Genomic DNA, 115,343 nt, shown 5'->3' on the forward strand with positions numbered 1-115,343 from the left:
GTGCTTTAGTTAACATTGAAGATGAGGATATTCGTACAACTGATATTCCTTCCCTTTCAAGAGGAAACTTGGTAACTTTAAGAACGGAAATCAACAGAGGCTTAGCAAGACAAAGTGACCAGATGTCTCGTTTCCACTTACAAGATTTAGTGAGTAGAATTGATCAAATTTTAGACCCAAGAGGATAAGTTTTAATTTAGTGTACTCTTCAAAGCCTTTCGGAAGAAATTTCGAAAGGCTTTTTTGTTAATACTTTCTTAGTTTAGAGACAGTCTGCGAGATTCTACTTCAAAATTTACTAAGAAATTCTGCTCCAATTCACATTTTTCTTTTTCTGTTGTTCTACCTGAATTTTGATGAGTCTATTTTCTTCTAAAGTTAATTCTGGATCTTTTGACATGACGGATTGAGCACTTTGTCTGGCAATAGAAAGAATGGGCTCATCTTCTCGCAAATCACCTATCATTAAATCAAGTTGCCCACTTTGTTGAGTTCCCATCATATCACCGGGTCCTCTCAAATCCATATCTACCTGCGCAATTTCAAACCCATCGGTTGTGCGAACCATGGTCTCAATTCTAGTTCGTGCCTCTTTACTTAATTTGTAACTTGAGACCAAAACGCAATAGGATTGTTCGGCTCCTCTACCTACTCTTCCTCTTAACTGATGTAATTGGGCAAGGCCGAATCTTTCAGCATTCTCAATCACCATAACAGAAGCATTCGGAACATTGACCCCAACTTCAATCACAGTGGTTGCTACCATTATTTTCGTTTCTCCCTTGACAAATCTTGCCATTTCAAAATCCTTATCAGCAGCTTTCATTTTCCCATGCACTATGCTAATGGGGAATTCAGGAAAGGCTCGTGCTATGCTTTCATAGCCATCCATTAAGTCCTTTAAATCTAGCTTTTCGGATTCTTCAATTAAGGGATAAACTACATAGACCTGTCTTCCCTTTTCGATTTCCTTCCTTAGAAAGCCATTTAATTTCAATCGATTTGCATCATACTGATGAATCGTTTTAATCGCTTTCCTTCCTGCAGGTAACTCGTCAATCACTGAAATATCCAGATCTCCATAAACTGACATGGATAAAGTTCTGGGAATTGGAGTAGCTGTCATGATCAACACATGTGGCACAAAATTTTCATTTTTCTTCCAAAGTCTAGCCCGCTGTGCCACTCCATATCGGTGCTGTTCGTCTACAATGGCCAGTCCTAAATTTTGAAATTGAACCACTTCTTCTAAAAGCGCATGTGTGCCAACTAGAATCTTCAGTTCACCTGACTTTAATTCTTCATGGATAATTCTTCTAGCTTTTGTTTTGGTTGAACCGGTCAACAAAGCTATACTCACCCCAATTTTGTCTGCAAATTCTTTTAGGCCATCATAATGTTGGTTAGCCAATATTTGGGTAGGTGCCATCAAAGCTACTTGTGTACCGCTATCAATTGCAATAAGAGAGGAGATAAACGCTACTATTGTTTTTCCGCTGCCCACATCACCTTGCAAAAGCCGGTTCATTTGCTTTCCACTCTTGAAATCCGCAAATACTTCTTTTATCACTTTTTTCTGCGCTCCGGTTAAATCGAAAGGAAGATGTGCTTCATAGAATTGAGTTAATAAATCTGTTTTTTGAAGAACTTGTCCTCTGAACTTTTCCAGTCTTACTTTCTTTTGTAAGAGTAGGCGTAGTTGCATAAAAAAGAACTCATCAAATTTCATTCTGAAACGAGCTTTTTGCAGTAATTGCTGGTTTTTCGGCACATGAATTTGAGCTACGGCATCTTTTTTTGATAGAAATGCATATTGCTTGATGAGGTGTTCCGGAAGTGTTTCTGGTATTCTGTTATAGGCTTCCTTTAAAAGAATTTTCTGAAGCTTGAAAAAAGCTTTACTGTCCAGAAATTTTCTCCTAAGAGTTTCCGTAGTGGAATAAACAGGTTGAAGAAATTCTTGCTGAGCCATGGCAGGAGTTAGAGGCTCTATTTCGGGGTGTGCTATGCTAAATTTACTACCATAGCGATTGGGTTGGCCAAAAACCACATAATTAATGCCTGTTTTTAATTTTGGGCTTATCCAATTAATACCACTAAACCATACGAGTTCCATTGTACCGCTATCATCTGCAAATTGTACAGTTAATCGTTGTTTTCTTCCAACCCCTACTAACTGTTTAGAAATGATTTGTCCTTTTATTTGAACATTGGACATTTGCTGATGAAGTTCACGAACTTTATAAAATTTGGTGCGATCTTCGTATCGGAAAGGGTAATGCTGTAATAAATCAGCATAAGTGAATATACCTAATTCTTTATTGAGAAGACTAGCTTTCTGCGGTCCAACTCCTTTAAGAAATTCTATTGGGGTTTTAAAGAATGAAGCCATCCGTTTTCCACTCAAGCGTATTTAAACTGTGGATAATATCTTTCTTAACGTACTCGATAACCGGTGCTAAGGAATCATTTGCTGTGGCCGTTCTGAAGTAAAGCGCTCCTCTTAAGAAATGAGTGGTTGAGTCGGTAGTGTAAAACTGAAACTGACTCGGCACATCACCTTCCAATTCTGCAATGGAAACTTTCTTACCGCTTGGAGTTAATAAAATAGTTTCTTGTATTGAACTTGCCTTAATTTGATGTTTTGTAGTCAATTTATAAGCGTCATCTATATTGGCTCTTAGTGAATCACGGTTATTTCTCAAAGGTTTGTACGTAATATGCACTTCAGCAACAAATTCTGGGTAAAACAAGGCAAACCAATATCTTTCTCTTATATAGGAAGAATCAGGTAGAATTTTTGCGTGCACGGAATGTTCAAAACTAAAGGGGAAAGAATCAGGTAATACTTGATATTGGTGAGCAGGTAAGTCAATCCTGTTATATCCGTTAGGTTTAGGATAATAATCTGACTCGCAAGCCATCACTAAGATTGAAACCATAATAAATAGTCCTGAAATTTTGAGAAAATTCATATTACAAAGTTAAGAGCTTAAGTTAATGAAGCTTTCAGAATTAAAAAAAGTTTTCAAGATGTTGTAAATTGGATTTTGATTTGAGTCAATTAAACTTCTTTACCGTATATTGATTTATAAACCAGAAGTGCTCAGTAAATGAGTCAGTAGTTGAAATATGGAGTACGTAATTGTAGATAGTGAATTATTATGATTAATAGCTTAAAGATAGAAAATACCCCTATAAATACACAGAAAGCGATTTTTAAAGCGCAAAGGGATTTTTTCGATAGCCAGAAAACAAAAGATTATCAGTTTAGAAAAGCTCAATTACAAAAGCTTAAGTCCTTAATAAAAGACAAGGAGGAAAAAATAATGGAGGCCTTAGCTAAAGATTTTGGAAAGCCTCCATTTGAAAGTTATGTAACTGAGATTGGATTTTTATATGATGAGATTAATTTCACTTTGAAGAATCTTAAAAAATGGATGAATCCGAAAAAAGTAGGGACTTCTTTTGTTCATTTTCCGTCAAAAAGTAAAATTATTTATGAGCCTAAGGGAGTCACATTAATTATAGGCCCATGGAATTATCCATTTCAATTACTTTTAGCTCCGGTGATCGCGGCTATTTCAGCTGGAAATACTTGTATAATAAAACCCCCGGAAGAAACGCCAAATATTTCTCATTTAGTGCAGGACTTAATTAGTAAAAATTTTGCTGAGGAATTTTTAGCAGTCGTGATGGGGGAAGGTAGAGTTGTAGTGCCAGAGTTAATGGAAAATAATCAATTTGATCATGTTTTCTTCACAGGAAGTGTGCCAGTGGGGAAAATAATTGCGCAATTAGCCGCTCCGAAATTGGTGCCTGTCACTTTAGAGTTAGGTGGTAAATCCCCCGCAGTTATTGATGAGAAAACCAATCTGACAGTAGCAGCCAGAAGAGTTTCTTTTGGAAAACTAATCAATTCAGGTCAAACTTGCGTAGCCCCTGACTACTTATTGGTACATGAAAATATAAAAGAGGATTTCTTAGATGAGCTAAGAGCCACCATAATGGAGTTTTATGGAATTTCTCCAACCGAAAGCAATGATTTAACCCAAATTGTGAATCAAAAAAGGTATGATATTTTAAAATCATATTTAAAAGAAGGTAAGATTGTTTTTGGTGGTGCATTTGATGATGAGAAAAGAAAAATTGAACCGACTCTCATTGAAGGCATTACTGAAAATGATAAATTATTTAGGGAAGAGATATTTGGGCCGATCTTGCCAATTTTCAGTTACAAAACAAATGATGAAGCATTGGCAATAATTAGAAAAAACCCTGATCCATTAGCATTTTATCTTTTCACTTCTCAATCTTCGACTGAAAACTTCTTTCTAGAGAGAGTCCGGTTTGGAGGAGGAGCTATTAATAATACAATAGTGCACTTAGCAAACCCGGAATTACCCTTCGGAGGAGTAGGAAGTAGTGGCAGTGGAAACTATCACGGAAAATCTGGCTTTTTGACTTTTTCTCATGAAAAATCAGTGCTTAAATCAGGAACTTGGTTTGATTTACGCAAAAAATATCCTCCTTTTGATAAAAATAGCATGAAAGTCATAAAATTCTTAATGAAGTAAATTGCAAGCAGTCACAAATTATATCAAGATTTTGAGGATTTCACTAAAATCATTTTCTATTCTTTTATGATTTATATGTCATATCGTTTAAATTGAGTGTCAAACTATTAAACAATGGCAAAAACTATCATAGTATCGAATCGACTTCCGATCAGAATTGAAAAAGTAGATGGGAAAAAAGTATACAAAACTAGTGAAGGAGGTTTAGCCACCGGCTTAGGTTCCATTTACAAGGAAGGGAACAATATTTGGATCGGCTGGCCGGGTATTTCCTTGACTCAGGAGGAAGAAGAGGAAGTTGAAAAAGAGTTGATAGACCGCAACATGCGCCCTGTTTTTTTAACGGAACATGATGTAGAGGAATTTTATTTGGGCTTTAGTAATCAAACCCTTTGGCCTGCTTTTCACTATTTTATTCATCATATGCGATTTAAAGATGAAGAGTGGGAAGCCTATTATAATGCCAATCGTAAATTTGCGGATGCTATTTCGAAATGGTTAGAGCCGGATGATATCATATGGGTTCATGATTATCAATTAATGTTGGTTCCTAATATGTTAAGAAAACAATTCCCTAATGTAACAATTGGATTTTTTCAACATATTCCTTTTCCTTCTTATGAGGTTTTTAGAATGATTCCTTGGAGGAAAAAATTGTTGAATGGCGTTCTAGGAGCAGATTATATTGGATTTCATACCTATGATGACATGAGACATTTCTTAAGTAGTTGCCATCGATTGGCAGGTTATAGCTATGAAAGAAATCAAATTCTAGTTAAGAATCGATTGGTTGAAGCTGATTCCCTTCCAATGGGAATTGATTATGATAAATATTTAGAGTCAGCTACCAGTCAGTTAGCCAAAGCAAAGGAGATTTCATATCGAGATTCTCTAGGAAAACAGGAATTAATTTTGTCAATGGATAGGCTCGATTATTCTAAAGGGATTCCTGGTAGACTAAAAGCATTTAGCAGATTTCTTGAAAAATATCCCGAGTATCAAGGAAGGGTCTCCTTGTTCCTTATTGTAGTGCCCTCTCGAGATCAAGTGGCAAGTTACAAAGCACTTAAAGAAAAGGTGGAATTTTTGGTAGGCCATGTGAATGGTAAATATGGTACTATAAATTATGTGCCTGTTCATTTCTACTACAGAAGTTTTCCTTTGGATGATTTATCGGCTTTCTATCGCATGTGTAAAATCGCTATGATAACACCAAAGCGAGATGGGATGAATTTGGTATGTAAAGAGTTTATTGCCAGTCGTGAAAATGAAGATGGTGTATTAATCTTAAGTGAAATGGCAGGTGCCTCTAAAGAGCTTTCTGATGCTATCTTGGTTAATCCAAATGATGAAAATGAGATGGTAGAGGCCATCAAAAGAGCTTTGGAAATGCCCTTGGCAGAGCAAAAGCGAAGGATGAAAATAATGCAGGGTACTGTTAAGAAATATACCATCTTCCAATGGGTAGATTTGTTTATGAATAACCTAAAAGATCTTAAAGAAAGACAGCAGTCTATGGCCACAAAAAGACTTGATGATGATTTAAAAGCTTCAATAACTAAGCAGTTTAAGAAAGCAAAGAATCCTATTATATTTTTAGACTATGATGGCACACTAATGCCATTTCATGAAAACCCTGATGAATGTGATCCAGATGCAGAGCTATCACAAATTCTTCATCAGTTAGCTGTAAAAGCCAAATTAGTTGTTATAAGTGGTCGGAAAGCAGCTACTCTAGAGGAGTGGTTAGATGAGTTCAATATTGATTTAATAGCTGAACACGGCATTAAAACTAAAAGAGCCGGAGCCAAATGGGAAGTGAACGGAGATTTGCAAGATGATGGCTGGAAAAAGGAGGCCAGAGACATATTAGAGTTTTATATTCAAAGAACTCCAGGATCCTTCTTAGAAGAAAAGGAACATACCTTGGTTTGGCATTATAGAAAAGTGGAAAAAGGTCTGGGTGATTTGCGGTCGAGTGAATTATCAAGTCACTTGAAGCACTTCATGACTAACAAAGGGCTAGATGTAATCGAAGGAGATCATGTCGTAGAAGTAAAGCCATCCGTCATTAATAAGGGAAAAGCTGCTATTGAAAGATTGAAAGGTGAGAAAACTGATTTTATCATGGCTTTTGGGGATGACAGAACGGATGAGGATACTTTTGAAGCATTACCTAAAGATGCTTTGACCGTAAAAGTTGGAAGTGGATTTTCATATGCAAAATTTGCGGTAGAGAATAATGAGGAAGTTAGAGCTTTGTTACAGGATTTTGTGAATGAGTAGTAATTCAACGTTTTAATTTCTAAAGTGGAAGTGCGTAAATGAAGGAATTTATGCAGTATCTACTTTTTAGAAGAGTTGGAGATTGAATTTCCCGTATTAATTGACTGATATTTCAGTGAAGCTTGTAATTTTGCAGTATGAACTATTTGCTCATAGAACAAGCCGATTTTAGAAATCAACTTAAACCTTTCACTTTCACTCGCCCTATTGCGGAGATTCGCGTGGGAATTTTAACCATCAGGGAGAAGTGGGAAAAGTATCTAGAAACTGAATTGTCACATATAGCATCTCCTCAACTGAGTGCTAAATATCCTGCAAAAAAAGAAGAAAGGAATATATTAATTAATAGTTCAGTGTGCCCAAATCCTGAACTAGCTAAAGCAATTCAATTGGGTGCAAGCTTGAAAAAAGATGGTGTTTTAATTTCATCGGCTGTAACAGAGGAAGAAATAGGATTTTTTGACCCCATGCAGAAATTGGAAGAAGCTGCTGAATATGATGGTGACATCACCATGATCACGCAGAGCTGGCACATCTTTCAGAAAAATGCAGCAGAGATCAGAAGTGATTTTGAATTGATCACTTCAGGGAGAAATTCGCAGCATGTCAACGACCCACACACTTCAGTTTATGGAGAGCAAAATATTTTTATTGAAGAAGGGGCCTCAATTAAAGCTTCCATTTTGAATGCAGAGAACGGACCTATCTATATTGGTAAAAATGCCCAAGTTCATGAAGGAGCCATCATCAAAGGCCCTTTTGCTATGTTAGACAATTCTCATGTAAATATGGGAGCTAAGATTAAGGGTGATTCTACCATTGGTCCATTTTGTAAAGTAGGTGGCGAAGTGAGTAATTCTGTTTTCTTTGGCTATTCAAGCAAAGGTCATGACGGTTTTATTGGGAATTCTGTAGTAGGAGAATGGTGTAATTTGGGAGCGGACACCAATACTTCCAATTTGAAAAATAACTATGCCAATGTTAAGCTTTGGGATTATGCCAAAGGAGGATTTAAAGACACAGGCTTGCAATTCTGTGGACTAATGATGGGAGATCATTCCAAATGTGGAATCAACACCATGTTTAATACAGGAACTGTAGTGGGTGTTAGTGCTAATGTTTTCGGAAGCGGATTTCCAAGAAATTTCATTCCGTCCTTTTCCTGGGGAGGGGCTGCAGGATTTAGCACTTTCCAATTGAAAAAAGCTTTTGATGTAGCGGATAAAGTGATGCAAAGAAGAGATAAAGCATTGGATGAAGTGGAACAAAAACTCTTGACTGAGCATTTTGAGGAAAGCAAAGCAGATAGGATTTGGGAGAAAAATTAAATAGTGATTAAAGATCAGACCTAACTGGTCCTGCATAAACATTTAAAACTTACTAAAAACAAGATGAAATTAGCAATAGGTGGCGATCATGCCGGATTTGAATACAAAAAACAATTAGTTGAATTCCTTAAGAAAGAAGGACATGAAGTAAAAGATTTTGGCCCGGATACAGATGCCTCTGTTGATTATCCTGATCATGTACATCCTTTATCAGAAGCTGTTGAAAAAGGAGAGTATGAATTAGGAATATTAATTTGCGGAAGTGCGAATGGAGTCGCAATGACTGCAAATAAGCATCAGGGAATTCGAGCAGGTATTGCTTGGGAAGATGAACTAGCTGCACTTACTCGTCAGCATAATAATGCAAATATCATTTGTATCCCAGCTCGTTTTATTGATTATGATAAAACGCAATCGATTGTCAATACCTTTTTAAATACAGAGTTTGAAGGTGGCAGACATGGAAGAAGAGTGGATAAGATTAGTTGCTAAACATGTATAGAGTCTAACTTAATCCAAATGTTAGACTCTATTTCATCACCTCTTCAAGGAAGCCTTATTAAAAATATAATCTGGAATTTCTGGATTAAACTGAATATCAAGCACGATAAAGTCAGTGCCTTCTCCGCTCATTAACATATCTTTATAATTGATTTTTGTGGGGTACCATCGCCCATCGATTTCTTTTACATCCTCCAACCTAATTCTTTTTAATAATTGCCCACTTTTGGCAAAGAGATCTTCTTTTAGTGGTACAAAGCGTTCAGTATCTACCCAGGTTTTTCTTGTTTGATAGCTAACATCTTCTACAATCGCATTTAGTTCAAGCACATAGCAAGTGCGATCACCAATTTTTTCTTCTCCAATAATTGTCGCCTCATATATTTCCTTCAATTCTCTGTCTTCCATCATATCTTCATAAGATAGATCAGACCCCATCACAGATTGTCTTAACATATGCCCAGACAATTGAATAGTCCTGTCTGTAGATGGATTATAAATCCATAATTTATCCTCTAATTTTAGCATTTTTGTGCCTTTTTCTCTTTCAGGAGAGAGGTACTCAGTAAATGATTTCTCATTTCCTTCCGCATATCCTTTTGATACAATTTCTCTGGTATTCCGCTTTCCTCTAATGACCATTTTAGATTCAGTAATAGTGGAGTTAGCGTTCATATTGTCTTTAACTTTATCCAATACTTGATCTGCCGTAATTTGAGCTTGGGTAAAGAAGCTAAGCAAAATTAAAAATCCAATCAGTGATATTTTTAGCAAGGTTTTCATACTTCCAATTCTTTAAATAAGTGAGCGGTTTCTCTTTTGTAAATTCCCATGCCAGATAGCATATTGCCTAAAACCATAGCTACTAAACCAGGAATAAAGCCAATATATAATTGACTTGGAATAATTTTAGCCCGTATGGTAGACGGCATGATCATACTGGACTGATTTAATAAATCACTGATGTCAAGACCAACTTCCTGCATATAATAAGTAGCGATCAGACCAAAAAGGGTTCCAATGATGCTTCCGATTGCTCCTATCAAAATGGCTTCAATGATCGATTTTCTGTAGATACTACCTTTAGATTCTCCTAATGCGAGGCGTATTCCATATTCCTTATATCTTCTGAGTCCACCTAATAAACCGGTATTCCATAGCACTACCGACATTGCTAAAATCAGCACTGTTACAATGATTTGTGACATATAATTACTGTATGCCAAGATCTCACCTAATCCATTTTGATCCTCTAAACTTTGCATTTCAGGAGCAAATTCATCCCCACTTTTTTCATATTGAGCATTAAAATTTTTGACGATGTCTTCAGCACTTTCACTTTGATACTGCTCATTATTGAAAAAGCCTAATATTTCAGTAGCCCCATTTTCCATATTGAGGATTTGCTGCGCATCTGATATATCCATGATAACTGCACCCCTGTCAAAACCAATGTTCCCGAATTTCACGGTTCCGGAAATGGTGTAATTCTGAAATGCCATGCTACCATACATAGTACCGCCAACATAGGTGATTTCGTCTCCGATATCTATTTCTAATTTATCTGCAAAATCATTTGAAATCAGCACCTCTCCATTTTTGGTGGGTATAGTTCCTTTTATAATTGAGTTCCTGATATTTAATCGGTCTAATTCCTGACTATTTTCTGAAAGAAGAGAAACAGCCATCACCGCAGCGGGGCCTTGACTTCTACTATTGCCATCATCATCAGGAACATCTAACAGACCGCCAAACTTTATCCTTTGAACCCACCGCATATTGGGATATTCAGCCTGTAACTCATCCTTTAGTTTGTCCGTTTCCAAAAGAGCCAAATCTATTGGTAACTGATCCTTATTTTGCGCATAGGCTTTGCTCATTATTTTGACATGGCCAGTTTCAAATCGGGCGTTTTGCTGAATTACATCTTGAAAAACGCCTCCTAAATAACCGCTTAAAAATACCGTTAAAGTAACCCCTAATGCCACAATGATTATGGGTAAAAGGCTTCTGTTCTTATCTCTTACTATTCCTTTTAAAATAAACTGTATCATTGGACTTTTCCTTTAAGTGCATCAACAGGATCCATTTTTGCTATATTCCTCGATGGAATGAAACTAACAATTGTTGCGGATAATACCACCAGTGCGATAGTACCCATGATAAGCCCGATAGTGAAGGCAGGGTATATGCGCTGCGCGATTGTAACCCCCATATCTTGCTGTGTAACATAATCAGGCATCCCTATGCCATAGGTTGAAAAATACCAAAATATTGGAATGCCAATTATTGTACCTACTATGCTAGCCAAAATGCTATACATACTTCCTTCCACTGTAAATAACTGAACGACTTGCCAGCGTGTCATCCCCAATGCAATATAGGTTCCTATTTCTTTTTGCCTTCTAAAAATCGATAGCACTTGAGTATCAAAAATAGCGAGCAAGGCTATTCCTAAGAGTAGAAAGTACAGGATGGAACTACTAGCGCTTTTCATTTCAATAATTTCCTGTAACTGCTTTAACAATTCTGCTTGTGATTTATAATACCACTTGTCCACAGGCGAATGAGAATATTTTTCACTTGCTATAAAGTAGGTAGCCTCTCCCTTTAACCCGGTCATGTTCCACAGCCTCTCAATAGGTATCCAAATCTGACCTGCATCAACAGAAGTTACATCGGTTTCAAAAATTTCAATGATTGTAATTTCTGTGGCATCAAAGGTTCCATTTTTATCTCGCCACCTTAACAGAAGTTGATCTCCAACTTCCAGTTTATTGGATGAGGCCATTCGTTTTCCGATCAAAGCAGGAATGTTGGCATCGGACTTGGCGAATGCTTCAGTTGGCAATTCTAATATTTTCTGATCTGAATCTATACCTTTCATCAAAATAGAAACCATTCTTCCTTCAGGATAAAGTGAAGCTTGCTGGATCAAAACAGCTGTTAAATTTTCACTTAGGGGAGTATTTAATTTTCCATGTGCTTCGTTTATGGAAAAGGGGTCAAGCGGATCGTAATCTTGATGCCGTAATTGACCATGGCCATATTCCCATTTTATACTTTCTCTCTGTGCTTGTAAATTCCAGCCATCGAGGTAAGCATTGAAAAATATAATAACAATAAAAGTGAAAGCCAGAATTCCAACATTTAACCAGCTGCGCAAACCCGCACCGACTAAATTCTTATATGCTAATTGAAATGCAAGTTTCATGTGTATAGTGTTTGTTTTTAAAATGTCACATGGAATTCCCATAAATCTATTCATCCCTCGGTTGGTAAATTAGGGAATCTAGATTTATGCTCATTTCATGACTTTGGATTTTGAGCGGTTATGATTTCATCTTTTTCAACCTCACCACCTTTCAAGTGAATGATCCTATTCAAATATTGCATTACCTTTTCATCATGAGTGGAAAACAAAAAAGTAGTACCCAGTTCCTCGTTGAGCTTCTTCATGGTCTGAATGATTGCGTGCGCATTGGTGGCATCCAAATTGGCCGTGGGTTCATCTGCCAAAACAATTTTAGGTTCTTTCACCATAGCTCTGGCAATAGCGACTCTTTGCCCTTCTCCACCTGAAAGTTTTGAGGGTTTTTTATTAGGAATATTTTCCAGACCCACCCATTCCAATGCTTGCATCACTGCTTTTCTTCTCTCTTCCTTGCTTTTGTTTTGCAAGAGTAAAGCGAATTCTACATTCTCAAATACCGTATAGACCGGCAATAAATTATAGACCTGAAAAATAAAACCTAAATGCAGATTTCTCAATTGAGCCGATTCTTTATGACTTAATTCTGCTACGTTTTTATCCATCACCCAGGCATTTCCACTACTTGGCTGATCTAAAGAACCAATGATATTCAGCAGTGTGGTTTTACCAGAACCACTAGGACCAACTATACCACTAAATTCTCCTTCTTGAAATTCAAGATTAATGTTTTTAAGTGCAACAAATTCCCCTTCTCCTTCAGGAAATTTCTTGGTGACATTTTCAATTTTGATGATAGGTTCCATAAGCGTTTATTTAGAATCTAATAATTAATTTCAAAAAAAATTATTATTTGGTACTGAATATGAAATAGCTAAAAAATTATCTCATGTAATTGCCTAATAGGCTCTATTTAATTTAGTGATTATAGACCAGCATAATGCGAATACCTGGCCCTGAAAAGTTATTGACTAATTCATTTTGTTGAATCCCCTGAAATCCAGATGGATTATAATATGTCATTAAATAGCCTATGATTTTCTTGAATTGATGCTGATAATTTAGAAAGAAGGTAGTGCTTTCCGTTTCCCAGCTGTAATAGGCTAATCCGCTTAAGCTATCAAAAAATCCTAAAGGATAACTTAAACTGGTAGCCGTGATATTAGCATAGTTATCAGAAAAGCCACTATCACTATTCCCAATTAATAGATGCTCAGTAATGACTGTGAGTCCATTACCTAAGCCTAATGTATAATCAGCTCCGAGATTTATCAGATTTTGATTTGTCAATGCCCCTATGTTTTGCGCTTTACGAATATAAGTAGATTCCAACCAAAGTCCGACTACCCAATCTAATTTGACATCTACTGCCCATCTGTTTTCAGCAATATTGTTGAACGAATTATCATTTAAAAAATCACTAGCATCGGCTTTTCTATGGTGATAAGTAAAGCCGATTTCTCCAGTGAGCAGTGGGAGTTGAACACGCCCTCCAAATTCAGGTGCTTTTTCATTTGTAGCAACAGCATCAAAACCCCTTCTCTTGTTGTTTCCATAAAGGCCCCATAGCCAGATATTGGCGTTATTCGGAAAATAATAATTGCCCATAATGCCATACACTCCGTTGGTCAAAGCGAGAGGATCCCGTGGGTCAATTTGGTTGAACCACTGTAATGGTCTGAGCAAAGTGGCCACCCCAAAGTCTAGCTTCTGCAAACCCACCCTCACCTGATAATTTTGGCCAGCATAGCGAGCCCAGAGTCGGTAAGGGGTTAAATTTCCATCAGTTATATTATCATCAAATGGATTAGTCAGAATAGATCCACTAATATTAGCAGAAGCAAGGAAATCAAAACTCCTTCCCGAATCTAATGCATGAGAATAGTTAATTTCGGGAATATAACGTCCGCCAAGAAAAATTGAATATTCATTGTCGGGACTGTAATTACCAAATGCTGAAATCTGACCATCCCAAGAAATCTGACTTTTCAGTAGAAAGGGAAAGAGAATCAGCAATATGATAATGGTGCACTTCATTTTTCATCTTTTGACAAAAATCCCATAGAAAAAGAAATTACTCAATTCCATTATGGCTTCATCCATGCTCTTGAACATTTTTAGGAAATTTTCATCCTGCATTTTGGACTTAATTACTTCCATCATTTCAATAATAAATTCAGGTTTCAGATCGGCTCTAACCCAACCCTCTTTTTTTGCTTTCTCAAAATCCGCGATCAACGCTTTGTACGATTTTAAGGTATGCTTCTGAATGAGTTCACTAAGTGCTGATCCGTCTTCCTTAAAGATTTCGTTAATGAAATCTTTGCTTATATTTTTGGACTCTTGGTGTTTGAGATATAAAATCTCACTAATTTTTTCAGGAAATCCTTTGTTCTGACTCATCACGGCTGAATATCGCCTCAAATTATCTTCTAAAATGGCCTCCAAAATCTCCTCTGCAGCATGCTCTTTATTCACGAATCGCCTGTAGAAGGTCATTTTACTTACCCCTGCCTGCTCGCAAATTTCCTCAACTGTTACCTTTTTTAGACCATGCTTCCAAAATAAAGATTTGGCACTTTCTAATATTGCTTTTTGGCTTTTCGTCATCTATAATGTTACTATTTATTAATTATGTTGCGATAATAGTAACAATTTACGAATTAGTAACGCTATTGGTTCTGCATTTTGACTTGTTTTTTTACAGCGAACTGATGACCCTTCGTACCATAGGTTTTCTGATGCCTTTTTTGGATTCAAAGTATTCTTCTAATTCGGAATTGCTTAGCTGATGAGATTTTATTAATCCCTTCATTATTGTTTTTAGATAGTGCTCATTAGGTGGGTTAAGCTCATCAAGTAGGAATCCTTTATTCGTAAAGTTTAAGATGGGGGCACGATTTTCTTCACCTAAACAGAGCAGATTACCGTACCAGCTATTCTCTTTTGCCATCAAGGATTTTTGATTGCGTACTTTTTCAAAATCGATTTTGATGGTTTCATCAGTGGCATTTTCTTGTTGCACTACTTCTAAGAATTGTTCTCGAGTGATTAAGTACATATTACCAAAGGTTTTTACTTTATCATCTCTATCTGGATTAATAAAACAAACTCCTCCACCGTTCCATGCTGATGCACTTTTGGCGAAATACATTTCATGCGGGATTTGTATAGGTTTTTGATCTAAAGGGAGAGTTGTATCGTTACACCCAAGATAAGTGCGAGTAGCGCCTTCCGGCTTCCCACCTTGAATGTAGCACAGAAATCTTTCTTCAGAAATATTAGAGCCGTAACTGGCATACCAAATATAATCTTTCATCTCAGACATTTTAATTATTATAAAAGCAAAAACAGAAGCATTACAAGTAACATAGAAGTCACAGAAAGCAACATAGTACTAATACTAAAAGTTTTAAGAGCTTGTTTCACACTCATGCCACTAAACTCTTTTACCACCCAAAAATAGGAATCATTGCTGTGACTTACCATCATGGCACCGGAGCCAATGGCTAGTACTAAGAGAGAAGTGCCCATCACAGTATCTAAAGAGGAGCCTGGAATTAGTGGCGCCACGATGGCACTCACAATAATCATGGCCGAGGTGCTGGAACCTTGGGCGGTTTTGATAAAAAATGCCATTAGGTAGGCGATAATCAAAATCATGAAAGGACCTTGCGTTTGAAAATTAATGTTTTCAATCAACAGATCTGAAAATGCGCTTTCTTTAATTACTTGTCCATAAGAGCCACCCAATCCCGTTATTACTAATATTGGGCCTGCTTGCAGAATAGCTTTTTTGATCAATTCTGATTTTGGATCTTCAGATTGCTTTTTTAGTAAGATTAGACCAATCAAAACTCCTATTGCCAAAGCGATGATAGGGTTGCCTATTACTTCTATACTATTGAGAATAATATTATCGGATTTGACTATCCCCAAAATGCTACTGATAGCAATTAGGATTATGGGGATAATTAAAGGCAAGATTATAACAGTGGGAAGCGCATTCGCAGGATGATTAAATTGCGCTGTTTCCGTGTCACTGCTCAGTGTATTTCGAGAAACGAATCGTGCATAAAGGCTCAATATCAGAATAAGAAAAATACTAATCCCAATTCCTAGTAAAAAGATCAGTCCGAGCTGGTCGGCTACTCCAAAGTTCCCCATTACGGCTAGTGGACCAGGAGTAGGGGGTATTAAATTATGGGCAATGTATAATGAGGAGGCGATGGTTACTGATGTGGAAACACGGCTGACTTTAGCCTGACTAGCTAGTGTCTTGCTGAAATCAGAAAGGATAATATAGGCTACATCACAGAAAACGGGGATTCCAATTAGGCCACCTAAAGAGCTCAAGAGCAAAAAAGGTCTGTTTAAGCCGAAAATTTTTATAAATAAAGTAGATAAATACTTTATAGACTGCAGTTCTTCTAAAATTACTGCTAAAACACATCCCAGCAGAATCAGGATACCAATGTTAGACAACATATTGCCGAAACCAAGCGCAACTATCTCTACAGATTGTGTCACTTGAAATCCTAATCCTACAGCAGTGAAAAGCGCTACGGTGAATAAGACTAATGCTGGATGCATTTTGAAACGCGCAGTTCCTAGGATAATCAAAGTGATCGAAAGCACAATCCAGAAAATAATCGTGTAAAAGTCAGCCATGTTTCTTAAATTGAATAGTACCAATTAGGCAATTAGACGTATTGATCATTTGTATTTACTTGAAAATGAGCACCAAGTCACAATACTATTTTTAATGTAATTTTAGATTTTGATTCGATGAAGATAAAGAATAATTTACACTTCCTATGAAAATTTTGATCGCTCCAGATAAGTTTAAGCACAGTTTAACTGCAGAGGAAGTCTGTGAAATCATCTCAGAGACATTGTTGGAGCATTCTCCTAAGCTAGAGATAGAGTGTCTGCCCATGGCAGATGGTGGTGAAGGATCAGCTGAAATTTTGGCTTTGCAGCAAAAAGCAGAGCCTGTTGAAATTGAAGTTCATGACCCGCTGATGCGGAAAATTAAAGCCCATTATTTCATTACAGGTAAAACTGCCTATATTGAAATGGCGGTTGCTTCCGGTTTGCAACTACTGAAAGCAGAAGAGCAAAATGTTTTACAAACCACTTCTTTTGGGACAGGGGAATTGATTAAGGATGCAATTAAAGAAGGGTGCCTAAATATTGTCCTCTGTATTGGTGGTAGTGCCACAAGCGATGGTGGAGTCGGAATGGCAAATGCGCTAGGCTTTCGATTTCTTGATGAGAATGGCGATGCATTTCTACCTACGGCTTACAGCTTGGATAAGATTACATCTATTGAACCGCCAGAAAATAATATTTTGAAAGGAATTAACTTCTCTGTCTTAACTGATGTGAATAATCCATTAACAGGTAAAAATGGAGCTACTTATCAGTATGCCATTCAGAAAGGAGCTACGGAAAGGGATTTACCTATTTTAGATGATGGCATGAAGCATTTGAAGAACCTGATTAAAGAGCAGCATTCTTTTAATATTGATCAGTTTCCAGGGGCAGGGGCATCCGGTGGAATGGGAGGAGGCTCAACCTTCTTCCTTCATGCAGCTTTACATTCTGGTATCAGCTATATAGCAGAAGCTCTTAATTTAGATGATAAGGTAAAAAATGCTGATTACATTATTTCCGGAGAAGGAAAACTTGACGAACAATCCTTTAAGGGAAAAGTGGTTTCTGGGGTACTCAGTTTTTGCCAAAAGCACGGAAAACCGCTGTTTTTAATTATAGGATGCAAAGCCTTTGATTCCACACTGCCGGAACAGATTCACAAAGCGATCAGCTTGACTGATTTAGCAAATAGTCAAGAGGACTCCATGAAAAGAGCAGATCATTGGTTGAGAAAGGCTTCTGAAAAAATATATGCTCATTTTACCGAACCACGCGCCTAATCGCTTTTCTATATTCTGATGGGCTTTTCTCAGTAATTTCTTTGAATTGCCTATTGAAATGAGAGATATTGTTAAATCCACAGGCATAGCAGATATCTGTTATATTTAAATTCCCTTCGGAGAGTAATTTTGAAGCATGCACTATCCTATGTTCATTTACAAAATGAGTGAAAGTCTTATTGGAGATTCTTTTAAAATATCGGCAGAAGGCAGGAACAGTCATTGCTGCTTCAGCTGAAATTTCTTCCAGAGAAATATTTCTCTTGAAATTATCTCGCACAAAATCATATATTAAATTGACTCTTTGTTGGTCCACTGCTTTAGCTTCAATCGAAACTGCCTCAGAATTTAATAAGTAGTAGTCCTTGATTTCTGATAATTCTTTTAGAATGTTAATTAACCCTAATAATCTGTCAAAAGGTTGCTTTTCGACCAGATCTTCGATTTTATCTCCAATTCTCTTTTTTGCATCCCCAGTGAAAACTATTCCCAACTTTGCATTTTCTATTAGCTGTTTTATAGGTTGTATTTCAGGTAGATTTAGAAATACGGGTCCTGGAAAGTCGGCTTTCATTTGAATAATAGTTTCAGATTCATTTTCTGTAAGTCTATCAGTGAAACCATAATGGGGTAAATTAGAGCCGATCAACATTAAATCCCCATCTTGATAATAGGAGATATGGTTTCCTATATGCCTTTTGCCGTTCCCACCTCTGACGAATACCAATTCAATTTCAGGGTGAAAATGCCAAAAAGGCTCTTTATTTGGTCTTGATTGTTCAAATTTCTTAATTAATACTGAACTACCGAAGGTGGGCTCAATTTGTTCGAGTGTAGGCTTGTAAAACTGCATAATGATCATTTAAACGCTAATACCTGTATTATGTTGTTTAATTTTACCTCTTAATAATAATTAGGTAACATAGTGCGGTTAATATAGTATTGATATTGGAAAATCTTAACATAGTTGCTTGCAAAAAAGTGCCCTACATTTGTATTGTACTTAAAACAAAAAGCTTATGAAAAATTCAAAAATTCAAAAAACGGTATTTGCCATAGCATTAGTGGTATTACCATTAATGAGCTTTGCAGATGGTTTTCCATTTGTAAAATTAACAAGCAAAGAGAATAAAATGATCACCTTAAGAGTGGGATCAGCTCAGTCTGAAGTGACTAATATAAGGTTAAAAAATCAATTTGGTCAGGTAGTTTACAGTGAAACTGTAGAAAATGTAAATGGTATCTTGAAGAATTTTGATCTGAAACATTTAGAATCTGGTCACTATAAAATAGAGCTTGAGAATGCTTTAAATATTGAAGTAATGCCGATTACAATCACTTGGGATTCTGTGAGAGTTGCTCATGACCAATTTACCACTGTTCATAAACCGTTTATATCTTTAAAAGAGAATGGGACAGTAGATTTCAATTTCTTGAACTTAAGCACCAAATCAACTTCAGTTATGATTACCAATGAGAAAGGTAATGTTATTTATAAAGAAGATTTGGGTACTAGCTCAGATATAGAAAAGCGATATGATCTTTCTTCTTTGGAAAAAGGAACATATCAAATGATAGTTCAAAGTGGCGATAGGAACTTTAAACAAAGCATCGCTTTATAAATTTAGTATTCAATTAGTCGTTTCCATAGTAGGGCTCGCCATCGGAGGATGGCGGGCTTTTTTTATTCTGAACTATTTTAGATGAGCAGAAATCTTTACTTTTCTATTGGTTTAAGCAGTTTCTTTTGGCTTTGATTGCTCAAGCTTTATTCTTTTGACTCCCCCGTAAATAAAAACTGTAGCAACCGCCATCATAATGTGGCTTAACGACAAGTAGTTAAACCAGCGGTGAATACTAAATTCTGTTGCAAATGCTAAAGCGGATAGGGCTGCAAACCCAATACCTGCCATGATATATTTTGTAGCTTCGTTTTTAGTTTTGAGCAATAATAAGGTTTCAATTGTAAAAACTACAAACATTAACCCATATCCAGAATGGAGCTGAACATAAAAGAAATCTAGTGTAAATAGCACGAGTCCTAAAAAGATTAAAAACTCCACTATGTTGACAATCCCCAATATCTTTACATACTTTTTATTTAGGACAATTCTAGTATGTTCAATTGCACCTCTTTCAATTAGCATAATGGCGAACATACTGATGATCCATCCGATTAGTTTCCAGGTTTTGGTAAATTCGTAATAAAAGGCATGTCCAATAATACCCCCGAAAGTGGTAGCCAGACCCATAATTAGAAAGTAATATTTGAAATAAGTGAACACTTTTCCTTGCTTACTAGATACGGTCATTTTATAGAAATATAAGAAGCAAAGAAAGCTTACTACTAAATCGGTGAGTGTCACTATTGGCTCATCTATACGAACACCAAATAATTCAATTTGCACAATATTATCCATACTTTATCTATCGAAAAAGTTTAAAAAGGGTTACTAAAAGAATTTTATCCTAACTTTCAACGTTTTAAATTCAATTTTAGCCTAAAGTAATAATGGGGAAGTTTTACCTTATCCATTAAACTTTATAATTTGCCGCAAAAATAGTAATGGTAAACCATTCTGAAAATCCTTTCATGGGCAGTGCTTCTTCCATTTACCAAAGTAAAGCTGCTTTGAAATGGATAGCATTAGCATTTTCACTAATCATTGGTATTGCCTCTGTTCTCTATACCAACAGTATTGTGGAAGAGCTAAAGGAAAGAGAAGAACGTTCTATTGAGCTTTGGGCAAAGACTTTAGAGTATACCAGTGATCCGGACAATAGTGAGAATTTAATCTTCATTTTTCAAGAGATTGTGACTCCCAATAATTCTATTCCGGTAATTGTAACAGATGCGAATGGTAACCCTAGCATTTTTAGAAATATTAAGGTGGATAGCAGCAAAAATGACGAAGCTGCTATGCGGAAGATACTTAAGAATGAGTTAGAAATTATGGAGCAAGAGTATGAACCTATACTAATTACAGGTGCAGAATCTAATGACTCTAGTGACAATCAATACATTTACTATCGAAACTCCGATTTAATTTACCGATTGAAGTATTATCCCTATATCCAGCTTTCTGTAATTGCAGCATTTGTCTTTTTTGGTTACGTTTCATTTTCTTATTCTCGTAAAGCAGAGCAAAATCAAGTTTGGGTAGGGTTGGCTAAAGAAACGGCCCATCAGTTAGGTACTCCACTTTCATCTTTAATGGCTTGGCTGGAAATCATGAAAATGGATGATGATATGAAAGACAAGGAGGTTACTAAAGAACTTGAAAAAGACATTAGCAAACTGGAATTAATAACCTCGCGGTTTTCAAGTATAGGCTCTGTTCCAGTTCTAAGAGATGAAAATATATCTAAGATTATTCAATCTACTGTTAGTTATTTGCAAAAGAGGACATCAAAGAAAGTGATAATAAACTTCATCTCTAAGGATGATTTAGTAACTGCAGATATCAATAAGCCACTTTTTGATTGGGTGATAGAAAATTTATGTAAGAATGCTATTGATGCCATGAGTGGCGAAGGTGAAATCACCATAACGTTAAAAGAAGGGAAATATGGTGATGCATTAATTGATATTAAAGATACAGGAAAAGGAATTCCTTCCAGTAAAATTAAAGAAATCTTTCAGCCTGGATTTTCAACGAAGAAAAGGGGATGGGGGCTTGGCTTGACATTAGCCAAAAGGATAATTGAAAACTACCATAATGGGAAAATTACAGTGAAGGAATCAGTAGTCAACTTAGGAACTACTTTCAGGATCATTTTAAAGAGATAATATTGATCGGGTCTAGCGAATATTCTCAATTCATCTTCATTTGAAATAATTATATTGAGTTTCCTTAAATTTAATTACATTTGCATCCCTAAGAATGAAAAGAAAAAATAACATACAATCTATTAAGCAGACGGGCAGTCTAATATTTGGGCTTGCCATGGCTATGTTATTGTTTTTTCAGCAGCCTTATGCCAATAAGAATCTTGATAAGGCTGAGAAAACCGAACAAAGTGATAAGGAAGAGCCGCAATCGGAATACCGCATTATGGCTTATGATGTGCTATTGCCTGTTATGCAATTCAATCTGTTCCATTCATTTGACTTATTATTAGAAATACCTAATCCCCATAAAGAAGATTTCACACTCTTTGAAAGCGTTGAAAGAGCGTATCATAATTACTTTCAGACCTTATTTAGGCTTATTATTTCTCCTAATGCGCCCTAATATTAGGGTATAATATCTTGAAGATGTGGGCTCCTCACATCATTAATAAACCAAATCAATTTATAATTAATCAAATCATGACATCTTGATTGTATCAATCAGGGTTTTGTGAAATCAATTCAAATAATAATCAAAATGAAGAACAAAGGATTTATAGTGTTTATGACAGCAGTAGTTACATTATTATGTATCTATTATTTGTCATTTACATTCGTTTCGAATGGCATTAAAGAAGATGCTACTGCACAAGCTACCGATGAAGCTGGGAATATCGATTATACAAAAAGACAAAACTACTTAGATTCAGTATACAATGTGCCTGTTTATAACCTTTTAGGAGTTGAGTTCACCTACAAGGAAGTTCAGGATATGGAATTGAATTTAGGGCTAGATTTGCAAGGTGGTATGCACGTGACTTTAGAGGTGTCTCCAGTAGATATCATTAAAGGACTTAGCGGCAACAATGAAGATGAAGCACTAATCACTGCTTTAGAAACTGCCAGAGAAAGACAAAAAACGAGTCAAGGGACATTTGTCGATTTGTTTTATCAGGCATTTAAAGAGGCCAATCCTGATAAAAAATTAAGTGAATTTTTTGCTACTTCTGCCAATAGAGATAGAATTAGTTTTCAAACAGATGATAGCGAAGTCTTAAGAATCATCCGCTCAGAAGTAGATGATGCGATCGATCGTTCTTTCAATATTTTGAGAACAAGGATTGACCGATTTGGTACTTCTCAGCCAAATATTCAAAAGCTAGAGAATACTGGCAGAATTCAAATTGAATTACCAGGTGTTGATAATCCTGAAAGAGTTAGAAAACTATTACAAGGTGTTGCCAAGTTGGAATTTTTACAAGTAGTGGAACTCAATGAGGTTTCTGACGCACTTACTGCGGCAAATCAACTGATAGTAGCAGAGCAAAAAGCAAATCAGAAAAATGAATTAGGTTCTGGTGATTCAACTGAAACATCTGAAGAAGAAAGTGGAAATCTAGCTGACCTTTTACAAGATGAAGATGCAGATTCTACAGTTACTGAAGGACAAGCAGCTGATTCTGCAGATTCTAATTTAGACTCTCTGGAAAATGCTCAAAACGTATCCCCGCTTTTTAGTTTAACCAAAAGCCAACGTGATTTGGTTTACGAAGTCAAGGATACTGCTAAAATCAATGATATCGTTCAAAGAGAGGATATCCAAGCTTTATTCCCACGAAATACAAGACTTTTATGGGATGTAAAGCCTCGAAAATTGGATGATGGAACTGAGCTATTGGAGCTTTATGTAGTGAGAACCCAAAGAGGAAACCAAGCGCTATTAACAGGAGAGGTAGTGAATGATGCGAGACAAACATTTGATGATGTTGGTCAGCCAGCTGTTGATATGAGCATGGATCCAACTGGAGCGAGAAAGTGGGCTAAAATCACTAGAGAAAATATCAACAATCAAATAGCAATTGTGCTAGATAACTATGTGTATTCTGCCCCAGTTGTAAATCAAGAAATCCCTAATGGTAAATCTGTTATATCAGGTAATTTCACCATGGAAGAAGCTAAAGATTTAGCTAATATTCTAAAAGCAGGTTCATTGCCAGCACCGACAAGAATTGTGGAAGAAGCGATCATTGGCCCAACTTTAGGGAAAGAAGCGAGAGCACAAGGTATAATCTCTATTGTAGCTGGTTTAGGAATGGTTTTAATCTTCATGATCGCTTATTATGCTAAGGGAGGTTTGATTGCAAACATTGCTTTGGTATTTAACATCTTCTTTATCTTAGGAATTTTAGCCCAATTAAATGCGGCACTAACCTTACCGGGTATTGCGGGTATTGTACTGACCATCGGTATGTCGATTGATGCCAACGTACTGATTTTTGAGCGTATTCGAGAAGAAATGAGAGCAGGCTCTCCTTTATTAAAGGCAATCACAGCGGGTTATTCAAAAGCGTACAGCTCTATTGTGGATGCTAACGTAACGACTTTCCTAACAGGAGCTATTTTATATTGGTTAGGTCAAGGTCCGGTAAAAGGTTTTGCAATTACGCTGATGATCGGTATCGCATGTTCATTTTTCTCTGCTGTATTCATTACAAGAGTACTTGTGAGCTGGTTGAGTAAGAAAGGTGACGAAAGTAAAATTTCATTTGCGACTCCATTTTCTAAAAACTTATTGAATAACATCTCTTTTAACTTTATGAGCAAAAGGAAAATGGCTTATATCGGTTCAGGGATAGTGATTGTAATCGGTATTGTATTAATGGTGACTAAGGGATTGACCTTAGGTGTTGATTTCACTGGTGGTCGTTCGTATGTAGTGAGATTTGCTGAACAAGTAGAAACTACTAGCCTTAAAGTAGCATTAGATGGTACATTAGAAGATGCTGGAACTGAAGTGAAAACTTACGGAGCTAACAATATTTTAAAAGTGACTACTTCCTACTTGGTAAATGAAGAATCTACGGAAGCAGATAACACAGTGAAAACAAAGATTATTGAAGGGATTGCTTCAGCAACTGGAATGAGCTATGTGGAAACAGAAACGGCAATGGGGGATAATAACTTCACTATTAGTGGATCTTCTAAAGTAGGAGCAACTATTGCAGATGATATAAGGAATTCATCTCAAGAGTCTGTGATCTTTGCACTGATTGCAATCTTTATCTATATTTTAATCCGATTTAGAAGATGGCAGTTTGGTTTGGGTGCTGTAGTAGCCTTGTTCCATGATACATTATTTGTATTATCGGCTTTTGCCATTGCAAAGCTACTTGGATTCTCATTCGAGATTGATCAAGTATTTATAGCAGCTATTTTGACTGTCATTGGTTATTCCATTAACGATACTGTGGTTGTATTTGATAGAATTAGAGAAACTTTGGGGATACAATCTAAGGCTTCTAATGAAGAAACTTTCAATACTGCAATCAATAATACCATCAGCAGAACATTGATGACTTCAATAACCACTTTATTGGTAATCTTGATTCTATTCATATTTGGTGGTGAAGTTTTAAGAGGCTTCTCTTTTGCTTTATTGGTGGGTATCTTAGTAGGTACTTATTCTTCTATCTTTATCGCAACGCCTGTAGTGCTGGATTTAGCGAAGAAAAATAAGAAAGCAGTTGAGGCTTAATTAACTATTAATAATTTTTGAATAACGGATTGGGCTATTGCTCAATCCGTTTTTTTTTGGCTACTGATAATTCTACATAAATAAGTATTCCAACTATTGCTATTTCCCCTATAAAGTAGATTAAACCCAAAAGCGTGAGTTCCTGCCTAAATAATGCAATTAGAATTGAAGTACAAATGCAATATAGAAAGTTTGCTACTGCAATAGCTATAAGAAATGGCCTCCAATTGCGTTTTAAAAATAAATAACAGCTAAAAGAGTAGATACAAAATATCAATGCAGTGATGGCCAATGGCCTCAAAATTTCTTTTGGCATTCCGAAATAGTGCTGAAAATTAGACAGTACCACTCCTAAAAGGAAAGCAGTAAAAAAGGCTCCGAGAGCATCAATAAGGAATAACTTTGGTGTGAATTGAAGTGTTTTTCGTAAAAGCATAAGACAGTAGTTAATTGTTAAGGTTGCATAATCGATTTCTCAATTTAAGCCAGAATCATGCTTAAACTAGCAATGTGCATCGTCTAAAACGGAAACTGTAGAGGAAAGACGTATAATAGTCTTGTCTTGTTTAAATTTCACAGGGCTCCATACTGTATTATTGCTGGAGAATAGCAGATTTTGAAGGGGTGTTCATTTGCTAAGCTTTTAAAAAAGGGAGAGCCTCACTAAGAAATAATTGCTAACTTGATCCAAAACAATGTATAATGGCCAAAGAGCATCATTATGGACTAAGCAGTAGTACGGGGAAATGGACATTAGGCGCTTGCATCATTGCCAGCTCCATGGCATTTATCGATACCTCGGCACTTAATGTGGTGCTCCCTTCACTTCAAGAGGATTTGAATGCTACTGGCACTGATTTATTCTGGGTATTGAATAGTTACCTCGTGATGCTATCGTCACTCATTATTGTGGGGGGAAGTTTAGGAGATAAGTTGGGTCGAGTAAAGATATTTCAATGGGGTATTATTCTTTTTACAGTATCATCAATATTGTGTGGAATCTCTACCTCTATTGATCAACTTATTTGGTTTAGGATATTGCAAGGTACTGGTGGAGCTTTTATGATTCCGGGCAGCTTGGCTATTATCTCTGCCACATTTTCTGATCAGGAAAAGGGCAAAGCAATTGGTACTTGGTCAGCAGCCACTGTTTTAGTTACCATGGGAGGACCCATTTTAGGAGGGGCATTGGCGGATATAGGGCTTTGGCGCTTGATATTTTTTATAAATGTCCCACTTGGCGTTATTTGCGCTATCGTTTTATATCTCAAGGTGCCCGAAAGTAAAGCACCAGAAAACAAACATCGAATCGATTGGAAAGGAGCCTTTTTCTTGGCTTTTAGCTTGGCAACCTTCACATTTGGATTTCTCAATATACCTGAACTAGGGATTTCAGATGTGAAGTCATTCATTCCACTAATAATTGGTGTTATTTCATTCCTGTTATTTCTCTACGTAGAAAAAAGAGTGAATGCTCCCATGATGCCGCTGGGAATCTTCAAAAATATGACTTTCTCTGGAGTGAATCTTCTTACCTTCTTTTTGTATGCAGGACTTAGTGCCGTTATGCTTTTTCTATCCCTAAATATGATTCAGATACAAGGCTACACTCAAATGCAAGCTGGCTTGACATTTTTACCTTTTACCATTTTAATGGCATTGATTGCAAGAAGGGTAGGTTCACTATCAGATAAATGGGGAGCCCGGAATTTTTTGATTGGTGGCCCCATCGTAACTGCAGTTGGCTTTTTGGCGTTGGGTCTTGTAGGAAAAACCTCTGGCATTGAGGAGTTCTGGGGCACTTTTTTTCCTGGTATATTGCTGTTTGGCTTAGGGATGTCTTTAACAGTTGTTCCCCTGACTTCCACCGTCATGCAGTCCATCGGCAATGACCGGGCTGGAATTGCTTCTGGTGTTAATAATAGTATTACTAGAATTTCAGGAACCTTTATTAATGCGGTTTTGGGTGCAGGAGCCGTCTACTTTTTTAGTTTGTTGGTAAGCAATGAGATAGAAACTCTTCAAGTTTCAAAGCAAATAGCCAATAGTATTATTGAAGAATCTATAAATTTTGGAGAAGCTAAAGTTCCTTCTGATGTAGCATCAAATAACATTGGAGCAGTAGAGCAAATCTACACTAGCAGCTTCATTACTGCTTACAGATGGGTATGCTATATTTCGGCAGTTATGGCATTTCTTGCCTCAGGGTTTGCTTTTTTCATGGTAAAAGAACCTTCAAAGAAGTAAGTTTTTGTTTTGTGAAACAGATATTACTATCAGTAGCGAGTGAAAGGGAACTCATTTAACTGTTATGCTGCTTTTTATTTTCTTAGTAAATAGCGGGCCAAAGCGTATATTTTTTCTGATTTACTTCAAAAGGGAAATCCTCTGTACTGATAACAATTGAACTAATCGTAAACTCTTGATTATCCTCTGTTTTAATTTTGATGTAAGAGTAATTCGACCAAGGGGTCAGTATTCTGAATTTACCATCTTCATTTCGTTTTTTGGAGAGGGCTAAATGCTCGGTGAATTCTAGTGATTCTAAATTATATTGATATGTTTGGTCTTGATCAATAGTGATTTTTCCAGCCTCATCATCTATAAATACCCTTAAGTCTTTGCTGTTCCAATAGTGTGAAATATGAATAATCAAGGTAGGGAGACATCCTAAAACGACAAACATACCTATATTAAAAAGCGGCCCTACTATGAAAGATTCCTCCCAGCTGTAGCCCTTAAGATAATAGGCAATGGGAATAGAGATGAGCATAAAAATAGGCATCAGAAACAGGTTCCTCTTTAAATATTTCAGGGAGTGAAGGATTTGGGCTGTATTGCTTTGGTATGATTTGCTCAATTCATCGGTGATTAGACAGCAGGAATTAGATTGAAGTGCAAATGTAAGTCTGCTAAGTCAAAATAAAATTTAAAAATGACGGCTTTTGGTACTACTTACGAGAATTCTTATTGTTTAGATCATTGCAGACTTTAAGGGCCTAATAACTCAAAATAGTTAAGAACATCATGCCGATCAATGCTAAGAGAACATAAAGTGGCCACATGAATTTCAGGAATTTTTCATAGCCAATTTTTACCATCCCCAATGAAGCTAAAACCAACCCTGTTGGACTCACGCTATTGAATAAACCGTTTCCTAATTGATAGGCATTCACAATTACTTCTCTTCCGATATTTACATTATCGGCCAGTGGAGAAAGTATAGGCATGGTTAAAACTGCCATTCCTGAGCTAGAAGGTATGAAAAAGGTCAAGCCTTGATAAATAAAGAAAAGTACATTGATAAAAAGTCCTTTATGCATTCCTGTGGTAAATTCACTGGCATAGAATAAAATACTATCACTGATTAGGCCATCATTCATTAAAATTGTAATTCCTCTTGCTAAGCCGATGATAAAAGCTACTCCAAGTAGATCGCCAGCACCTTGCATGAAAGATTGAATAAAATCAGTTTCTTTCATTTTACCTATAAAGCCGATTACAATGGCCCCCGCAAAGAATACTGCCGTCATTTCTACAAACCACCAATCCCATTGAGAAACGCCCATTATCATCACCACAAAACATGTGGTGAAAATCAATAAAATAATACGCAAGCGTCCAGTCAAAGTCACATGTGAATCTGAAGTAGCCTGCTTTAGATAATTTAAAGATTGAGTTACTGAATGATCCGTTAACGATTTCCCAGGATTTCTTTTGACCTTACGAGCATAAATCAGGATATACGCAATGGTAACTACCATACAAACTACAAAAATCAGTATTCGACCGTCTAATCCACTAGTCCAGCTTATACCTGCTGCGTCAGAAGCAATGATGGTGGCAAAAGGATTTACCGTGCTGCACATTACACCTATGGCAGAGCCCAGAAAAATACTAGCTAACCCTACCATGGAATCATAACCTGCTGCCAGAAAGATGGGAATTAGAATGGGGTAGAAAGCGAGGGTTTCCTCTGCTAGGCCAAATGTGGTACCACCTAAGGAAATGAGTAGAGTGGTAAAAATGATCAATAAAAATTCTTTGCCTTTTAGTGCCTTCGATAACCAAGCCATTCCGGCATTGAAAGCACCAGTTGTATTCATGATGCCGATCATACCTCCAATTATCAGTACCAGGAAGATAATATCTGCTGCTTCTATTATTCCTTTGATGGGTGCTGTTAAGAAGTCAAAGAATCCTTGCGGTTTAGGTTCTAATTGTTGGTAAGTGTTGGGTATGCTAATGGGTTTGTAGATGGCCCCGCTGGTAAATTTTTCAAGTGGAATTTTAATATCTAATTGAGAGAGGCTTTCCTGCTTGGCCGGCAAGGTATAACTGGAATCCTGAGCTTGTATATCGAATGATTCTGTTGATTCAGTATAACTTAAGCTATTGTAGCTTCCAGCAGGGATTAGCCAAGTTAATAATGTGACAAAACCAGCAATGATTAAAAGAATGGTTTGAGCAGCAGGAAATTTCATACAGCTATCAAGTTTTTAATTCTGGTAAATATAAGAGTTTATATACTATTGTTTAAAAGAAGTTGCTTAGTTCCAATAATTATGCATATATTTTTAGTATGAATGCTCAACTTTTCTTATTTCGATCCCGAGTTTTATTAATTTCCACCATTTTCTTAATTGCAAGCTGCGACAAAGGAGGAGAAGATCCAAGACCCCTGTCCTGTCCAGAATCAGATGCACTAAATTTCACTGAAAGTGATGGATTAGTAATCGTAGAATTTGAGGCAGTGCCAGACAGGTCTGCGATTGGAGATTGGGATTTCAGGAATGATTTTGCCGCATATGAAGGAGAGGGATTTCTTTACTGGGCAGGAGAGGATCATTTTTCTCAGCCGGGTAACTCTACTCTAGGATATGAGATAGAAATTTCCAATCCTGGGACCTATCGTTTCATTTACAGCGGATATATTGCCCTCGGGGAAAGTACAACTGAATCAAACGACCTCTGGCTTCGGTTCGCAGATGCGTCTGATTTTTATGGATTTAGAGAAAATGATGATTCTTACGTTTATCCAAAGGGCACAGATAAGTCCCCAAACCCTGAAGGTGCAAGTAGAGACGGTTGGTTAAAAGTCTATATGAATCAATTGAACGAATGGACTTATACAGCTAAAACGAGTGACAACGATGCGCATGATATTTATGTTGAATTTGACAATCCAGGCACTTATCTGATGGAAATTTCTGGAAGGTCAGAAGGTTTTGCAATAGATCGTGCGGTGATTTATAAAGAGGAGGGCAATTTCGCAGATTTAGGGAATAGAGCGAAAAGAAAAGAGGCTTTTGAAGTGCTAGATGGTAGTGATGCAACTTGTCCTTAAGTAAAGCGATAAACTACCTATTTCATAGCTTAAGGGGTTGTAAAATTTAACTAATCAAAAGAGGGGTTTGAGTATGTTTAAATCTAACTTAGTGTTGTTTTTAGCGAATTGATCCAGTTAATTTGATTGATGAGTAAGGTTCAAAAGAGGAAAGAAGTAGCTTGATTTCATTTTCTCGATGGAGCAAATGAAATCAAGCAACATCAAGCTTTTTCTCATTGTAGTTTTGGAAAGTGCTGGAAGAAAACCGTGTATTTTATACTAGGTCAAAGGCCCAGAGTCATCAAGTCTTTAACCTTATGATAGATTAGCGCTGTTTTGATGCATTCTTTTAATTCTACAACTGGAATGTCTTGCTTCATGTCAAACACTACTGCACGGTTTCCTTCAAAATTAAATTTATCTTCAAATACTATCCTAAAGGTCTCAACTAAGCGACTTGAACATTGGAAGTAAATAGCATATTGATGAGGTGCTTTCTTTTTCCAATCCATTCGCAGCGTACTTCCATTTTTATTCACAAAACTTGGCTCATTCCATTTCAGCGTTTCTTCCAGCTGATCAACGCCTTCTGTTTCTTCAGCTGTCTCAATCACTAACTTTCGCAAAAATTGCATCTTGCCACGCACAGCATCTGGATAGTTGTTAAAGACCTGATCTACTTGTGGGTTTCTTTTTAGCAGCAATTTTCCCATTTCCTATTCCTTTAGCGCTAAGTAAAACTCGACTTCAGCATCCATTGGATTTTGTGCTTTTTCACCATATACTTCGAAATCTGCTGTATAAGCTCGTTCTATTTCTGTATTCCATATTTTTTTCCAATGGTCTATAACGATGCCTTTTTTCAAATTACCTCTTACCGAAGATTTTAGATAGTATCCACTTTCAAAGGTCCTTGCTTCTAATCCCTCGGGAATATTGCCAAAGTCACTGACTTCACATCCTAGCATGGTTGTATAGGGCTTTGTATAATCACCCTCATAATCCATGTAGACTGAGTAAACAGTACTGTCCAGCTTGTTGCTAATTTTTTCCATTATTCCTTCTCCCATAAAACGTTGCCACAGTTCTGGGATGTCTGTTGCTGCCTGATTGTTTTCATTTGTAGTTCTGACAGTAATGCCAATTAATTTGATTGGGTTGATTCTAGTCTTTTGCATATTTCAAGTTTTTTGATTTTCAGCAAAGGTAGAAGGGGCTGGTGACAGAGGTATGTCAGGGGTATCTAGACATTTTTTTCGGCAAGCTTCAAAGTATTGATCGAGGGTTAATTTGTGAGCTTCAAAATGTTCTTGAGTAAGATTGATTTGTTGAATACAATCCAGTCGAAAAGATCGGAAGTCATTTCTTTTTCGACAAAATGCAATTAGAATCCAGTTATCATTGGTTGTATACAATGCAAAAGGCTCAATTTCTCTTTTTGTTTGCTCTTTGTTTAAAGAAAGGTATTCAATTCTTAGCAGCTGAAAATTGGCTATATGAGATTGAAGCTGAATCAAGTAATGACTTGTTTTCTCATTATTCTCATTATTTCTGATATGAATTCGGCTTGATAGGAACTCTATGTTTTCTTTTTGTTTCAGACGAAGCACTGATTTGATTTTTGAAATCGCATTCTGATATTGTTCAATAAAAGAGCGATCCTTATTCTTTAAGACCAAATGCTCAGCGGTTATTAAAGCATTTGCTTCCTCCTCATTAAACATGACAGGCGGCAATCGGTATCCTTCCATTAAAGTATAGCCTTTCCCTTCTTCCGTTACAATGGGAACTCCAGACATTTCTAACGTCTTGATATCCCGATAAACGGTTCTGATGCTAATATGATGATGCTCAGCAATATCTCTTGCTGTTAGCATTCGCTTAGCTTGCAGTTGAGTCAGGATTGAAGTCAAGCGCGCAAGTCTGGGTTTATCTTCTGCCATGCTAATTTCCTGCTTTTTTTAGTGAAGTAAAATGTCCTTTAGATAGCTCGAATTGTAACAAACGCTCTGCTTACCAATTCATTAAACTCTTCAATATAAGGATTTTAAGAGAAATGTATAGAGCATTAAGCGTTTTTAGCTCGTGCCTTCTCTCGCACCCATTCTATGTAATCCGTCTGCGGAATTTCGTTTATCCCCAACTGTCGCAGCATCATTACAACTTGTCCTCGGTGGTAGGTTCCGTGGTTAAAAACCGTATGCGCTATTTCTTTGAAGGGAATGGAGAATTTTTCTCCTTTATGTTCAAACTTAAGTTCCTGTTCTAAATCTGCTTTTTCCACAAAATCTTTAAATTGCTCGGAGGTTTTTTTCCATTCCTTCATGAGCCCTGCAGTAGAGCCGTAAAAATCCTTCACCTGTGAGGTATCCCAACCATCGCCTTTCAAGCGAGATAGCCAGCCCAGTTCAGCCATCCAAAGATGGGCAAGAGTAGCTTTTATATTAGGGAAACTGGATATGATAGGTTCTTCCAACAGTTTTTCATCTAACTTTAATAGGCACTGGACTATCCTTTTATTGGCCCAGATATTGTAATTTGCGTAGTCGATATGAGTTGATAACATCGTAAAAGTTTTTTATAATTAGATTGTTAAAAATTACAGTATAGCGGAAGACATAAAATTACTTCCATTTAATACTTCCGGGGTGATATTTTACTTTCAAATTTTCTTCTACCTCATCTTCGGTAAAATAAACATCCTTTAGTTTTCCTTGAGCATACAATTCAGCCTGGTCATCGTAATGATCGGATTCAGGATGATCACTTTCGCCATAAGGGATAATAGATCTAGCTTTTACCTGCTCTCCAAATTCTACTATCGCAACATACGCATCGCCTCCTTGCGCTCTAATATCTAAGCCTTTCAAACCAATATCAGGTAAATAACCTTCGAATTTACCTGAAGATGCAAACATAATTCCAGTAATTGAAATACCTCCATCTATTGGGTAGCTAGTTTCAAGCTTTTCAAAATTATATTGTTCAGGATTCAGCACACGTTGATGCCTGTATATATCTCCCCATTTTACTTTCCAAGAACCCTTTTCATTTTCAAGCTTATCAATGGCTTGTTCAAATGCTACCAAATTAGGATACTCTGTTCCAATTCTTCGTTGGTGATAACTTTTGAAGGTCCAGATATAGTATAAAGAAGTTTCCACGGATTCACTACTACTGTACTTATCCCACGACTGCAGTAATTTTAATGGTTCTTCAATCTGGGCAATCCTGTCGGGGTCTGTACGATTAACTTCTATCACTTCTTTCATTAAGTCTTGCAGATTTTCATTTGCATTATGAACGTAGGTGTCAAATTTAGCAGTCTCCATGGACCTCATTGTTACCTCTTGTAAAGTATCTAACATGACGAGAGCCCTTCTCCCTCTATTAGTATTACCCTGATTATAGGTCATATAGTCTGGATAATCCTCAGGATTAGGATTTTCATTAGTGGTGGTATTAAATGGCCTATTATTGCAGTTTTGGACATATCCACAATCTGGATTCAAGAGCTGCGGTAGCTCTTCTAAAGTATGATATCCCTGCCATTCACTCTTTTTCAAGCTACCGTCCACTGGAGTTTGCCAATTTAAAGTAGTATCTCGTTTGGGAATAATGCCATTGTACAAATAAAGGATATTGCCCTGATCATCTGCATAAGTGATATTATGGATAATCAAAGAGTTAAGTCTCAAAGCATCCTTGAATGAGGCAAGGTCTTTCGATAAAGCCATTTGATAAAGCTGATTGAGCATACCGCCTTTTTCTAATCCAGCTATCTTTACGCTAATAGGTTTTCCTGTTTTTGATTTCGCCAAAATAGGGCCGTGAATCGTTTTTCGATAGCTAACTTTCTGCTGTATAAAACCTGAATCTGTTTTAATTTTTATACTATCCTGATAAGTTTCCACTGGTAAATACTCTTCACCAAAGCGATATAAGGATGAATCATCCGGGTGGTCAAATTGAACTTCATAGGTATCTGATACGTCAGGGCCATTAACGGTCCAGGACCAGCCTAAGTGTTCATTATGGCCCATTACGGGAAGTATTCCTCCGCCCTTGCCTACCATTCCATAAAAATTCAAACCTTCAGCACTGCTTAGCTGGACTTCATATGGTCCATCATAACTGTAATGAGGATTAATAACCAAGATCGCGTTATTCGATTTTGTTTTTTTTCCGCTTAAGGCAAAAGCATTGGAACCAATACTTTTAATATCATCCATCAGGTATTCAACTATCATTTCGTCATTAAGAGGCCCCAATGCAGGAAACGAATTTCTTTTGTATTCTGCCAAAATATACCAAGGTTCAATATGAGTAAGTAATTGCGGGCTTACTTCTGGATTATTTTCAAGGTAGTAATTTAACCCCATGGCATATGCATCACACAATTTTTTAACTTTCGGATTCAAAGTTTTGTATTCTTCCTTTGAAAGTCGTTCAACTTCGAATGCCTTTACTCTGACGTCATTGCTTTTGCCCTCTTCACCTTTCACTTCGGCTAATCTTCCAATAGACTCAATGAGTCTGCTTTCAATTTTCTCAAAACGATCTTCAGCGCGAGCATAAGCAAAACCGAAGATGGTACTTTCGTCTGTCTCACCTTTTATGTGCGGAATGCCGTAGGTATCTCGAGAAATCGTGACAGAATTAGCAAGTTTTGCGGCTGCAGTGTAGTTTTTCTCAGGCTCGTTGCACCCAAAAAATGATCCTATCATTAAAAAAAGTAAGAGGTATTTAGTTTTTGTATTCATAGTTTTTTAGTTGTGTTATCTTTTCTTCATTAAGATTGACAATGATAAAATCAGAATTATAATCCTCTTCCCGCGAGCTAAGGTGCATACTGCTTTCGCTAAATGCTACAAAAATCATTTGCCCTAGCACCACTATTCTTTCTTTTGTTATTGGTATTCTCGCTTGTTAAGCTAGCGTCATTACTAATAAACGGCTTGAATAAAGGTAGAAAAAAGCAATTAAATTTCTAACTCCTTTTATAGAATGACCTTTAAAAATCAACTTTTTCAATTTTTGATCAGGAGCGCGTTCATCAATGGATAACGAAGTTCAATGTATTTATCACTATTCGAGAGGAATACAACTAAAACATCATCCTCTACTCCCCTCATTATTTGAGACTTAAATCCACCTGCCCCTCCTGTGTGACTGGCCAAGAGATGCTTTACACCATTGATTTCAGGATCATTTAAGTACCAGCCTAAACCGTAGCGAACGGAATCACTGAAAGGAGTGAAAACCTGTTTAAAGTCATCTTCCGAAAGTAGTTTTTCATTTCTGATGGCTTGATCCCATTTGTGTAAGTCTTCAACAGTGGAAAAAATGCCTGCTGCCGATAAAGAGAAGGACATATCTACAGGCGGTGCATTAGAGAAATTGCCTTCATTCTGAAGTGAGCCCGTGGCTAAGTTTTTAGGACTAGAGGCTGGGTTATATGTGCCCGTATTGGTCAAGTTTAGCGGCTTGAGTATTTTTTCCTCGAGAAGTTGGCTAAATTCTTTGGAGCTGACTTTCTCAATAATCTCTCCCAGCAAATAGTATCCAATTATGTTGGAGTATTTAAACTGGGTCCCAGGCGCGAACTCCAGATTTGCTTGGCAGTACCTCTTCTCAAATTCTTCCTTTGTCAAGGCGCTAAAGTTCGCTGAATCGCTTGCGTTAGGAATACCATGCGTGTGAGTTAAGAGGTGGCGTATTGTGATTTTTTCTCCAGTATCTTCTCTGTAATTTGGTAAATAATTGATGATAGGAGCATCAAGCGCTAGCTTACCAGCCTCAAGCTGTTGCATTACTAACAAGGCCGTAAACTGCTTTGTCAATGAACCGATAAAGAATTTTGTATCAATATTATTTGGGGTGTTAGTAGTTTGATTAGCAAAACCGTAGGTGTTTTCGTAGATTATTTGTCCCTCCTGAGCGACCAGTACTACTCCACTCAAATTCTCTTGGGCATCAATTTCTTCTAGTATTTTTGAAATCTCAATCGATTGGCCATTGGCAGAAACGACTACAAATAGGAATAGTAGGTTAAGAAACAGTTTCATGGAGTTTTCCGAGGGTTTAAGATTTAGAACGTCCGCATATGAGGAGAAGAGAATTGAATGAACTAAATGTCTCAACTGCTCAAAGTCACATATCTTAGTAAAGATATTAATTGTAGAGGACTTTCCAATTCGAAGGGGAGTATCCTGCCCAATAAACAGCGTTTATTCATTGAAGCCAACCTAGGCAATATGTTTGGTTGCTAGCTATGAAAAGCAAACATAAATTACGGGCTATTTAGCAGTCTCTTAGCTACAAAGTGGTTTGCAAATGGGGTTTTATACCATGTTACAGGTAGTTTGTTGTTACTTATAAGCAGTTATTTAATCATCAAACGGAGTAGTCCGAAGTGTTTCGTCAATTTCCTTCTGTGTCTGTTTAGCCCAGTCAGAGTTGATTATGCGCATGAGTTCAACCTGCTTCGAAAAGAGTTGTCGCCTGAAGTCTTCGTTCGACTTCCTGTTTTTACGTTCGTGTTCAACTGCCATAATGAAGGTCGTGTCTTTAAAAGCCACGAACATCAAGTGTTCCAAGTCAAAAGCTGAGATACTAAAAAGTTGTTCGCCCGGCTCGTATGCTTCGTAATATAATATTCCATTAGATGAGAATGCAATATTTGGTCTAGCAAAGTCTTGATTGTCGTCTACAGATGGAAGTTGATTCGGTTGCGCTCCGATAAGTTCAGCCAGCCTATGAAGTTCTGATTCTATTTCTGATTTTTTTGTCCGCACCATGAAAAGTCATTACCTGTAACGACTTGATAAAATGAGTGCGCCCAACTTCTCAAAAAGCTCTAAAATATATCTTCGATTTCATGCTTTCTACGAAGAGTAAAGGCGCATGCATTTTTATCTATTGTTACATGCTTTATCTTGTCTGTAAGAAATAATGAAGTGGCGCAAGTTTTTCGTCAAAGCTTTTCTTATTCCATTCTTCTGCTAATTCTAGTTCTGATTTGGAGGCAATTCTTCCCCCAGATGAATTTTCTTCGACATTCAAATATAGTATAGGTCTATATTCTTCTATTGGTTCTAAATGAGTATCAAAACAGATCAGACCATCTTGATCGAGTTCTAATGATATTACTATACCCTTATTATTTTGTTCATTAGCAATCCATTGTGAGGCAGCTCTTCTACTTAGTCTTAGTGGAATCCACGAACCCAAGTAACTTATCCCACCATTGAAATAAAATCTATCATCAAAAGTGCCATAGGTTAATTCACTTTGGCTGTTATCGGTAAATGATCCTGCTGAAGGCCATAAATCTGTTAGATTCGCTTTAAGCCAAGTAGCATCTTCATCAAAACTTGGAATTGTTGAATCAAAAACATCAAAAGTTCCAACAGCCAATGAATTTGGATTGTTACCAATGCAGCTAGTATGAACATAAAGGATTGCTTCGTTAAGATAAACTGTGTTAGTTCCAAAATCATCCGCAATCTGCGTTGATAAACCGGTGAATTTTAATAACGACCTTGCTGTGTCTTGATCTTGAGTATCTATTGAACAAATAGCATAAGTGTTAGAGAAATTTGGTTGATCTGATGAAATTCCGATACTTATTGTGCCTTCATATCCTTTCCATCCTTCTTGAAAATAATAATCTACTTGATCTAGAATATTTTCTCCATTACATATGTATTGACTGTTAGTTACTTCATCAGTGTCTAGAATTCCGTTTCCGTTACTGTCGGTACCTGTCTCATGCAAATACCCACCATTAACACAATTTACACCAGGGGGCTCGACAGTCAATTTAGTTAAACTATTTGCTCCATCTTGACCATCAGCTCCATCCTGACCGTTAATTCCATCCTGACCGTCAATTCCATCAGGGCCTATCGGCCCTTCAGGTCCTTCACAACTCATTAAAGATACTAGTAGGAATACTAGTAGCAAGTAAGGTTTTTTCATCATAATATTCTTTTAGTTTATAATTTTGCATGTAACAAGTGAATATAGTCACCAGAGGGGGACTATATATAAATATAATCACCCCCTGGTGACTATATATCTATTATGCCGTTAATCTAAGGAAATCTTAGTAGATAAAAAAGCGCCTATATGGCGCTCAAAAACTGTAAAAGACAATAGCTGTAGAATTAAACGTTTAAATATACAGTTTCGGTTCGACTGTATTTTTTGCTTGATTGGATTATTTTAAAACCAAAATAACTTATTTCAGAAATTCTTGTAAATCGGAAATTTTAATATTTCCTTCATAGTAGGCTTTACCAAAAATTACTGCGAAAACGCCCATATCATTTAGCTTGCGGATATCATCTACATTGCGTACTCCACCACTGGCCAATACACAAATATCAGGGAATTCATTCAAAATGCTTTGGTACAAATCAAATGCTGGGCCGGATAAAGAACCCTCTTTGCTAATATCGGTTGTTTTTACATACTTCAGTCCTCTATCGTAAAAGTATCTGATATGCTCAATAATGTCAATATCAGTATTTTGCTTCCAGCCTTTGTAGGCAATTTTTCCATTAAGGGCATCCGCACCCAAGGTAATTTTTTCTCTTCCGTATGACACAATCCAGGAGGCAAAAAGCTCTTTTCTTTCTACTGCTATGCTGGCTGCAGTGATATAATCAGCACCATATTCATAGGCTTTACTTATGTCACCATCGGTATTAATACCACCTGTGAAATCAAGTTCCAGGTCAGTATAGCCATGTATGGCTTCCAGTATATGATAATTAACTGGAGAACCTCTATGAGCCCCATCCAAATCTACAATATGTACTACTTTTATTCCACTATCTTCCAGTTTTCTTGCGACATCAATAGGGGAGTCATCATACACTTTTGCTCCAGCAATATCTGCGCCTTCAACTCTAATAATTTTACCGTCTTTGATGGCGATGGATGGAATAATTTGAATCATAGTTGTAATGGTTTTATAAGAGTACGATGATATAAAAAAATGGCGGTTTTACAAGCCTGAACCCCATTGTTATTGCGTTAAGCTTTAAAGGGCTTTGAAATTACACCTTAAAATGGAAATTACAAAAGAAATGACAGGGGAAATATTTGAAATTGCTAAATTGAAATCATGCTTTAAGGAGATTAAAAGCTATTTTTATGAGATTTTCTGCTTAATTTTGACTGCTTTATGACGCATTACGAAAAACAAATATATCATAGAATAAGCCGTTTTGTGCCGGAAAACTCTGTGCATTTAGCTTTTGCTTTATGGAAGGAGAGCCCTTTTCGATTTGTGATAGCCAAAGCAAGAAATAGCAAACTTGGGGATTTCAGAAAGAAGCCAGGCGAAGATTGGGCAATCATAACGGTGAATGAAAACTTAAATCCTTATTCATTCCTGCTAACTTACGTACATGAAGTTGCTCATCATCGGACCTATGAGAAACATAAAGGAAGGGTTTCTCCCCACGGGAAAGAATGGAAAAATACTTTTATAGACTTGATGCTACCTTTCCAAACAGCTGAAATTTTTCCGGAAGACGTTCTGAAAGCGTTAAATAGGTATATGCAAAATCCCAAAGCGGCATCGCTTTCGGATATCCAATTGGCAAAGGCGCTTAAGGGATATGACCCTGCAAATCCTGATGAGATTAGTCTGTTAGAACTCCGGCAAGGACAGCAATTTACGCTAGAAAACAGGATTTTCGAAAAACACGAAACACGGAGAACTAGAGTTAGATGTAAAGAAGTAAGATCTGGGAAATTTTATTTGGTCCATAAAATGGCGATGATTATTCCTGAATAATACAGCCTAATGCTGTGGAATTATTCTCGTCAAGACGCTAAGCCGCAAAGCTTTCCGCAATGATAAAATAAAATTATTAGAGAAAAATTTATTGTTCAAAAATGATGTCACAATATAATGACCTCTTTTTTATCCTCTCTGCGAGGTCGATGTGGCTTAGCGTCTTTGCGAGAGTCCCCTTTTGGCTTTAGTCAAAGAACCTTTCAGCTTGATTCTTCATGAGAAGGAACATCATATTGACTAAAAGACATTAGAAATCCAATCGCCTCATTACATGTTCTTCTACTCTTTCGCAGAAGACTTGTGGCTTTAATGTTCTCCAATTTAAGTGTTCAAATTGCCCTCCGCAGTTAATATAAGTATCTACATTGAACTGTGACCATTCTTCTAGCACAAAGTCACGAAAGTTGACACCCACTATCCATCCCTCTTCCACTTCTTCAAACCATTCTTCATAATACTCATCATCCGAACCATGAAAATTCAGAATATTTTCACCTATTAAGATGTATTTGTTGATCCCTTGTAAAATCATATGTTCAATGATATTTCTTTTCAGGTGCATGATGTCATTATGCAAAGTATCATTCCATTCGCCTATCATCTCAATTACAGCAATACCTTGATCGTAGTTGGCATATAAAATTTTGATATAGAGCGTTTCCGATCCTATCGCATCCCAAGCAGGGTCAATGTAATAGCCGTAAATCGTGTCAGTATATAATTCATAATTATATTCTTTCCCATGAAAGGGGGAAAGCTCATCAGATGAGGAGTCATAGTACTTTAGCCAGTTGTAGTAAGGCTCGATGTGATGCATTTTAGGTATTAAGTTATAAGTGATAATCGATGAGAAGTAAGAATGCGATTTGTCCGGAAAAAGTTTAAGAAAATCAGTAATTATTCTTTAAAGCGAGGAACTTCAGAGCGGTACTACTCATTTTCCTCCACTTTCAACAGCTTTCCTAACAGAACCATGTTTTAGTAATAATTTTTTAGCCCCTTCATAATCTATATCCAGCTCCTGCATGATCATTTTTGTTCCTCTGTCAACCAGTTTTTCATTGCTTAATTGCATATCGACCATCCGATTACCTTTTACGTGGCCTAATTGAATCATGGCGGTCGTGGATATCATATTCAGCACCATTTTTTGGGCAGTTCCTGCTTTCATTCTTGTGCTGCCTGTGACAAATTCTGGACCTACCGGGACTTCAATGGGAAAATCCGAAACCTCCACCACTTCTGATCGCGGATTGCAAGTAATGCAAGCGGAACTTATGCCATGCTGTTTGGCTATCTGTAAGCCGCCAATCACATAAGGAGTAGTTCCGGATGCCGCAATCCCTATCAAAAAATCCTGTTTAGTGATCGCATATCCTTGCAAATCCTTCCAAGCTTGTACTTTATCATCTTCAGCAAATTCCACTGCTTTTCGAATGGCATCGTCACCTCCGGCTATTAAGCCAATGATTTTGTCATGCCCCACACCAAAAGTGGGAGGACATTCAGATGCATCTAAAATACCTAATCTTCCACTAGTACCCGCTCCAATGTAGAAAAGACGGCCGCCCGATTGCATTTTCTCAACAATTATTTCTAGTGCTTTCTCTATTTGCGGTAAAGCGTTTTGAACAGATATTGCCACCGACTGATCTTCCTGATTGATTCCATTTAGTAATTCATTAATCGAAAGATTCTCCAGATTACTAAAGTTTGATTCTGATTCTGTAATGCTCATTGATGCTGATTTTTATGATAAAGTGTTAAACCTGCTATTGGGGTTTCCATAAAATTACCCGCAGTTAAGTTATTTTTTGTTAAGACCATGCGCATAATAGTATTGGCATGAAAAGCCACTCCTCCCACAAAGTGGACCGGTAAATGGGGATGCTGCTCAAATTTCAAAACGGACTTGTTGAGAAATGTTTGAAATGCATCCGCGATCATATCAAAGAAGAGTTTTTCTTTTCGATGCATGAAAGCAAACTGAAAAAATTGAGCAAAAAAGCGGTTAGGATAGGGCTTTTGATAGATTTGTTCTAAGGCATACTCAAGTGTTACAGCTGGGAATTCACGAGAGAACTCCTTGAGCAGTTTTTCGGGCATGTCATTTTCCAAATAAGCTTTCAGTGTTTCTTTTCCAATGTAGGCACCACTTCCTTCGTCTCCGAGAGCGTATCCTAGAGAAATCATACTATTGGTAATACGATGACCATCGTAGTGACAGGCATTTGCACCGGTACCCAGAATGCATATTATTCCTTCTTTATTTCCACAACTGGCTCTTGCAGCGGCAAGCATATCATCTTCCACAGAAATATGTTGACATTTAAAAAAATCGGAAAAAACTGATTTTATTTTTTCTTTATTTTTCTGCTGACCGCAACCTGCACCGTAAAAATGAATTTCATGTACGTTTTGAAGTGGTCTATCTTTAAAATCACTCTCTAGACTCTCTAAAAGCTGTTTATTTGAAATCAAATAGGGGTTTATCCCGCTTGTTTTTAATTGTTCAATGGTATTATCGTCTTTTAAAAGTCGCCAATCTGTCTTACTGGAACCACTATCTGCTATAAGATGCATTAATCTTTATAATTATTTTACCGTGTAAATTTAACATCACCTGAAATTTATATAACTTAGGAATCAATTAATAGGTAAAGTTGTGAAAAAAAGTAAACTGTTAGGGCTTTTGGGACTAGATAAAATTATAGAATCGTTACAAAATTTGCTAGAAGTACGAATAGCAATGATTAGAGAGGAAGTGGAGGAAACAGTAGCGGAGAAATTAGCGAAAGTTTTACCCCTCCTTTTGGTGGTGGCAGCTTCTACTTTGCTGATTATATTTGCTAGTTTGACTTTAGCGTTTTATCTAACCGAAGTATTGGGTAGCTATGTTTATGGATTTGGCTCTGTGGCCTTGGTTTACTTAGTGATGACCATTATCTTATTTCTATTGAAAGATAGTAAAGCGCTAAAAAAAGTATTTAAGGATTCCATGAGTAAACCCACTAAAGAAGATTAATTTCAATTTTTAAATTCAAGAAGCATGAGTAATCAAGAACAGCTATTGGAGAAAAGTAAACGATACGAACAAGATTTGTCAGAGCACTTACGAGAATATTCAGGGAAAGCTGAGAAATTCGGTAAAAATGCTTTAATGATTGCAGGAGGTGTTTTTTTAGCTTATCAGGCTGTAAAATTATTAACAGGGAGTAAGAAAAGTCGAAAATCTCAAGTTTATAAAGAGGTAGATGAAGACGAAAGAGACTATGATGATTCACCACGTTTGATTATCAAAAGAGAGGAAAGTAGTACTGGTATAATGGATGCGCTCAAAGCTGAGGTAGGAGGGATCCTAGTAGCTATCGCAAGAGATAAAATTCTTGAATTTTTAAGTCAATTAGAAAATAAGGGGTCGGATGACAGAGAAAAAGAAGCTTAATCAGCTAATAGCTCGAAAAGAGAACGGGAGAAAATTTTTTGCGCTGCTGATTGACCCTGATAAAGTACATGATAGAGCCTCTTTGCAACGCTTGGTCAATATGGCCATTGAAAATGAAGTAGATTTTTTCTTTGTGGGAGGTAGTTTGATTGTCTCTGATTCTCTAAGCAGTTGTATCTCCGATATTAAATCGGCAACAGATATACCGATCATTTTATTTCCTGGAAATAACCAATATATTGATTTGCAATCGGATGCTATTCTTTATCTGTCACTTATTTCAGGTCGTAATCCTGATTTATTGATTGGCCAGCACGTTTTGTCTGCACCGATATTGAAAAGAAGTAAAATGGAAGTTTGGCCAACAGGCTATATGCTCATTGATGGAGGTAATAAAACTTCTGTATCTTATATGAGCAATACTAATCCCATTCCTCATGATAAAAGTGATATAGCCGTCAGCACTGCCATTGCAGGTGAGCTCTTAGGGCTTCAATTGATCTATATGGATGCTGGAAGTGGCGCTGACAAAATGGTTAGTGAGAAAATGATTGCTTCGGTAAAACGAGCTATTGACATCCCCCTAATCATTGGAGGGGGTATTGATTCTGTAGGTAAAGCAAAAAGCGCCTGGAAGTCAGGCGCTGATGTAGTAGTTGTGGGTAATGCTATAGAGCAAAACCCACAATTATTGATAGAAATGACGGAAGCAAAAATATTGCTCAATCAACAATTATATAGAATCTAGCATTTAACTTGGTAAATGTTGATTACGGAATATTTATGATTAAATAGCTTTTAATCGTGCTCAAGTAGTTACCTAAGTACCTGCTTAAACGTTCATTAAAGATTCTCTTCTTCTCATTTTCCCAGCAGGGATTCCGAACATCATTTTGAATCTTCGGCAGAAGTATGCAGTATCTTTATATCCCACTTCATGCCCTATATCACGAATACTCTTTTTGGAAGTTCTAAGCAAAGTAACGGCTTCTTCCATCCGTTGATATTCAATATAGTCTTGAGGATTTATTCCTGTTAGCATTTTAAAGTACTGACCCACATAATCTTCTGAGACATTAGCTACTTCAGCCAATTTTTTATTGGATAAATCACCTCCTAAATGTTCATTGATGTAATTAAAAATATCAATTAAGCGTGGATCTTTGAAATAGGTACTGTTGGTCGCTAATTGTTCAACGAATAATTTGTTACGAACAATATGTCTAAATAATTCTACTAATAAATATTCTGTTAGAACTTTTACCATTCTATCAGCACCTGGCTCATCGGTATCAAGTTCTTCAAAAATTTTATCATTCAGCGATTTTATAACATCATTGCTAAAAATAAATGGTGGTATATCAAGCGAAGCAAAAAAGTTTACAGAATCAAAAACTTTAGCTTCAAAAGAAATATAACTAAAGCTATCTCCGCCCTCTGTTAATAACTCATCATGGGAGATTGAATTGAAATATTCCGCTTTACCAGTTATGAATTTATCATTGGTAATAGACTCTATTTGGCTTCCTCTTCCATAGGTGATTTGATGTGCTTTTCCTCCGGGAATAAAAGCAAAATCACCTTCTTTTGCTAAAAGTTTCTCTTCACCAAGAAGGACTTCACCCTTATTGACCCAAATTACTTTATTCTCTACTTCATAGAGATTATTTACAGTTACGGGTTTTTGAATTTTAATATTCTTTGCTTTAACGAATTTTACGCCTAAAGACTCAATGATTTTGTTGTAATCTTCCATTTTCTTGTTTTATGAATGGATTAACTATAAAAAGTAAAAATATTGTTTTGAATAATTGTATAAATCTAATGAATAATAGCTTTATATCAAAAAAAATAAAAAACGCACAACCTCTATTTATATGTAAGGTTGTGCGTAGTAACGAAGTTTTTATTGAATTATTTTAAGAATTTGAGATTGAAGATTTAGTCTCTTCACACAAATTTTTATCCTATTTCAGAATATTTCTCGAGATCACAATTTTTTGGATTTCAGATGTACCCTCATAAATCTGAGTTATTTTAGCATCTCTCATTAAACGCTCTACGTGATACTCTTTTACAAAACCGTAGCCACCATGAACCTGCACTGCTTCAACAGTAGTATCCATCGCCACTTGCGAAGCATATAATTTAGCCATAGCACTTGCTTGAGAGAAATCTTGTTTCTGATCTTTCAACCATGCTGCTTTCAAGCAAAGCAAACGAGCAGTTTCAATTTGAGTAGCCATGTCCGCTAATTTAAATGCAATTGCTTGATGTTGGCTAATTTCCTTACCAAATGCTTTTCTTTCTTTAGAGTATTTCAAGGCTAATTCATATGCACCTGAAGCAATACCTAAGGCTTGTGCGGCAATACCAATTCTACCACCGTTCAGCGTAGCCATGGCAAAATTGAATCCAAAACCGTCCTCGCCAATTCTGTTCTCTTTTGGAACTTTCATGTCTTGGAACATTAAAGAGTGCGTATCAGAACCTCTGATTCCTAATTTCTCTTCTTTTTTACCCACTACAAAGCCTTCTGTTTCTCTTTCAACGATTAAGGCATTGATTCCTTTGTGGCCTTTTTCTTTATCTGTTTGAGCAATTACCAAATAGACAGAGGCACTATTACCATTCGTAATCCAATTTTTGGTACCATTGACTAAGTAATGATCTCCTTTGTCTTCAGCAGTGGTTCTCTGCGAAGTGGCATCGGAGCCTGCTTCTGGCTCTGATAGACAAAATGCTCCAATAATTTCACCAGTAGCTAATCTTTTTAAGTATTTCTCCTTTTGTTCTTCTGTTCCAAATTTTTCTATTCCCCAGCAGACCAAAGAATTGTTAACTGACATGGCAACTGAAGCGGAACTGTCAATTTTAGAAATCTCTTCCATAGCTAAAACATAGGAAACAGTGTCCATACCACCACCATTATACTTTGGATCCACCATCATTCCCATGAAGCCAAGTTCTCCCATTTTTTTAATCTGCTCAGCAGGAAATTTTTCGTGAGTATCTCTTTCAATTACTCCAGGTAATAAATCGTTTTGTGCAAAATCTCTGGCAGCCGCTTGAACCGCTAGCTGCTCTTCAGTGAGTTGAAAATCCATCTATAAATTATTTTTTTGTCGTTTCGTTGCAAAAACATTCTGTTCATGCAAAAGTTTTGCAAATATAGGAAAAATCCATTTAATCCCGACTGCCTAGAAACATCATGACATAGTAGAGCAATGTTACAAGTGAGCCTATTGCTGCTACTAAATAAGTTCTAGCTGCCCATTTTAATGAATCTTTAGCCATATCATGCTCTTGTGGGGTAGTAACACCAGAAGTGGTCATCCATGCTAAGCCTCTTTTGCTGGCATCATATTCTACTGGTAAGGTAATAAATGCAAATAATGTGAAAATCGTATAACATCCAATTATCACCATCAAGGCCAATTCATAACTGATAATCCCTTGTAAAAAGATCGCTCCAAAAAATAAAGCCATAAAAGCGAAATTGATGATTTTTGCACTAACATTTTGGATCGGAACCAATGCAGAACGCAATTCCAAAAATGCATAAGCTTTTGCATGCTGAACAGCATGTCCGACTTCATGAGCTGCTACTGCTACTGCAGCTGCAGATCTATGATTGTATACTTCAGAGCTTAAATTCACGGTTTTATTGGCTGGATTGTAATGATCTGTCAGTTGTCCTTCTACTGACATTACTTTAACATCATATATTCCGTTATCCTTTAACATTTTTTCAGCAGCCTCTCGGCCCGAGATACCAGAGCTCAAAGTAATTTTGGAATACTTTTTAAACTTACTTTTTAAGCGGGATTGCACAGCATAACTCATGATGCCAAATCCAATTACAATTACAATTAGGAACATTTTATTATTGGGTTATTTTATTAATAATATTAGTGGTGGAATAGCCCTCTACTAATTCTATGGTTTCCACTTTTCCACCGTTTGCCATAACGACATCTGCCCCTACAATGTTGCTAATATTGTAGTCGCTCCCTTTCACTAAAACATCGGGTTTAAGCTGTTTTATCAAGGTTAAAGGAGTATCATCAGAGAAAAATGTCACCGCATCCACAAAGGATAGAGCGGCTATTACTCTCGCCCTTGCATTTTCATTATTAATTGGGCGATTTGGTCCTTTTAATTTGCTTACAGAGGCATCGGTATTTATGGCCACAATTAATTTATCACCTTTGGAAGCTGCTTTTTCTAAATAATCTACATGGCCAAGATGCAAGATATCAAAACAGCCATTAGTAAAGACTATTTTATAATCATTCCAATCTTGTCGTTTGCTTACGAGTTCATTTAATGAAAATATTTTCTCAGCTGTCGCCATATATTTCATCTGCTTTTCTTTTGGGTATAATCATACTGATAAATAAGGAGGCAGTTCCTACTACCATTATTGCAATGGAGTTGCTGCTGTGAAGCAGAAAAGCGAAGGTTATCCCTTCTTTTTCTGATATGCCATACAATAGAAGTCCTGCACTTACCAAATAATGGAAAGCACCTATTCCTCCTTGAACTGGTGTAGCCATTCCTAATCCGCCCAATACTAAAATTATAAAACCCGCTGAAATACCCAAGTCTGCAGTTGAGTTCATGCTGAAAAACATAACGTAGGTCATCAAGAAATAACAAACCCAAATCCCTATTGTAGCCACCCAAAATGAGGATTGGCTTTTTAATTTTTTTACAGAGGTAATTCCCTCAACAAGCTGTCTTAAAAACGCGGTAAGCTTATTATAATATTTATTTTTTCGTAAAAAAGTCTGGTTTTTTTTCAAAAAGAAGAAGATGACAATGGCCACTATGAGAAAAGTAATACCTATAGCTAAGAGAGTGAAGAAATTTTCTTCCAACCCAGTTGCCTTATCCAAGAATAAATTCAAAAAGAATTCATTTAGTCTTTTGAACTCAAGAATTAACGTAATGCCTATGATAATAAGTAGACAAATCAAATCAAAAACTCTCTCTGTGACCACACTTCCGAAGCCTCTGCTGACCGATACGTTGTCTGTCTTTTTTAAAATGCCACAGCGAGAAACTTCGCCCATTCTCGGCACTACAAAGTTGGCAAGGTAGCCCACCATTACTGCTAAAAAAGTTCTTGAGCTTTTAAGTTTATAACCCAATGGTTCTAATAACATATTCCATCTCCAGGCTCTCAAGAGATGGCTAAACATGGCCAAGGCAATGGACAGATAAACCCAGGTGAAGTTAGCTTTTCGAAATTTGGCTAACATGTCTTTGAAATCTACATCCTTGTAGAGATACCAAAAAAGAAATACGGCTATCGCGAGAGAGAGCGTATATTTTAGAAATGATAGCAGCCCCTTTCTCACTGATTAACTGAGTTTATTGTTAGCATCAGGAAAAATAAGAGATGGTTTGAACGATTTTGCTTCTTCAAAATCCATTTGGGCATACCCAATTATAATCACAATGTCACCTACTTGTACCTTTCTTGCAGCAGGTCCATTTAAGCATACCATTCCTGAGCCTCTTTCGCCTTTAATAACATAGGTCTCCAATCGCTCACCATTGTTGATGTTCACAATTTGGACTTTTTCATTTTCTATCAAGTTAGAGGCTTCCATCAAATCTTCATCAATGGTGATGCTTCCAACATAGTGTAATTCTGCTTGAGTTACTTTTACTCTGTGAATTTTAGATTTACAAACTTCAATTAACATACTATACGCTTCAAATTGGGGTGCAAAGTTATGAAATTAAATACAGCCTATTAGGCAATTGCAAGAGATAAATTTATATCAATGCTTTATTAAGTGCCTAATGGTACTTTATTAACTGTAATTAATTGATGTCATTTACATAAAGGTTATCTATTAGTCTAACATTGCCTATAAACCCTGCAATGCAGAGAACGGTATCTGTGGCCAAGTAGTTCTCTGTTTTGGGAAGTAAATCTTTATCACTTACGATTTCAAAATACTCTAAATTTGCTATATGATCTTCAAAAAGGGATTTTACTTTTTCTTTTGCTTTATTAGCCGAATGATACTCCTTTATAATTGATTTGGCTTCAAGCAATGCATTATAGAATATTTTAGCCTCTTCTCTTTCTGTTTTGCTCAAGCGCTCATTTCTTGAGGACATGGCTAAACCATGTGTTTCTCTTTTGATAGGGACAGTTACTATTTCCAGATTAAAAAATAATTCCTCAACAAGTTTCTTAATGATGGTCAATTGTTGTAAATCTTTTTGCCCAAAAAAAGCAAAATCTGGAAGTACAATGTTAAAAAGCTTAGAAACTATTAATGCAACTCCACTGAAATGCCCTGGTCGAAACTGTCCCTCCATCACATTATCCAAATCTCCGAATTCAAAAGTGATGGTGTTTCTTCCTGCATACATTACTTCATCTGATGGTAAGAAAAGTATATTACAGCCGTTTTTTTCTAATAAGTCTTTATCAGCTTCAATATTCCTGGGATACTTTTTAAGGTCATCTGGGTTATTAAATTGGGTAGGATTTACATATATACTACAAACAATGATATCGACTTTTTCTTTAGCTGTAGCTACTAAGCTCAAATGCCCTTGGTGCAGCGCACCCATTGTGGGAACAAAACCTATTTTTTTACCCTCTGACTTGAATTCCGAGATAAGATCTTGTATTTCAGCTATTGAGCCTGTAGATATCATAAAAAAGCGCTAAATTATAAAGTTTCGGAACAAATCTAGCTGTTTAATCAAAAAAATAATGGAAAGTGAGTATTTTTTTGTATTTTTGTGCTTCGTTTATGAATTAATCAAATCCAATAAGCATATGTCAAAGCTTCGAATTCTTTACGTAGCCAATGAAATCAATCCATTTTTAAAAACATCAGAAGTAGCAGAATTTGTACGAAAACTCCCTCAAGCCATGCAGGAAAGAGGTATGGAGATTCGTATTCTAGTGCCTCGCTTCGGACTAATTAACGAGCGGAAGAACAGATTACATGAGGTGGTACGCCTTTCAGGTATAAACATCTCAGTAGGAGAGGAAGAGAAACCTTTAATCATAAAGGTGGCATCTATTCCAAACGCAAAACTTCAGGTGTATTTTATTGACAATGAAGATTATTTCCAGCGTAAATTTGTATTCCATGACAAAGAGAATAATTTTTACCCTGACAATGACGAAAGAGCAATATTTTTCTGCAAGGGAGCGTTGGAAACAGTTAAGAAACTAGGTTGGGCGCCTGATGTAGTGCATTGTAATGACTGGATGACCAGCTTGATTCCAATGTATTTAAAGACCACTTACAAAAATGACCCAATATTTAAAGATGCAAAATCTGTATTTACTGTGTATAATACAGAATTCTCTCATAAATTTGGGACTGATTTGGTGGATAAAGTAAAAATGCTCGATATAGAAGACAGCATGTTGTCCAATCTAGAATCAGCCGATTATGAAGGGTTCATAAAAATCGGTGCAGAATATGCAGATGCAGTTATTAAAGCAGGTGATGAGTTTAAAGAAAACCTTGATGAATTATTTTCAACATTCGACAAAGAAAAGAAAGTTGACACCATTGAAAAAGGAGAGGATTTTGAAGAATCCTATTTTAACCTTTATACAGAATTGGCAGGTTAATAACGCTGCCTCAATGATTACAGGGCCAGCTATCCTGCTGGCCTTTTTTTTCGCCTCATGTGAAGAGTCAATAGAAATAGAAGGTGATTTGGTGCCGGGGGGAAACAATACTGAGATCCGGTATTTGGAAATCCCGCTAGATATGAATCATACTGCCTATGATTCGCTGCTAATTAGTACCAATGTAGCACAAGGAGCTAGTGGGCAAATTTTTGTTGGGCATCAGAATAGTTCTGAAATAGGAGAAGTTTCAGCAGAAGCATATTTTGGAGCACTATTAAATACTGACTTTGTTAGAGACAGTCTTCCACAAAACGCAACAGTGGTCCAGACTAGATTGAAATTAGGTTTGAATTATTATCACGGTGATGGTTTTGACAAACCTCAGAATTTCATAGTCAGCCAATTGGATGATACCTTAGCTATCAGCGGAAGGCTATATACCATATATGATGAGATTGCTGCAGGGAACCGGATTTCATTGGATGAGGAGATTTCTGTAAATCCAACAGATACAATACCTGATTACGTGCAATTAAGCAATATTTTTGGAAGAAACTTATTAAATCTGGTCAAGAATGAGGATCTCAGCCCTGTAGAAATCTATAACACCTTAAGAGGTTTTAAGATTGAAACCGAAGCAGAAAACAATAATTTACAGGCCATTAGTTTGGCTAGTGGTGAATCGTTTATTGAAATAATCTATGAATCACCTCTGCTTGATTCATTGAAGAGTGTAACCTTTAATATTTCAGGGTCAAGTTTCACAAATGTGGACTACACACCAAGTGCATTAGTACCGTCAGATTATTCAGGTAAGAAATCATTTGATTTGTCTGATCCATCAAAGGCTTATTATAATGGCCTGATAGGAATATCACCACGAATTGACCTGCAAAATTATTTGAACTTTATTGATACAGTGCAATTTCTACAGATCAATAAAGCGGAATTAGTGATCGGTAGTGAAGCTTTTGCTGTAACTGAAAATGCAAGTACTCAACTAAGACCTGCAAATAGTATAATTCCTTACATTCTAACAGATGATGGAAATGTAGCAAAGCAGGGGGAAGATTTTTGGGCACTTCAAGCAAACTTTAATCCGAATGGTGCACCAGCAAATCCCACTCAAGCTACTTCTCCTATCAGTTTAGCATATGATAATAATAAAAAGGAAATCAAGGGAGATATCAGCTTTTTCTTGCAAGAGATTTATAATAACCCTGATCTCTGGGAAGAGGAGTATGATTTTATGTTCACAGGCCAGTTCATTAGAAGAAATGAAACTCCTTTTAATGAAATTCCGAAAATTAACATTGGAAATTTTGATAACTTCTTAGTTGATAAAGAAAATATTAAGTTAAAGATTTATTACACTACTTTTAAATAATTTACAATATGTGTGGAATTGTAGCATATGTAGGTCATCAGAATGCATCTGAGATTATCATAAAAGGATTAAAAAGATTAGAATATAGAGGCTACGACAGTGCTGGAATTGCATTAATGAACGATGGCCTTAAGGTTTATAAAAAACAAGGAAAAGTATCTGAATTAGAAGGTTTTTTAAAGGACAAAGATACCAAGAGCACAATTGGTATGGGGCATACTCGATGGGCTACTCACGGTGCACCCAATGATGAAAATGCACATCCTCATTACTCTCAAAGCGGTGATTTGGCTATCATTCATAATGGGATAATTGAAAATTATTCCTCTCTTAAAACAGATCTAGAGAATAAGGGCTATAAATTTAAGAGTGAGACTGATTCTGAAGTTTTCATTAACTTTATTGAGGATATTTATAAGAATAATGAGGGCACATTGGAGGAGGCTGTTCGTTTGGCCTTGACCAAAGTAGTTGGAGCTTATGCTATTGTGATCATGTCCACCAATCATCCTAATCAATTAATTGCTGCCAGAAAGGGGAGCCCGTTGGTAATTGGAGTTGGAAAAGATGAATTTTTCTTAGCCTCAGACGCTACGCCTATTGTTGAATATACAAATGAAGTGATCTATGTAAATGATTATGAAATTGCCCTGATTAAGGATAATAAAATAAGTATTCGCGACACCAAAGATGTGAAAATGACTCCATATATACAGAAAGTAGATATGGAATTAGAGGCTATAGAGAAAGGAGGTTTCGAACATTTTATGCTAAAAGAGATCTTTGAGCAGCCAAAATCGATTAGGGACTGTTTCAGAGGTAGATTAATTGCAAATGAGTCTAAATTAGTGCTTGGTGGCATCAGAGATTATTCTAATGCACTTATTAATGCAGAAAGAATAGTAATTGTAGCATGTGGTACTTCATGGCATGCAGGTTTAGTTGCTGAGTATATTTTTGAAGAATTTTGTCGAATTCCTGTTGAGGTAGAATATGCTTCTGAATTTCGATATAGAAATCCAGTGATTCGAGAGGGGGATATTGTATTTGCTATTTCTCAATCTGGAGAAACTGCCGATACTTTGGCCGCCATGGAACTGGCGAAATCGAAGGGAGCTATTGTGTTAGGGGTCTGTAATGTTGTAGGGTCTTCTATATCCAGAGTGTCTCATGAAGGTGTTTATACCCATGCGGGGCCTGAAATAGGTGTGGCCAGTACTAAGGCATTTACGGCTCAGTTAACTGTGCTGACTATGATCGCCTTAAAAACTGCTTTATTAAAAGGAACTATTGCAGAACAGCGTTATAGAGAAATATTGGTTGATTTGGAGAATATACCTGCAAAAGTGGAAAGAGCTCTAAAAACTGATGATCAGGTCAAGAAAATTGCAGGTATTTATAAAGACGCTCGTAATTTCTTGTATTTGGGTCGAGGCTATAACTTCCCTGTCGCTCTGGAAGGAGCTTTAAAATTGAAAGAGATATCATATATTCATGCGGAAGGCTATCCAGCTGCAGAAATGAAGCATGGGCCTATTGCATTGATCGATGAGGAGATGCCTGTAGTTGTGATTGCGACTAGGGACAGTTCTTATGATAAGATTGTTTCCAATATTCAGGAAGTAAAAGCCAGAAAAGGTAAGGTGATAGCAATTGTGTCAGAAGGAGATTCCCTAATCCCGGGCATGGTTGATCACACGATTGAAGTACCAGGTACGCACGAAGTATTAATGCCGATGGTGTCAACTATTCCATTGCAGTTATTGTCCTATCATATTGCAGTTATGAGAGGTTGCAATGTAGATCAGCCAAGGAATTTGGCTAAGTCGGTGACGGTCGAATAGCATATAAAATGCTAAATAAGAATAGGTGGGGTTCGATATTAAAGTTTGAACAAGTTTAATAAACTTTGAACATTTTTGTTAAAGTTTGAACAATGATTTTAGATAAAAGAGGCCTTAAATGGCCTTTTTTTATGTCCTCTTTAAATGGATGAGTTTTTTGAATCAAAAGTTTGAAATCAGCATCTTTTCAAGATACTTTTTGTTTAAAATAGTTTGATATTTTGTTTAATATAGTTTGAACATCAGTACAAAATGTTAACTTTAAAAAAAAATTATCAAAATGGGAGCTCCTAAAAAATATAAAACTAAAATTAAAGACGGACAAGGTGTTGGTGAAGGTATTGATTATAAGCCGTGGTATGAAGCCACAGAATATGTTCCAAAAACTGGCATCTACACTTCTCCAGGAGAGCGAAATAAGAAACTAGGAAACAATACTAGAAAAAAGGGGATAACTATACCTCGAATTCACCATCTACTTTCCAGTTATGAAATCTTCCTATTTACAGTTTTTGATTTAAACCCTAATATTATTGACATAAGGGAACAATTTCCTTTATTGAAATTAGACGAAGTGAGTGATATTTTTAAGTATTTTAATATAAAGCAAATACAGTCAGACGAACCACATGTATTAACCACGGATTTTTTAATTAGGTTAAAGGACAAGTCGGAACTTGCAGTGACTTTTAAGCCTACTGAATTCCTTAGTAAAAGGCAAATGCAATTATTTCAAGTAGAAAAAGAATACTGGCAAAGAAATGGTGTTGAATGGAAATTGTGCACTGAAAAGGAATTACCTCAATCAAAAACGTATTTAAAAAATATTAATGAACTACATAATAACTTGAAGACCTTTAAAGATGAATCCATTTCATTCTATACTGTTAATGCCATTTATTCATTTGTAAACGAATGTTCAAATAACTTAAAAAATCATTCCTTATTAGAAGTGGCGCAAATAATTGATGAAGATTTATCCATCGATACAGGTACATCAATTACGGTTTTTAAAGTCTTGATTGCGAAAGGAATTTTTCAATTAGATTTAAACCAAAATTTCTTTTCAGAAAATATTCACATCAGTCAAATCAAAATCTTAAAAAATGGAGCTCTTAGTAAATCAGATATTGCAGCATAATTCCAATTTCTATAGAGTTCTATACTTAAATGTCAAATTAGATATTTGCGTACTAATCAATTTAAGTGAAGAACAAAATCAACTGGAACATCTGGATATAGATTCGCTTACAAAACACAATTATATAGATCCAACTAACCCACCCTCAAATTTTAATACAACCATCCTAAATGAAGTAATTTTAGAATTAAAAGATAAAACCTTGGAAAGGTGGGAAAAATCATGGGAGCAAATAAAAGATCTTGTCATAGATGAACCTAATATTTTTGAAATTTCCTATTTGAATAAAAAGTGCAAAGAGGTTTCAGAGAAGTATGATGTTTCTAGGCATACTGTTAAGAGAAACATTTTCAATTATTGGAGAAATGGCAAGACGAAGTATGCAATTTTACCGAAGTACTACCTTTCTGGTGGAAAAGGAAAAGAGAGACAATTAGAACAAAATAACGCATTTACAATAACAGATAAGATAAAGGAGGAAATTCAAGCTGCCTATAAAGCAAATCGACCAGAAGGTAAAGATGGTACCTTGAGAGGAGCTTATATAAACTACATTAGATTAAAATATAAAAAAGAGTTTGATAATAAGGAGACTAAAAAATACCCAAGTTTAACTCAGTTCTATTATTGGGGTACCAAAAATTTATCAAGCAGTGATAAATTGGCAATAAAAAAAGGGGTTTTATCAAGGGATAAAGACCATAGATTGGTACCTGGATCTTCTTATAACAGCGTTTTCGGACCTGGTATTTTTCAGATAGACTCCACCCCCTCTGACGTGGAAATTATATCCGAAATTGACTTAAGTGAACCAATTGGATGCCCTACAGTATATTTCGTTGCAGATATATTTAGTGGATTATGTACTGGAATTTATGTCACTTTAGAAAATCCATCTTACCACGAGGCTAGCACTGCTTTGTATTATAGTTTTAAAGGATTTTCAATGTTTGCTAATGATATGCTACTCGGTACTTTAAACAAGTTTAATGTTGATGCAACTAGTGCGTTTTATCCTAGTACTTTTCTTCCACATCAAATTGTTACAGATAATGGAAAAGAATTAGTTAGCCGTAATTCTAATAATATTATAACTGATTTGGGTATTGATATTGAGAACAAAGAAGCTTACCGAGCCGATTTAAAAGGTTTAGTTGAAAATTTTTTTAAAATCTATCACAAAGATCTAAAATGTTTCCCAAAAGAAATAGGACATAAAAATATGGCCGAGGGTAGAAGAGGTATTAAAAAGGCAAGAAAAAATGCCACTTACACTTTAAAGCAATATACTGCAATGATTGCAGTAGCAATGGCTAATTACAATCATAAGTGTTCATTGAAAAAATATCCGTTAGCTCCTGAAATGATAAAGGATGGGCTAGTAGATCCATCGCCAATTGAAGTTTGGAATTGGGGAATGAAAAATAGAACAGGATTACTTAGGTCAAGTGAGATTTCAAATCTCAAAGAGTTAATGCTACCAAGAGCTGTAGGGAAACTAAATAAGCATGATCTTGAGTTTGAAAAAATCAAGTATGAAACGCCTCTTCATAAAGATTTGCGAAATATACAGCAACAAACAGGAGAAGTCAAATTAAAATATGATATTTCATATAATCCGAATAATATGAATACCATTAATCTTTTCTTCAATAATGAAATTATAAAATGTAGCATTAATGAACAGAAAAACCCGGGACTAATTAATAAAAGTTTAAAAGAAATAAGGGCCTTTAACAAAGTTCGAAAGAATGTAAAAAAAGAAAAAGAGCATGATAGAGATTCTGGAACTATGGATATTTTAGATATGGCCGATTCATTTAAAAAAGAAAATGATAAGAAAAGAAAATCTAAAGGACAAAAAAGTACTAATAAGGCCAAGGTGAGCTACAACAGGGAAAGAGAAAAAGAATACGAAAGACAACAAAAAGAATTTAAATCCACAGAAGAGCCTAATTCAGATACAAAAATCATTGATATCAATACATCAAAAGAGAACAAAAGAATAGAAGGTGATATAGGTGATATCTTAGATGATATCTATAAAAATATGGACAATGAATAAATTACATGAAGCAGTTTATGTAAAGTCAGATAACCCTGATCATGAGGGTAATCCTTTGATTGAAGCTTTACCTAGGTTGAATAACATTAAAGATTACTTCCGATATTGTGCAACAAACTCCATACACACCAGAGAGGAAGCAATTGAAAAGCCTTATCATATACGAAGGGATTATTTAAACCAGTTACAAAAAGATTTTGTATTGCCCAATTATGGAATTTGGGACGTATACCAGATGATTGTCAATGCACTTTTCACAAGCTATTCTTCTCGAAACCCTATTAAGGAAAACACCACAGAAAAAGTAATAAAGGATTATAGAGATTTATTACAAATAAGGGATCTGACAACAAAAGTTGCAGTAAGTAACAGTTGTTCTTTGTTCGGAATAAGTGGAATAGGAAAAACAACCGCTGTAAATCTGGCCACTAGCACTTTTCCTAAAGCAATATTGCATAAGAATTTAGATTGTGAAAATTTTATTCAGATTCCGATTGTAAAGGTAGAATGTCCGAAGGATGGTAGTATAAAAGACCTATGTCGATTTTTTTTTATAGAGCTTGATAAAATTTTGGGCGATTCCACATATGAAGATGATTACTGCAAAAAAAATGATTCTGAAAGTGATCGAGTTAACGCTTTATCTAAATTAGTTCTCAAACATCATATAGGAATTATAATAGTAGATGAAATACAACATTTGGATGCACAAAAAAGTGGTGGTGAAAAAAGAATGCTTCGCTTCTTTTTAAATTTAGATAATACATTAGGTATCCCTATCATGCTTGTAGGGACTAGAGACGGCATCGCAATATTCAAAGATGATGACAAACTAATTAGGAGATTTACTGCATCTGGGTTCTTGGAATGGAACCCTAAGCCAGAAGATGGGGAGTGGAAAAGATTTATTCAACGCCTCTTTAATTATCAGTATACAGATGAGAAAGCTGATGACAATATCGACTGGCCACGATTGTTTTATCATTATTCTCAAGGTATCTACTCTCGCGCATTCCAAATCTTTAAAATTGCGCATCATTTGGCCTTTGATTATAATAAAGAGAAATTTACCGTCTCCTTAATCAATCAAGTAATTAGGGAAAGGCTTTATATCGATGAGCCTCTATTTGAAATAAAGCGGAAAGATAAAATAAAGGAACGTAATTATAATTTCCCATTAGAAGAAATTGACTACACTGATTACAGATCAATAGAAGTAAAAAATAAATTAGTCGAAAAAAAGATTTCATCAAATATTTTCAAAGGCAAGGTAACAAAAACGCTAGAAAGAAATAAGGAATTAAGTGCACAAGAAATAGCAGATAAAATAATCTTAGATCTCACATCAAAACCTGAAAAAACTAAAACTGTAAGTAAAAAGAAGGATATTAATGAGGAAGAGGAAGTACTGGCTGCAAATACCTTTGCTAATCTATTTTGTGAAGATAAAGACGAGACCTATCAAAAGGTAAAGGAATTTGGGGATATTTTCGAATTCGAAAAATTTAGATTGTAAAAACATGCTTTATTATTGGCCTCATACATATCCTGATGAAATTCTATACAGTGTGATTGCCAGATATTTAAAAATTTCCGGAAGCCGAGGCCCCAAGCATTTATTAAATAATCTTTTTGACAGAAAAACTATTAGTGCAACGCTTGATCTACCTAGCGGATTAAAAGATTTAATACATAACCTAGAAATGTTTGATAAGGATGTTGAAATGATTTTGGCCGATAACACCCTCTTCCCGTATTATCAGCCATTTTTAACTCCAACAAAAGCTGGGAAAGTTAGACACTCCATGTTAAATAAATCAGGAGATATTCATACGCTGATCGGTATTAACGCTGGCATTTTCCCCGCTGGAAAATCACCAAAATATTGCCCCATGTGCGTAAAAGAAGATAAATCTGAAAATATATCGCCCTACTTGAGAAGAACCCATCAAATCCCATCAATACAAATTTGTACTCAACACAATATATATTTATTAGAATTAAATAAGAGTAGAGTTAATTTTAACAAACATGAGTTTTTATTTCTTGAAGATCACTTAGATCAATTTAGCTTAATTGAACAAAATGAATCTACTGAATACCTCAATATTTGTAAGGATATTGAAAAACTGTTGAAAGGAAAGCAAAATCCTTTTGATGCTGATGACCCCTTCTTCTATCGGAAGGAATTATTTAAACATGGCTTAGTTAAAAACGCAAATCAACTAAGTACTCAGGGGTTATATGAAAACTTTACTGACTTATATAACGACACTCTATTGGCTAAATTTAAGTCATCAGTAAATTTGGATAACCCTTCTTGTTGGTTAAAAGGAATATTTAGAAAACACAGAAAAGGCTTCGACCCCTGTCGGCATGTTATAATAGACAATTTTTTGAAATATTTAGAAACAAAAAATGAAAGCCTAGAAGTCATTGAAATTGAAAATATAAAGTATCCTTGTTTAAATAAAGTGTGTGAGCATTACAATCAGTCAATCCAAACTACATTTTCAAGACACATTGACCATAAATCCAAACGGCAAATTACTTTGGTTGAATGTAATTGCGGACATAAATATACTCATAGCTATATAACTAGTAAGCAAAACTATTTTACTAGAATAAAAGAATATGGACCCGTATGGCATTCTAAACTAAATCAACTTTTGGTAGAGAAAAAAATGAGTATAAGAGCTATTGCCCGAATGTTAGGATGTGACTCCAAGACGATCAATAAATTTAAATCAATAAAAGTAGTAGGCGATTCCACACCTAAAACTGAATTGAAGGAGAAGCAGGAAATTTGGCAACAGCATATTAGGAAAAATCCTAAATCTGGGATTACTGAACTAAGAAAAAAGATGCCTGCCCTGTTTGCATTTTTATATCGGAATTGTAAAGAATGGTTACAAAAACAGCAATACCATAAATCTAAGCCAAATTCGAAATTAAGGATTAATTGGAAAGCAAGGGATCTTGAAATTCTCGAAGAATTAAAGATAGCAAGATCAAATGCTCTGAAAGAAAATCCAAAAAAAAGGATTACAAAAAGCTTACTTCTCATAATGGTGAAAAAAGAAAAAATGTTTTATAACAATCAAGAAAAGCTTAAAAATTGTGAAGAATACTTATCTAAAACTCATGAGTCGAAGTATTTTCATAGAAAAAAAAGACTTGTTCTTTCTGCTTTAGAAATGAAAGACGAAAAAGCAGAAATTTCTTACTGGACACTCTTAAGAAAAGCAGGCATAAGAAAAGAATACCTTAACTATGAATTAATTCAAATTGCTAAAGGGATTGTAAATGGGACTTTTGAATTATCAAGACAAGCATTCATTAAAACTGCATAATTATGGCATTTGAAGTTATCTCAGTACCAAATGCCGTCTTTTCAGATGATCAATGGCAGTTGGAAACCGAAGTTAAAAAATTAGGCATAAAGCCTTATTATCAAAAAGAATACTTTCCAGTTGACAGGACGCCTAACATTTTAATTGGAGGGGAAATTGAAAATTTTGAACAATTAAACCCTGATGCCCTTCCAAAGGAAGATTTACATTTTCAAGATTTTGGAAAAGGTTATTGCATTAATTTCAAGGATTTAAAGACTGGAGATTTTGATTTTTATAATCCTAGAATATTATATGATGAATCAATGATATATCGAATAGAGCATAATGGGGAATATTATGTTTTCTTTTGTTACGATCTATTTCGGGTATTACTATTTATCACCAGTGAAATAGGTTCGTTCATTTTTAAAAATGAATTTTTAGACATTGCCTTGGATCATCGCGAAATAATAAAAGAGGATTCTAAAAAAAAATTAATATTACAGTTTAATGATTTTCTTCCTATTAATTTATTGAAAAATCAAACTTTTATTTTCAATGTTGCTTACCTTTTATTTTGCAAACCAATAAAAAAATATTGGGATGATATTAAATTCAGTCCAACCATATCAAAAAGGGACTTTTCGTTCAGCCAATTAAATTTAAAAGATGTAAAGATGAATATGTGCGTCAAAAAATACGCAAATTTCAATTTAGTGCTTCAAATAAATGATATTGATATAAATGAGACATTACCATTTGAAGTAATAAAAGTAATCCTCCCCGAATTGACCGAGACTCAATCTACCAAAGACGCTTCTGATAAAAAGAAAAAAGCATTGGACAATGAATTTCCTATCGTCCCAGATGTTAGTAAAAAAGGTCATAATCAGCAAAAAAGAAGATCTAAAATACCCATAAGCATTGGTAATAACTTTGTAAAAAAACGACCAGAAATTGTTTATAAAAGAAGCACAAGTAATAATAGGAAGGTAAGGAAATCAAATACCTACAATAAAGACATTCCTAACAAAGAATTGAGATTTAGTTTTGGAGGGAGATCATTTGATGTTAACAATATTAAAGCCAAGCTTGAATCAAACTTAAAGTTTAAAGAATTTGATTACTCTAAAATCCCTAATGGTTTATTCACCTTTTGTAAGGCTTTTGAAATTACTGCAAATGGCTTTGGTCTATCTTTCGAGTATGTCATAAGAGATGTTCCTGAACACCTTGTATTTTCTAACATAAATGGACAGAAACGAAAAATTTTAATTATTGAAGTAACGGATCCTGATCCATTTTTCTTGTTAGAAGTGGATTCTTCAGACGGTAAATATATCTCAACTTTGGTTTTTGAAGATGTTGAAAATATTGAAAAGGGAGAGTTTTTAGAAAAAACCATTTTAAAAATGAGTGCAAATGGAGGCGTTTGGCCAGCTCAATACTTGGCAGAGTACAGTAGGCATTGGAGAATAAGACATCCACGAGGTCTTAAATCAACAAAACCGGAGGATCAGGAAATGTACGAGAAAGTACAGAATAAATTAGTTGATAATTTAATAGAATTTTTTGCTGCATAGCTTTCTACTTAAGGAAAAATATGACTGATGATCTTAAGGTATCAAATTTGACTAATGTCAAAATCTTCATCAGATTCATCGAATAATACGGTCATCCTATGTGATTCTAGGAAATTTTACCTTAATTTAAGTCATTATTATATCAATTAAATCCATAAATGACTGCAACAGCCAACCAAAACCCTGAGCAAATTGCTAGAGACCGCATTGATCAAATGCTGTTAGATGCTGGGTGGTTGGTGCAAGATAAATCCAAAGTAAACTTATCGGCAGGATTAGGAATAGCAGTTCGAGAATACCAAACTGACATTGGACCCGCTGATTATGTGCTATTTGTCAATCGTAAACCAGTTGGAGTAATTGAAGCTAAAAGAGAAGAATCAGGTGAAAAACTCACAGTAGTAGAAGACCAATCTACACAATATGCTAATGCCTCTTTAAAATATAACCTGAATAAAGAACCACTTCCTTTTGTTTATGAAAGTACGGGGGTAATTACTCGATTTACTGATTACCGTGATCCCAAACCAAGGTCAAAACCTGTTTTTCATTTCCATCTGCCGCAAACTTTATTGGACTGGTTTGACAAAAGTGAAACATTAAGGGCAAGGCTCAGGAAAATGCCAGCCTTACCCAAAACCGGCTTACGACCTGCTCAGATCAAAGCCATTAATAATCTTGAAAATTCATTTAAGGAAAATCGCCCAAAAGCTTTGATTCAAATGGCTACCGGTGCAGGAAAAACCTTTACGGCCTGTACTTTTGCTTACAGATTATTAAAGAATGTGGATGCCAAAAGGATTTTATTCTTGGTAGATACCAAAAACCTAGGAGAGCAAGCCGAACAAGAGTTTTTAAAGTATCAGCCCGTTGACGATAACCGGAAATTTACAGAGCTATATAATGTACAAAGGCTAAGCTCAAGCTATATAGCTACAGATAGTCAGGTATGTATTTCTACCATTCAAAGACTCTACTCCATATTGAAAGGGCAAGAACTGGATGAGGATATTGAAAAAGAAAACCCTAACGAGAAAGGCTGGAATTGGCAGAAGAAAGAACCACTCCCGGTAGAGTATACCAGTAAAAACCCCATTGAGCAGTTTGATTTTATTATCATAGATGAAGCCCATCGATCTATTTATAATTTATGGAAACAAGTACTCGACTATTTCGATGCTTTTTTAATTGGTTTGACTGCTACTCCTGACAAAAGGACTTTTGGTTTTTTTAATCAAAATGTGGTTAGTGAATACACTTATGAAGATTCCGTTTCCGATGGAGTAAATGTTCCTTATGATGTATTTACCATAGAAACAGAAATCAGCAAGAAAGGCAGTAAAATTGAAGCCAAAACAGAACAGTTTATCGAAAAAAGAGATAAGCAGAGCAGAAAGCAACGCTGGGAAAGATTGGATGAAGATTATGAATACACTACCAATAAACTGGATAAAGATGTTGTAAATCCCAATCAAATCAGGACTATCATTCAGGCTTTTAAAAAAGCACTCCCTACAATCTTCCCAGACCGATTTGATGAAAAGGGTGAGTTTGAAGTGCCTAAAACATTGATTTTTGCCAAAACAGACAGCCATTCGGATGATATTATCAATATCGTAAGAGAAGAATTTGGCGAGGGAAATGACTTTTGTAAAAAGCTGACCTATAAAATTGAAGAAGATCCAAAATCGGTATTGAATCGCTTTCGTAATTCATGGGCACCACGAATTGCGGTTACCGTGGATATGATTGCTACTGGTACTGATGTAAAGCCATTGGAAGTACTACTCTTTATGCGAGATGTGAAAAGCATCAATTATTTTGAACAAATGAAAGGAAGGGGTACACGCACCATTAATTTTGATGATTTGCAAAAAGTAACCCGTACCGCTAAACACACCAAAACCCATTTTGTGATAGTGGATGCCGTTGGTGCTACCAAATCCAAGAAAACGGATAGCAGACCGCTAGAGCGTAAGCCTGGAACTGCGCTTAAAGATTTATTGGGTGCAGTGGCAATGGGTGCTCAGGATGAGGATTTGTTTACTTCACTTGCCAATCGTTTGATACGATTAGACAAACAACTTACCGAAAGCGAAAAAACAGAACTTTTAAAACTTACCAATGGGAAAGCCTTAAATACGATTAGCAAAGAACTACTGGAGGCTTATGACCCTGACACCACCTCTCAAATTGAAGGAGATACTCAGAGAGGATATGCTGGTTCTTCTCCTGATGATATTGGGAAAGCAATAAATAAGGCTTTGGAGCAAAAGCGCAATGAAGCCACTAAAGTATTTACGGGGGAGTTAAATGAATATATTGAAAATGTACGCAAAGTACACGATCAAGTAATTGACACCATCAATCAAGATAAAGTCATCAGTGCGGAATGGGATAGTTTTACTACGGATAAAGCTAAAGATGTGGTGAAGGAATTCTCCACTTACATTGCAGAACATAAAGACGAAATTACTGCTTTAAGTATTTTTTACGATCAAGCTTATAACCGAAGAGCCCTTAGTTATCAGATGATAAAAGAGCTGATGGAAAAGCTCAAAAGAGAAAAGCCATTACTTGCACCTCATTATGTATGGGAAGCTTACAACCAATTGGAAAATGTAAAGGAGAATAGCCCTAAAAATGAATTGGTTGCCTTAGTTTCTTTAATTAGGAAAGTGAGTGGGATTGATAAAGAACTCATCCCCTATCATAAAACGGTAGATAAAAATTTTCAGGATTGGGTATTTAAACAAAATGCTGGGCAGCACAATAAATTCACCACTGATCAAATGGAATGGTTACGCATGATGAAAGACCATATTGCCAATAGTTTTCATGTCGAAGCAGATGATTTGGACTATACGCCTTTTGATGCAAAAGGAGGAAGAGGAAAAATGTGGGCTCTATTTGGTGAGGAAATGGATAATGTAATTATAGAACTTAATCAAAACCTAACAGCTTAAAGAAAACATGGAAGTAACACGAATAATAATTCACCAAATATCTAAGGAACAAGGAGTAATAGAAGCTCATTTAGACTTATCTGAAAATTTAATTCCTATTGAGAACGAAGTTACATTTTTGACAGAAAAGTTATCCAAATCATTTAATAAGGATGAGAGAGTAATAAAAATTAATTTTTTAGAGGATCAAGATGTATTTCAAAAATCCCTAAATATTTTTTTAAATAATGATACGGATGATGACTTTAAAGAATTCTCTGTTAAATCTATTAATAGACTTAAAGATATTTTACTAGGGGTTATATTCGCGACAGGTGGTTATGTAATATTTATTGAATATGAAATAAATGGGACTGAATTTGTATCTGTTTTCATAGTTAGAGATTCAAAAGAAGTGACATTAGAGAAATCAGACTCAAATAATGAATTTATTGTTCAATTAACTAAGATTATTAAGACAGAAAACCTTGCAATGGCTGTTCGAATAGAAACAGCTAAATTATTGAATGGAGATGATAGATATTTACATTTTACCCATGTTAAAGGAAATACATCCGAATATTTCATAAAATGGATTGAAGCAGATATTGTAAACAAAAGCAAAGAAGACACAAGAACATTTATTGGGATGTTAAATCACGTTGATGTGCCAATAGATAACTTGACAGGAGAAAAAATGGAGGAGAGTACCTTTCGAAAAAGAGTACATGATTACATCAATACTGCAGGAGGTGTAATAAATTTAAATGACATAAGTAAACATTTTTGGGGTGATGAGCAAAAATTATCTAACTACGCAGAAGAAAATAATATCACCATTGATATGGAATTCAGAAGTACTAAGAAGGTTCTAGATCAACTTAATAAATATACCATTGAATCAGGCAAATTAAAGCTCTCTTTCACAAGAAAAGATTATAATCAAGGTATCGTTAAACTTGGAGACAATAATCAAGTCATAATAGAAGACGAACATCTCTATTCAAAATTTGATGAATTAGATTTAGAATGAAAAACATTTCATTAATAGAATATATTATCTCAAAAGAGGGTGGCTGGAAATATAATTATGAGGATAAAATTATTGAATTCCCTGAGGATGATGAATTAATCAGCCTTTTAAGTGCAAACAATATTCAGCCTGATAATAGAAGGTCCAGTGTATATGTAGAAAAGCATTCTTTACCATTTAGTTTATTTTTTGATCTTGATGAATACTACAGTGAGGTTAAAGAAAAAGATTTTGAAAAAGATATAATATTATTTGTATCTGAGAACCAATATATATTATATAAATCTGAAAAAACGCTTAATTCTGAAAACGAAGAAATTGAAGATTTTATTTTTACTAATACTTTAGTCTACTTTGATGCACTGAAATTTTTGAAAGGCAAAGCCAATAATTTAATAGACTCTCAGGATTTAATTGATTTCTTTTCAGATACCACGAACAAATTGATTATTAGCTCCTTTGATAAACAAAAACTTATTGTAAGATTTCCACGGAGTGGAGCAATTGAATTAGATAGAAATATTGATTATGGAGAGGATTGGGAATCTTTTAAAAAATCATTTACTAAAGAAAATAAAAACTTTCCTGTTTTTATTAAGAATTCAATCCTACATATTTTTTCTCACCAAAGAGAAATTTCTTTTAAAGAATTCATCATAAATTTGAAAAAGATCATTCATGATGCTAATCGTAATTTCTCGATTTTTATCAATGACTTATCAATAGAAAAACTGAAAGCTGATTATAAAGAGTATAAAAGTTCCTATTTTGAAAAATTAAATTCTCTTTTATCCAAATTAGTAAATCAAGTTATAGCATTACCATTGACTTTTCTTGCTATAGCATTTGCTATTGATAAAATTGACAACAATTTTATAAGTGTAATTATTATGATTGCATTAGTAGGTATTACAATTTTTGCTGTTGCCATTTCACGTCATTATCAACAAGATTTAAATTTTATTAAAATTAACTTTGATAGCGATTTCAAAAGTATTGAGAACAGTAAATTTTTCAACGAATATCCAGAGGAGAAAACTGACTTTACTGAAGTTAAAACTAGATTTCAAGCTAAATATAAAACTATTTCTTCCTATTTAACCAGTTACCTTATATTAACGATTGTAATTAATTTATCCTTGATAGGTTTTATTTTATTATCTCTAATGTTGGATTTGAAGCTAATCATTTTCACTTTAAGCATAATCTTGATTTCCTTATTTACACTTATCTGGTTTTTATTTAAATAATATTTATGAAATCAACTTGGTTATATAGGGAACTAGGAGAAATAATTAAAACTACATCAGGTGGTACCCCATTGAGGTCAAATTCAGATTTTTATAACGGAAATATCCCTTGGATTAAATCAGGTGAATTAAAACATAATATAATTTTCAACGCGGAGGAACATATTTCCGAAGAAGCTATTAGAAAGTCTAGCGCTAAACTTTTCCCTGCGGGCACTATACTTATTGCATTATATGGAGCAACTATCGGTAAACTTGCGATCCTCGGTATTCCTGCATCAACTAATCAAGCTGTATGTGGAATTTATAAGAATGACATTTTTGAGACAAAATTTCTCTTTAACTATCTATTCCATAAAAAACAGAAACTTATTGATCAAGGAGCAGGTGGTGCACAGCCGAATATTAGCCAGACTATCTTAAAAAAACTTTCAGTACCAGTTGTCCCCCTCCCAGAACAAAGATCAATAGTATCTAAAATAGAACAACTTTTTAGTGAATTAGATAATGGAATAGTTAATCTAAAATCTGCTAAGGAAAAACTAGAAGTTTATAGACAGGCTGTACTGAAAAGAGCTTTTGAGGGGGAATTGACGAAGGAATGGAGATTTCAACAGGATTTGCCCAATGCTGCAGAACCTATTCCTATTTATGTAAAAAATGAAAATATCAAAAATGAACTTCCAAAAGATTGGGAATGGGTTAAATTGGGAAGTGTCTTATTGCATTCAAAAGAAAAATATAAACCGGAAACTATTCAAAAGCAATTTTATATTGGATTAGAACACATATTAAAAGATAAAGGTGAATTAAGTAATAATGTTTGTGAAGAAGTTATAAAAACTGTTAAAAATAAATTTAAAAAAGGTCAAATTCTATATGGTAAACTTAGGCCTTATCTTAATAAAGCGTATTTGGCAAAAGAATCTGGTGTTTGTTCTACAGATATTTTAGTGTTTGATTTATCAAAAAACATTTTGGGCGAATTTGCCATCAACTACATTCTTAGCAGAAGATTTGTAAATGATATGTCGGAAAATACCAGTGGAGTGAACTTACCTAGGGTTTCAACAAAATACATTAACAATTACCTTGTCCCTTTACCACACGTTTCCGAGCAAAAACAAATAGTCCAAGAAATTGAATCTCGACTTTCGGTTTCCGATAAATTAGCTGAAAGCATCAATGAAAGTTTAGAAAAATCAGAAGCTTTAAGGCAAAGTATATTGAAAAAGGCTTTTTCAGGTGAATTATTAACCGAAAAAGAATTGGATGCATGCAAGCAAGAAGCAGATTGGGAGCCTGCTGAGAAGTTATTAGAGAGAATCAAAAAATCAAAGTAAATGAATATAATACCCAAAGACCAAACAATACATGGATTGCTTAATAATCCTATGGAGCAATTAATTATTCCTGCATACCAAAGAAGATATGCGTGGAGTTACAATCAAACATTTGCATTGTTTGAAGATATTGATATGCTACAACCAAATGACGGACATCTCTTTGGAATGCTAATTTTACATACTGGATATCATCAAGGCGGAATAAATGAAATAGATGTAGTTGATGGTCAACAAAGACTAACTACTATAACTTTATTATTACATGCTTTAAAAACCAAATTTAGTGAAGTAGGCAGGGAACATATTAACCATCAAATACAAACCATGTTGTATTGTGGGAATGATTCTAGTAAGCCTAAAATTATTCTTGGAGAACTCGATAATAAGGATTTTAAAAAAATATTAAAAGGTGAGCAAGAAGGTATAAAAAATCTGAATCTAATTAATGCTTTAAATTATTTCAATGAATTAATATCAAATAGGATAAATGAAGAAGGTGAAGAATGGCTGGATAAATTTTATAATAAATTAACGCATACTGCAAAAATAATTCGCTTAGATGTGCAGCAGGCACAAGATGCTTACAAGTTATTCGAAACTATTAATAACAGAGGATTGAGGTTATCAGCAACCGACATACTCAAAAATTTTATACTAGGCCATGCCGCTAAAATAGGTAAGCAAAAACTTGAAGAGGTGAAAGAACAATGGAGTTCTTTAATTACTACCTTAGACGGTATTCCTACTGATGATTTTTTCCGACAATATATAAGTAGTATCTATACTAGGCGAGTTACAAAATCAAAACTGATTGAATACTTTAAAGAGGACTACTTGAATAAAGTAGATAATGTGGATTTGATTGGAGAATATGCATATTATTCAGATTATTATAATGGTGCCGAGGAGTCAAATGACCCGGAAGATGAAGTGGAAGAAGCCCCTGAAGATCAGCCAAAAAGCAAAAAAGTCAAAAATAGCCATTCTAGAATCGATATAACAAACTACATACAGCAAATTTTGAGTTGTGCAGAGGTATATTCAAATATCTGGAACAAGACTTTTGATGAAGAGAAATTAAATAAAAAACTTAGAGACTTAAGTGATATTAAATCATTTCCAACTTATATCTTCCTAATGCACTTTTTACAAAGAGGTAAAACGCTTAATGAAAAGCTAGAAGTATTGGATATGATTAGTGCCTTAATGTTAAGAAGGCATGTTTGCGCAAGAAGAACCAGCGAAAATGATATTATATTTTCAAGAGTTCTACGTATTGAGGATGATGAAAACTTTATTGATAATTTTAAGGAAGAATTAATACTTGATTATCCTAATGATGAAGAATTCGAGGACAGATTCCCAAATCACGAATTGAAGTCTAGTCTGCATAATAGAGCAAAATATATATTAAGGGAAATTGAATATACGCTAACTGGTGGTACAGGAGAAATTACTATAAATGCGGGAAATGATGTACATCTTGAACATATAATTCCACAAAAGATAAAGTCCCAAAAATCAAAAGAGGAATTTGGAGATTGGGAAAGTTATTTAGGTGAAAAATCACTCACTAAACATCCTAGATATGTAAACCGAATTGGAAATATGACTTTGATAGCGGGTGATCTTAATATCTCTGTTTCCAACAATCCATTTGTGAGTAAAAGAAAGGCATATAATAAATCAAACATTAAATTGACGAAAGAGATTGGAGAAAATTATACAGGCTTCAAATTCAAAGATATTGAAGAAAGAGGAAAGGAATTAGCAAAAACTGCACTTGAAATCTGGAGAATTGAAGGTTAAATAAATTTAATATTACAAATGAATAATTTAAATATTCATAAATATGAAGATATCTGGAAGCCCTTAATACCAAATATCATCGAATCTGTCAGAGAAGGAAAATCTCTAGAGTTAAATATGAATAACAAAGATTTTAAGGCTGTTGGGAAAAGGAAGAATTATAGTTTTCGACTGGAAATTGAAAATAATACTGTTAAAAATAATATTGATGGAAGTGCTGTAGCTAGAGATTTAGCCAGAATATTAACTAGTAATTCTAATTTTTTACAAGCTTTAAATAAAAGAACCGTACTTCTGCGACTAGATAAAAACTTTACTTTTAAAATGGAAATCATTTAATCATGACCGAATCATCCCTAATATCAAAAGTCTGGAATTTTGCCAATGTATTGCGTGATGATGGCGTAGGCTATGGTGATTATTTAGAGCAAATCACCTATCTGCTTTTTCTTAAAATGGCAGATGAGCTCACTCGCCCGCCTTATAATAAAAAGATGGATTTTCCTCGAATTAAGGATTTGGAGGGCAATGAAATTGAAGATGGTGATTTTTGCAATTGGGAAACATTAAGTAAAAAACGTGGTGCAGAGTTGGAAGCTTATTATAGCCAAATGCTGCGATCTTTAGGCACAGAAAAAGGAATTTTAGGTCAAATCTTCACTAAATCTCAAAATAAAATTCAAGATCCTTCTAAATTGCTCAGGGTAATTGATATGATTGGCAAAGAGCAATGGACTATGGTGGGTGCTGATGTAAAAGGAGATATTTACGAAGGTTTATTAGAGAAAAATGCTTCGGATACCAAAAGTGGAGCCGGTCAATATTTTACACCTCGTTCCTTAATTCAAGCTATGGTGGCTTGTGTGGCACCAGAGCCGATGAAAAGCATACATGACCCAAGCTGTGGCACGGGCGGGTTTTTCTTGGCAGCTTATGATTATATTATCAAAAACCATGAGCTAAATAAAGAGCAAAAAGCTTTTCTGAAGAACAATACCTTTTCTGGTAATGAAATAGTAGCCGGTACTCGTAGGCTTTGCTTGATGAATATGTTCTTGCATAACATAGGTGAAATAGATGGAGATACTTTCATCTCACCTAATGATGCATTAATTGCTGATGAAGGAAATCGTGTGGATTACGTCTTAGCCAACCCACCTTTTGGTAAGAAAAGCAGCATGACGATCACCAATGAAGAAGGTGAGCAGGAAAAGCAAGAACTAAGCTATAACAGGCAAGATTTCTGGGCTACCTCAAGCAATAAGCAGTTAAATTTTCTGCAGCATATCCGATCTTTATTAAAGATAAATGGAGAAGCAGCAGTTGTTTTGCCTGATAATGTCCTTTTCGAAGGAGGATCAGGAGAAACGGTTAGGAAAGAGTTGATGAAAACCACGGAGCTCCATACCATTTTAAGGTTGCCAACTGGTATTTTCTATGCCCATGGTGTAAAAGCCAATGTTCTGTTCTTTGATAACAAGCCAGCATCCAAAGAAGCCTGGACACAAGATGTCTGGATATATGATTACAGAACCAATGTCCATCATACCTTGAAGAAGAACACCATGAAGTTGGAGGACTTGAAAGACTTCATCAAGTGTTACAATCCATCCAATCGGAATGATAGGAAAGAAACTTGGTCAGAAGAAACTCCTGATGGCAGATGGAGAAAATATTCCTATGATGAAATCATTGCCCGAGACAAGACCAACCTAGATATCTTCTGGCTAAAAGACAAAAGCCTGGCAGACCTTGACAACCTCCCAGACCCTGATGTTTTAGCAAGCGAAATTATTGAGAATATTGAAGCTGGATTGGAGAGTTTTAGAGTGATACAAAAGGAATTGGATAGGTGATGCTATTTATCTTCTATAATTTAATAAACTGATAAATACTAAATTGAGCATTAATTGGAATAACATACGAGCGATTGAAGGGCAAAGAGAAGGCTTTGAGGAACTAATATGCCAATTGGCAGGTCAAGAAAAAATAAATGACCAGATGAAGTTCTTCAGAATTGGAAAACCAGATGCAGGAAAGGAATGTTACTGGGAATTAAACAATGGGAATATCCACTGCTGGCAAGCAAAGTATTTTACTAATAGCTTATCTGATAGTCAGTGGACACAAATAGATAAGTCAGTTAGAACAGCTATAGATCACCACCCAACTTTAATAAAATATTATGTAGCCATCCCAGTTGACCGTCCAGACGGGAAAAGCCGTGGGAAATCAATGCTCCAAAAATGGAAGGATCACGTTACCCTATGGAAAAAATACGCTTCCTCAAAAAAGATGGAAGTTAACTTTGAATATTGGGGAAAACATGAATTAGAAACTCGACTTAGAAAGCCCGAAAATGAAGGTTTGATTTATTATTTTTTTAATGAACGAGAATTATCGGATAGTTGGTTTGACTTAAAAAATCAGGAAAGTATCGATGCCCTAGGTGGCAGATACACACCGGAAATAAATTTCAGTTTACCATTTTTGAATTTCCATAATGGCTTTACCAGAGACCAAAAGTTCACTTTTCAAATCAATGGTTATTATGAGACAATTCTGGAAAAACATAGAAGAATACACTTAAGAAGCAAAAAAGAGGATCTTGAAAAAGAAATTACTCTAATAGATTCTGCTGTTAGTACTTTTAGAAATGTCTATGAAAGAACTTCATTTTCTGGGATAAGTAATATTCCTTATGAAGATCTTAAAATCGAACTAGACAATATCAAAGAATTAGTTTATGAAATATCGGAAAAGCTTTATGGTTGGCAAAAAGAGGTTGAGGATGATAAGGAAAGAAAAGGAGAGAAAATCGATTACAATGCTCGTGCTTTCAGTGGTGAACTTCACGAATTACACAAACTATCAATAGCACTAGATGACTTTCATGATTTTTTGGGTTCGGAAGTATGTATACTTGCAAATAAACCTTTTTTAGTATTAGTTGGTCCAGCTGGTATCGGAAAATCGCATGCCCTAGCTGATATAGTCACGGAGAGACAAAGAAATAGTATGACAAGTCTCTTCCTTCTAGGCGAAAACTTTTCAACAAATGAAATGCCTTGGACGCAAATTTTAAGAAATCAATTGCGTTTTGTAGGTAATGAAGATGCTTTTTTAGGTGCAGTGAATGCGAAAGCCGAAAGTCAGCAAAGTAGAATCTTATTCATTATTGATGCTCTTAACGAAGGAAATGGTAGATACATCTGGCCAAAGAAACTCAAATCATTCATTCGAACTTTTGAAAAATATCCATGGCTTGGACTTATAGTTAGTATTCGGGATTCATTTGAAGATTTAGTAGCTCCAGAAAAAGACCTTGATTCAGTTGCCACTCGTTTATACCATCCAGGTTTTGAAAGTCTTGAATATGAAGCTTCAATACACTTTTTCAAACATTTTCAAATCACTCCACCTGGCTCCCCCTTACTTCGGCCCGAATTCCAGAACCCTCTTTTCTTAAAGCTTTTTTGTGAAGGATTATACAGAAAAGGTTTAAATCAAATACCTGACGGATATCAGGGTATTACTGCAATTATAGATAATTACATTGAAGGTGTTGAAGAAAAATTAGCTCAACCAGATCAATTACACTATGATATTAAATTAAAATTACTTCAAAAAGCAATCAAAGAGATTTTGCTGAGGATGATTGAAGAAGAAAATGACCATATATCATACCTTATTGGAGACGAAATAGTAAGCAAAGTTTTTGAAGGCAAATGTAGTAGTATTGATAAACAATATCTAAAATGCTTGATTTCTGAGGGTATAATCAATGAAGATTTGTACTGGAAAAATCAACATCATTATGAGGGGATTCACTTTGCTTATCAACGATTCCAAGATCATCTCATTATTTCAGCATTATTAGATAAATATTTTGATAGTAATTATCCCGAAAAATCATTTGAATCCGGACCTTTAAGAGCATTACTCAAAGATGAAAATGAAGTGATTTTTAACCGACATTTTCTTGAAGCTCTTTCAATCCAGATACCTGAACGTATAAATAAGGAACTATATGAGGTGGTACCAGATTTAGCTTATTATAATGCAACAGCTATTGCTTTTATTAATAGTTTGATCTGGAGACGAAAAGATACTATTGGCGATAATTCTTTAAAATATGTCAATGAAGTCATTGTAAAAAATGAAACCCTATTTCATAGATTTTTGGATATGTCGATTTCCATGGCATTAAAACCAGATTTTTATTTCAATGCCGATAGACTTCATCATAATCTATATAATAAATCATTGGCTGAACGAGATGCATTTTGGACAACTTGGCTACAAAATAAATATGGAGAGAATTCTAGTCATAATTCAGTGAAGCGATTAATCGACTGGGCATGGAGCGAATATCCTAAAGAAGAAATCGATGAAGAATCCATAAGGTTAGCAGCAATTATGCTAGCTTGGTTTCTTTCTAGTTCAAATAGATATTTAAGAGATGCTTCTACTAAAGCATTGGTTAGTCTTTTGCAAAATAGAATCTCCGTATTACAAAAAGTATTGCAACAATTCGAGAATATAAATGATCCATACATCTACGAAAGATTGTATGCTGTGGCATACGGATGTACTTTAGGAACTAAGAATCATCATTCTATAATTTCACTTAGCAAGTATATTTATAAAATTGTATTTGATGAGAAATATGTCTATCCACATATTTTGCTTCGTGACTATGCTAGAGGTGTGATTGAATATGCAATTAGCCTTAATTTAAAACTTTCTATAAATATTAATAAAATTCGTCCGCCATATAAAAGTAAGTTACCCAGTAATTTACCAACTATTGAAGAAATAGATTCTAAGTACAAACCAGAAGACAATGATGGCATCTATGGGGGAATTAAATGGGGTGCCACAGCAATCCTGCACTCCATGACGACTGAATATGGCCGAGGGGGAGGATATGGTGATTTCGGAAGATATGTCTTTCAATCTGCATTGAGCAACTGGGATGTCAATTATGATGCTTTAAGTAATTATGCAATTCAGAGGATATTTGAACTAGGCTATGATCCAGAAATTTTTACCAATTTTGATCTACAACAAGGATCTGGTAGAAGTAGTGGAAACTTGGAGCGAATTGGTAAGAAATATCAGTGGTTAGCTTTTTATGAAATTCTTGCCGTAGTTTCCGACAATTGCAATTTGATTGACGAAAGTAGCAATCCATGGAGTAAAAACAAACAGTTTTCTGAATATGAAGGTCCGTGGAATCCTTATGTACGAGACATTGATCCTACTATATTACTTAAGTCAATAAGTAGCAATAATTATATTAATAAAATAGAAAAAGAGCCTTGGTGGGTAAACCAAAATTATAAAAGCTGGGAAGGTGATTTTGAATCTTGGAAGAAAAAATCTAGTGACTTTCCGGAGATAATTGACTTATTAACGGTAAAAGATTCGAATGAGGTTGAATGGATAAATCTCGCTGAGACTATAGAATGGGAGGAACCAAAAAAAGTAGGTGAAGATAAATTTAGTGCAAAAGGTAAAAGAATTTGGTACGATATTGGAAGTTGGTTGGTGACTAAAAAAGAACTTTCAAAAATACTTAGAGAAAAAGAAGCTGAAAATAGCTGGAAATATTGGTTCCCTTCTGTTCCGACTCGCTATCAGGTGTTTAGTAGAGAGTTCTATTGGTCACCTGCTTCAATCTTCTTCCAAGCCAATCAATATGCAGGTGGTGATTCTATGCCTAGGCAATTAGAGAATAGAAAATCTGGAAAAATTATAGCAGAAGCTTTTCATACCGCATTAAACTTTCATTGGGAAGAGGAATATGATTGCTCAAAAGTTTCTAATATTAGTTATTTTAAACCTTCGGTTTTTATCGCCCTACGTCTTAAGCAATCAGATAGAGAAGGCGAATACCTTAATGTCAAAAATGAGTTAGTTTGCTTTGATCCTTCTGTTTATGAAGAAGGACCATCCTGCCTTTTAATTAGGAAAGATCATTTGATAAATTTTCTAAAAGAATCCGAATTAAATTTAATTTGGATTGTACGGGGTGAAAAACAAATTTTAACTAATGATTTTAAAAATGCACCAAATTTTGATAATCAAATAGCAGGACTTTATTATTTAGATCAAAAAGGTGAAATTCAGGGAGAAAGTCAGATTTTTTTTACTAACTACGATAAGGAACAATAAATACTTGATTATGAAAACCGAACCAATTGACATAAAATACCTAAACATCCCAAACATCTGCTTTTCCCTTACAGAAAAGGATGACGAGAGGGAAGAGAAGTTCATAAAGCAAAGAATTGAACGAGGTTTTGATGACAGTGAAACATGGGGATTAGATCACACTATTGCCAGTTTTATTGTTCCCCGATTAGAAAGATACCAGGAACTAGCCAATGAAAGATTAGCTAGAGATATAGAACAAGTTCAAGATGTCGATACGCTTTTAGAAGCTATGAAACTGATTGAAAGAGACGGAGGAATCCATGATTGGAATAAAGAGGAAGAAGAAACGGTAATGAATGGCCTTGAACTTTTCCCCAAAGTGTTTTTAAAGTTGTGGTGGTGATTTGGTAAAATAATGTTGTATATATACAACATTTCATCTATTTTTCGTTAATTTGTTGTATATATACAACAAAAATAATTATGTCAAAAGCATACAAGCTCTATTCAAATACAGAAATTCTTCAAAGAATTGGCAAAGCACTTAAAGACAGAAGAAAATTCAAGGGCATTACGCAGGAAGAACTCTCCTTTCAAACCGGCTATGATAGAGGAACAATAGTCCGCTTAGAATCAACTGGTAAAGTTTCCCTAGTGGTTTTAATTGAGGTTTCAAGATATTTAGATATACTGGATGGTGTAGTTGATGCGATTGTGGGGGAAGAACTTCCTTTAAAGGGGATTAAAGAAATGAATAAATTATTTGGGAAGAAAAGATAAATTAGTTTTCTCCAAAAATAATTGTCTAATCAATATTGGAAATCAGATTGAATTGATTTTCCGGTTGAAGGAAAGGATAAGATTTTGGATGAATAGGTTTTAGTTACTAACTTATCGGTTAGTATTTAGTAGATTATCTCTAAAGAAGGTGAATTGTGTGGTATCCTATATTAATTCTCATTTAATTGTAAGTACTATTAAACCTCCAGTTATTAATTTTTATCCAATTGATGAAAAACGACCTTGTATCTTTAATTGACGAAAAGACTGAATTAATAGAAAGAATAAGCTTATTTGATAATGTAGTAATAATTGCGCCTTACAATTTCGAGAAAGAATCTTTAATCAACTACTCAATTCAAAAAGCATCAGTTGAAAAGAAAATCGTGTCCATTTCTTTAAATATGCTTTTTTCAGTCTCAGAAGATGAATTTCTATGCAAATATGCTTCTGAAATCCTAAATAGCCTAAAAGCAATTTCTAAAGATTCTTTAGAGTCTTATTTGCGGACAATGTCATCTTTGGAAATATTCTATAACATTGAAGCCACAGAAAATGCTAGTTATAAAATTTCAGTATCAGCCTGCACTGCACCATTTAGTACCTTACAAAAGGAAGAAATTTTAAATTTGCCAGAAAAGATAGCAAAGGAGAAAAAAATTGATTTACTGATATGCTTATCTGAATTTCAAAGTGTACTGTCATGGAACAAGATCAAACCGTCATTTTTAGACTTATTCCATGAGATTGCTAAAAGACAGAATCATGTTAGATACTGCATCTCCGGATCTCATATCTACCAAATGAACAAGCTATTTGGAAATAAGAACAGCCTTTTATACAAATTTGGTCATATTACATATTTAGAGCCAATTGCAAAAGAGCAATTTTCGGATTACATTTCTAAAAGTTTTAAAAAGGTCGATAAGGTTATTGAAAGAGATTTGATTAGTAAAATTCTGAATGTAACTGAACGTAATCCGCGCTACACTGAATTCCTATTTTCAGAAGTCTTAAAATGTAATAACAAGATTATTTCCCATGAATGGGTAGAAAATTGTATTGAAATACTACTTAGGAGATATATTGCTAGCTACAAATCGAAATTGAGCCAATATAATGTAAATCAAAGGCTCTTTTTAATTGCGCTCTCAAAATCGAACGGTAAAAAAATATATTCCTTAGACTTTATTCGGAAAAGTGGGCTGGAATATTCAGCCAAACTTGATAAAGTCAAAAATTCACTACTTAAGGAAGGCACCATTTATACGATTTCAGATAAAACTATCAAATTTACAGATCCACTGTTCAAATATTGGCTAGCGGAAAATTTTGATTAAATTGGAATTATATAAATTATACGTAAGTAAATATTAAAAAATCAACCGCTCCCTGTTAAAACCTTCATGTTCTTGCAGATCAATATATCCTAATTGATTGGTCATAAGTTGAGTCGCTCCAATTGGAAAATCTCTTATTTTAGCATGATGGTGTCCGTAAATCCAATAATCAGGTTTAAATTCCATTATAAGATCTTCCAATTCAACTGCAAAAGCTTCGTTCAATATGCTGCCGCTGTATTTGAATGGGTAATTTATTTTAGTAGGAACGTGATGAGTTATTACGATTGATTTTTCATCTTCATTACAATCTTTTAGTTCTTTCTGAATAAATGAAAGGCAATCCTTATGTAATTGATTATATTTTTTTGGTCTAAGACTTAATCCATCGTCTTTAATCACCCTAAAATCATTCATACCATGCTTTATTTCATTTGCATATTGAGTTCCGATATAAGTCCAAAGTGTACTAAATATGAATCTGTAATTTCCTATTTGAATGGATTTATTATTTAGCAAAATAACATTATCTCGTATTTTCTCCTGAAATGAACCGCTTCTATCATTTATATCGGATTGGTAATATTCATGATTGCCAGGAATCCAATAGGTCATTTCAAAATTATCCGAAACATAATCAAAAAAGTTATCTGCAACATGCATTATGTTGAAAGGAATAATGTCACCTGCTAATATCAAAATATCACCTACAGCTTGCAAGGGATATTTCTCAATAAAGGCTTTGTTCATTATGAATTCTAAATGGAGATCGGAGGCAAATTGGATTTTCATTGGTTCAATAAATAAAATTGATTGATTCTCTAGGTTTAAAATTAAAATCCGTGTTCAATATAATGACTACTGATCTTATTAATTCTTCCGCTTACTATATCTGGATTATTCTCATTAATACCATTTAGTTCTATAAAAGCTCCGTCAATCAATTTAGAATGTTGTTTAATTTGTTGCAGTTTTAATTCTGATGCTGAACGAAACTTCTTGATTTTCTTATTTGATTCTTCAAAGTTCATTTCTTATCGAATTTTTTATCATTTGTAGATTTGAGTATTTCTGAGTCAGAAATACTTTTAGCTAAAGAGGCCAATCCGTCTTTAAAATCCTTTTTTAGTAATTTGACATCCTTGCTCAGATCTTCTAAACCATTCTCAATCTTCGATAAATAACCCTGTCTTTGATTAAGGATTTCCATGATTCTTAGCCGTTTTTCGTTGTACTTATCCATAGTAAAGTTAATTTATGAATACTTTTTGGTATTACCCACTAAGCCAAAATGATATAGGATCAAGGATTGTTCCCCAAATCTAGATTAGATACTATCGCTCAGGTCTATCTAAAAACTTTACACTTCTTAATTCAATTAATTCGAGATCGCCAGAATCTAATTCGATTAAAGCTTTGGTAACAGTCTCATCTCTATTTGACATATAAACATATCGATGAAAATATCCTTTGTCGTTAAATCGGGGGCCATATTTTATCAGTACTCTTCTTAAGTGACTCATTTTACAAATAGCTCTATTTCGGTTTAAATATAAGCATAAATCTTTAAATCCGCACAAATAGTCTGTGTTCTGGATTTTCTTTTCAATCTACTTTTACAAAGTGGATATCAATATAAAAATAGGAGAACAACTAGCGCAGTTAAGAAAACAAAAAGGCTATACCCAAGAGCACTTAGCTTCTATTTTGGAATTACATGAAGACTATATTGGTAAAATAGAAAGAGGACAAAGGAACCCTTCCGTTAAAACTTTACTATTGATACTCGATAATTTAAAGATAAAGTATTCTGATTTTTTTGCTCTATTAGAGGATGCTTGATTTAAATAAAGGCTCTTTGTAAAAGTTGTGACTTAATTATTTATTCCATAATTACTAATTTTATTATTGGTAAGCTTTATATAACACAAAGTTTATATCCCTACTCACAAGGTTGATTTACCTTCGCTTTTTTCAATTTTGTCGTCTGACAATAAATACCGTATTTTGCATCTGAATGCAGCCATTTAAACACATATCAGCATATTTCTTTCTGAGCATATTCAGTGTGCTTTTGCTGCATCAGGCATTGCCTCATAATCATCATCAGCATGAACTAAATGATGCCATAGAGACTTCCGGACATCACCATTCTCATGCTCATAGCCATGATCACGACAAAGAAGAAAATAAAGATCCCGATGATCTTTCCGGATTATTGGGTTTTCTATTGGGCAGTCATGCACATACGTATCATTCCAATGATTTTCAGGTAAGAAATGAGGTTAAACCACAAATTCAGGTTTTACTCACATTCGTTTTACCGCAACTGGAACTTTTCTCATTTGATCACCACAGCAGTACACTAGAGCCTGTTCCCCGTTTCACGACAGGCTATCAACATCTCTATTTATCTATTCCCTCACTTAGAGGCCCTCCTGTATTAGGTTAATCTTTTGGTGTAAATCATACTGCTTCATATAAGCAGGTGGCTTACCATTTACATTCAGGTTTAACCTAAAATAATAATACATGTTAAAAAAAATCGTATTCGCTCTTGGCGGATGCCTGTTTGCTTTGGGTGGTTTTGCTCAATCCACTCAAATTGATCAGGTACTTCAGGAAATAGAGCAAAACAATAAAGAACTAAAAGCTTTCCAATCGCTCATGGAAAGTAGAGAGCTTGACTTGAAATCCGGAAATAATTTAGCCGACCCGCAGGTTGCGGCATTTTACCTTCCATTTGGTGAACATAACACGGGAGACTATTCGGAATTTCAGGTTTCTCAATCATTTGAATTTCCTACGGTATATGCCGCGCGTTCCAAATGGATTGATAAGCAAACCGATCAGCTACAACTGGAATATAACCAGCGAAGACAGGATATTTTACTGCCTGCTAAAAAATTCTGCTTGGAGCTGATTTCACTAACCAAGCGTAAGGAGGTGGAACTACTTCGAGTAGAGCAGGCCCGACAGGTCTTTGACCAGGTGCAAGAGCTATTTGAAAAAGAACAGGTTGGCATTTTGGAGCTTAATAAAGCCAAAATTGCCTGGATGCAGGAGCAATTTCAGATAGAACAAATTGAGAATGAAATCCAAAATGTGCAGCTTTCGCTCCAAAAGCTGAATGGAGGCGAACTCATACGTTTTGAACAGTCTGAATTTTCCGATGAACTGACTGTTGCACCTTCTGATAGTATCTGGCAACAAATAAAATCCATTGATCCTGTCATTAAAGCATTAAAAGGAGGTGAAGCAGTTGCCATGCAACAAGTACAGGTGCAGAAAAACCAATTACTGCCTAATCTTACTGCCGGCTTCAATCATCAGGGGGTAATGGGAAATAACTATTCCGGTGTGTACGGTGGAATATCCATCCCCCTTTGGAATAGCAGGAATAAAGTAAAGGCAGCAAAAGCACAATACCAATATCGGCAGTCCAATACCGAAGCAGTTACTACTGAACGTCATTCAAATTTCATGGAGCAATACAATCAGTATGATTTGATGCTTCGGAAATACCGGGAGTATACAACTACATTGGAAGGTTTGAATAGTGAAAACCTGTTGTTGGAAGCTTACCAGCTAGGACAAATTTCCTTTATGGACTATTACGTGGAACTACAATTTTACCGGCAGGCTTATGATAAAATGCTGGAGATAGAAAAAGAGTTGCATCAGCTAAAGGCTGAAATTATGAGTTTTGAATTATGAGTTTTGAATTTAAGAATCACCCATCAAAAAATTAACTACTAGAAATATGAAAACGAGAAATATAGTATTCGCATTACTAATCCTTTTTACCATTTCATGCACCTCAAAGTCTTCAAAAGAAGAGCATGGGCATGAACACGAAACCGAAGAGGCACACGGTCACGCCCATGATGAGGAATCTGATCATCAGCATGAGGATGAAGAGCATCATGAACAGGAAGAGTTTAACGTAGATCAGGACTCTACTCACACACATGACGATGGCAGTGAACATCATGATCATTAAAAATCAGATAAAGAAATGCGATACATAATCATATTAATTGCGTTGCTGGCAGCTTCCTGTCAGTCAACAGAAGAGCATGGCCATGCCCACGATGCGGCAGGAGGCCATATAGATGAGGCAGGCGAAATACCAAGGGTAGATTATACCCGCTGGACAGATAAAACGGAGTTATTCGTAGAATTTCCAGTGTTGGTGGTTGGGAAAACCAGTCGATTTGCGGCTCACTTTACTGTTTTGAAAAATCACAAACCCGTAAGGGAAGGTAGTGTAACGGTGAGTTTGGTTAAGGAGGGAAAAGGAATCAGACATACTGTAGAAGCACCTTCTTCTCCGGGAATTTTCTCACCCTCCTTACAGCCAAAGACTACCGGGAGCTATCAACTGATGTTTGATATTAAAACACCTCAGTATCAGGATAGAATTGTAATTAATGATATCCGGGTGTTTGCGGATGCTGAAGAAGCCATTAGTGCAGTTGGAAATGAAGAAGATGGAGGTGCTATCAGCTTTCTCAAAGAGCAAGCCTGGAAGATTGATTTCCAGACGGCTCCTGTAGTTTCCGGTGAAATTTATGATGTCATTAAAACATCAGGCGTATGGAAGGCCGCTCCGGGAGCCATACGCTCTCTTTCAGCCAATGCTTCAGGGGTGGTAAGCTTTGCCATGGACAATCTGACCGAGGGTACAGAAATAAAGCAAGGACAGGTGTTGATGACCATAAGCAGTAAAGGGCTTACTTCTAACAATCTACAAACAGAGATTGAGCAAGCGAGGGCAAATTTTGAACAGGCTAAGGCAGAATACGAGCGTAAAAAGCAGCTTTATGAGTCCAAAATTGTACCTAAAGCTGAGCTGGAACAGGTGGAAAGCAAATACAAGGTGGCCAAATCAAATTATGAAACCTTAAAAGCCGGTTATTCGGCAGGTGGAAAACAGGTCACAGCTCCATTTGATGGGTATGTAAAATCCATTTCAATAAGTAATGGTGATTTTGTCAGCCAAGGAGCTCAACTGTTAACCATTGGCTCTCATCGCACAAGCTTATTGGAGACCCAGGTCAGTGCCTCTTATGCTTCTGTTTTGCAAAACATCCAAAACGTATTCTATCAGAAGGAAAATGGACAGTGGTCAAGCATCCAAGCCTCAGGAGGATCAGTTCTTTCTGTTGGAAAAGAAGTGGAAAGTACAAAACCTCTGCTTTCAGTCTATGCCCAGATCACTGAGGAAATCAAGATGCCTGAAGGCAGCTTTACCGAAGTTGAGATAGCTTATGGTGAACCCAAACAAGCTGTAGTTATTCCTGAGGCAGCTCTATTGGAAGATTATGGTAGTTACTCTGTAATAGTTCAGCTCTCTGGAGAAAGTTTTGAACGGAGACCAGTTATGATCGGTCGGAGCAATGGAGAATTTACTGAGATTACTGAAGGGCTTGAAACTGGTGAAGTGGTAGTAGCCAGAGGTGCTTATCAGGTAAAAATGGCTTCTATGTCCGGAACTACGCCAGCTCATGGCCATGAACATTAAAAAGGAAATGATATGCTAAATAAAATATTATCAATATCACTCCAAAACAGGCTGCTGGTTTTATTGGGTGCAGTTATGCTAAGTGTGGCCGGTCTTTATTTGGCACGAACAATGAACGTGGATGTATTCCCTGATCTAACAGCACCAACAGTCACCATTTTGACAGAAGCCCATGGTTTGGAGTCTGAAGAAGTAGAGAAACTGGTGACCTATCAGTTAGAAACTGCCATGAACGGTTCTCCTAATGTGCGAAGGATACGCTCCTCTTCAGCCACAGGTATTTCTATTGTTTGGGTTGAGTTTGACTGGGGTACCGATATCTATCGCGCCCGGCAAATTGTGAGCGAACGCATACCAATGGTACGTGAAAATTTACCCAGTGGTATAGGTGCACCGACTATGGCACCTATTTCATCCATCATGGGGGAAATTATGCTTCTGGGTGTAACCTCAGATAGCTTGTCACCTATGGAATTAAGAACGCTTTCTGATTGGACGATCAGGCCACGTTTAAAAGCCATAGGTGGCATTGCCAATGTTATCGTTATTGGCGGGGATTACAAACAATACCAGGTGTTTGCCCATCCCGAAAAGCTTAAATACTATGATGTAAGTCTTCGTGAGTTGGTGGAAAAAGTAAAAGAAGCCAATGTAAATGCTCCGGGAGGTTTTTTCAATCAACATGGCAACCAGTACATCATAAAAGGTAGTGGACGAGCCTACGCTGTTGAGGAATTGGAAGAGGCCGTGGTAAAGCAGGTTAATGGGCAAAGCATTAAGATTAGGGATATGGCCACTGTCCAAATAGGTGCAGCGGACAAAATAGGAGACGGTTCCCTGAATGCTTCTCCTGCTGTGATCCTTACCATATCCAAACAACCGGATGTGAACACACTGGACTTGACAGAGCGGCTGAATGAAGCAATTGCAGAGCTGGGACAAACTTTACCGAAAAGTGTTGAGATCAAAAGCCAGATTTTCCGGCAATCTAATTTTATAGAGGCTTCCATTAGTAATTTGAATCAAACATTGTTGGAAGGTGCTTTTTTTGTAGTGATCGTGCTGTTTATTTTCCTAATGAACTGGAGAACCACATTGATTTCTTTGCTGGCCATCCCTATTTCATTATTGGTTTCAATCATTGTTCTTAAGCTATTAGGCTATACCATTAATACCATGAGTCTGGGCGGAATGGCCATTGCCATTGGTGCGCTGGTGGATGATGCCATTATTGACGTGGAAAATGTGTACAAGCGGTTGCGAGAGAACATCCGAAAGCCAAAGAATGAACGTCAGCCTATTCTCACGGTAGTAAAAGATGCTTCCATAGAAATCAGGAGTTCTATAATAATAGCCACCCTGATTATCATTGTTTCGTTTGTGCCCTTATTCTTTTTGAGTGGTATGGAGGGGCGACTGCTGCAACCTCTGGGTATTGCTTTTGTTACTTCTGTGCTCACCTCATTAGTGGTAGCCGTGACCGTAACACCGGTATTGTGCTCCTATTTGCTCAAAAGTGAAAAGCAATTGAGTAAAAGTGCTGAAGGCACCAAGGTGGAGCGATGGCTGCAAAAACGATATGCTAGTGTGCTTGGTGGAGCCATGCGTTTTCCTAAAACGATAATTGGGGTTACAGTTATTGCTTTTATACTGAGCATTGGATTGTTAACTCAATTAGGTAGAAGCTTTTTACCAGAATTTAACGAAGGCTCACTTGTAATAAGTGTAGTAGGCCCTCCTGGCATGTCACTGGAAGAAAGCAATAAGGTGGGCAAACTGGTAGAGCAACAATTATTGGAAATGCCTGAAGTTGATGTGGTGACGCGTAGAACAGGACGTGCAGAGCTGGATGAGCATGCCCAAGGTGTAAATGCTGCTGAAATTGATGTTCCGTTTACGCTGGAAGATAAATCTAAGGAGGAGTTTTTTGAAGAGGTACGAACAAAACTCAGTATTGTGCCGGGTGTAAACATCACCCTGGGCCAACCTATAGCTCACCGAATTGATCACATGCTTTCTGGAACACGTGCCAATATTGCCATTAAAATTTTTGGCCCTGATTTGCAACGCTTGTATGAAGTAGGTAAGGATGTGGAGCAGGCTATCAAACCCATACCAGGCTTGGCCGATGTGGCCGTTGCTCAACAGATTGAAGTGCCTCAGATTCGTATCAAACCGAAACGTCAAATGCTTTCTGCTTTTGGTATGACGGTTGGTGATTTTATGGAGCAGGTAGACATCGCCTTTGCAGGAGAGGAAGCTGGTGAAATCTATGAAGGGCAAAAATACTTTGATATTGTAGTGCGCTATCAGGATGATTTTAGGAATAAGATAGAACGCATTAAAACTGCCCTCGTAAGCCTGCCCAATGGTGGTCAAACGAGCATAGATCAACTAGCAACTGTATCATCAGTAAGCAGTCCAAATACTATCAGCCGTGAAGATGTACAGAGAAAGATCGTAGTTGCATCCAACGTGCAGGGGCGTGATTTGCGGAGTGCGGTCAATGAGATACAGCAAACCATAAGCAGTAGCGTTGATATACCAGAAGGTTATCGGGTGGAGTTTGGTGGGCAATTTGAAAGTGAAGCCAAAGCCTCCCAATTATTGTTGCTTACTGCTATCATAGCTATTCTTATCATATATCTGCTGCTTTACTTTGAGTTTAAAGATGTGAAACTGGCTTTTGTGGTGCTGATCAATCTGCCATTGGCGTTGATTGGGGGCATTCTAATTGTCTATTTCACTTCGGGTATCATCAGCATTGCAGCTACCATTGGCTTTATCAGTTTATTTGGTATCGCTACGCGAAATGGGATTTTGCTTGTTTCCAGGTACGAAGACTTGCGCAGGGAAGGCAAACAAGGCGTTGCGTTGATCAAAGAAGGTGCTTTGGACAGGCTCAATCCTATTTTGATGACCGCATTTACTACAGGCCTGGCCTTGATCCCATTAGCCCTAAAAGGCGGTGAGCCAGGGAGTGAGATTCAAAGTCCAATGGCTGTGGTGATTTTGGGTGGATTGCTATCAGCTACCATTTTGAATTTGGTGGTGATACCTTGTGTTTATCAGTTGGTTACAGACCGAAATAAATAAAGCGTAAATTTAAGCCAGGCCGAAGGACTGCTTCGGCCTGACTTAATTAATCCATTCCTTTGCTTCTTCTTTTTCTTCCAAATCAAAGTAACGGATTTCCGCATTGGTAAGTGGTTTCATAAACTGGGTGATCCATTCCTGCCATTTCTTTTCGCCTACCATGGCTATCTTTTCATAATCATCAGCATGCGACAAATCCATTTTTAAATCCTTCCAGAAAGCATTGAACTTCCATCCGGAAAAATTCTCCATCTCAAAGTACCACCGTACTTTTTGCCCACGGTTCACAATGTTGTGAATCAAGGGATGTATTTTCTGAATATCTGTTTCAGTCAGGTTATCCTCAGCCCTGGTGGCTATTATATTATTTTTGGTGAATTCAAGTATCTGTAGCATAGTGGTCTATAGTCAAGTTATAAATTTCTTTTTTCATTTCAGCTTTCGCAATCGCCCGGTCTATGGCTTCTGCCTTTGTGCATTTATCATGGACGTAGAATTCTTCTGCATATTTTAAAACCAGTATCCTGACATCCTTATCCAGGGCGTTGAGACGGTGCTTATAGTCTTTGAATAAATACTCTTCCATAAGATTAAAAAAGTTTTAAGACGAAAAACGCCATGATCAATAAATAGGCAACATAAGCTGCATCAAACACAAATATTTGCCATTTGCTGAATCCATGGAGCTGCTTGCTTTGATGGACAAAAACCGAATAAAGCAATGGCATCAATCCTACAAAAGCCAGGTTGACCCAATACAATTGAAAATCCTCCACTGGCGTGGTTACCAGGGCTAAAGGGAAAAATGCCACTGTCATGGTGATGGCATTGTCGGCTATCACGCTGGTGGTACCTGCGGTAACCTCTCCACCTTTTACCACACTCCAGGTCTTAAATACTTCAGGGGCAGTGGTCATAATACCGGTGATGAATAGTCCTCCTACAATCTCTGATATACCCAAAGCCGAAACAATGTTCTCAGTGGCTTTCACAATGAAAAATGCCCCGGCCGCTATGGTAAATGCTCCGGCAATGGAAAGCCATATTTTCTTTTGTGTCCATTCTATTTTTTCTCCTTCTTTTCTTCCTTTGACAATAGCGTGGGTTAAAAAAGCGGCATAGCCCCGAGCATGATCCATCCGTCAATCGGTTGCAAGCCTCGCCAGGCTTCCGGTAAGGTTAGTAAAGCTACCAATGCGATTATACCCAAATAGGGCAGTGACAAAACGGATACGGAACGCTTGTTTAAAGCCAACAGGTTAGCTTCCAAATGTTCCTGATGTTTGGGGTTGTTTTTGAATTGTTTGCGTGAAGCAAAATAGGCTATCGTAACCATGAGGGGAATGGAGATGATATTAGAACCCAGTAAGTTTCCTAAGCCTATATTTGATACACCCCGGGCAGCACTGGTGATGTTAACTGCTACTTCGGGGCTTGCCGTTACAATCGCCAAAAAGCAGCTCCTGCCGAAGCGGTGAGTCCCCATTGTTTCCGCAACATTTTGAGCGGTGTAAGCAATTGGTCAGCTCCCCAATGTGCAGCCCATGCGGCTATTACTAAAACTCCTACCCATAACCATGCATTCATATCTTCTATTTTTATCGGTCAATTATTTATTTAGCTATTTTCAATATCCTTACAGCCCCTCGCATTACGAAGGTGAAAACAATTGCCCCAATGGCCAAATCGGGCCATTTGCTATCAAGAAAATAAACTAACACACCGGCCAGGATCACTCCGCCATTTACAATAATGTCATTGGAAGTGAATATGGCACTAGCCTGCATGTGAGCTTCATCACTTTTAGCTTTATTGATCAGCCAGAGCGAAACCAGATTGCCGATGAGGGCCAGTACTGATATGATAATCATCCATTGAAACAGAGGTGTTTCGCTTTCTCTGAAAAACCTGCGCAATACTTCTGAAAATCCTAATAGCGCCAGTACCATTTGAAAATAACCACTGATTTTGGCTACTTTTTTCTTGCGAGACATTGCTGCACCTACAGCAAATAAGCTCAGGCCATAGACGATGGAATCTGCCAGCATGTCAAGTGAGTCAGCTACTAACCCCATGGAACGGGATATCCATCCGGTAGTCATCTCTACCACAAAGAATCCGAAATTGATACCCAGTACCCACCAAAGTATTTTCCGCTGTTCGGAGTCGTCAGCAGCCAACGGCAACTCAGCTTCATCTTCCGTACTTTCTAACCGGTCATTGAGTTTAAGTTCAGTAATGGCCTGATGGATCTTGTCCACTTCGTCTGTGTGATATACTTCCAGTCTGCGATTGGGTATATCAAATGAAAGTTGCTTTACCTCATTATAAGGCTCCAGCTTCATGCGGATCATTTGCTCCTCTGAGGGGCAGTCCATTTTACTGATATGGAAGGTGGTTTTCTTCATAACTTTTTTAGCAACAACTCCTGTCTTGCTGAATTGGTGGACATTGTTCTGTACCATAGCTACAAAATACACAACAGTCTCCTTGTTTTGGTTTCAGTACTGCTTTGCAGCTTTGACATTCATAAAAGAACTGACAAGCGTCAGTTGGCATTTCTTCTTCTTTTTGATATCCGCAGTTTGGACAGTTAACAATTGATTTATTCGTTATTTCCATCTCTTTATTGCTCTTTTCATAAGTCTTGCGTCTCAGGTAACTGCAAATGATCAAATCAAAAAACTGCCTTTTTATACTTTTAAATAACACGAAAACCTCAGAGATTTTTTCTACCTCTGAGGTTTATTTTAAATTGATTGCAATTATTCTGCACTACACTGCCTCAGCCTTAAAACCCGCTTTCTGTACCGTTTTCTTTACTTCTTCTTCAGTCAGATCAGAAGTTTCTACAGTAAGTATGCGGTCATCACTTTCAAGGTTGACATCCCATTTTTTTATGTTCTTTTCCTCGTTCAAGAAGGGAGTCACTTTTGAAAGGCATCCGCCACAATTGATATTGGTTTTGAATTTTAAAGTGTTCATTATTTAGTCTATTTAAAGTTTATAATTTGATTCTTAAATTTTTGCTGCTTTCAACCGCAGACTATTGGCTACTACCGATACCGAACTGAAGGCCATCGCCATGCCCGCAATCATCGGATCAAGTAAAAAGCCGTTTACCGGGTATAAAAGCCCGGCTGCTATCGGGATACCGATAATGTTGTAAATGAATGCCCAAAAGAGGTTCTGACGAATACCCAATACGGTTTTCTTAGATAGCTTAAGTGCTTTGGGTATGGACTGCAGGTCTGAAGTTATCAACGTCATCTTCGCCACATCCATTGCTATGTCAGAACCTTTGCCCATCGCAATACTCACATCGGCTTGTGCCAGAGCGTGTGAGTCGTTGATGCCATCTCCAACCATCGCCACAATTTTTCCTTTGACTTGTAGCCCTTTTACAAAATCTGCTTTGTCGGAAGGCAATACTTCTGCTTTAAACTCCTTAAGGCCTACCTGTTCGGCAACTGCATGGGCTGTTTGCTGATTATCACCGGTGAGCATGTACACGTTAATGTTTCTTTCCTGAAGGGTTTCAATAGCTTTTTTAGATGTTTCCTTAATCTTATCGGCAATTGCCAGCACAGCTAAAGCCTGATCTTGATTGGCAAAAAAGATGACTGTTTTAGCTTCCTCCCGAAGTGTTTTGGCTTTTTTGTCAAGTTGATTACTCACACTGATATTATGTTCGGCAAGCAATCTTTGGTTACCGATATAGAAGCTCGTGCCATTTTTATACTTTGCTTCAACCCCCCGCCCCGTAATGCTGTTAAACTGTGAAATGGTTGCAGATTTAATGCCTTCCTCTTTTAGCTTTTGAACCACCGCTTCTGCCAAAGGATGTTCCGATTGCGACTCCATGGCCAGTACCATGGGCTTGAGCTTTTCGGATTGCTCCTCATCTTCCCAAAAGATATCCGTAACGACCGGCTTCCCTTCGGTGATGGTGCCCGTTTTGTCTAAAACAACAGCATTTACCTGATATCCTAATTCCAGGCTTTCAGCGTCTTTGATCAGAATATTGTTTTCAGCGCCCTTTCCGACACCAACCATAATAGCCGTTGGGGTAGCTAGCCCCAAAGCACAGGGGCAGGCGATCACCAATACAGCTACCGAGGTAAGCAATGCATGCGTGAAGGCATCATCTCCACCTACCAACATCCAGGTAATAAAAGTCACGATGGAAATAACCATTACTATCGGCACGAATATTCCGGCTATCTTATCCACCAGCTTTTGAACCGGGGCTTTACTCCCCTGGGCTTCTTGCACCATTTTGATTATTTGGGCAAGTAAGGTCTCCCCGGCTACTTTCTCAGCCGTAAAGCGAAAGCTACCTTTCTGGTTGACCGTCCCTGCAAACACTTTTTCACCTTTGCTTTTCTCCACCGGTATGGGTTCTCCTGTAATCATGCTTTCATCCACAAAAGAATTTCCCTCGGCCACTTCACCATCTACAGGTATCTTCTCCCCCGGACGAACCAAAATGGTATAACCCACCTCAACCGAGGCAATGGGCATTTCCACTTCCTCTCCATCCACAATCACTCTCAATGTTTTCGGCTGTAAACCCATTAGTTTTTTGATGGCAGAAGAGGTATTGGATTTCGCTTTTTCCTCCAATACTTTTCCCAGTGAGATGAAAGTGATGATTACGGTAGCCGCTTCATAATACACATGTGGATGTATGCCCCTATTGTGCCAAAACTCAGGAAATAAGGTATTGAACAAGCTGAAAATGAATGCAATCCCCGTACTCAGGGCCACCAACGTATCCATGTTGGCCTTCCCGTGCCTGGCTTGTTTATAGGCATTAATGAAAAAACTTCTGCCAAACCAGAATAAAACCGGAATGGTAAATGCCAGAGAAATCCATCTGCCCGGCACCCAGTCCATGTAGAACATGCCCAGAATGAATACCGGTAGCGTTAAGATAGCAGACCAAATGGTTCGTCTTTTTACTTCCTGATAATGCTTTTCCTGAAGCTCCTGCTGCGCTTCTGATGGGTTTTCAGCGTCAACAATCAAATCATAACCAACTGACTGTAGCGCCTTACGCAAATCCTCTGAGGTGAGTGAATCGTTATATTCTACTAATACCGAACTATTAGCGAAATTGACACTTGCCTTGGCCACACCTTCAGTATGGGTAAGGATGGACTCCACGCTGGAGGCACATGAGGCGCAAGTCATCCCCGTTACAGGAAAGGATTTTTTTAGTGTCTTGTCCATCTTTTGAGATGGTCTTCTTTTTGGTTCAATAATATCTATGGCTTCCATATATCATTTTTAATCTATATGTTCTGAGATGAACAATACAAAATTCGGAAGTGCAGAAGGAATAAGTACTATAGGATTTGCTGAAGGTTTTACAAAATTGTCAGTATGCCGAGCACACGGGATTTCAATATTGAATAATTATATGTTTATATGTTATCCAATGTGTTTCTTTTTCTATCAATAGTACTTTTAAACTGAGAAGGTGTCATACCAGTGACTTTTTTAAATTGACTACTTAAATGTGCCGAACTGCTGTATCCTAACTGAAAGGCTATTTGGCTCAGTGTAAGTTCATCATAGATCAGCAATTCTTTGATGCGCTCAATTTTCTGGCGGATGATATATTGCTCAAGGGTAATGCTTTCTACGGATGAAAAAAGCATGCCGAGATATTTATAGTCATAGTTGAGTTGGTCAGCGATCAAATCAGCCCACTTCACATCTAAAACCTCCTGTGAATGATGAATCTTTTGAACAATCAAATTTTTCATCTGCTCTATCAGTCTGCTTTTGCGATCATCTATAAGCGAAAAACCCACTGTTTCCAGCCCTTCATTTAACCTGCTTTTTTCTTCATCCCCTAATCCTTTTTTGAGTTCAATCTTACCCAGTTCCACATTTTGAAAGGGTATCTCTAATTCTTCCATGAGTTGCTTAACCGCTGTTATACAGCGCGGGCAAACCATATTTTTAATATGTAGAATTTTACTGTCTGTCATTTAGATATGGCATTTATCATCATTTAAATAAACACTTTTTAGTGCGTTATGATTTATAAAATTCGGTGTTTGATGTACGAAATTATTGGCTTATACGGTTTGATGGTTCACTATTTTTATTCAATGAAAATACTACGAAAAAACAATTTTACGAGCGCATATAAAACTCAGTATTGGATTGACTATAATAGCCAGGAATGGTGACAGTCCTATATCTAAGAAAGGTACAACAGGCATTCTTTCATTGTAGCTCCAAAAGTCTAGTTCTACAGCCACCCACTCTGCTGTTAACGAGACTAAGCTGGCCATTATGAGGACGATTAGCAATATTTTAAAATTAAAATTTCTAATCCAGTACTTGTCTTTGAGGACAACAGCAACAAGGCCGTATATGATGAATGTGAGTACAACATCTCCAATCGTGCATCCGAGGAAGTAGATGCTTTTCATAAAGAGATTGTACTCATTATATAAACCGGCATGAAGGTTTTCCCAGATAAAGTTCAGAACGAAAGCTATCAGCGCCATCCATGTTAATAAACTTTTAGCTTTAATTGTCTTAGACTCCTCCATGTTTAAAGTTCAGGAATGGCTTTAATGCAATACCATTCCTGCTATTCTGATTTTACAGTGATTTCACCTCAAAAGAAACCTTCAGCTTTTCCCATACGATAGTTACTTCTGCTGTTGAATTGCCCGTTTCATTCACCGCATAGGTAAGCGCTTCCTGGTTTTCTGATAGTTTCTCAGGGTTCACTTTTATTCTTACTACATCAAGGGATGGATCATAGTCATCACTCATGTGCTGATCCCAGTTTTTATTGATGATCAACGTCCATTCCTTTTCACCCGGAATAGTGAAAAAACCATATTTACCGGCAGGAACTTTGGTACTATTGATCTCTACATCTTCAGAAAAGTTGATGGCTGTTGCTCTGTGCGCGCCCGTGGCCCACACTTTATCGTATTCTACCAGACCTCCCCAGATTGTTCTCCCTCGCACACTTGGGGAAGAATAATCAATATGTATATGTGTATTTCCTGCATTTCCCATAGCTGCCGTCTTTGGACTCTTGGGTTTAGGCTTATCATCATTTACAGCACCATGTGCAGCATGATCAGTTGCGACCTTCTTACAGCCTCTGGAAAACTGTAAGTGAACGATCTTCCACATATCACCTTCTACTTGCATGGAAAGGGTCACCAATCCGGCAGAATTGATCTGTTGGCCTTGCATTTCGCCCTTAATCAAATAATTGCCTCGCAATAGCGCCATTTCTTTGTTAACCAAGGATTCAGCTATTTCGATATCGAAGGTCATGTTTGCCATTTCTTCAATTTCTTTTCCCAAATGACCGTCTCTATAGTGCTCCCAGGAATCATCAACCGATCCCTGTTCGTATATTTTTGCTTTTGGAGAGAAAACTGCATTCAACGGCTCTAAATTTTTATCATTTACTGAACTGACAAATAAGTCCAGCACTTCGTTGGCTGTATTTTGGGGTTTGACTGAATCATTGCAGGAAAACATTAATCCTGATAAAGCCAAAATAGTGGTGGTAAATAATTTTTTCATCATAGTTACTGGTTTAGTTATAAATAGTTAAGCAATAGTAATTTCTTTATCAAGGTAAACCTGCTGGATCAAATTAAGCAGTTCAATACCTTCCTTTCTGGGTCTTTGGAATGCTTTTCTACCCGAGATAAGGCCCATTCCCCCGGCTCGTTTATTAATTACAGCTGTTTTTACGGCTTCAGCATAGTCCGAATCACCGGATGATGCCCCTCCCGAGTTGATCAGGCCTATCTTGCCCATGTAGCAGTTGGCTACCTGGTACCTGCAGAGATCAATGGGATGATCAGAAGTATACTTCTCATACATTTCTTTAGAAGTCTTACCAAAATCCAAAGCCTTGAAACCACCATTTGTTTCAGGCAGCTTTTGTTTGATAATATCTGCCTGAATGGTCACTCCCAGATGGTTGGCCTGGCCTGTGAGGTCAGCGGCTGTATGGTAATCCTTGTCCTTGGTTTTGAAGGCTTCATTTCGGGTATAACACCACAAGATAGTGGCCATCCCTAATTCATGGGCATAAGCAAAGGCTTCTGAAATTTCACGGATCTGCCGGTTTGACTCTGCCGACCCAAAGTATACGGTAGCCCCAATGGCGCAAGCTCCCATGTTCCAGGCATCCTTTACTGTTCCAAATAAGATCTGGTCATGCTTGTTGGGATAGGTTAGCAGCTCATTATGGTTGATTTTTACGATATAAGGAATTTTATGCGCATACTTTCGGGCGGTAAGCCCTAATACACCAAAGGTAGAGGCTACCCCGTTACAACCTGCTTCCAAACCAAGCTGTACAATATTCTCAGGATCAAAGTAGTCCGGATTGGGGCCAAAAGCACTCCCAGCGGAATGTTCAATGCCCTGATCTACCGGAAGAATTGACAAGTAGCCCGTGCCTGCCAGGTTACCACTATTATACAATCTTGATAGTGAATTAAGCACCTGCGGATTTCTGTTTGTATTCAGAAAAACCTGATCCAGATAATCCGGTCCGGGTATGGTAAGCCTTGTTTTGTCAATGGTTTTACAAGTATGTTGCAGCAGATATTCTGCCTGATCTCCTAAGTATTCCGTTATTTCTTTCATCTCTGTTGTATTTAATGGTAAGCTAAGATTTATTGAGTTTTAGTCCCGGCATAATCAAAATAGTCACCAACAGCAGGGTTATCCCGATAATCAAAAATGGCCATGAGTTACCAAAAGAATAAATCCACATACCCAACAATGGCCCCAGCACCTGACCGATGCTATTGGTAGAGGTTTGGGTGGATAAATAAGTCCCTGTATTATTTTCATCAATGAACGAGATCGAGGCTATGAGGTTTGGTGTTACCATTGCACCGCCTGTTGCAAAAATTATGATCATTGAGAATACATAGTAGTCAGCTTTAATCAATGTGAACAACCCCATCGATAAGGCAGCCAATAAAAAACCGATAATCAGTTGCAATTTCATGGGTAGTATATTTTCATCAAAACTGGCAAATAAAGGTTGCAAAATGGCCATTATCAAGCCACAAAGCATAAACCCAAGACCTACCTGTGTGGCATCAAAGATGAGTATATCTTTGGCGTACACGGAAAAAACAGTTTCAAATAGCGTAACAGCTAATTGTATTACTAATGATAGTAACAAGAGCTTTAAGAAGACAGTATTAGCCAACATCCCTGTTGTTTTGAGTTTCCCTTGCTGCTTATTTGTGTGCTGTTTCTTTGGTTTTTTGAGCCACAGCATAACGACTACCAAAGCGACTATTCCTAACAAAGCGATGGCCAAAAAAGGTACACTGAACCTGTTCAAGAGGAAGTGGCCTATTGCTGTATTGAAATGAAGGTTGGTTTGTGCCAGGTACCCACCAATCATTGGCCCGGCAATGACACCCGCGCTGACAGCCACTCCTGACCAGGCTAGTATTTTTCTTCGTTGTTTACTATTTGTAAGGTCACTTAGGTAAGCATTACTCGCGGGTATAACAGCAGATGAGAATATTCCTCCAAGGATTCTTGCTACATATAGGATGGTCAAAGAATTTGCCAGCCCCGTCATAATCTGCATCAAGGCAAAGCCAGCCAGACCCATAACGATGAGCACTTTCCGACCGAAACGGTCGGATAGCTTACCCCAAACTACAGCAAATAGCAGTTGAAAAAATGGGTAAATACTGGTAAGGATGCCTATGTGATAGTTGATATTTTCGTCAGATACCACTCCGGACTTTAGAGCAAGTCGTTCCGTATAGTAGGGCAAAACGGGCAGCAGTACGCCATACCCACTCATTACTACAAAAATACTTAATAGGACTATAATTATCCCGCCAAGCATTTCACGATTACCCATTATCTATTACCTATTTTCTTCTTCAACAGCTGCGCATTGATAGCCACTATAATGGTACTCAAACTCATAAATACTGCCCCAACCGCAGGTCCTAATACAAAACCAGAGGAATAAAGGACCCCTGCCGCGAGTGGAATCGCAATTACATTGTAGCCAGTAGCCCATATCAGGTTTTGTATCATCTTACTGTAAGTGGCTTTGCCAAATAAAATCAGATTGGCAATATCCTGTGGGTTGCTATTGACCAGAATAATATCTGCCGTTTCGGCTGCTACATCTGTCCCTGACCCTACTGCAATACCTACGTTGGCTTGTGCCAAGGCTGGGGCATCATTAACCCCGTCACCAGTCATGGCCACAAACTCACCTTTGCCTTGGAGTTCTTTTACGATTTCCACTTTCTGATGAGGAAGCACTTCAGAATAGTAGCCATCCAATCCTAATTTATCACTTACTGCTTTGGCTGTCTTTTCATTATCGCCTGTTGCCATTAACACTTTAATGTTGTTCTTCTTAAATACTTCGATGGCTTCAGCAGATTCTGCCCTTATTTCGTCTGCCAGTGCAATATAGCCTGCCAATGATCCATCGATTAAAACGAATACTACCGTTTCTGCGGCATCACTGTAAGCATCTTCAGGAATAGTTATTTTTTCATCTCGTAAGTATCCTGGACTAACCACTTTTATGTTTTTTCCTTCCACTTTTGCTTCCACACCTTTGCCAGTGATGGCATTGAAATTTTCTGGTTGAGGAATGGCCGTTTTACCTTCTTTTACCTTTTTCACAATACCGACCGCAATAGGATGTTCGGAACTTTGTTCTAACGCACTCGCCAGTCGTAAGACTTCATCCGAAGAGTATTGCTTATCAACTGATTCAACTCGTGTGACTCCAAAATCACCTTTGGTCAATGTCCCTGTTTTATCAAAGAGTAAAGTGGAAATCTTTCGGGATTCTTCAAAAGCTGTTCTGTTCCTGATCAGCAAACCATTTTGTGCAGAAACTGCTGTGGATATGGCAACCACCAATGGGATGGCCAAACCGAGCGCATGAGGACAGGCAATAACCATTACGGTAACCATCCTCTCCAAGGCATATACAAAAGGAAATCCTAAGAACAACCAAGTGGCCAATGTTCCGAATCCTATTGCCAAGGCAATATAGGTAAGCCACTTAGCAGCACGATCTGAAAGGTTCTGCATTTTGGACTTGGACTTTTGTGCTTCCTGGACCAGTGTGATCACTTTATTGAGGTAGCTGTCTTTGCCTGTATGTTCTACTTTTACTTTCAGTGAACCGTTTCCATTGAGTGAGCCACCAATCACTTTGTTTTCCAATCCTTTTTTAACAGGTTTGGATTCGCCCGTCAGCATGGACTCGTTCAGGTAGCTTTCGCCTTCTACAATAATTCCATCGGCAGGCACTTTTTCTCCCGGTTTGATCAGGATTATATCATCTTTTTGCAGGTCTTCTAATTTTACCTCTTCAATACTATCACCTTTCACTCTATGTGCTTCTGAAGGCATCATACTCACGAGTAGTTGCAAGGCTTTTGAAGCGCCAAGCACGGATTTCATCTCCAGCCAGTGGCCGACAAGCATGATATCAATTAAAGTGGCGAGCTCCCAGAAAAAATCCTCCCCTTCAAGGCCGAAAACTGTTGCAGAACTATAAAAATACGCAACACTAATGGCCATGGATATTAAAGTCATCATGCCCGGGGCACCTTCTTTCAACTCATCCTTCAATCCTTTTAGAAAAGGCCAGCCTCCGTAAAAATAAACTATGGTAGAGAGTCCGAACAGAATATAAGAATTGCCCGGCAACAGCCAATCGTAACCTAAAAATCTCTGGATCATCGGAGAAAAAGTAAGTATTGGAATGGTAAGTACCAGGGATATCCAAAACCGCTTTTTGAAATCTTCTATCATCATTTTGTGATGATCGTGTCCCATATCACCATGTCCGGGATTGTGGTCAGAATGACCAACATGGTCATGACCTTCATGTCCGGAATGATTTTCATGCTTTTTACTTTCTTCGTGCTTATGGTGTTTGTGATTATGCTCTTTATGATTTTCCATAACGTCTATATTTTATTTGTCGGGGTACTCTAAATTAAGTTTTTCAAGCTGTTCGGCTAAAATTTTGGCAGCTGTATAATTACGAAACCAGCGCTTGTCTGCAGGGATGATATGCCAGGGCAAGTGATCACAGGCATTAAGTACTGTATGGTATACTTTCCTAAAATCATCCCATTGTTTGGGTATCAGTTCATCTTCCTTCGCGTACTTCCAGCGTTTGTGTGGTTTCGTTTTACGTTCTTCAATACGCTCTATCTGCTCATCAGCAGATATATGCAGGTAAAATTTTAATATCAATGTATTATTGGCCAGCAGGTGATGTTCCAGTTCGTTGATCAAATTGATACGGTGCTCCAATACTTCAACTGACAGGCTTTTATTGACGGTAGGCACCAAAATGTCTTCATAGTATGAGCGATTAAAGACCTTGATCATTCCTTTTTCTGGAAAGTGGGGATATACACGCCATAAGAAATCATGCTTGACTTCATCTGCGGTAGGTTTCTTAAAAGATTTAACCTGCACTCCTTGCGGGTTCATACCGCTAAAGGCATGACGGATTGTACCGTCTTTACCTGAAGTATCAAGACCTTGTAAGACGATAAGCATGCTGTACCTGCCATCAGCGTAGAATTTATTCTGCAACTGAAAAAGCTCTTTTTGAAGTTTTTTCAGTGTTTTTTTAGTTTCCGCTTTATCAGCATGCTCAGGTGGAAGGGTGGATATGTGATCTAGCTCAATCATCTATCGGTCATTTTAAGTCTTTGAACCATTGCTTCATTTAGGCTACTACTGTATAACCCATAAGCATCAACCAATACACCCTTCATACCATTCTTACCGCTTATGGCAAACACAATGCTATTGTCATCAGGGTTACTCATGCCTTCGAACCGATAAAAAGCATCCACTTCAAAATCTTCCGGATGTAATTGTAGTTTGGAAGTGAGGCATTCCAAACATTCAGGCTTTAGATTGAAGTCTTCTGTATAACCTTCTTTTCTCAAGGCGTTAGTAGCTTCGCTCAGTGTGTCGTAAGATGTATTGCTATTTGCTTTGGTCATGATTTTTAAATTTTTAGTCCTTCTCATTTGTTTCCCATTGTAAAAACCACCTTTCTCCAACAAATACTAAAAACATTAGTACGATGGAAACCACTATTACCAAAGGATCACTGGAGGCCTTTATCCAGAGAAATGCACTCAAAACAATCAGATCAAGTAGAATGGCGATCATGACAATTGCTACGTTGACATTTACTTCTTTTCTAAGATTTTTTAAAACGCCCCACTGGAGTATTATATCCATGGTTAAGTAAAAAATAGCTCCAAGGGAAGCAATACGAGACAGGTCGAAAAATGCCGTGAGCAAAATGGCAATTATTACAGTATAAACTAACAGGTGCTTTTGCAACCCACCGGGCATTCCAAAATGTTTATGTGGGATTAGATTTATTTCCGTAAGCATAGCGGTCATCCTTGAAACGGCAAATATACTGGCAATCACCCCTGAAATAGTAGCTACTATGGCGATACCTACGGTAAACCACAAACCATACTTTCCAAATGCAGGTTTAGAAGCTTCTGCTAGTGAAAAATCTTTTGCAGCAATAATCTCTGGGATTGACAAATTAGCTGAAACTGCCAAAGCCACAAGTAAATACACCAGAGTGCAAATAAAGAGTGAAATCATAATGGCACGCCCCACGTTTTTATTAGGGTTCACGATTTCACCACCACTGTTTGTGATAGTAGTAAAGCCCTTAAAAGCCAGAATGGTGAACGCCAAAGCTCCTATGTAACTTGTTAACGTATAATCACCAGAAATGGAGGAAGGTAGGGCTTCACTAAATGAAAAACCTGCTGCCCACAGGCCTCCAATAGCGAAGATGGCTAAGCCTCCTATTTTGATAACTGCCATCATCAGGGAAGACCGTCCAATCACCTTATTGCCAGAAATATTTACTAAAAAAGCAACTACTAATAATAAAACCCCCAAAATAGGTATCCAAATACTATTTTCTTGTACATCAAAAAGCTGTAAGGTATAGGATCCAAATGTGCGTGCCACTAAGCTTTCACCAATCACCATTGAAAAAGCCATTAAAAGAGATCCTGCGGCAGTGATAGTACCTGGCCCATACGCTTTTTTCAGGTACATGGCAATGCCCCCGGCTGATGGATAAGTATTGGATAATTTTATGTAGGTATAAGCACTAAAGCCAGAGATAATGGCACCTACCAAAAAAGCCAGGGGAAACAAATCTCCTGAAAGATCCGCCACCTGACCAAGTAAGGCAAAAATACCTGCACCTATCATCACTCCAGTACCTAGAGCCACAGCTCCAGTTAGACTTAAGCTATTCTTTTTGTAATTTTCCATACTTTTCGTTCAACTATTTAGACACTAATAGCTATCGTCATATTCCATCGTAAAATAAGTTCCATCGTCCTGTATGAATTTCTGACGTTGCAATACAAAATTTTCAGTCAGATATTCTTCAACTGAATAGTTGATGGTTTTAATTTTCAATCCCATCATGTACGCTTCTATCACTGCTTTACTCCTGATAACCAAATTACCATTTTCTGTCCTCTTATCTCTATCTTTTATTGTAATTAGGCTCTTAGAACCGAAAAAACTTAATATTCCTGACTCTATGCTCATCTTCAAATGGATATCCCTCAATTCAGGACTACGTTGCAAATCATACAACTGTTTAAAATCTTTCGAAGTGACATCCACTGTTATCTTTGCATCACGAGGATCGGCAAACGGAAATACATTCAACAGCACATCAAACTCATTGGGATTGCACTGATATGTGGTCGTGTACTTTTCCGTAAGTCGGCCGCTTTCGTCATAAAGCTCTATTATTACCTTTATCCGATAAGTTTTGCCCTCCTGCTCTAACTCTCCCGTTAAAAATATCTGCTTGCTCTGCAGATCTCCATTTTGATCAAAGTTTTCACGTACTATTCTTTTTTGCGCTATTTGCTCAATGAACATTTCTTTCTCCTGACCATACAAAATTGCAGGAACAATTTGCAGACATGCTATGATGGTGAGTAGCGCACTACGCATGATGCTTCATCAGTTGGCTAATCTCTTTTGCCAGAACATCTGAAAGGTCAATCTGATTACTTTCATGCCGGATGGTGTTGCACGTTACGACCTGTTGTACCCCTGCATTTTTTAGATCCGCATAGGCTGAGCCAGCAAATACGGCATGTACCCCAACACAAACCGGTGGGTGCATTCCGGCTTTTTTTAAATGGCCGACTGTCTCTATCATCGTTCTGGCGGTGGAAATTATATCATCCACCAGTACCGGGGTGTAGTCTTTGTATTTTGCTACATCGGGGACGGACACTTCCACATCCCGGTCACCGTGCCTCACTTTCTCTAACACGGTAAAAGGCGCTCCTGCTTCTTCTGCTACCTGGGAAACCCATTGCTCACTTTCACTATCCGGACCGATAAATATCGGCTTTTCAATATTATTGCTCACCCATTTTGAAATGTGTGATGCCGCATGGATCAGTTTATTAGGTACGGTGTAAATTTCACTTAACGAACTTCTGCGGTGCAGGTGAGGATCAACGGTGGTCAATGTTTCAGCAAAGCCTGATATCAGTTGGGCAAAATAAGTTGATGTAATACCTTCTCCCGGATTAAACTGTTTATCCTGACGCATGTAGGCAAGATAAGGTGCTACCAGGCAAGTACAGACAGCACCGAGTTCTTTGGCGGTCTTACTTAAAAAGTAGAGAGGCAGCAATTTGGCATCTGGCTCGTGTAATGTGCATACCATTACCACGCATTTATCTTTAACCTCAGAGTGAATCTGCACATAGCTTTCCCCATCGGGAAACTGCCGGATGGTTACCTCTCCCTTTTCAGCCTTGAGGTGTCCGGCTATTTTTTTAGTAAGGTCTTCGTTGCCCGGTAAGGCAAAAACTATCATTTCCATATTTTTAAGTCTCTTTGATTTTAATAATTTGTTTTTGTGTATCCAGGTAAGAAAGGGCGTATTCAAGCTCTCCTTGTGACTCAGCATGGATTTCAAACAGAGTATCGTTCTCTTCCACATGAGTACCCAATGGCGCAAGCAGCAAAATACCTGCTGTCATTGCACCAGGAGCACCGGCCAGCTTGGCTACTTTGGCCAGTCTACGATTATCAATTTCTGAAACTACTCCACTTACTGCGGATCTAATCTTATGCTTATGGGGCGCTAACTCAGGTTCCCTGAAAAAACCTTGTGCCTCGCAGATAGCGGTGAATTTTTTGTAGCCGTCTCCACTTTTCAAAATTCTCAAGGCTTCAAGAGCACCTGATCCTTCGGCTGCTTTTCCTCCCATTTCAAGTAATCTGCCTGCCAGTTTTACCGCTCTTTCACGCAGGTCATTCGGAGCATTTTCCTCGTTTCGCAAGACAGACAAAACATCCCTTGCCTCCAGTGCAGGACCAATACCCCGCCCCACAGGTTGTGACCCATCGGTTAATACAATATCAATATTCAGCCCAATGGCTTTGCCTACGGCAACCATCTTTTCTGACAGATGCTCAGCAGCCTCCTGCGAACGCACTTTAGCCGTAGAGCCAACGGGAATATCAATCACCACATCAGTAGAACCTGCTGCCGCCTTTTTAGAAAGTACGGAAGCGATCATCTGCCCTTCGCTATCAATATCCAAAGCTTTTTCTACACGGATGAGTATATCATCTGCCGGACTTAGCTGTACAGATCCGCCCCAGGCCAGGCAACCACCTTCCTGCTCTACTGCTTTTTTCATTTGCCAGGTTGTGAGATTTACATTGGTGACTACCTCCATGGTGTCTGCTGTACCGGCTGGTGAAGTAATGGCACGGGAAGAAGTTTTAGGAATGGTCAACCCTGCTGCGGCAACAATAGACACTATCAAAGGAGTCGTTCTGTTACCGGGCAAGCCACCTATGCAGTGTTTATCATAAACTTTATCCTTGCCCCAGTCCAGTTTAAAACCCACGTTAATCATGGAACGGGTCAGGGCAATCACTTCGTCCTGATTTAATGAGTTCCCGGTGCTGGAAGCCAGAAAGGCGGATAGTTGGATATTGGATAGATTCCGATTGACAATATCTCCGATTATCCTGTCAAACTCTTCCTGGTTCAAGCGGTGACCATAAATTTTCTTACGGACATCACTCATGGAATCCAGGGCATCTAAATGGCTCAGCTTAAGTAGATCACCTTCTTTAGTATCCAGGGCTTCAATGGCGGCATCAGAAAGGCCCAATTGATCGTGACTTAATTGTGACTCATCATCCCAAACGATAAGAGATGCTACAATGGTTTTTTCTCCTTTTGTAACTTTTATACGATTTAAAGCCTCAAACCCTTCCGATATACAAACCGGGCAGTCCTTACGCATAAATACCATATATTCATTGCGGGCATCTATGCCTAGTCTTACTAGTTTTAATACGTTATGTCGGGTATCCTTTGCTTCCATCACAATTCTACCTTTTGATTAAGTTGAGGGATCTCACTGTCCCATTGGTATACTTCTTTGATGTGCTGCTGAAGGGCACTGGCTTGCTCTGCTTCCCCATGAATAATAAACACCTTTTCGGGTTGTTTTTTAATTTCAGAGAGCCAATCAATCAAATCGTTTTGATCAGTATGGGCACTCAGTCCTTCAATGTGTTCCATCTGCATGTTGAATGGCAGCCATTTGCCATAAACTTTAATTTCTGTTGCACCTTCAAGTAGTTTTCTTCCTCTTGTTCCTTCTGCCTGATAACCTACAAAAAGTAAGGTGTCGTTACTATTGCCTGATCTTGTTTCCATGTAGTTGAGTATTCGTCCGCCCGTCATCATACCGCTACCGGCAATGACGATCTTGGATTTATTGTCTTCCCGCAGTGCCAGGGTTTCCCGATAGTTGCTCACTACCTGAAAATGAGAACACATTTCATCACATTCTTCCGGCTTTAGCTTGTGCCAGTCCCTGGAAGCATGAAATAGATGGAGTACATTAGCACCCATAGGACTATCCATGATCATGGGTATTTTCGGAATCTTTTTCTCTTTCAAAAGCCTCCAAAGCATTAGCATCATGAGCTGAGTGCGCTCTACGGCAAAACTGGGAATGAACAAGCTTCCTCCACGCTCTACCGTTTCGTTGACTATACGTTCCAGTTCTGGGATAATACTTTCTTCTTCAGGATGAATCCTTCCTCCATAGGTGGATTCAATAAGCAGGACATCCGCTTTTTCAGGCTTTTTTGGCGTATACAAAAGTAAATCTTTTTTTCTGCCAATATCACCTGAAAACACCAGACGGCTATCGTTGGTCTCTACTTCAATAAAAGTTGATCCGATGATATGGCCATTGTATTGCCACCTAACTTTAAAGTCGTTTTCGATCACATGCCATTTCCCTTCAGCAACAGGATGGAATAGAGGAATTGTATTTTCCACGTCCTTTAAGTCATAGAATGCCTCTGCGGGGCTGTGCTTACTATAGCCCTCCTTGTTAGCTCGGGCAGCTTCTTCTTCCTGAATTTTAGCACTGTCCTTTAGAATAATTTCAGCAATTTTTAGGGTAGGTGCACTTCCGTATATTTTCCCCTTGAAACCGAGCTTTACCAAACGAGCCAGATAGCCTGTATGATCGAGATGGCCGTGCGTAAGCACCACTGCATCAATGGTTGTTGGATCATATTCAGGTTGTTTCCAATTGAGTAAACGTAATTCTTTCAATCCCTGAAATACACCGCAATCCACCATCAGTTTTTTATTTCCGGATTCGAGTAAATATTTGGAACCTGTAACCGTACCTGCGGCTCCTAAAAATTTTATGGTCATTTTTTCATTCATTTGTTCAATACAATACATTAGTTGTGTGACGTACTACTTGAGCAGATTTCTTCTCCTTCTTTTATGATTCTTTTGACTCGTGTATGAGAAATTCCCATTTCTTCAAGTACTTCGGGTTTGTCGCATAGCTCCTTACAAAGCACGATCATCTTATCAATTAGCTTTTGCTTCTCAGCTTTTGTAAGGCTGGTAAGGCATGTAACAGGGTGCAGTCCAGACAAATTTATGCGGTCACGAATGCTCCCTTGCTGCGGATAATCCCAGCCTATCAATTTCAAACCTGAACATTTACCATATTGGATGGCATCTTCGGTAAACCGGGTATTGGTCACCACCCAGCCTTCGTGAAATTTTGACTCGTTATCTTTGCGCTTTTCCCATTCCTTTTTCACATCCTCAAACCGGGATTTGATATAGAGTGGGATTTTAACATCGCACTTATAACCCTGACGATTATGGAATTTACATTCCACCATAAAGTGCTGGTTGTCTTTCTCAGCCTCTACATCTATTTCGTGAGAGACACAATGCCCTTGAATGATTACCGCAACCTTGGTACGGTATCCTTGACGTTTCAAAATTTCGCCTACAAATTTTTCAAAGGGATAGCCTGAGGGTCCCAGCTCCAGAATCGCCTGCTTGATTTTATATCTGCCTGCAACCGGCTTTGAGTGCTTTCGTAGCATGGAGAATGCCTGACTATAGATTTTCTTCGTTGACATACCGTCAACAAGCTGCGCTTCGATCCCACTCACAACTTGATCAATAACGTCAGAACCGGCTCCTGCCTTTTCAAGGGATTGCCTGAGTTTGATTGATGAAAATGGAGCTCTTTCCCCGGAAGCCTTGGTTATTAAAACGGTCTTTTCTGGCATTCAATCTACTTTAACAATCGAATGTTAAAGTTAGAATTTTACACTCGGAGGTATTTATGATATCTCACTTTCGATGTACGAAATTATGCTATTCAAAGTCAGTCTCTGATCACTAGTTGAACACCTAAAATCAAGCCTCAAATAAGTCTTGATTTATTAGTTTCACCTATAGTATCTGATAAGATCGTCCTGATAAATCCAGAAAAATTTACTTATATCAAAGTAATTCAAAGGAGCCAAGTTGTGCTTTGATTTCATCTCTTTAACTACGGCACCATACTCTAAATAATCATCGGGAGAAAAACAACTTTGAGAAAAAGCTTCAGCAATTTTCAAAGAATGACTGTTCCATAGTGGAAAGTAAGTAGGGTGATGAACTGCACAATATCTTGAGGCAAATTCTATGTTTTCATAATCGATAGTGTCGTTCCCGTTTTGAGCCACTCTAACTGCAATTAATAGCTCACCTTGACCTAAAGGACTATCAATTTGCAATTTTTTGATATGATTTTGGAAACCGCACTTTATGAAATAATCAGCTCTATCAAGGTTGGCCACTGCCATCACCTTTTCTTTGATCACATCAATATCCTGATTGCCAGGGCGGAACCTGATGAAATTGATGAGTTTCCTATCAGTAAGAAAGTAGCCTCGAATATCTTTAATATGGTTGATATGTTTCTCTATCATCTTATCCATCTTCATTATCAGCTATTGAGGTTTTAGGAGTCATCTTGTTTTTGGTAATGCTACCATACCATTGATTAAAAACCACACAAGCTGTCAGGTCTCCCGTTACATTTACTGCCGTTCGGAACATGCCCAACAAGCGCTCCACCCCAATAATGATGATGATTCCCTCTGCAGGAATACCCGCACTGCCCAGTACAGAAGCCAGGATTACAACCCCACCTCCAGGAATGGCTGGCGTGCCTATTGAAGCTGCAACAATGGTTACTATTACCACAATAATGTTCAACAAACTCATCTCCAGCCCATACGCCTGGGCGATAAATAAGGTGGTTATGGTTTGGTAAAGTGCTGTACCATCCATGTTGACCGTTGCGCCTATAGGGATAATAAAGTTGCTGATTGCGGGATCAACTTTCAGTTTTTCTTCTGCTGTTTGCAATGAGAGTGGCATAACGGCTGCTGAACTGGTCGTAGAAAAAGCCAACAATTGTGCATCCCTGATTTTTCCTAGAAATTTTAGTGGATTCCTTTTGCCGAGCAAGCTCACTATTAACAAATAGATACCCACAAGAATAAGTAATCCGGCTAGTACAACGGCCACATAATAACTCAGTCCGGCAAGAGAACTTAAGCCTACACTGGAAGTGAGTTGAGCCATAAGCCCAAAAACAGCCACAGGCACTAAAAGCATGGCCCACTTGACTACTGTCATACAAATTTCCTGTATTGCACTCAGCAACAACCTCACAGGTCTTAACAAGTCTGAGGGTAGTGACAGCACTGCCACCCCAATGATAATGGTGAAAATGACAATACTCAACATTTCTCCGCTGACCATGGAAGCCAGAGGGTTTTCGGGGAGCAGATCGGTGATGATAGTTGGCACATCGTTTATCCCAAATGACAATTCTGCACTTTGAGCTCCTTTTGCCAAGGCCTCTTCATGTTCAGCTGCTGCCTGCTGGTGCAAATAGCGACCCGGTTTGAAAAGTGTGGCCAAGACAGTTCCAATGCTAACAGAAATAATGGTTGTTGCCACAAAATATAAGAGTACTCCTCCTCCAAGTTTTTTGAGGTTGTCTTTGTCATTGCTGGCAATGCCCGTAATGATAGATGCCACAATCAATGGAATCATGATCATCTGCACCAGCTTAAGAAATAGCATGCCGGGCAGGGCCAACCAATTGCCTAAAACATCTGCAGTAGCTTTACTAACCCATCCATTTTGTGGACTTAAAAGTAGACCAAAACCTACTCCTAGAAAAAGTGCAATGAGTACCTTTAACCAGAGCTTATCTGCTACCAGTTTTTGAAGATAGGTATTTAGTGATTTAAGAGATTTTATTTCTGTATCAAACATTTTCTAATCAGGCCTTTCGGCCACATTTGTTCTTTTACCGTATGTGTGAATTTTATTAAGTAAATAGGTTAAAGGCCCTCTAATTTCATATTGTCCATCTCCAGTATAATTTTGTTTGGCATATTTATCCACAGTTGGGAGAGCCAGAGAAACATCATCATCAGGCAATTTCATTTGAAGTATTTGCTGTTTGAAATCTTCAAGTCTTTTGAATCCCATTACCGTAACGGCTTCTAACCATACAGTATCCTCCTCTAAAGTGATTTCAATGTGCTTGTTATCAAATGATTTTCCTTTTTCGATGGTATATATTTTCTCAACATGCTGAACTGTTGAAAAAATAATGGTATCCTGCTTTTTCATGCTTATACTGAACTCACCGTTCTTGTCTGTCAACGTTCCTTTTTTGGTATTTTTATTAAATACATGTACGGCACTCAGCGGCTCATTCAGACTGTTGTCACATGAAATTATTCCTGACAAAGTGATTTCACTTTTTTGAGCTTTGGTGACCAAGGTTATTACTACAAAGAGAAATAACGTTATTATCATTCTACCTTTCATAATTGCCCTCCATTATTAATACCCAGACTTTTGTTCGTTTTTTTTATGGATTTCTCAGCACTTTCTTCCATTCCCGTCAATGCCCTTATAGCATCAATGGTTTCAGGTATAACAATAGCCTGGTTATCGACCACATATGCGTAATAGAGTTCATCTCCCTCGACTTTAAGCATATCTTGCCAAAGGGCTACTTCATACATATCGCCCCAGGGTCGTCCCATATCCAGGTACTTTTCTTTGATCGTATTATTGGAAACCAGACCATCGCTGTAGTTGATCAAGGTGATTCGCGTAGATGTCTGAAATGCTTCTATCACCTCTTTTTTATCAGCTTTCCGAGTAAGGCGGACATTCCAATAATGCAGGTGGCTAAGGGTTTGAGGTACTTTCACAGCCATGGTTACTATATCCAGTTCAGAGTCCACGCTCTGAGCGTCCGGCCCTTGGTGGCTGGGAATATCTTTCTCCGGAACGAGCGTATTCATGATGCCACCTAAATGGCTTTCCCAGGGATCTGTAGCCCTGCGTAGCAGAGTACCACGAGCACTCTGCAGCAGCCCTGCTTTTTTAAGAGCGGTAAGTGTACGCAAAATGGAGGTAGTGTTGCAAGAGACTACTCGGGTACTGTCCCGGTTCAGGGCAGATGCATAGTTGTTTTCTGCGCTAAAAGAATGGCCGGTGGTTTCATGTTTTTCTCCACCTTGCAGGATAAATTTTATTCCCCGCTCTTTATAAATTTCTACATTTTGTGCAGCTATCTTCTTTGGTGTACAATCTACCACCAGGTGAGCAACCCCTAATAGGTCTGCCATATTACCAGCCAGGGAAATACCGGCCTTTTGCATACTATCTTGGGCATCTTCAGTAGCTGCATATACGGAGTACCCTTTCTTTACTGCAGTTTGTATCCGCCAGTCGCTGATCACATCACATACCCCGGCTAATTCCATATCGTCTTGTCGCGCGATTGCATCGGCTACTCTTTTGCCAATTACGCCATATCCTATAAGTGCTATTTTCTTTTTCATCATGTTATTGATTTCTAATTGTAGTATGAATGTTATTTATGTTGGACAGTCCGAATACGATCAGCACAAAGCTTTGACCGATCTCCATCATCACTAAAATTTTGGCAGGGGTAGTTATTGGCACAACATCTCCATAACCGATGGCAGCAAATGTTACCACACTGAAATAAAATGTCTCGAATAAATACTCGAAGTAATTGAAGCTTTCAAATAGTTTAAACCCCAGAAAAGAAGATCGATTGGCAGCGACCAAACAAGTGAAATCTGCCGCATAGGAGAAAATAATGAGCATGACGAGCAGTCCGAAAATCCAGAGAAGTTGCCCAAAAGAATGACAATGTTTAATGGACTTATTGACCTGCCTGAAGGTAAAAAAGGTAAAGTACCCAGTCTTGATAAAGGCCAGAAAAATAACAAGATAAGGCACCCAGCTTAGGGCATGATCTACAAACTGCATAAGATAGACATACACAAGTGCTACAGTTGCGACCAAAACGAGTGCGGAGCGCATCTGTTTAATAAGTTGTTTTAAAAAATTACTTCTGGTTATTTTATAAGTCATCATGTATCGTCAGTTAATTACCTTTTGTTTTTTGATAATAGCTACTTTCCGGGATTGTCGAAGAATACTTACACCTATCACTCCGGCAAGCACCGAAGCAAATAAAATGGTTAGCTTGGCAATGAAGGTATACTCCTCATTCTGGAAGGCCAACTCCGTGACAAACAACGACATGGTAAAACCTATCCCCGCTATCATAGCTACTCCTGAAATATGTGTCCAGGAAATTCCCTGCTGCAGCTCTGCCAGCTTAAGCTTAACTAAAAGCCAACTGGCTCCTAAAATGCCAGTGAATTTCCCTACTAATAGTCCAAAAGTTATCCCCAGACTTACCGGGTGGCTCAAAATTTCAACTATATCCCCATGGATATGAATTCCGGTATTGACCAGGGCAAATATTGGAAGAATGAAAAATCCTACTACGGGTGCCAGATGATGCTCTATCTTTTGCAAAGGAGTTTCCGCATCATCTGATTTTTGTTTAATCTCTTCCAAAATTCCAAGTTGTTCTTCTGAGATAAAATTGCCCTTGATAGCTTTGGATTCCAAAAATTTTAAATGAAGTTTTTGGAGGTTTTTCAGATAATCCACTTCTTTGATTTTGACCTTTCCAGGAATAGTAAAAGCGGTGAGAATACCTGCAATGGTAGGATGGACTCCTGAGAAGAAAAATGCCAACCATACGCCTCCAATCCCAACAAGAGCATAAAACCAAGCTTTACGAACTCCAACAGAATTAGCGATTATCAATACCATTACAAACAAGATACCGTGAAGCAAATCCATATAAGAAATCCCAGCAGTATAGAAAACAGCTATGACGATTACGGCACCAAGATCATCAACTATGGCTAGTGCTACCAAAAACACTTTGAGCCCAGCCGGCACACGATTCCCCAACAAAGAAAGTACTCCAATTGCAAATGCAATGTCAGTTGCCATTGGGATACCCCAACCATGTTCTGTTGGAGAATTTAAATTAAAAATGAGATAAATGAGTGCTGGAACGAGCATGCCCCCAACAGCTGCCCCAATAGGTAAAATAGCTTTCCTAAACGAAGATAATTTACCTCCGATGATTTCTCTTTTCAACTCCAGGCCTACCTGTAGAAAGAAAATCGCCATTAAGCCATCATTTACCCATAACAATAAAGACTCAGAAATAGAGAATTGATCAATCCCGATTGATATTTCAGTATGAATAAAATTCTGATATACATCTTGAAAGGGTGAATTAGCCCATATCATAGCTATCAAGACTGCCAAAAACACTGCAATGCCAGAAGCAGATTGATTATTGAAAAGGTTATTTAGCGTGTCATTAATTTTTGCTATCATAGCAGTCTCCATTCATTGACCTAACAATTAAAATTATACTTAGTAAGCATAATTTTTGTGACTTTCATCCAGAATAGGTATTCAAATAGTCCTAATCGAATTATGCCAAAATTGAATTTAAGCCAATCCTTTTCAAACCACATATTTATCCCAAAGTCCGTATTTTTCTTTGATTTTTCCTTTGGGAATAGAAAGCATTGTTATAATAAGTCCAGCCACACTGGTGCTAATCACCATTGCTAGATTACTATTACCCATGAACCAAGGCAGCACTGCCAGTACTAGACCTAACAATGTGTTAAAATAACGAAAACTTCTGAGCACCTCGGCCATCGCCACAACCGCAAATACAATTGCAAGTGCCCCACCCAAATGATTTAAATCGGCAAATGGAGTTTCTATCCCAACCCCGAAAACCGTGGGAGAGACCATCAACCAAATCCCTAAAACTGTTGATATCGTCAACATCCAGGGGAAGCTCATTCCCCAGATTGAAGATTTAAATACCTTCCAAGGACTGTCATTAAATTCTGCCATTTCAGGGGAGCGTTGATCCTTTTCAGTAGAAAGTGCATCACCGCCTTTCCAAAATACTTTCCATAACGAATCCCCTTTTTGTTTTCGTTGCACCATATGCTGCCACATGGCAATCACTTCATCAATTTGTAATGGGATCATTGGAAGCATTACAATAGCTGAAAACAGGCATACCGAACACCAAGCCCCTACTGAAAGCGGCTGTGAAACGATTAAAAAAATGCTCACAAACCCAAGCGGGATTACCAAAATCCCAAAAAGCGTAACCATCCACGGCATGGTACGCCAACGGGAGGTTCCACCCATATATCCCATCAGAAATTCCAAAGTGTATGCAAGTGTTCCTAATGCAGCATCCGATATTGGAAAGGAGTGGGACATATCGGAATCTAAAACGGTCATAGTGCCGTCACCAAAAAAAGGATCCCAGGCATAGTCTATATACCCTAACTGAAAAGCTCCCAAATACCGGGATGCCAGCCACCCGATAAATGCCAGGCCAATCATAATAGAGCGCTGTGGCCAGCTTGAAGGGTTATAGCTCCAACCCGTAGGTACGTCACCGCCCATTTTCATAAACATGATCATGTTGGGCATACCAGGAATAAGAATCGACAAGGCAATAATTAAGGCCCCAACCATAGTGCTGTTATAATAAGCTACGGCTGTTGGTGCCCAGAAAATAAAGGGAGCCATACTGATCCATATCCCGATAAAACAAAGGATCCAAACGCTATAGGGGCGGTTTGGCTTGAGGGAACGCCATCCAAAAATCACCAGCAATATTCCGCTGATAATATCGCTCCAGCGCATTGCGGCAATACGATCACTAAGGGAAAGCCACACATCTCTTCCGCCACTAGGCTCGACCACATTCTTTCCATAATCAAAAGTGAGAGGGGAAGTAATCATCCAAAAACCAAGCAATACGATCGTCCAGTAAACCCAGAGCGTTTGCTTATGGTGGTCTTGGAGCATCGTAAGGCGGTCATCAGTAGACATTTTCATACCGCCCATGTCCATGTGTCCATGACCGCCATGCTCTTCCGTATGCATCATAGGACGTGTGATGCCTCTTGAGCCCATACCTTCCATTTTGTGGCCTGACATTTCGGTTTTTGCTTCGTCCTTTTTCACTAAGGTCATTCCGCATTTCGGGCACTTGCCTGGTTGATCAGTAACGACCTCAGGGTGCATAGAACAAGTGTATTGTATCTTTTTAGAAGATTTATCCCCATCATCCTGATGGGACATTGAGGAGTGGTCGTGGCTTTTCATACTATGACATAATTAAGTGTTTGGGAATCTATTTATAGCTACTTTTTCAGGTTATTCTCTTGATAAAATTTCTTGGGATTAGCCTTTAAGTTTTCAATCATCTTGGGCAATGTCTCTCGTAAACCGTGTTTAGGCTTCCAACCCAGAATCATTTTAGCTCTGGAACTGTC

Annotated in this window: 109 protein-coding genes (2 of these 109 only partly in view); 41 read left to right on the top strand and 68 right to left on the bottom strand. The window is 37.2% G+C overall.

Going from position 1 to position 115,343, the window contains the following annotated elements; genetic code table 11:
- Positions 1–188, top strand: partial view of a zinc-dependent metalloprotease gene (locus B9Y84_RS05960; RefSeq protein WP_085516189.1) — the end only. It extends 2,257 nt beyond the left edge of the window; only the last 188 of its 2,445 coding nucleotides appear in the window; the start codon falls outside the window, past its left edge; it ends in the stop codon at positions 186–188.
- 110 nt (positions 189–298) lie between these two features.
- Here B9Y84_RS05960 and recG read toward each other — a convergent pair whose 3' ends face one another.
- Together recG and gldD are read right to left on the bottom strand one after the other, a co-directional pair.
- Complete coding sequence (gene recG / locus B9Y84_RS05965; RefSeq protein WP_085516190.1) at positions 299–2,392, bottom strand: ATP-dependent DNA helicase RecG; 2,094 nt, start codon at positions 2,390–2,392, stop codon at positions 299–301.
- The gene (gldD, locus tag B9Y84_RS05970; protein ID WP_449405524.1) at positions 2,376–2,942 is read right to left on the bottom strand and encodes a gliding motility lipoprotein GldD; all 567 of its coding nucleotides are present in this window, start codon (positions 2,940–2,942) and stop codon (positions 2,376–2,378) included. The genes recG and gldD overlap by 17 nt, the downstream gene beginning before the upstream one ends.
- A gap of 222 nt (positions 2,943–3,164) precedes the next feature.
- Here gldD and B9Y84_RS05975 point away from each other — a divergent pair, with 222 nt between their 5' ends.
- The 4 genes from B9Y84_RS05975 (at position 3,165) to rpiB (ending at position 8,683) form a co-directional block, all read left to right on the top strand.
- Positions 3,165–4,577 carry an aldehyde dehydrogenase family protein gene (locus B9Y84_RS05975; protein ID WP_085516192.1) on the top strand — a complete coding sequence of 471 codons (1,413 nt, stop codon included), beginning with the start codon at positions 3,165–3,167 and terminating at the stop codon, positions 4,575–4,577.
- Between the two features lie 114 nt (positions 4,578–4,691).
- The gene (locus B9Y84_RS05980; protein ID WP_085516193.1) at positions 4,692–6,863 is read left to right on the top strand and encodes a bifunctional alpha,alpha-trehalose-phosphate synthase (UDP-forming)/trehalose-phosphatase; all 2,172 of its coding nucleotides are present in this window, start codon (positions 4,692–4,694) and stop codon (positions 6,861–6,863) included.
- A 137-nt stretch (positions 6,864–7,000) separates the two neighbouring features.
- Positions 7,001–8,191, top strand: coding sequence for a GlmU family protein (locus tag B9Y84_RS05985; protein ID WP_085516194.1), 1,191 nt, complete (start codon positions 7,001–7,003; stop codon positions 8,189–8,191).
- A 63-nt stretch (positions 8,192–8,254) separates the two neighbouring features.
- On the top strand, positions 8,255–8,683 hold the full coding sequence (gene rpiB, locus B9Y84_RS05990) for a ribose 5-phosphate isomerase B (protein ID WP_085516195.1): 429 nt from the start codon (positions 8,255–8,257) through the stop codon (positions 8,681–8,683).
- Positions 8,684–8,728: 45 nt separating this feature from the next.
- On the opposite strand, the gene B9Y84_RS05995 is transcribed toward rpiB, so the two are convergent.
- From B9Y84_RS05995 to B9Y84_RS06030, 8 genes are all read right to left on the bottom strand, one after another.
- Positions 8,729–9,475: an outer membrane lipoprotein-sorting protein gene (locus B9Y84_RS05995; RefSeq protein WP_085516196.1), complete on the bottom strand. Its 747-nt coding sequence runs from the start codon at positions 9,473–9,475 to the stop codon at positions 8,729–8,731.
- Positions 9,472–10,746: an ABC transporter permease gene (locus B9Y84_RS06000; RefSeq protein WP_085516197.1), complete on the bottom strand. Its 1,275-nt coding sequence runs from the start codon at positions 10,744–10,746 to the stop codon at positions 9,472–9,474. Before B9Y84_RS06000 ends, B9Y84_RS05995 begins: the two co-directional genes overlap by 4 nt.
- Positions 10,743–11,906, bottom strand: coding sequence for an ABC transporter permease (locus tag B9Y84_RS06005; RefSeq protein WP_085516198.1), 1,164 nt, complete (start codon positions 11,904–11,906; stop codon positions 10,743–10,745). Before B9Y84_RS06005 ends, B9Y84_RS06000 begins: the two co-directional genes overlap by 4 nt.
- A gap of 95 nt (positions 11,907–12,001) precedes the next feature.
- A complete protein-coding gene (locus tag B9Y84_RS06010; RefSeq protein WP_085516199.1) occupies positions 12,002–12,709 on the bottom strand; it encodes an ABC transporter ATP-binding protein in 708 nt (235 codons plus the stop codon).
- 112 nt (positions 12,710–12,821) lie between these two features.
- Complete coding sequence (locus tag B9Y84_RS06015; RefSeq protein WP_085516200.1) at positions 12,822–13,940, bottom strand: hypothetical protein; 1,119 nt, start codon at positions 13,938–13,940, stop codon at positions 12,822–12,824.
- Positions 13,941–13,943: 3 nt separating this feature from the next.
- Positions 13,944–14,513, bottom strand: coding sequence for a TetR/AcrR family transcriptional regulator (locus tag B9Y84_RS06020; protein ID WP_085516201.1), 570 nt, complete (start codon positions 14,511–14,513; stop codon positions 13,944–13,946).
- 91 nt (positions 14,514–14,604) lie between these two features.
- The gene (locus B9Y84_RS06025) at positions 14,605–15,222 is read right to left on the bottom strand and encodes a hypothetical protein (protein WP_139827954.1); all 618 of its coding nucleotides are present in this window, start codon (positions 15,220–15,222) and stop codon (positions 14,605–14,607) included.
- A gap of 17 nt (positions 15,223–15,239) precedes the next feature.
- A complete protein-coding gene (locus tag B9Y84_RS06030) occupies positions 15,240–16,574 on the bottom strand; it encodes a GntP family permease (RefSeq protein ID WP_085516203.1) in 1,335 nt (444 codons plus the stop codon).
- A 146-nt stretch (positions 16,575–16,720) separates the two neighbouring features.
- Between B9Y84_RS06030 and B9Y84_RS06035 the strand changes: the two genes are divergently transcribed.
- On the top strand, positions 16,721–17,842 hold the full coding sequence (locus B9Y84_RS06035; protein ID WP_085516204.1) for a glycerate kinase: 1,122 nt from the start codon (positions 16,721–16,723) through the stop codon (positions 17,840–17,842).
- On the opposite strand, the gene B9Y84_RS06040 is transcribed toward B9Y84_RS06035, so the two are convergent.
- Positions 17,823–18,695 carry an AraC family transcriptional regulator gene (locus B9Y84_RS06040; protein WP_085516492.1) on the bottom strand — a complete coding sequence of 291 codons (873 nt, stop codon included), beginning with the start codon at positions 18,693–18,695 and terminating at the stop codon, positions 17,823–17,825. The genes B9Y84_RS06035 and B9Y84_RS06040 overlap by 20 nt on opposite strands.
- Before the next feature lie 166 nt (positions 18,696–18,861).
- On the opposite strand from B9Y84_RS06040, the gene B9Y84_RS06045 reads away from it, so the two are divergent.
- On the top strand, positions 18,862–19,464 hold the full coding sequence (locus B9Y84_RS06045) for a DUF3244 domain-containing protein (protein ID WP_085516205.1): 603 nt from the start codon (positions 18,862–18,864) through the stop codon (positions 19,462–19,464).
- Positions 19,465–19,575: 111 nt separating this feature from the next.
- Here the strand turns inward: B9Y84_RS06045 and B9Y84_RS06050 are convergent, their stop codons facing one another.
- Positions 19,576–20,262 carry a DUF6962 family protein gene (locus tag B9Y84_RS06050; protein ID WP_085516206.1) on the bottom strand — a complete coding sequence of 229 codons (687 nt, stop codon included), beginning with the start codon at positions 20,260–20,262 and terminating at the stop codon, positions 19,576–19,578.
- A 146-nt stretch (positions 20,263–20,408) separates the two neighbouring features.
- Here B9Y84_RS06050 and B9Y84_RS06055 point away from each other — a divergent pair, with 146 nt between their 5' ends.
- The 4 genes from B9Y84_RS06055 (at position 20,409) to B9Y84_RS06075 (ending at position 27,456) form a co-directional block, all read left to right on the top strand.
- Positions 20,409–21,632 carry a sensor histidine kinase gene (locus tag B9Y84_RS06055; protein ID WP_085516207.1) on the top strand — a complete coding sequence of 408 codons (1,224 nt, stop codon included), beginning with the start codon at positions 20,409–20,411 and terminating at the stop codon, positions 21,630–21,632.
- A 94-nt stretch (positions 21,633–21,726) separates the two neighbouring features.
- Positions 21,727–22,077, top strand: a complete 351-nt coding sequence (locus tag B9Y84_RS06060) for a hypothetical protein (RefSeq protein WP_085516208.1) — start codon at positions 21,727–21,729, stop codon at positions 22,075–22,077.
- Between the two features lie 135 nt (positions 22,078–22,212).
- On the top strand, positions 22,213–25,209 hold the full coding sequence (gene secDF, locus B9Y84_RS06065) for a protein translocase subunit SecDF (protein ID WP_085516209.1): 2,997 nt from the start codon (positions 22,213–22,215) through the stop codon (positions 25,207–25,209).
- A gap of 702 nt (positions 25,210–25,911) precedes the next feature.
- Positions 25,912–27,456, top strand: a complete 1,545-nt coding sequence (locus tag B9Y84_RS06075) for an MFS transporter (RefSeq protein ID WP_085516211.1) — start codon at positions 25,912–25,914, stop codon at positions 27,454–27,456.
- Between the two features lie 82 nt (positions 27,457–27,538).
- On the opposite strand, the gene B9Y84_RS06080 is transcribed toward B9Y84_RS06075, so the two are convergent.
- Entirely contained in the window at positions 27,539–28,069 is a 531-nt protein-coding gene (locus B9Y84_RS06080; RefSeq protein WP_139827955.1) for a PH domain-containing protein, read from the bottom strand.
- A gap of 139 nt (positions 28,070–28,208) precedes the next feature.
- A complete protein-coding gene (locus B9Y84_RS06085; protein ID WP_085516213.1) occupies positions 28,209–29,693 on the bottom strand; it encodes a YfcC family protein in 1,485 nt (494 codons plus the stop codon).
- Positions 29,694–29,791: 98 nt separating this feature from the next.
- On the opposite strand from B9Y84_RS06085, the gene B9Y84_RS06090 reads away from it, so the two are divergent.
- Positions 29,792–30,556: a hypothetical protein gene (locus B9Y84_RS06090; protein WP_085516214.1), complete on the top strand. Its 765-nt coding sequence runs from the start codon at positions 29,792–29,794 to the stop codon at positions 30,554–30,556.
- A gap of 266 nt (positions 30,557–30,822) precedes the next feature.
- On the opposite strand, the gene B9Y84_RS06095 is transcribed toward B9Y84_RS06090, so the two are convergent.
- From B9Y84_RS06095 to B9Y84_RS06135, 9 genes are all read right to left on the bottom strand, one after another.
- Positions 30,823–31,251, bottom strand: coding sequence for a DUF1801 domain-containing protein (locus tag B9Y84_RS06095; RefSeq protein WP_085516215.1), 429 nt, complete (start codon positions 31,249–31,251; stop codon positions 30,823–30,825).
- Positions 31,252–31,254: 3 nt separating this feature from the next.
- Entirely contained in the window at positions 31,255–31,716 is a 462-nt protein-coding gene (locus B9Y84_RS06100) for a GyrI-like domain-containing protein (RefSeq protein ID WP_085516216.1), read from the bottom strand.
- 3 nt (positions 31,717–31,719) lie between these two features.
- On the bottom strand, positions 31,720–32,481 hold the full coding sequence (locus tag B9Y84_RS06105) for a helix-turn-helix transcriptional regulator (protein WP_085516217.1): 762 nt from the start codon (positions 32,479–32,481) through the stop codon (positions 31,720–31,722).
- 125 nt (positions 32,482–32,606) lie between these two features.
- The gene (locus B9Y84_RS06110; RefSeq protein WP_085516218.1) at positions 32,607–33,104 is read right to left on the bottom strand and encodes a DinB family protein; all 498 of its coding nucleotides are present in this window, start codon (positions 33,102–33,104) and stop codon (positions 32,607–32,609) included.
- A 58-nt stretch (positions 33,105–33,162) separates the two neighbouring features.
- On the bottom strand, positions 33,163–35,301 hold the full coding sequence (locus tag B9Y84_RS06115; protein ID WP_085516219.1) for a penicillin acylase family protein: 2,139 nt from the start codon (positions 35,299–35,301) through the stop codon (positions 33,163–33,165).
- 267 nt (positions 35,302–35,568) lie between these two features.
- Complete coding sequence (locus B9Y84_RS06120) at positions 35,569–36,606, bottom strand: serine hydrolase domain-containing protein (protein ID WP_085516220.1); 1,038 nt, start codon at positions 36,604–36,606, stop codon at positions 35,569–35,571.
- Positions 36,607–36,927: 321 nt separating this feature from the next.
- Entirely contained in the window at positions 36,928–37,338 is a 411-nt protein-coding gene (locus B9Y84_RS06125) for an Imm63 family immunity protein (protein ID WP_085516221.1), read from the bottom strand.
- A 133-nt stretch (positions 37,339–37,471) separates the two neighbouring features.
- Positions 37,472–38,524, bottom strand: a complete 1,053-nt coding sequence (locus B9Y84_RS06130; protein WP_139827956.1) for a DUF7151 family protein — start codon at positions 38,522–38,524, stop codon at positions 37,472–37,474.
- A 259-nt stretch (positions 38,525–38,783) separates the two neighbouring features.
- On the bottom strand, positions 38,784–39,506 hold the full coding sequence (locus tag B9Y84_RS06135) for a 1-(5-phosphoribosyl)-5-[(5-phosphoribosylamino)methylideneamino]imidazole-4-carboxamide isomerase (RefSeq protein WP_085516223.1): 723 nt from the start codon (positions 39,504–39,506) through the stop codon (positions 38,784–38,786).
- A 228-nt stretch (positions 39,507–39,734) separates the two neighbouring features.
- On the opposite strand from B9Y84_RS06135, the gene B9Y84_RS06140 reads away from it, so the two are divergent.
- Positions 39,735–40,352, top strand: a complete 618-nt coding sequence (locus B9Y84_RS06140; RefSeq protein ID WP_085516224.1) for a SprT family zinc-dependent metalloprotease — start codon at positions 39,735–39,737, stop codon at positions 40,350–40,352.
- Between the two features lie 250 nt (positions 40,353–40,602).
- Here the strand turns inward: B9Y84_RS06140 and B9Y84_RS06145 are convergent, their stop codons facing one another.
- The 3 genes from B9Y84_RS06145 to B9Y84_RS06155 form a co-directional block, all read right to left on the bottom strand.
- Positions 40,603–41,172 (bottom strand): hypothetical protein, encoded by a 570-nt coding sequence (locus tag B9Y84_RS06145; RefSeq protein ID WP_085516225.1) that lies wholly within the window; start codon positions 41,170–41,172, stop codon positions 40,603–40,605.
- Positions 41,173–41,289: 117 nt separating this feature from the next.
- The gene (murQ, locus tag B9Y84_RS06150) at positions 41,290–42,093 is read right to left on the bottom strand and encodes an N-acetylmuramic acid 6-phosphate etherase (RefSeq protein ID WP_085516226.1); all 804 of its coding nucleotides are present in this window, start codon (positions 42,091–42,093) and stop codon (positions 41,290–41,292) included.
- The gene (locus B9Y84_RS06155; protein ID WP_085516227.1) at positions 42,090–42,938 is read right to left on the bottom strand and encodes a BadF/BadG/BcrA/BcrD ATPase family protein; all 849 of its coding nucleotides are present in this window, start codon (positions 42,936–42,938) and stop codon (positions 42,090–42,092) included. Before B9Y84_RS06155 ends, murQ begins: the two co-directional genes overlap by 4 nt.
- An 82-nt stretch (positions 42,939–43,020) precedes the next feature.
- Between B9Y84_RS06155 and B9Y84_RS06160 the strand changes: the two genes are divergently transcribed.
- From B9Y84_RS06160 to B9Y84_RS06170, 3 genes are read left to right on the top strand one after another with little or no spacing between them, the layout of a single operon-like run.
- Positions 43,021–43,380, top strand: a complete 360-nt coding sequence (locus B9Y84_RS06160) for a phage holin family protein (protein ID WP_176223732.1) — start codon at positions 43,021–43,023, stop codon at positions 43,378–43,380.
- Positions 43,381–43,404: 24 nt separating this feature from the next.
- A complete protein-coding gene (locus B9Y84_RS06165) occupies positions 43,405–43,800 on the top strand; it encodes a hypothetical protein (RefSeq protein ID WP_085516229.1) in 396 nt (131 codons plus the stop codon).
- A complete protein-coding gene (locus B9Y84_RS06170) occupies positions 43,778–44,548 on the top strand; it encodes a phosphoglycerol geranylgeranyltransferase (RefSeq protein WP_085516230.1) in 771 nt (256 codons plus the stop codon). Before B9Y84_RS06165 ends, B9Y84_RS06170 begins: the two co-directional genes overlap by 23 nt.
- An 84-nt stretch (positions 44,549–44,632) precedes the next feature.
- Here the strand turns inward: B9Y84_RS06170 and B9Y84_RS06175 are convergent, their stop codons facing one another.
- The 7 genes from B9Y84_RS06175 to panC all read right to left on the bottom strand — a co-directional run bounded on the left by B9Y84_RS06175 (position 44,633) and on the right by panC (position 50,490).
- Positions 44,633–45,556, bottom strand: coding sequence for an AraC family transcriptional regulator (locus B9Y84_RS06175; protein WP_085516231.1), 924 nt, complete (start codon positions 45,554–45,556; stop codon positions 44,633–44,635).
- A 211-nt stretch (positions 45,557–45,767) separates the two neighbouring features.
- Positions 45,768–46,907, bottom strand: a complete 1,140-nt coding sequence (locus B9Y84_RS06180) for an acyl-CoA dehydrogenase (protein ID WP_085516232.1) — start codon at positions 46,905–46,907, stop codon at positions 45,768–45,770.
- 79 nt (positions 46,908–46,986) lie between these two features.
- On the bottom strand, positions 46,987–47,682 hold the full coding sequence (locus B9Y84_RS06185) for a zinc metallopeptidase (RefSeq protein WP_085516233.1): 696 nt from the start codon (positions 47,680–47,682) through the stop codon (positions 46,987–46,989).
- Between the two features lie 4 nt (positions 47,683–47,686).
- Positions 47,687–48,157 (bottom strand): D-glycero-beta-D-manno-heptose 1-phosphate adenylyltransferase, encoded by a 471-nt coding sequence (gene rfaE2 / locus B9Y84_RS06190; RefSeq protein WP_085516493.1) that lies wholly within the window; start codon positions 48,155–48,157, stop codon positions 47,687–47,689.
- Positions 48,144–49,166, bottom strand: a complete 1,023-nt coding sequence (locus tag B9Y84_RS06195; RefSeq protein ID WP_085516234.1) for a lysylphosphatidylglycerol synthase transmembrane domain-containing protein — start codon at positions 49,164–49,166, stop codon at positions 48,144–48,146. The genes rfaE2 and B9Y84_RS06195 overlap by 14 nt, the downstream gene beginning before the upstream one ends.
- A 3-nt stretch (positions 49,167–49,169) precedes the next feature.
- The gene (gene panD / locus B9Y84_RS06200) at positions 49,170–49,517 is read right to left on the bottom strand and encodes an aspartate 1-decarboxylase (protein WP_085516235.1); all 348 of its coding nucleotides are present in this window, start codon (positions 49,515–49,517) and stop codon (positions 49,170–49,172) included.
- A 121-nt stretch (positions 49,518–49,638) separates the two neighbouring features.
- Entirely contained in the window at positions 49,639–50,490 is an 852-nt protein-coding gene (gene panC, locus B9Y84_RS06205; protein ID WP_085516236.1) for a pantoate--beta-alanine ligase, read from the bottom strand.
- A gap of 124 nt (positions 50,491–50,614) precedes the next feature.
- Between panC and B9Y84_RS06210 the strand changes: the two genes are divergently transcribed.
- The 19 genes from B9Y84_RS06210 (at position 50,615) to B9Y84_RS06300 (ending at position 79,450) form a co-directional block, all read left to right on the top strand.
- Positions 50,615–51,427, top strand: a complete 813-nt coding sequence (locus B9Y84_RS06210) for a glycogen/starch synthase (protein WP_085516494.1) — start codon at positions 50,615–50,617, stop codon at positions 51,425–51,427.
- Positions 51,384–52,817, top strand: coding sequence for a DUF4270 family protein (locus B9Y84_RS06215; protein ID WP_139827958.1), 1,434 nt, complete (start codon positions 51,384–51,386; stop codon positions 52,815–52,817). The genes B9Y84_RS06210 and B9Y84_RS06215 overlap by 44 nt, the downstream gene beginning before the upstream one ends.
- 8 nt (positions 52,818–52,825) lie before the next feature.
- A complete protein-coding gene (gene glmS, locus B9Y84_RS06220; protein ID WP_085516238.1) occupies positions 52,826–54,661 on the top strand; it encodes a glutamine--fructose-6-phosphate transaminase (isomerizing) in 1,836 nt (611 codons plus the stop codon).
- A gap of 280 nt (positions 54,662–54,941) precedes the next feature.
- The gene (locus B9Y84_RS06225) at positions 54,942–55,802 is read left to right on the top strand and encodes a TnsA endonuclease N-terminal domain-containing protein (protein ID WP_085516239.1); all 861 of its coding nucleotides are present in this window, start codon (positions 54,942–54,944) and stop codon (positions 55,800–55,802) included.
- On the top strand, positions 55,768–57,867 hold the full coding sequence (locus tag B9Y84_RS06230; protein ID WP_085516240.1) for a DDE-type integrase/transposase/recombinase: 2,100 nt from the start codon (positions 55,768–55,770) through the stop codon (positions 57,865–57,867). The genes B9Y84_RS06225 and B9Y84_RS06230 overlap by 35 nt, the downstream gene beginning before the upstream one ends.
- Positions 57,860–59,383 (top strand): AAA family ATPase, encoded by a 1,524-nt coding sequence (locus B9Y84_RS06235; protein ID WP_176223733.1) that lies wholly within the window; start codon positions 57,860–57,862, stop codon positions 59,381–59,383. The genes B9Y84_RS06230 and B9Y84_RS06235 overlap by 8 nt, the downstream gene beginning before the upstream one ends.
- Positions 59,384–59,387: 4 nt before the next feature.
- Positions 59,388–61,220: a TnsD family Tn7-like transposition protein gene (locus tag B9Y84_RS06240; RefSeq protein ID WP_085516242.1), complete on the top strand. Its 1,833-nt coding sequence runs from the start codon at positions 59,388–59,390 to the stop codon at positions 61,218–61,220.
- Positions 61,221–61,222: 2 nt separating this feature from the next.
- Positions 61,223–62,785 (top strand): Tn7-like element transposition protein TnsE, encoded by a 1,563-nt coding sequence (locus B9Y84_RS06245; protein ID WP_085516243.1) that lies wholly within the window; start codon positions 61,223–61,225, stop codon positions 62,783–62,785.
- Positions 62,786–62,943: 158 nt separating this feature from the next.
- Positions 62,944–65,751 carry a type I restriction endonuclease subunit R gene (locus B9Y84_RS06250; RefSeq protein WP_085516244.1) on the top strand — a complete coding sequence of 936 codons (2,808 nt, stop codon included), beginning with the start codon at positions 62,944–62,946 and terminating at the stop codon, positions 65,749–65,751.
- A gap of 7 nt (positions 65,752–65,758) precedes the next feature.
- Positions 65,759–66,763: a nucleoid-associated protein gene (locus B9Y84_RS06255; protein WP_085516245.1), complete on the top strand. Its 1,005-nt coding sequence runs from the start codon at positions 65,759–65,761 to the stop codon at positions 66,761–66,763.
- Positions 66,760–68,013 carry a hypothetical protein gene (locus B9Y84_RS06260; RefSeq protein WP_085516246.1) on the top strand — a complete coding sequence of 418 codons (1,254 nt, stop codon included), beginning with the start codon at positions 66,760–66,762 and terminating at the stop codon, positions 68,011–68,013. The genes B9Y84_RS06255 and B9Y84_RS06260 overlap by 4 nt, the downstream gene beginning before the upstream one ends.
- Positions 68,014–68,018: 5 nt before the next feature.
- Positions 68,019–69,356, top strand: coding sequence for a restriction endonuclease subunit S (locus B9Y84_RS06265; protein ID WP_085516247.1), 1,338 nt, complete (start codon positions 68,019–68,021; stop codon positions 69,354–69,356).
- Positions 69,357–71,168 (top strand): DUF262 domain-containing protein, encoded by a 1,812-nt coding sequence (locus B9Y84_RS06270; RefSeq protein ID WP_085516248.1) that lies wholly within the window; start codon positions 69,357–69,359, stop codon positions 71,166–71,168. It begins immediately after the preceding gene.
- 18 nt (positions 71,169–71,186) lie between these two features.
- The gene (locus B9Y84_RS06275) at positions 71,187–71,507 is read left to right on the top strand and encodes a hypothetical protein (RefSeq protein ID WP_085516249.1); all 321 of its coding nucleotides are present in this window, start codon (positions 71,187–71,189) and stop codon (positions 71,505–71,507) included.
- Between the two features lie 2 nt (positions 71,508–71,509).
- Complete coding sequence (locus B9Y84_RS06280; protein WP_085516250.1) at positions 71,510–73,024, top strand: class I SAM-dependent DNA methyltransferase; 1,515 nt, start codon at positions 71,510–71,512, stop codon at positions 73,022–73,024.
- A gap of 43 nt (positions 73,025–73,067) precedes the next feature.
- Entirely contained in the window at positions 73,068–77,348 is a 4,281-nt protein-coding gene (locus B9Y84_RS06285; RefSeq protein WP_085516251.1) for a hypothetical protein, read from the top strand.
- A gap of 10 nt (positions 77,349–77,358) precedes the next feature.
- On the top strand, positions 77,359–77,733 hold the full coding sequence (locus B9Y84_RS06290) for a hypothetical protein (protein ID WP_085516252.1): 375 nt from the start codon (positions 77,359–77,361) through the stop codon (positions 77,731–77,733).
- An 80-nt stretch (positions 77,734–77,813) separates the two neighbouring features.
- Complete coding sequence (locus B9Y84_RS06295) at positions 77,814–78,110, top strand: helix-turn-helix domain-containing protein (RefSeq protein WP_085516253.1); 297 nt, start codon at positions 77,814–77,816, stop codon at positions 78,108–78,110.
- Between the two features lie 230 nt (positions 78,111–78,340).
- On the top strand, positions 78,341–79,450 hold the full coding sequence (locus tag B9Y84_RS06300) for an ATP-binding protein (RefSeq protein ID WP_085516254.1): 1,110 nt from the start codon (positions 78,341–78,343) through the stop codon (positions 79,448–79,450).
- A 33-nt stretch (positions 79,451–79,483) separates the two neighbouring features.
- On the opposite strand, the gene B9Y84_RS06305 is transcribed toward B9Y84_RS06300, so the two are convergent.
- The 4 genes from B9Y84_RS06305 to B9Y84_RS20390 all read right to left on the bottom strand — a co-directional run bounded on the left by B9Y84_RS06305 (position 79,484) and on the right by B9Y84_RS20390 (position 80,973).
- Positions 79,484–80,242 (bottom strand): metallophosphoesterase, encoded by a 759-nt coding sequence (locus B9Y84_RS06305; RefSeq protein ID WP_085516255.1) that lies wholly within the window; start codon positions 80,240–80,242, stop codon positions 79,484–79,486.
- 41 nt (positions 80,243–80,283) lie between these two features.
- Positions 80,284–80,481 carry a hypothetical protein gene (locus B9Y84_RS06310; RefSeq protein ID WP_085516256.1) on the bottom strand — a complete coding sequence of 66 codons (198 nt, stop codon included), beginning with the start codon at positions 80,479–80,481 and terminating at the stop codon, positions 80,284–80,286.
- The gene (locus B9Y84_RS06315; RefSeq protein ID WP_139827959.1) at positions 80,478–80,693 is read right to left on the bottom strand and encodes a hypothetical protein; all 216 of its coding nucleotides are present in this window, start codon (positions 80,691–80,693) and stop codon (positions 80,478–80,480) included. The genes B9Y84_RS06310 and B9Y84_RS06315 overlap by 4 nt, the downstream gene beginning before the upstream one ends.
- A gap of 91 nt (positions 80,694–80,784) precedes the next feature.
- The gene (locus tag B9Y84_RS20390) at positions 80,785–80,973 is read right to left on the bottom strand and encodes a hypothetical protein (protein WP_139827960.1); all 189 of its coding nucleotides are present in this window, start codon (positions 80,971–80,973) and stop codon (positions 80,785–80,787) included.
- A 100-nt stretch (positions 80,974–81,073) separates the two neighbouring features.
- Between B9Y84_RS20390 and B9Y84_RS06320 the strand changes: the two genes are divergently transcribed.
- From B9Y84_RS06320 to B9Y84_RS06345, 6 genes are all read left to right on the top strand, one after another.
- A complete protein-coding gene (locus B9Y84_RS06320) occupies positions 81,074–81,292 on the top strand; it encodes a helix-turn-helix domain-containing protein (RefSeq protein ID WP_139827961.1) in 219 nt (72 codons plus the stop codon).
- A 175-nt stretch (positions 81,293–81,467) separates the two neighbouring features.
- Positions 81,468–81,902 carry a hypothetical protein gene (locus tag B9Y84_RS06325; RefSeq protein ID WP_085516259.1) on the top strand — a complete coding sequence of 145 codons (435 nt, stop codon included), beginning with the start codon at positions 81,468–81,470 and terminating at the stop codon, positions 81,900–81,902.
- Between the two features lie 80 nt (positions 81,903–81,982).
- Positions 81,983–83,167 carry a TolC family protein gene (locus B9Y84_RS06330; protein ID WP_085516260.1) on the top strand — a complete coding sequence of 395 codons (1,185 nt, stop codon included), beginning with the start codon at positions 81,983–81,985 and terminating at the stop codon, positions 83,165–83,167.
- A gap of 46 nt (positions 83,168–83,213) precedes the next feature.
- Entirely contained in the window at positions 83,214–83,453 is a 240-nt protein-coding gene (locus B9Y84_RS06335) for a hypothetical protein (RefSeq protein WP_085516261.1), read from the top strand.
- Positions 83,454–83,468: 15 nt separating this feature from the next.
- Positions 83,469–84,977, top strand: a complete 1,509-nt coding sequence (locus tag B9Y84_RS06340) for an efflux RND transporter periplasmic adaptor subunit (RefSeq protein ID WP_085516262.1) — start codon at positions 83,469–83,471, stop codon at positions 84,975–84,977.
- A 12-nt stretch (positions 84,978–84,989) separates the two neighbouring features.
- Positions 84,990–88,073 (top strand): efflux RND transporter permease subunit, encoded by a 3,084-nt coding sequence (locus B9Y84_RS06345; protein ID WP_085516263.1) that lies wholly within the window; start codon positions 84,990–84,992, stop codon positions 88,071–88,073.
- Between the two features lie 42 nt (positions 88,074–88,115).
- Here the strand turns inward: B9Y84_RS06345 and B9Y84_RS06350 are convergent, their stop codons facing one another.
- From B9Y84_RS06350 to B9Y84_RS06490, 31 genes are all read right to left on the bottom strand, one after another.
- Positions 88,116–88,469, bottom strand: coding sequence for a SpoIIAA family protein (locus B9Y84_RS06350; RefSeq protein WP_085516264.1), 354 nt, complete (start codon positions 88,467–88,469; stop codon positions 88,116–88,118).
- Positions 88,453–88,659, bottom strand: coding sequence for a hypothetical protein (locus B9Y84_RS06355; RefSeq protein WP_085516265.1), 207 nt, complete (start codon positions 88,657–88,659; stop codon positions 88,453–88,455). The genes B9Y84_RS06350 and B9Y84_RS06355 overlap by 17 nt, the downstream gene beginning before the upstream one ends.
- A 4-nt stretch (positions 88,660–88,663) precedes the next feature.
- Complete coding sequence (locus tag B9Y84_RS20725) at positions 88,664–89,212, bottom strand: sodium/calcium exchanger protein (protein ID WP_221406411.1); 549 nt, start codon at positions 89,210–89,212, stop codon at positions 88,664–88,666.
- A complete protein-coding gene (locus B9Y84_RS21035; protein ID WP_394334687.1) occupies positions 89,179–89,559 on the bottom strand; it encodes a sodium/calcium exchanger protein in 381 nt (126 codons plus the stop codon). Before B9Y84_RS21035 ends, B9Y84_RS20725 begins: the two co-directional genes overlap by 34 nt.
- Complete coding sequence (locus B9Y84_RS20735) at positions 89,514–89,660, bottom strand: sodium:calcium exchanger (protein ID WP_221405900.1); 147 nt, start codon at positions 89,658–89,660, stop codon at positions 89,514–89,516. Before B9Y84_RS20735 ends, B9Y84_RS21035 begins: the two co-directional genes overlap by 46 nt.
- A gap of 26 nt (positions 89,661–89,686) precedes the next feature.
- Positions 89,687–90,481: a cation diffusion facilitator family transporter gene (locus B9Y84_RS06365; protein ID WP_013454183.1), complete on the bottom strand. Its 795-nt coding sequence runs from the start codon at positions 90,479–90,481 to the stop codon at positions 89,687–89,689.
- 7 nt (positions 90,482–90,488) lie between these two features.
- Positions 90,489–90,695: a GDCCVxC domain-containing (seleno)protein gene (locus tag B9Y84_RS20820; RefSeq protein WP_013454184.1), complete on the bottom strand. Its 207-nt coding sequence runs from the start codon at positions 90,693–90,695 to the stop codon at positions 90,489–90,491.
- Positions 90,696–90,848: 153 nt separating this feature from the next.
- Positions 90,849–91,058, bottom strand: a complete 210-nt coding sequence (locus B9Y84_RS06375; protein ID WP_013454185.1) for a heavy-metal-associated domain-containing protein — start codon at positions 91,056–91,058, stop codon at positions 90,849–90,851.
- A 33-nt stretch (positions 91,059–91,091) separates the two neighbouring features.
- On the bottom strand, positions 91,092–93,356 hold the full coding sequence (locus tag B9Y84_RS06380) for a heavy metal translocating P-type ATPase (RefSeq protein ID WP_085516266.1): 2,265 nt from the start codon (positions 93,354–93,356) through the stop codon (positions 91,092–91,094).
- 146 nt (positions 93,357–93,502) lie between these two features.
- Positions 93,503–94,075, bottom strand: a complete 573-nt coding sequence (locus B9Y84_RS06385) for a helix-turn-helix domain-containing protein (RefSeq protein ID WP_013454187.1) — start codon at positions 94,073–94,075, stop codon at positions 93,503–93,505.
- 132 nt (positions 94,076–94,207) lie between these two features.
- A complete protein-coding gene (locus B9Y84_RS06390) occupies positions 94,208–94,648 on the bottom strand; it encodes a hypothetical protein (protein ID WP_041649725.1) in 441 nt (146 codons plus the stop codon).
- A 52-nt stretch (positions 94,649–94,700) separates the two neighbouring features.
- The gene (locus tag B9Y84_RS20825; protein ID WP_085516267.1) at positions 94,701–95,654 is read right to left on the bottom strand and encodes a DUF2911 domain-containing protein; all 954 of its coding nucleotides are present in this window, start codon (positions 95,652–95,654) and stop codon (positions 94,701–94,703) included.
- A gap of 24 nt (positions 95,655–95,678) precedes the next feature.
- Positions 95,679–96,731 (bottom strand): class I fructose-bisphosphate aldolase, encoded by a 1,053-nt coding sequence (locus B9Y84_RS06400; protein ID WP_085516268.1) that lies wholly within the window; start codon positions 96,729–96,731, stop codon positions 95,679–95,681.
- A 22-nt stretch (positions 96,732–96,753) separates the two neighbouring features.
- Complete coding sequence (locus B9Y84_RS06405) at positions 96,754–97,983, bottom strand: MFS transporter (protein ID WP_085516269.1); 1,230 nt, start codon at positions 97,981–97,983, stop codon at positions 96,754–96,756.
- Complete coding sequence (locus B9Y84_RS06410) at positions 97,983–100,070, bottom strand: copper-translocating P-type ATPase (protein ID WP_085516270.1); 2,088 nt, start codon at positions 100,068–100,070, stop codon at positions 97,983–97,985. The genes B9Y84_RS06405 and B9Y84_RS06410 overlap by 1 nt, the downstream gene beginning before the upstream one ends.
- A 12-nt stretch (positions 100,071–100,082) precedes the next feature.
- Positions 100,083–100,814, bottom strand: coding sequence for a PPK2 family polyphosphate kinase (locus tag B9Y84_RS06415; protein WP_013454193.1), 732 nt, complete (start codon positions 100,812–100,814; stop codon positions 100,083–100,085).
- Positions 100,811–101,161: a hypothetical protein gene (locus tag B9Y84_RS06420; RefSeq protein ID WP_013454194.1), complete on the bottom strand. Its 351-nt coding sequence runs from the start codon at positions 101,159–101,161 to the stop codon at positions 100,811–100,813. Before B9Y84_RS06420 ends, B9Y84_RS06415 begins: the two co-directional genes overlap by 4 nt.
- Positions 101,148–102,452, bottom strand: a complete 1,305-nt coding sequence (locus B9Y84_RS06425) for an APC family permease (protein WP_013454195.1) — start codon at positions 102,450–102,452, stop codon at positions 101,148–101,150. Before B9Y84_RS06425 ends, B9Y84_RS06420 begins: the two co-directional genes overlap by 14 nt.
- A gap of 24 nt (positions 102,453–102,476) precedes the next feature.
- On the bottom strand, positions 102,477–103,154 hold the full coding sequence (locus B9Y84_RS06430) for a hypothetical protein (protein ID WP_085516271.1): 678 nt from the start codon (positions 103,152–103,154) through the stop codon (positions 102,477–102,479).
- Positions 103,147–104,043: a ribose-phosphate pyrophosphokinase gene (locus B9Y84_RS06435; protein WP_085516495.1), complete on the bottom strand. Its 897-nt coding sequence runs from the start codon at positions 104,041–104,043 to the stop codon at positions 103,147–103,149. The genes B9Y84_RS06430 and B9Y84_RS06435 overlap by 8 nt, the downstream gene beginning before the upstream one ends.
- A gap of 4 nt (positions 104,044–104,047) precedes the next feature.
- Entirely contained in the window at positions 104,048–105,568 is a 1,521-nt protein-coding gene (locus B9Y84_RS06440; protein WP_085516272.1) for a thymidine phosphorylase family protein, read from the bottom strand.
- Positions 105,568–106,938, bottom strand: coding sequence for an MBL fold metallo-hydrolase RNA specificity domain-containing protein (locus B9Y84_RS06445; RefSeq protein ID WP_085516273.1), 1,371 nt, complete (start codon positions 106,936–106,938; stop codon positions 105,568–105,570). The genes B9Y84_RS06440 and B9Y84_RS06445 overlap by 1 nt, the downstream gene beginning before the upstream one ends.
- Before the next feature lie 17 nt (positions 106,939–106,955).
- The gene (locus B9Y84_RS06450) at positions 106,956–107,813 is read right to left on the bottom strand and encodes a restriction endonuclease (RefSeq protein WP_085516274.1); all 858 of its coding nucleotides are present in this window, start codon (positions 107,811–107,813) and stop codon (positions 106,956–106,958) included.
- Positions 107,814–107,975: 162 nt separating this feature from the next.
- Complete coding sequence (locus tag B9Y84_RS06455) at positions 107,976–108,518, bottom strand: hypothetical protein (protein WP_085516275.1); 543 nt, start codon at positions 108,516–108,518, stop codon at positions 107,976–107,978.
- Entirely contained in the window at positions 108,505–109,866 is a 1,362-nt protein-coding gene (locus B9Y84_RS06460; protein WP_085516276.1) for a dicarboxylate/amino acid:cation symporter, read from the bottom strand. Before B9Y84_RS06460 ends, B9Y84_RS06455 begins: the two co-directional genes overlap by 14 nt.
- Before the next feature lie 3 nt (positions 109,867–109,869).
- A complete protein-coding gene (locus B9Y84_RS06465) occupies positions 109,870–110,430 on the bottom strand; it encodes a carboxypeptidase-like regulatory domain-containing protein (RefSeq protein ID WP_085516277.1) in 561 nt (186 codons plus the stop codon).
- Entirely contained in the window at positions 110,427–111,461 is a 1,035-nt protein-coding gene (locus B9Y84_RS06470; RefSeq protein WP_085516278.1) for a type II glyceraldehyde-3-phosphate dehydrogenase, read from the bottom strand. Before B9Y84_RS06470 ends, B9Y84_RS06465 begins: the two co-directional genes overlap by 4 nt.
- Before the next feature lies 1 nt (position 111,462).
- Positions 111,463–111,969, bottom strand: coding sequence for an ion channel (locus B9Y84_RS06475; protein ID WP_245830829.1), 507 nt, complete (start codon positions 111,967–111,969; stop codon positions 111,463–111,465).
- A 60-nt stretch (positions 111,970–112,029) separates the two neighbouring features.
- Positions 112,030–113,358 carry a Na+/H+ antiporter NhaA gene (gene nhaA, locus B9Y84_RS06480; protein WP_085516496.1) on the bottom strand — a complete coding sequence of 443 codons (1,329 nt, stop codon included), beginning with the start codon at positions 113,356–113,358 and terminating at the stop codon, positions 112,030–112,032.
- Between the two features lie 132 nt (positions 113,359–113,490).
- Positions 113,491–115,173: a vitamin K epoxide reductase family protein gene (locus B9Y84_RS06485; RefSeq protein WP_085516279.1), complete on the bottom strand. Its 1,683-nt coding sequence runs from the start codon at positions 115,171–115,173 to the stop codon at positions 113,491–113,493.
- 38 nt (positions 115,174–115,211) lie between these two features.
- Positions 115,212–115,343 carry the end of an NAD-dependent epimerase/dehydratase family protein gene (locus B9Y84_RS06490; RefSeq protein WP_085516280.1) on the bottom strand. Its footprint extends 909 nt past the window's final position, so 132 of the gene's 1,041 nt are visible here — the last part of the coding sequence; the start codon falls outside the window, past its right edge; the stop codon is at positions 115,212–115,214.

Origin of the sequence: Marivirga sericea (genome assembly GCF_900177665.1) — a bacterium.
Lineage (GTDB): Bacteria > Bacteroidota > Bacteroidia > Cytophagales > Cyclobacteriaceae > Marivirga > Marivirga sericea.

Coding starts and splice junctions, on each gene's coding strand:
- B9Y84_RS06135 (WP_085516223.1), bottom strand. CDS start 39,506: ATGATTCAAATTATTCCATCCATCGCCATCAAAGACGGTAAAATTATT.
- B9Y84_RS06095 (WP_085516215.1), bottom strand. CDS start 31,251: ATGGGAAAATTGCTGCTAAAAAGAAACCCACAAGTAGATCAGGTCTTT.
- gldD (WP_449405524.1), bottom strand. CDS start 2,942: ATGGTTTCAATCTTAGTGATGGCTTGCGAGTCAGATTATTATCCTAAA.
- B9Y84_RS06060 (WP_085516208.1), top strand. CDS start 21,727: ATGAAAAGAAAAAATAACATACAATCTATTAAGCAGACGGGCAGTCTA.
- B9Y84_RS06050 (WP_085516206.1), bottom strand. CDS start 20,262: ATGGATAATATTGTGCAAATTGAATTATTTGGTGTTCGTATAGATGAG.
- B9Y84_RS06115 (WP_085516219.1), bottom strand. CDS start 35,301: ATGAATACAAAAACTAAATACCTCTTACTTTTTTTAATGATAGGATCA.
- B9Y84_RS06365 (WP_013454183.1), bottom strand. CDS start 90,481: ATGAAGAAAACCACCTTCCATATCAGTAAAATGGACTGCCCCTCAGAG.
- B9Y84_RS20820 (WP_013454184.1), bottom strand. CDS start 90,695: ATGGAAATAACGAATAAATCAATTGTTAACTGTCCAAACTGCGGATAT.
- glmS (WP_085516238.1), top strand. CDS start 52,826: ATGTGTGGAATTGTAGCATATGTAGGTCATCAGAATGCATCTGAGATT.
- B9Y84_RS06170 (WP_085516230.1), top strand. CDS start 43,778: ATGACAGAGAAAAAGAAGCTTAATCAGCTAATAGCTCGAAAAGAGAAC.
- B9Y84_RS21035 (WP_394334687.1), bottom strand. CDS start 89,559: ATGGGGACTCACCGCTTCGGCAGGAGCTGCTTTTTGGCGATTGTAACG.
- B9Y84_RS06025 (WP_139827954.1), bottom strand. CDS start 15,222: ATGAAAGATTATATTTGGTATGCCAGTTACGGCTCTAATATTTCTGAA.
- B9Y84_RS06410 (WP_085516270.1), bottom strand. CDS start 100,070: ATGGAAAATCATAAAGAGCATAATCACAAACACCATAAGCACGAAGAA.
- B9Y84_RS06400 (WP_085516268.1), bottom strand. CDS start 96,731: ATGAAAGAAATAACGGAATACTTAGGAGATCAGGCAGAATATCTGCTG.
- B9Y84_RS20825 (WP_085516267.1), bottom strand. CDS start 95,654: ATGATGAAAAAATTATTTACCACCACTATTTTGGCTTTATCAGGATTA.
- B9Y84_RS06130 (WP_139827956.1), bottom strand. CDS start 38,524: ATGATGAAAAAACCTTACTTGCTACTAGTATTCCTACTAGTATCTTTA.
- B9Y84_RS05975 (WP_085516192.1), top strand. CDS start 3,165: ATGATTAATAGCTTAAAGATAGAAAATACCCCTATAAATACACAGAAA.
- B9Y84_RS06440 (WP_085516272.1), bottom strand. CDS start 105,568: ATGGAAGCAAAGGATACCCGACATAACGTATTAAAACTAGTAAGACTA.
- B9Y84_RS06350 (WP_085516264.1), bottom strand. CDS start 88,469: ATGCTACAGATACTTGAATTCACCAAAAATAATATAATAGCCACCAGG.
- B9Y84_RS06300 (WP_085516254.1), top strand. CDS start 78,341: ATGAAAAACGACCTTGTATCTTTAATTGACGAAAAGACTGAATTAATA.
- B9Y84_RS06470 (WP_085516278.1), bottom strand. CDS start 111,461: ATGATGAAAAAGAAAATAGCACTTATAGGATATGGCGTAATTGGCAAA.
- B9Y84_RS06455 (WP_085516275.1), bottom strand. CDS start 108,518: ATGAAGATGGATAAGATGATAGAGAAACATATCAACCATATTAAAGAT.
- B9Y84_RS06375 (WP_013454185.1), bottom strand. CDS start 91,058: ATGAACACTTTAAAATTCAAAACCAATATCAATTGTGGCGGATGCCTT.
- B9Y84_RS06105 (WP_085516217.1), bottom strand. CDS start 32,481: ATGGCAGAAGATAAACCCAGACTTGCGCGCTTGACTTCAATCCTGACT.
- B9Y84_RS06310 (WP_085516256.1), bottom strand. CDS start 80,481: ATGAACTTTGAAGAATCAAATAAGAAAATCAAGAAGTTTCGTTCAGCA.
- B9Y84_RS06045 (WP_085516205.1), top strand. CDS start 18,862: ATGAAAAATTCAAAAATTCAAAAAACGGTATTTGCCATAGCATTAGTG.
- B9Y84_RS06040 (WP_085516492.1), bottom strand. CDS start 18,695: ATGCAGTTTTACAAGCCTACACTCGAACAAATTGAGCCCACCTTCGGT.
- nhaA (WP_085516496.1), bottom strand. CDS start 113,358: ATGATAGCAAAAATTAATGACACGCTAAATAACCTTTTCAATAATCAA.
- B9Y84_RS06175 (WP_085516231.1), bottom strand. CDS start 45,556: ATGGAAGATTACAACAAAATCATTGAGTCTTTAGGCGTAAAATTCGTT.
- rfaE2 (WP_085516493.1), bottom strand. CDS start 48,157: ATGGCGACAGCTGAGAAAATATTTTCATTAAATGAACTCGTAAGCAAA.
- B9Y84_RS06405 (WP_085516269.1), bottom strand. CDS start 97,983: ATGGGTAATCGTGAAATGCTTGGCGGGATAATTATAGTCCTATTAAGT.
- B9Y84_RS06185 (WP_085516233.1), bottom strand. CDS start 47,682: ATGTTCCTAATTGTAATTGTAATTGGATTTGGCATCATGAGTTATGCT.
- B9Y84_RS06090 (WP_085516214.1), top strand. CDS start 29,792: ATGAATGCTCAACTTTTCTTATTTCGATCCCGAGTTTTATTAATTTCC.
- B9Y84_RS06235 (WP_176223733.1), top strand. CDS start 57,860: ATGAATAAATTACATGAAGCAGTTTATGTAAAGTCAGATAACCCTGAT.
- B9Y84_RS06345 (WP_085516263.1), top strand. CDS start 84,990: ATGCTAAATAAAATATTATCAATATCACTCCAAAACAGGCTGCTGGTT.
- B9Y84_RS06240 (WP_085516242.1), top strand. CDS start 59,388: ATGCTTTATTATTGGCCTCATACATATCCTGATGAAATTCTATACAGT.
- B9Y84_RS06390 (WP_041649725.1), bottom strand. CDS start 94,648: ATGGAGGAGTCTAAGACAATTAAAGCTAAAAGTTTATTAACATGGATG.
- B9Y84_RS06460 (WP_085516276.1), bottom strand. CDS start 109,866: ATGTTTGATACAGAAATAAAATCTCTTAAATCACTAAATACCTATCTT.
- B9Y84_RS06465 (WP_085516277.1), bottom strand. CDS start 110,430: ATGAAAGGTAGAATGATAATAACGTTATTTCTCTTTGTAGTAATAACC.
- B9Y84_RS06435 (WP_085516495.1), bottom strand. CDS start 104,043: ATGGAAATGATAGTTTTTGCCTTACCGGGCAACGAAGACCTTACTAAA.
- B9Y84_RS06145 (WP_085516225.1), bottom strand. CDS start 41,172: ATGCATCACATCGAGCCTTACTACAACTGGCTAAAGTACTATGACTCC.
- B9Y84_RS06265 (WP_085516247.1), top strand. CDS start 68,019: ATGAAATCAACTTGGTTATATAGGGAACTAGGAGAAATAATTAAAACT.
- B9Y84_RS06120 (WP_085516220.1), bottom strand. CDS start 36,606: ATGAAACTGTTTCTTAACCTACTATTCCTATTTGTAGTCGTTTCTGCC.
- B9Y84_RS06315 (WP_139827959.1), bottom strand. CDS start 80,693: ATGGATAAGTACAACGAAAAACGGCTAAGAATCATGGAAATCCTTAAT.
- B9Y84_RS20735 (WP_221405900.1), bottom strand. CDS start 89,660: ATGAATGCATGGTTATGGGTAGGAGTTTTAGTAATAGCCGCATGGGCT.
- B9Y84_RS06330 (WP_085516260.1), top strand. CDS start 81,983: ATGTTAAAAAAAATCGTATTCGCTCTTGGCGGATGCCTGTTTGCTTTG.
- B9Y84_RS06035 (WP_085516204.1), top strand. CDS start 16,721: ATGAAAATTTTGATCGCTCCAGATAAGTTTAAGCACAGTTTAACTGCA.
- B9Y84_RS06230 (WP_085516240.1), top strand. CDS start 55,768: ATGGAGCTCTTAGTAAATCAGATATTGCAGCATAATTCCAATTTCTAT.
- recG (WP_085516190.1), bottom strand. CDS start 2,392: ATGGCTTCATTCTTTAAAACCCCAATAGAATTTCTTAAAGGAGTTGGA.
- B9Y84_RS06275 (WP_085516249.1), top strand. CDS start 71,187: ATGAATAATTTAAATATTCATAAATATGAAGATATCTGGAAGCCCTTA.
- B9Y84_RS06180 (WP_085516232.1), bottom strand. CDS start 46,907: ATGGATTTTCAACTCACTGAAGAGCAGCTAGCGGTTCAAGCGGCTGCC.
- B9Y84_RS06005 (WP_085516198.1), bottom strand. CDS start 11,906: ATGAAACTTGCATTTCAATTAGCATATAAGAATTTAGTCGGTGCGGGT.
- B9Y84_RS05985 (WP_085516194.1), top strand. CDS start 7,001: ATGAACTATTTGCTCATAGAACAAGCCGATTTTAGAAATCAACTTAAA.
- B9Y84_RS06110 (WP_085516218.1), bottom strand. CDS start 33,104: ATGTTATCAACTCATATCGACTACGCAAATTACAATATCTGGGCCAAT.
- B9Y84_RS06295 (WP_085516253.1), top strand. CDS start 77,814: ATGTCAAAAGCATACAAGCTCTATTCAAATACAGAAATTCTTCAAAGA.
- panC (WP_085516236.1), bottom strand. CDS start 50,490: ATGATATCTACAGGCTCAATAGCTGAAATACAAGATCTTATCTCGGAA.
- B9Y84_RS06055 (WP_085516207.1), top strand. CDS start 20,409: ATGGTAAACCATTCTGAAAATCCTTTCATGGGCAGTGCTTCTTCCATT.
- B9Y84_RS06075 (WP_085516211.1), top strand. CDS start 25,912: ATGGCCAAAGAGCATCATTATGGACTAAGCAGTAGTACGGGGAAATGG.
- B9Y84_RS06335 (WP_085516261.1), top strand. CDS start 83,214: ATGAAAACGAGAAATATAGTATTCGCATTACTAATCCTTTTTACCATT.
- B9Y84_RS06260 (WP_085516246.1), top strand. CDS start 66,760: ATGAAAAACATTTCATTAATAGAATATATTATCTCAAAAGAGGGTGGC.
- B9Y84_RS06250 (WP_085516244.1), top strand. CDS start 62,944: ATGACTGCAACAGCCAACCAAAACCCTGAGCAAATTGCTAGAGACCGC.
- B9Y84_RS06280 (WP_085516250.1), top strand. CDS start 71,510: ATGACCGAATCATCCCTAATATCAAAAGTCTGGAATTTTGCCAATGTA.
- murQ (WP_085516226.1), bottom strand. CDS start 42,093: ATGAGCATTACAGAATCAGAATCAAACTTTAGTAATCTGGAGAATCTT.
- B9Y84_RS06340 (WP_085516262.1), top strand. CDS start 83,469: ATGCGATACATAATCATATTAATTGCGTTGCTGGCAGCTTCCTGTCAG.
- B9Y84_RS06030 (WP_085516203.1), bottom strand. CDS start 16,574: ATGGCTGACTTTTACACGATTATTTTCTGGATTGTGCTTTCGATCACT.
- B9Y84_RS06445 (WP_085516273.1), bottom strand. CDS start 106,938: ATGAATGAAAAAATGACCATAAAATTTTTAGGAGCCGCAGGTACGGTT.
- B9Y84_RS06125 (WP_085516221.1), bottom strand. CDS start 37,338: ATGGTGCGGACAAAAAAATCAGAAATAGAATCAGAACTTCATAGGCTG.
- B9Y84_RS06485 (WP_085516279.1), bottom strand. CDS start 115,173: ATGAAAAGCCACGACCACTCCTCAATGTCCCATCAGGATGATGGGGAT.
- B9Y84_RS06325 (WP_085516259.1), top strand. CDS start 81,468: ATGCAGCCATTTAAACACATATCAGCATATTTCTTTCTGAGCATATTC.
- B9Y84_RS05995 (WP_085516196.1), bottom strand. CDS start 9,475: ATGAAAACCTTGCTAAAAATATCACTGATTGGATTTTTAATTTTGCTT.
- B9Y84_RS06140 (WP_085516224.1), top strand. CDS start 39,735: ATGACGCATTACGAAAAACAAATATATCATAGAATAAGCCGTTTTGTG.
- B9Y84_RS06290 (WP_085516252.1), top strand. CDS start 77,359: ATGAAAACCGAACCAATTGACATAAAATACCTAAACATCCCAAACATC.
- B9Y84_RS20390 (WP_139827960.1), bottom strand. CDS start 80,973: ATGAGTCACTTAAGAAGAGTACTGATAAAATATGGCCCCCGATTTAAC.
- B9Y84_RS06420 (WP_013454194.1), bottom strand. CDS start 101,161: ATGAGAAGGACTAAAAATTTAAAAATCATGACCAAAGCAAATAGCAAT.
- panD (WP_085516235.1), bottom strand. CDS start 49,517: ATGTTAATTGAAGTTTGTAAATCTAAAATTCACAGAGTAAAAGTAACT.
- B9Y84_RS06085 (WP_085516213.1), bottom strand. CDS start 29,693: ATGAAATTTCCTGCTGCTCAAACCATTCTTTTAATCATTGCTGGTTTT.
- B9Y84_RS06165 (WP_085516229.1), top strand. CDS start 43,405: ATGAGTAATCAAGAACAGCTATTGGAGAAAAGTAAACGATACGAACAA.
- B9Y84_RS06305 (WP_085516255.1), bottom strand. CDS start 80,242: ATGAAAATCCAATTTGCCTCCGATCTCCATTTAGAATTCATAATGAAC.
- B9Y84_RS06010 (WP_085516199.1), bottom strand. CDS start 12,709: ATGGAACCTATCATCAAAATTGAAAATGTCACCAAGAAATTTCCTGAA.
- B9Y84_RS06430 (WP_085516271.1), bottom strand. CDS start 103,154: ATGCGTAGTGCGCTACTCACCATCATAGCATGTCTGCAAATTGTTCCT.
- B9Y84_RS06380 (WP_085516266.1), bottom strand. CDS start 93,356: ATGGAAGCCATAGATATTATTGAACCAAAAAGAAGACCATCTCAAAAG.
- B9Y84_RS06100 (WP_085516216.1), bottom strand. CDS start 31,716: ATGCAAAAGACTAGAATCAACCCAATCAAATTAATTGGCATTACTGTC.
- B9Y84_RS06015 (WP_085516200.1), bottom strand. CDS start 13,940: ATGAAGTGCACCATTATCATATTGCTGATTCTCTTTCCCTTTCTACTG.
- B9Y84_RS06210 (WP_085516494.1), top strand. CDS start 50,615: ATGTCAAAGCTTCGAATTCTTTACGTAGCCAATGAAATCAATCCATTT.
- B9Y84_RS06020 (WP_085516201.1), bottom strand. CDS start 14,513: ATGACGAAAAGCCAAAAAGCAATATTAGAAAGTGCCAAATCTTTATTT.
- B9Y84_RS06225 (WP_085516239.1), top strand. CDS start 54,942: ATGGGAGCTCCTAAAAAATATAAAACTAAAATTAAAGACGGACAAGGT.
- B9Y84_RS06245 (WP_085516243.1), top strand. CDS start 61,223: ATGGCATTTGAAGTTATCTCAGTACCAAATGCCGTCTTTTCAGATGAT.
- B9Y84_RS05980 (WP_085516193.1), top strand. CDS start 4,692: ATGGCAAAAACTATCATAGTATCGAATCGACTTCCGATCAGAATTGAA.
- rpiB (WP_085516195.1), top strand. CDS start 8,255: ATGAAATTAGCAATAGGTGGCGATCATGCCGGATTTGAATACAAAAAA.
- B9Y84_RS06425 (WP_013454195.1), bottom strand. CDS start 102,452: ATGGAAAATTACAAAAAGAATAGCTTAAGTCTAACTGGAGCTGTGGCT.
- secDF (WP_085516209.1), top strand. CDS start 22,213: ATGAAGAACAAAGGATTTATAGTGTTTATGACAGCAGTAGTTACATTA.
- B9Y84_RS06450 (WP_085516274.1), bottom strand. CDS start 107,813: ATGCCAGAAAAGACCGTTTTAATAACCAAGGCTTCCGGGGAAAGAGCT.
- B9Y84_RS06270 (WP_085516248.1), top strand. CDS start 69,357: ATGAATATAATACCCAAAGACCAAACAATACATGGATTGCTTAATAAT.
- B9Y84_RS06415 (WP_013454193.1), bottom strand. CDS start 100,814: ATGATTGAGCTAGATCACATATCCACCCTTCCACCTGAGCATGCTGAT.
- B9Y84_RS20725 (WP_221406411.1), bottom strand. CDS start 89,212: ATGGATCATGCTCGGGGCTATGCCGCTTTTTTAACCCACGCTATTGTC.
- B9Y84_RS06255 (WP_085516245.1), top strand. CDS start 65,759: ATGGAAGTAACACGAATAATAATTCACCAAATATCTAAGGAACAAGGA.
- B9Y84_RS06475 (WP_245830829.1), bottom strand. CDS start 111,969: ATGCGCTCCGCACTCGTTTTGGTCGCAACTGTAGCACTTGTGTATGTC.
- B9Y84_RS06155 (WP_085516227.1), bottom strand. CDS start 42,938: ATGCATCTTATAGCAGATAGTGGTTCCAGTAAGACAGATTGGCGACTT.
- B9Y84_RS06000 (WP_085516197.1), bottom strand. CDS start 10,746: ATGATACAGTTTATTTTAAAAGGAATAGTAAGAGATAAGAACAGAAGC.
- B9Y84_RS06385 (WP_013454187.1), bottom strand. CDS start 94,075: ATGACAGACAGTAAAATTCTACATATTAAAAATATGGTTTGCCCGCGC.
- B9Y84_RS06355 (WP_085516265.1), bottom strand. CDS start 88,659: ATGGAAGAGTATTTATTCAAAGACTATAAGCACCGTCTCAACGCCCTG.